The sequence below is a fragment of the Glutamicibacter soli genome (assembly GCF_003309065.1).
GTDB classification, from domain to species: domain Bacteria; phylum Actinomycetota; class Actinomycetes; order Actinomycetales; family Micrococcaceae; genus Glutamicibacter; species Glutamicibacter soli.
The window spans coordinates 282,249-395,670 of sequence record NZ_POAF01000001.1 but is presented as its reverse complement, the minus strand read 5'-3'; the positions used below and the strand labels follow the sequence as shown (position 1 = coordinate 395,670).

At 64.5% G+C, this 113,422-nt stretch carries 104 protein-coding genes and 4 tRNA genes (2 of these 108 only partly in view); 68 read left to right on the top strand and 40 right to left on the bottom strand.

The genetic code is table 11. The features are described 5' to 3' along the window. Positions 1–981, bottom strand: the 5' portion of a protein-coding gene (locus C1H84_RS01900) for an alpha/beta fold hydrolase (protein WP_113606399.1). It extends 315 nt beyond the left edge of the window; 981 of the gene's 1,296 nt are visible here — the first part of the coding sequence; it begins with the start codon at positions 979–981; the stop codon falls past the left edge of the window. Then, the gene (locus tag C1H84_RS01895; RefSeq protein ID WP_047119368.1) at positions 978–1,469 is read right to left on the bottom strand and encodes a GNAT family N-acetyltransferase; all 492 of its coding nucleotides are present in this window, start codon (positions 1,467–1,469) and stop codon (positions 978–980) included. Before C1H84_RS01895 ends, C1H84_RS01900 begins: the two co-directional genes overlap by 4 nt. A gap of 62 nt (positions 1,470–1,531) precedes the next feature. Here C1H84_RS01895 and C1H84_RS01890 point away from each other — a divergent pair, with 62 nt between their 5' ends. The 3 genes from C1H84_RS01890 (at position 1,532) to C1H84_RS01880 (ending at position 4,382) form a co-directional block, all read left to right on the top strand. Further along, positions 1,532–2,284, top strand: coding sequence for a metal-dependent hydrolase (locus C1H84_RS01890; RefSeq protein ID WP_047119367.1), 753 nt, complete (start codon positions 1,532–1,534; stop codon positions 2,282–2,284). Between the two features lie 190 nt (positions 2,285–2,474). Further along, positions 2,475–3,695: a hypothetical protein gene (locus C1H84_RS01885; RefSeq protein WP_113606398.1), complete on the top strand. Its 1,221-nt coding sequence runs from the start codon at positions 2,475–2,477 to the stop codon at positions 3,693–3,695. 27 nt (positions 3,696–3,722) lie between these two features. After that, positions 3,723–4,382 (top strand): DUF2278 family protein, encoded by a 660-nt coding sequence (locus C1H84_RS01880; protein WP_113606397.1) that lies wholly within the window; start codon positions 3,723–3,725, stop codon positions 4,380–4,382. Between the two features lie 74 nt (positions 4,383–4,456). On the opposite strand, the gene C1H84_RS01875 is transcribed toward C1H84_RS01880, so the two are convergent. The 5 genes from C1H84_RS01875 to C1H84_RS01855 all read right to left on the bottom strand — a co-directional run bounded on the left by C1H84_RS01875 (position 4,457) and on the right by C1H84_RS01855 (position 10,554). Next, complete coding sequence (locus C1H84_RS01875) at positions 4,457–5,482, bottom strand: M12 family metallopeptidase (RefSeq protein ID WP_047119365.1); 1,026 nt, start codon at positions 5,480–5,482, stop codon at positions 4,457–4,459. 78 nt (positions 5,483–5,560) lie between these two features. Then, entirely contained in the window at positions 5,561–6,433 is an 873-nt protein-coding gene (locus C1H84_RS01870) for a hypothetical protein (RefSeq protein WP_047119364.1), read from the bottom strand. A 151-nt stretch (positions 6,434–6,584) separates the two neighbouring features. Further along, positions 6,585–7,661: a hypothetical protein gene (locus C1H84_RS01865; protein WP_047119363.1), complete on the bottom strand. Its 1,077-nt coding sequence runs from the start codon at positions 7,659–7,661 to the stop codon at positions 6,585–6,587. Positions 7,662–7,732: 71 nt separating this feature from the next. Next, a complete protein-coding gene (locus tag C1H84_RS01860; RefSeq protein ID WP_047119362.1) occupies positions 7,733–7,924 on the bottom strand; it encodes a hypothetical protein in 192 nt (63 codons plus the stop codon). Positions 7,925–8,019: 95 nt separating this feature from the next. Then, positions 8,020–10,554 carry a DEAD/DEAH box helicase gene (locus C1H84_RS01855; protein WP_113606396.1) on the bottom strand — a complete coding sequence of 845 codons (2,535 nt, stop codon included), beginning with the start codon at positions 10,552–10,554 and terminating at the stop codon, positions 8,020–8,022. Between the two features lie 76 nt (positions 10,555–10,630). Between C1H84_RS01855 and C1H84_RS01850 the strand changes: the two genes are divergently transcribed. Next, positions 10,631–11,422, top strand: coding sequence for a trans-aconitate 2-methyltransferase (locus C1H84_RS01850; protein ID WP_047119360.1), 792 nt, complete (start codon positions 10,631–10,633; stop codon positions 11,420–11,422). 71 nt (positions 11,423–11,493) lie between these two features. Further along, on the top strand, positions 11,494–11,973 hold the full coding sequence (locus tag C1H84_RS01845) for a GNAT family N-acetyltransferase (RefSeq protein ID WP_047119359.1): 480 nt from the start codon (positions 11,494–11,496) through the stop codon (positions 11,971–11,973). 24 nt (positions 11,974–11,997) lie between these two features. Here C1H84_RS01845 and C1H84_RS01840 read toward each other — a convergent pair whose 3' ends face one another. After that, positions 11,998–12,651: an MBL fold metallo-hydrolase gene (locus C1H84_RS01840; RefSeq protein WP_047119358.1), complete on the bottom strand. Its 654-nt coding sequence runs from the start codon at positions 12,649–12,651 to the stop codon at positions 11,998–12,000. A gap of 79 nt (positions 12,652–12,730) precedes the next feature. On the opposite strand from C1H84_RS01840, the gene C1H84_RS01835 reads away from it, so the two are divergent. Next, on the top strand, positions 12,731–13,108 hold the full coding sequence (locus tag C1H84_RS01835; RefSeq protein WP_047119357.1) for a GntR family transcriptional regulator: 378 nt from the start codon (positions 12,731–12,733) through the stop codon (positions 13,106–13,108). A gap of 42 nt (positions 13,109–13,150) precedes the next feature. Here the strand turns inward: C1H84_RS01835 and C1H84_RS01830 are convergent, their stop codons facing one another. Together C1H84_RS01830 and C1H84_RS01825 are read right to left on the bottom strand one after the other, a co-directional pair. Further along, entirely contained in the window at positions 13,151–14,611 is a 1,461-nt protein-coding gene (locus tag C1H84_RS01830; protein ID WP_113606395.1) for an MbnB/TglH/ChrH family RiPP precursor modification enzyme, read from the bottom strand. Next, positions 14,608–14,835 carry a hypothetical protein gene (locus tag C1H84_RS01825; RefSeq protein ID WP_146955821.1) on the bottom strand — a complete coding sequence of 76 codons (228 nt, stop codon included), beginning with the start codon at positions 14,833–14,835 and terminating at the stop codon, positions 14,608–14,610. Before C1H84_RS01825 ends, C1H84_RS01830 begins: the two co-directional genes overlap by 4 nt. Positions 14,836–15,052: 217 nt before the next feature. On the opposite strand from C1H84_RS01825, the gene C1H84_RS01820 reads away from it, so the two are divergent. From C1H84_RS01820 to C1H84_RS01745, 16 genes are all read left to right on the top strand, one after another. Beyond that, a complete protein-coding gene (locus C1H84_RS01820; RefSeq protein WP_181728009.1) occupies positions 15,053–16,561 on the top strand; it encodes an outer membrane protein assembly factor BamB family protein in 1,509 nt (502 codons plus the stop codon). Positions 16,562–16,657: 96 nt separating this feature from the next. Then, positions 16,658–17,320 (top strand): phosphatase PAP2 family protein, encoded by a 663-nt coding sequence (locus C1H84_RS01815; RefSeq protein ID WP_082123918.1) that lies wholly within the window; start codon positions 16,658–16,660, stop codon positions 17,318–17,320. Between the two features lie 122 nt (positions 17,321–17,442). Next, complete coding sequence (gene uvrA, locus C1H84_RS01810) at positions 17,443–20,313, top strand: excinuclease ABC subunit UvrA (protein WP_113606392.1); 2,871 nt, start codon at positions 17,443–17,445, stop codon at positions 20,311–20,313. A 109-nt stretch (positions 20,314–20,422) separates the two neighbouring features. Beyond that, positions 20,423–21,124, top strand: coding sequence for an HAD hydrolase-like protein (locus C1H84_RS01805; protein WP_244910798.1), 702 nt, complete (start codon positions 20,423–20,425; stop codon positions 21,122–21,124). Beyond that, on the top strand, positions 21,125–21,796 hold the full coding sequence (locus tag C1H84_RS01800; RefSeq protein WP_113606391.1) for a lysophospholipid acyltransferase family protein: 672 nt from the start codon (positions 21,125–21,127) through the stop codon (positions 21,794–21,796). It abuts the gene before it with no gap. A 3-nt stretch (positions 21,797–21,799) separates the two neighbouring features. Beyond that, a complete protein-coding gene (gene uvrC, locus C1H84_RS01795) occupies positions 21,800–23,737 on the top strand; it encodes an excinuclease ABC subunit UvrC (protein WP_047119351.1) in 1,938 nt (645 codons plus the stop codon). A gap of 9 nt (positions 23,738–23,746) precedes the next feature. Next, a complete protein-coding gene (gene rapZ / locus C1H84_RS01790) occupies positions 23,747–24,640 on the top strand; it encodes an RNase adapter RapZ (protein WP_047119350.1) in 894 nt (297 codons plus the stop codon). 5 nt (positions 24,641–24,645) lie between these two features. Beyond that, positions 24,646–25,671, top strand: coding sequence for a gluconeogenesis factor YvcK family protein (locus C1H84_RS01785; RefSeq protein WP_047119349.1), 1,026 nt, complete (start codon positions 24,646–24,648; stop codon positions 25,669–25,671). Positions 25,672–25,699: 28 nt separating this feature from the next. Further along, positions 25,700–26,680: a DNA-binding protein WhiA gene (gene whiA, locus C1H84_RS01780; protein ID WP_047119348.1), complete on the top strand. Its 981-nt coding sequence runs from the start codon at positions 25,700–25,702 to the stop codon at positions 26,678–26,680. Positions 26,681–26,741: 61 nt separating this feature from the next. Continuing rightward, positions 26,742–27,371, top strand: a complete 630-nt coding sequence (locus C1H84_RS01775; RefSeq protein ID WP_047119347.1) for a superoxide dismutase — start codon at positions 26,742–26,744, stop codon at positions 27,369–27,371. Positions 27,372–27,557: 186 nt separating this feature from the next. Next, positions 27,558–28,565: a type I glyceraldehyde-3-phosphate dehydrogenase gene (gene gap, locus C1H84_RS01770; RefSeq protein ID WP_053798301.1), complete on the top strand. Its 1,008-nt coding sequence runs from the start codon at positions 27,558–27,560 to the stop codon at positions 28,563–28,565. A 16-nt stretch (positions 28,566–28,581) separates the two neighbouring features. Beyond that, positions 28,582–29,811: a phosphoglycerate kinase gene (locus C1H84_RS01765; protein ID WP_113606390.1), complete on the top strand. Its 1,230-nt coding sequence runs from the start codon at positions 28,582–28,584 to the stop codon at positions 29,809–29,811. Positions 29,812–29,814: 3 nt separating this feature from the next. Next, positions 29,815–30,630 carry a triose-phosphate isomerase gene (gene tpiA, locus C1H84_RS01760; protein WP_047119344.1) on the top strand — a complete coding sequence of 272 codons (816 nt, stop codon included), beginning with the start codon at positions 29,815–29,817 and terminating at the stop codon, positions 30,628–30,630. A 22-nt stretch (positions 30,631–30,652) separates the two neighbouring features. Continuing rightward, the gene (gene secG / locus C1H84_RS01755) at positions 30,653–30,904 is read left to right on the top strand and encodes a preprotein translocase subunit SecG (RefSeq protein WP_047119343.1); all 252 of its coding nucleotides are present in this window, start codon (positions 30,653–30,655) and stop codon (positions 30,902–30,904) included. A gap of 90 nt (positions 30,905–30,994) precedes the next feature. After that, on the top strand, positions 30,995–31,282 hold the full coding sequence (locus C1H84_RS01750) for a hypothetical protein (RefSeq protein ID WP_113606389.1): 288 nt from the start codon (positions 30,995–30,997) through the stop codon (positions 31,280–31,282). Positions 31,283–31,301: 19 nt separating this feature from the next. After that, positions 31,302–31,691, top strand: a complete 390-nt coding sequence (locus tag C1H84_RS01745; protein ID WP_113606388.1) for an SdpI family protein — start codon at positions 31,302–31,304, stop codon at positions 31,689–31,691. A 3-nt stretch (positions 31,692–31,694) separates the two neighbouring features. On the opposite strand, the gene C1H84_RS01740 is transcribed toward C1H84_RS01745, so the two are convergent. The 7 genes from C1H84_RS01740 to tkt all read right to left on the bottom strand — a co-directional run bounded on the left by C1H84_RS01740 (position 31,695) and on the right by tkt (position 40,755). Beyond that, positions 31,695–32,672: an FAD-dependent oxidoreductase gene (locus tag C1H84_RS01740; protein WP_113606387.1), complete on the bottom strand. Its 978-nt coding sequence runs from the start codon at positions 32,670–32,672 to the stop codon at positions 31,695–31,697. A 76-nt stretch (positions 32,673–32,748) separates the two neighbouring features. Then, positions 32,749–33,489 (bottom strand): 6-phosphogluconolactonase, encoded by a 741-nt coding sequence (pgl, locus tag C1H84_RS01735; RefSeq protein WP_113606386.1) that lies wholly within the window; start codon positions 33,487–33,489, stop codon positions 32,749–32,751. Then, complete coding sequence (locus C1H84_RS01730; RefSeq protein ID WP_113606385.1) at positions 33,479–34,420, bottom strand: glucose-6-phosphate dehydrogenase assembly protein OpcA; 942 nt, start codon at positions 34,418–34,420, stop codon at positions 33,479–33,481. The genes pgl and C1H84_RS01730 overlap by 11 nt, the downstream gene beginning before the upstream one ends. Beyond that, the gene (gene zwf / locus C1H84_RS01725; RefSeq protein ID WP_053798296.1) at positions 34,417–35,937 is read right to left on the bottom strand and encodes a glucose-6-phosphate dehydrogenase; all 1,521 of its coding nucleotides are present in this window, start codon (positions 35,935–35,937) and stop codon (positions 34,417–34,419) included. The genes C1H84_RS01730 and zwf overlap by 4 nt, the downstream gene beginning before the upstream one ends. A gap of 6 nt (positions 35,938–35,943) precedes the next feature. Then, entirely contained in the window at positions 35,944–37,518 is a 1,575-nt protein-coding gene (locus tag C1H84_RS01720) for a glucose-6-phosphate isomerase (RefSeq protein WP_113606384.1), read from the bottom strand. After that, on the bottom strand, positions 37,519–38,622 hold the full coding sequence (tal, locus tag C1H84_RS01715) for a transaldolase (protein ID WP_047119336.1): 1,104 nt from the start codon (positions 38,620–38,622) through the stop codon (positions 37,519–37,521). 18 nt (positions 38,623–38,640) lie between these two features. After that, entirely contained in the window at positions 38,641–40,755 is a 2,115-nt protein-coding gene (gene tkt / locus C1H84_RS01710) for a transketolase (protein ID WP_113606383.1), read from the bottom strand. 821 nt (positions 40,756–41,576) lie between these two features. Here tkt and C1H84_RS01705 point away from each other — a divergent pair. The 3 genes from C1H84_RS01705 to C1H84_RS01695 all read left to right on the top strand — a co-directional run bounded on the left by C1H84_RS01705 (position 41,577) and on the right by C1H84_RS01695 (position 43,945). Further along, positions 41,577–42,530 (top strand): heme o synthase, encoded by a 954-nt coding sequence (locus tag C1H84_RS01705; RefSeq protein WP_047119334.1) that lies wholly within the window; start codon positions 41,577–41,579, stop codon positions 42,528–42,530. Positions 42,531–42,666: 136 nt separating this feature from the next. After that, positions 42,667–43,014: a PadR family transcriptional regulator gene (locus C1H84_RS01700; protein ID WP_047120766.1), complete on the top strand. Its 348-nt coding sequence runs from the start codon at positions 42,667–42,669 to the stop codon at positions 43,012–43,014. Beyond that, positions 43,007–43,945, top strand: a complete 939-nt coding sequence (locus C1H84_RS01695; protein WP_181728008.1) for a DUF1700 domain-containing protein — start codon at positions 43,007–43,009, stop codon at positions 43,943–43,945. The genes C1H84_RS01700 and C1H84_RS01695 overlap by 8 nt, the downstream gene beginning before the upstream one ends. 74 nt (positions 43,946–44,019) lie before the next feature. Here the strand turns inward: C1H84_RS01695 and C1H84_RS01690 are convergent, their stop codons facing one another. From C1H84_RS01690 to C1H84_RS01680, 3 genes are read right to left on the bottom strand one after another with little or no spacing between them, the layout of a single operon-like run. Then, a complete protein-coding gene (locus C1H84_RS01690; protein ID WP_113606553.1) occupies positions 44,020–44,961 on the bottom strand; it encodes a COX15/CtaA family protein in 942 nt (313 codons plus the stop codon). 31 nt (positions 44,962–44,992) lie between these two features. Next, positions 44,993–45,754 carry an ABC transporter permease gene (locus C1H84_RS01685; RefSeq protein WP_113606380.1) on the bottom strand — a complete coding sequence of 254 codons (762 nt, stop codon included), beginning with the start codon at positions 45,752–45,754 and terminating at the stop codon, positions 44,993–44,995. Next, positions 45,751–46,704 carry an ABC transporter ATP-binding protein gene (locus C1H84_RS01680; RefSeq protein ID WP_424572966.1) on the bottom strand — a complete coding sequence of 318 codons (954 nt, stop codon included), beginning with the start codon at positions 46,702–46,704 and terminating at the stop codon, positions 45,751–45,753. The genes C1H84_RS01685 and C1H84_RS01680 overlap by 4 nt, the downstream gene beginning before the upstream one ends. Positions 46,705–46,923: 219 nt before the next feature. Here C1H84_RS01680 and C1H84_RS01675 point away from each other — a divergent pair, with 219 nt between their 5' ends. The 6 genes from C1H84_RS01675 (at position 46,924) to C1H84_RS01650 (ending at position 52,145) form a co-directional block, all read left to right on the top strand. Then, entirely contained in the window at positions 46,924–47,685 is a 762-nt protein-coding gene (locus tag C1H84_RS01675) for a helix-turn-helix transcriptional regulator (protein WP_244910782.1), read from the top strand. Continuing rightward, positions 47,682–49,142 carry a Fe-S cluster assembly protein SufB gene (sufB, locus tag C1H84_RS01670; protein ID WP_047119328.1) on the top strand — a complete coding sequence of 487 codons (1,461 nt, stop codon included), beginning with the start codon at positions 47,682–47,684 and terminating at the stop codon, positions 49,140–49,142. Before C1H84_RS01675 ends, sufB begins: the two co-directional genes overlap by 4 nt. A gap of 2 nt (positions 49,143–49,144) precedes the next feature. After that, on the top strand, positions 49,145–50,425 hold the full coding sequence (sufD, locus tag C1H84_RS01665; protein ID WP_113606378.1) for a Fe-S cluster assembly protein SufD: 1,281 nt from the start codon (positions 49,145–49,147) through the stop codon (positions 50,423–50,425). Between the two features lie 45 nt (positions 50,426–50,470). Further along, complete coding sequence (gene sufC, locus C1H84_RS01660; protein WP_047119326.1) at positions 50,471–51,229, top strand: Fe-S cluster assembly ATPase SufC; 759 nt, start codon at positions 50,471–50,473, stop codon at positions 51,227–51,229. A 14-nt stretch (positions 51,230–51,243) separates the two neighbouring features. Next, the gene (locus C1H84_RS01655; RefSeq protein WP_047119325.1) at positions 51,244–51,588 is read left to right on the top strand and encodes a metal-sulfur cluster assembly factor; all 345 of its coding nucleotides are present in this window, start codon (positions 51,244–51,246) and stop codon (positions 51,586–51,588) included. Between the two features lie 212 nt (positions 51,589–51,800). Next, a complete protein-coding gene (locus C1H84_RS01650; protein WP_047119324.1) occupies positions 51,801–52,145 on the top strand; it encodes a metal-sulfur cluster assembly factor in 345 nt (114 codons plus the stop codon). Here C1H84_RS01650 and C1H84_RS01645 read toward each other — a convergent pair. From C1H84_RS01645 to C1H84_RS01620, 6 genes are all read right to left on the bottom strand, one after another. After that, positions 52,142–53,314, bottom strand: coding sequence for a thiolase family protein (locus tag C1H84_RS01645; RefSeq protein WP_113606377.1), 1,173 nt, complete (start codon positions 53,312–53,314; stop codon positions 52,142–52,144). The two genes, C1H84_RS01650 and C1H84_RS01645, sit on opposite strands and share 4 nt — an antisense overlap. Next, positions 53,311–54,750 carry a class I adenylate-forming enzyme family protein gene (locus C1H84_RS01640; protein ID WP_113606376.1) on the bottom strand — a complete coding sequence of 480 codons (1,440 nt, stop codon included), beginning with the start codon at positions 54,748–54,750 and terminating at the stop codon, positions 53,311–53,313. The genes C1H84_RS01645 and C1H84_RS01640 overlap by 4 nt, the downstream gene beginning before the upstream one ends. A 4-nt stretch (positions 54,751–54,754) precedes the next feature. After that, positions 54,755–55,333, bottom strand: coding sequence for a biotin transporter BioY (locus tag C1H84_RS01635; protein WP_047119321.1), 579 nt, complete (start codon positions 55,331–55,333; stop codon positions 54,755–54,757). Positions 55,334–55,379: 46 nt separating this feature from the next. Further along, a complete protein-coding gene (locus tag C1H84_RS01630; protein ID WP_113606375.1) occupies positions 55,380–55,994 on the bottom strand; it encodes an energy-coupling factor transporter transmembrane component T family protein in 615 nt (204 codons plus the stop codon). Next, entirely contained in the window at positions 55,991–56,680 is a 690-nt protein-coding gene (locus C1H84_RS01625) for an energy-coupling factor ABC transporter ATP-binding protein (RefSeq protein ID WP_082344783.1), read from the bottom strand. Before C1H84_RS01625 ends, C1H84_RS01630 begins: the two co-directional genes overlap by 4 nt. 149 nt (positions 56,681–56,829) lie before the next feature. Beyond that, entirely contained in the window at positions 56,830–57,552 is a 723-nt protein-coding gene (locus C1H84_RS01620) for a LysE family translocator (protein WP_053798285.1), read from the bottom strand. A 155-nt stretch (positions 57,553–57,707) separates the two neighbouring features. Here C1H84_RS01620 and C1H84_RS01615 point away from each other — a divergent pair, with 155 nt between their 5' ends. Next, positions 57,708–58,154: an Lrp/AsnC family transcriptional regulator gene (locus C1H84_RS01615; protein ID WP_047119318.1), complete on the top strand. Its 447-nt coding sequence runs from the start codon at positions 57,708–57,710 to the stop codon at positions 58,152–58,154. Here C1H84_RS01615 and C1H84_RS01610 read toward each other — a convergent pair. Next, positions 58,151–59,368 (bottom strand): MFS transporter, encoded by a 1,218-nt coding sequence (locus tag C1H84_RS01610; RefSeq protein ID WP_113606374.1) that lies wholly within the window; start codon positions 59,366–59,368, stop codon positions 58,151–58,153. The two genes, C1H84_RS01615 and C1H84_RS01610, sit on opposite strands and share 4 nt — an antisense overlap. A 296-nt stretch (positions 59,369–59,664) precedes the next feature. Between C1H84_RS01610 and C1H84_RS01605 the strand changes: the two genes are divergently transcribed. Next, complete coding sequence (locus C1H84_RS01605; protein WP_425323553.1) at positions 59,665–61,353, top strand: FAD-binding dehydrogenase; 1,689 nt, start codon at positions 59,665–59,667, stop codon at positions 61,351–61,353. Positions 61,354–61,564: 211 nt separating this feature from the next. On the opposite strand, the gene C1H84_RS01600 is transcribed toward C1H84_RS01605, so the two are convergent. Next, a tRNA-Arg gene (locus C1H84_RS01600) sits at positions 61,565–61,638 on the bottom strand. Positions 61,639–61,798: 160 nt separating this feature from the next. On the opposite strand from C1H84_RS01600, the gene C1H84_RS01595 reads away from it, so the two are divergent. The 3 genes from C1H84_RS01595 (at position 61,799) to ettA (ending at position 64,995) form a co-directional block, all read left to right on the top strand. Further along, entirely contained in the window at positions 61,799–62,653 is an 855-nt protein-coding gene (locus C1H84_RS01595) for a CPBP family intramembrane glutamic endopeptidase (protein WP_146955819.1), read from the top strand. 72 nt (positions 62,654–62,725) lie between these two features. Beyond that, complete coding sequence (locus C1H84_RS01590) at positions 62,726–63,199, top strand: single-stranded DNA-binding protein (protein WP_160309084.1); 474 nt, start codon at positions 62,726–62,728, stop codon at positions 63,197–63,199. Positions 63,200–63,312: 113 nt separating this feature from the next. Beyond that, entirely contained in the window at positions 63,313–64,995 is a 1,683-nt protein-coding gene (gene ettA, locus C1H84_RS01585) for an energy-dependent translational throttle protein EttA (protein ID WP_053798281.1), read from the top strand. Between the two features lie 75 nt (positions 64,996–65,070). Here ettA and C1H84_RS01580 read toward each other — a convergent pair whose 3' ends face one another. Then, positions 65,071–65,574: a flavin reductase family protein gene (locus tag C1H84_RS01580; protein ID WP_053798280.1), complete on the bottom strand. Its 504-nt coding sequence runs from the start codon at positions 65,572–65,574 to the stop codon at positions 65,071–65,073. A 138-nt stretch (positions 65,575–65,712) separates the two neighbouring features. Between C1H84_RS01580 and soxR the strand changes: the two genes are divergently transcribed. Continuing rightward, a complete protein-coding gene (soxR, locus tag C1H84_RS01575) occupies positions 65,713–66,216 on the top strand; it encodes a redox-sensitive transcriptional activator SoxR (protein ID WP_244910781.1) in 504 nt (167 codons plus the stop codon). A gap of 21 nt (positions 66,217–66,237) precedes the next feature. Here the strand turns inward: soxR and C1H84_RS01570 are convergent, their stop codons facing one another. Continuing rightward, complete coding sequence (locus C1H84_RS01570) at positions 66,238–67,125, bottom strand: acyl-CoA thioesterase (protein ID WP_425323552.1); 888 nt, start codon at positions 67,123–67,125, stop codon at positions 66,238–66,240. Positions 67,126–67,299: 174 nt separating this feature from the next. Between C1H84_RS01570 and C1H84_RS01565 the strand changes: the two genes are divergently transcribed. After that, on the top strand, positions 67,300–67,959 hold the full coding sequence (locus C1H84_RS01565; protein WP_113606371.1) for a DUF8185 domain-containing protein: 660 nt from the start codon (positions 67,300–67,302) through the stop codon (positions 67,957–67,959). An 80-nt stretch (positions 67,960–68,039) separates the two neighbouring features. Here the strand turns inward: C1H84_RS01565 and C1H84_RS01560 are convergent, their stop codons facing one another. The 3 genes from C1H84_RS01560 to pepN form a co-directional block, all read right to left on the bottom strand. Then, the gene (locus C1H84_RS01560) at positions 68,040–68,546 is read right to left on the bottom strand and encodes a globin (protein WP_082123915.1); all 507 of its coding nucleotides are present in this window, start codon (positions 68,544–68,546) and stop codon (positions 68,040–68,042) included. Continuing rightward, positions 68,543–69,040 (bottom strand): OsmC family protein, encoded by a 498-nt coding sequence (locus tag C1H84_RS01555; RefSeq protein WP_047119311.1) that lies wholly within the window; start codon positions 69,038–69,040, stop codon positions 68,543–68,545. The genes C1H84_RS01560 and C1H84_RS01555 overlap by 4 nt, the downstream gene beginning before the upstream one ends. A gap of 82 nt (positions 69,041–69,122) precedes the next feature. Continuing rightward, positions 69,123–71,669 carry an aminopeptidase N gene (gene pepN / locus C1H84_RS01550; protein ID WP_113606370.1) on the bottom strand — a complete coding sequence of 849 codons (2,547 nt, stop codon included), beginning with the start codon at positions 71,667–71,669 and terminating at the stop codon, positions 69,123–69,125. A gap of 285 nt (positions 71,670–71,954) precedes the next feature. On the opposite strand from pepN, the gene C1H84_RS01545 reads away from it, so the two are divergent. The 11 genes from C1H84_RS01545 to C1H84_RS01495 all read left to right on the top strand — a co-directional run bounded on the left by C1H84_RS01545 (position 71,955) and on the right by C1H84_RS01495 (position 81,112). Continuing rightward, positions 71,955–72,428, top strand: coding sequence for a ribose-5-phosphate isomerase (locus tag C1H84_RS01545; protein WP_047119309.1), 474 nt, complete (start codon positions 71,955–71,957; stop codon positions 72,426–72,428). 2 nt (positions 72,429–72,430) lie between these two features. Continuing rightward, positions 72,431–73,399, top strand: coding sequence for an Fpg/Nei family DNA glycosylase (locus tag C1H84_RS01540; RefSeq protein ID WP_113606369.1), 969 nt, complete (start codon positions 72,431–72,433; stop codon positions 73,397–73,399). A 185-nt stretch (positions 73,400–73,584) separates the two neighbouring features. After that, positions 73,585–73,658 (top strand) — tRNA-Gly (locus C1H84_RS01535). Positions 73,659–74,559: 901 nt separating this feature from the next. Beyond that, positions 74,560–74,634 (top strand) — tRNA-Pro (locus C1H84_RS01530). A 158-nt stretch (positions 74,635–74,792) separates the two neighbouring features. Then, a tRNA-Pro gene (locus tag C1H84_RS01525) sits at positions 74,793–74,867 on the top strand. A gap of 86 nt (positions 74,868–74,953) precedes the next feature. Beyond that, a complete protein-coding gene (tig, locus tag C1H84_RS01520; RefSeq protein ID WP_047119307.1) occupies positions 74,954–76,297 on the top strand; it encodes a trigger factor in 1,344 nt (447 codons plus the stop codon). A gap of 254 nt (positions 76,298–76,551) precedes the next feature. Beyond that, positions 76,552–77,145 carry an ATP-dependent Clp protease proteolytic subunit gene (locus C1H84_RS01515; protein WP_047120760.1) on the top strand — a complete coding sequence of 198 codons (594 nt, stop codon included), beginning with the start codon at positions 76,552–76,554 and terminating at the stop codon, positions 77,143–77,145. A 50-nt stretch (positions 77,146–77,195) separates the two neighbouring features. Then, positions 77,196–77,855: an ATP-dependent Clp protease proteolytic subunit gene (locus C1H84_RS01510; protein WP_047119306.1), complete on the top strand. Its 660-nt coding sequence runs from the start codon at positions 77,196–77,198 to the stop codon at positions 77,853–77,855. Between the two features lie 166 nt (positions 77,856–78,021). Beyond that, complete coding sequence (gene clpX / locus C1H84_RS01505) at positions 78,022–79,314, top strand: ATP-dependent Clp protease ATP-binding subunit ClpX (protein WP_047119305.1); 1,293 nt, start codon at positions 78,022–78,024, stop codon at positions 79,312–79,314. Between the two features lie 59 nt (positions 79,315–79,373). Next, a complete protein-coding gene (locus tag C1H84_RS01500) occupies positions 79,374–79,982 on the top strand; it encodes a mycothiol-dependent nitroreductase Rv2466c family protein (RefSeq protein WP_113606368.1) in 609 nt (202 codons plus the stop codon). 164 nt (positions 79,983–80,146) lie between these two features. Then, a complete protein-coding gene (locus tag C1H84_RS01495; protein ID WP_113606367.1) occupies positions 80,147–81,112 on the top strand; it encodes a hypothetical protein in 966 nt (321 codons plus the stop codon). Positions 81,113–81,182: 70 nt separating this feature from the next. Here the strand turns inward: C1H84_RS01495 and valS are convergent, their stop codons facing one another. After that, positions 81,183–83,801 carry a valine--tRNA ligase gene (gene valS, locus C1H84_RS01490; RefSeq protein ID WP_047119302.1) on the bottom strand — a complete coding sequence of 873 codons (2,619 nt, stop codon included), beginning with the start codon at positions 83,799–83,801 and terminating at the stop codon, positions 81,183–81,185. A 143-nt stretch (positions 83,802–83,944) separates the two neighbouring features. On the opposite strand from valS, the gene C1H84_RS01485 reads away from it, so the two are divergent. The 13 genes from C1H84_RS01485 to C1H84_RS01425 all read left to right on the top strand — a co-directional run bounded on the left by C1H84_RS01485 (position 83,945) and on the right by C1H84_RS01425 (position 96,296). Then, positions 83,945–84,454, top strand: coding sequence for a methyltransferase family protein (locus tag C1H84_RS01485; protein ID WP_113606366.1), 510 nt, complete (start codon positions 83,945–83,947; stop codon positions 84,452–84,454). A gap of 58 nt (positions 84,455–84,512) precedes the next feature. After that, a complete protein-coding gene (locus tag C1H84_RS01480; protein ID WP_113606365.1) occupies positions 84,513–85,103 on the top strand; it encodes a gamma-glutamylcyclotransferase family protein in 591 nt (196 codons plus the stop codon). A gap of 56 nt (positions 85,104–85,159) precedes the next feature. Then, positions 85,160–85,927: an SDR family oxidoreductase gene (locus tag C1H84_RS01475; RefSeq protein WP_047119299.1), complete on the top strand. Its 768-nt coding sequence runs from the start codon at positions 85,160–85,162 to the stop codon at positions 85,925–85,927. Positions 85,928–85,956: 29 nt separating this feature from the next. Continuing rightward, on the top strand, positions 85,957–86,691 hold the full coding sequence (locus tag C1H84_RS01470; protein ID WP_113606364.1) for a sirohydrochlorin chelatase: 735 nt from the start codon (positions 85,957–85,959) through the stop codon (positions 86,689–86,691). Between the two features lie 67 nt (positions 86,692–86,758). Continuing rightward, entirely contained in the window at positions 86,759–88,459 is a 1,701-nt protein-coding gene (locus tag C1H84_RS01465; protein ID WP_113606363.1) for a nitrite/sulfite reductase, read from the top strand. After that, the gene (locus tag C1H84_RS01460) at positions 88,456–89,169 is read left to right on the top strand and encodes a phosphoadenylyl-sulfate reductase (protein WP_053798266.1); all 714 of its coding nucleotides are present in this window, start codon (positions 88,456–88,458) and stop codon (positions 89,167–89,169) included. The genes C1H84_RS01465 and C1H84_RS01460 overlap by 4 nt, the downstream gene beginning before the upstream one ends. 18 nt (positions 89,170–89,187) lie before the next feature. Then, complete coding sequence (gene cysD / locus C1H84_RS01455; RefSeq protein WP_047119295.1) at positions 89,188–90,111, top strand: sulfate adenylyltransferase subunit CysD; 924 nt, start codon at positions 89,188–89,190, stop codon at positions 90,109–90,111. 1 nt (position 90,112) lies between these two features. Further along, a complete protein-coding gene (locus C1H84_RS01450; protein ID WP_113606362.1) occupies positions 90,113–91,408 on the top strand; it encodes a sulfate adenylyltransferase subunit 1 in 1,296 nt (431 codons plus the stop codon). Beyond that, positions 91,395–92,480, top strand: a complete 1,086-nt coding sequence (locus C1H84_RS01445; protein WP_113606361.1) for an ABC transporter substrate-binding protein — start codon at positions 91,395–91,397, stop codon at positions 92,478–92,480. Before C1H84_RS01450 ends, C1H84_RS01445 begins: the two co-directional genes overlap by 14 nt. Then, complete coding sequence (locus tag C1H84_RS01440) at positions 92,480–93,217, top strand: ABC transporter ATP-binding protein (RefSeq protein WP_047119293.1); 738 nt, start codon at positions 92,480–92,482, stop codon at positions 93,215–93,217. The genes C1H84_RS01445 and C1H84_RS01440 overlap by 1 nt, the downstream gene beginning before the upstream one ends. Then, positions 93,195–94,052: an ABC transporter permease gene (locus C1H84_RS01435; RefSeq protein WP_053798263.1), complete on the top strand. Its 858-nt coding sequence runs from the start codon at positions 93,195–93,197 to the stop codon at positions 94,050–94,052. Before C1H84_RS01440 ends, C1H84_RS01435 begins: the two co-directional genes overlap by 23 nt. After that, entirely contained in the window at positions 94,045–94,824 is a 780-nt protein-coding gene (gene cobA / locus C1H84_RS01430) for a uroporphyrinogen-III C-methyltransferase (RefSeq protein ID WP_047119291.1), read from the top strand. Before C1H84_RS01435 ends, cobA begins: the two co-directional genes overlap by 8 nt. A 17-nt stretch (positions 94,825–94,841) precedes the next feature. Next, positions 94,842–96,296, top strand: coding sequence for an FAD-dependent oxidoreductase (locus C1H84_RS01425; RefSeq protein ID WP_113606360.1), 1,455 nt, complete (start codon positions 94,842–94,844; stop codon positions 96,294–96,296). A gap of 98 nt (positions 96,297–96,394) precedes the next feature. Here the strand turns inward: C1H84_RS01425 and C1H84_RS01420 are convergent, their stop codons facing one another. Continuing rightward, the gene (locus C1H84_RS01420; protein WP_244910780.1) at positions 96,395–97,636 is read right to left on the bottom strand and encodes an exonuclease domain-containing protein; all 1,242 of its coding nucleotides are present in this window, start codon (positions 97,634–97,636) and stop codon (positions 96,395–96,397) included. Positions 97,637–97,786: 150 nt separating this feature from the next. Here C1H84_RS01420 and C1H84_RS01415 point away from each other — a divergent pair, with 150 nt between their 5' ends. Continuing rightward, the gene (locus C1H84_RS01415; RefSeq protein WP_146955817.1) at positions 97,787–98,983 is read left to right on the top strand and encodes a hypothetical protein; all 1,197 of its coding nucleotides are present in this window, start codon (positions 97,787–97,789) and stop codon (positions 98,981–98,983) included. A 79-nt stretch (positions 98,984–99,062) separates the two neighbouring features. Here C1H84_RS01415 and C1H84_RS01410 read toward each other — a convergent pair whose 3' ends face one another. From C1H84_RS01410 to C1H84_RS01395, 4 genes are all read right to left on the bottom strand, one after another. Beyond that, entirely contained in the window at positions 99,063–99,500 is a 438-nt protein-coding gene (locus C1H84_RS01410; protein WP_113606357.1) for a DUF2871 domain-containing protein, read from the bottom strand. Continuing rightward, complete coding sequence (locus C1H84_RS01405; RefSeq protein ID WP_113606356.1) at positions 99,493–101,598, bottom strand: MMPL family transporter; 2,106 nt, start codon at positions 101,596–101,598, stop codon at positions 99,493–99,495. Before C1H84_RS01405 ends, C1H84_RS01410 begins: the two co-directional genes overlap by 8 nt. A gap of 110 nt (positions 101,599–101,708) precedes the next feature. Further along, positions 101,709–102,326 carry a response regulator gene (locus C1H84_RS01400; protein ID WP_047119285.1) on the bottom strand — a complete coding sequence of 206 codons (618 nt, stop codon included), beginning with the start codon at positions 102,324–102,326 and terminating at the stop codon, positions 101,709–101,711. Next, a complete protein-coding gene (locus C1H84_RS01395) occupies positions 102,323–103,567 on the bottom strand; it encodes a sensor histidine kinase (RefSeq protein WP_113606355.1) in 1,245 nt (414 codons plus the stop codon). The genes C1H84_RS01400 and C1H84_RS01395 overlap by 4 nt, the downstream gene beginning before the upstream one ends. Positions 103,568–103,746: 179 nt before the next feature. Here C1H84_RS01395 and C1H84_RS01390 point away from each other — a divergent pair, with 179 nt between their 5' ends. Beyond that, positions 103,747–104,289, top strand: coding sequence for a GNAT family N-acetyltransferase (locus tag C1H84_RS01390; RefSeq protein WP_113606354.1), 543 nt, complete (start codon positions 103,747–103,749; stop codon positions 104,287–104,289). 64 nt (positions 104,290–104,353) lie between these two features. Here C1H84_RS01390 and helR read toward each other — a convergent pair whose 3' ends face one another. Continuing rightward, positions 104,354–106,543 (bottom strand): RNA polymerase recycling motor ATPase HelR, encoded by a 2,190-nt coding sequence (gene helR, locus C1H84_RS01385; protein ID WP_113606353.1) that lies wholly within the window; start codon positions 106,541–106,543, stop codon positions 104,354–104,356. Positions 106,544–106,889: 346 nt separating this feature from the next. On the opposite strand from helR, the gene C1H84_RS01380 reads away from it, so the two are divergent. The 4 genes from C1H84_RS01380 to C1H84_RS01365 all read left to right on the top strand — a co-directional run. After that, positions 106,890–108,113 (top strand): hypothetical protein, encoded by a 1,224-nt coding sequence (locus C1H84_RS01380; protein WP_146955814.1) that lies wholly within the window; start codon positions 106,890–106,892, stop codon positions 108,111–108,113. A 349-nt stretch (positions 108,114–108,462) separates the two neighbouring features. After that, positions 108,463–111,714, top strand: coding sequence for an isoleucine--tRNA ligase (gene ileS, locus C1H84_RS01375; RefSeq protein WP_113606351.1), 3,252 nt, complete (start codon positions 108,463–108,465; stop codon positions 111,712–111,714). A 53-nt stretch (positions 111,715–111,767) separates the two neighbouring features. Further along, the gene (locus tag C1H84_RS01370) at positions 111,768–113,060 is read left to right on the top strand and encodes a bifunctional folylpolyglutamate synthase/dihydrofolate synthase (RefSeq protein ID WP_113606548.1); all 1,293 of its coding nucleotides are present in this window, start codon (positions 111,768–111,770) and stop codon (positions 113,058–113,060) included. A 2-nt stretch (positions 113,061–113,062) separates the two neighbouring features. Next, on the top strand, positions 113,063–113,422 hold the 5' portion of the coding sequence (locus C1H84_RS01365) for a DUF4233 domain-containing protein (protein ID WP_113606350.1). It continues 72 nt past the right edge of the window; 360 of the gene's 432 nt are visible here — the first part of the coding sequence; it begins with the start codon at positions 113,063–113,065; the stop codon falls past the right edge of the window.

Below are 113,422 nucleotides of genomic sequence, written 5' to 3'. Positions count from 1 at the left end.
GTCCTCGGCGAAGTGCCAGCGGAAGATCATCTCCCCGGTCAGCAACGGGGTCTTCGCATGCGAGGTGAACTGCGGGAACTCCGGCAGCACCGCCTCGGCCGCGAAGTTCGTCGCCGAGCCCTGGGCGTAGATGCTCTCGTGCATCAGCGCATACAGCGGGTTGGCGGCGAAGGATGACTGCGCGTAGAGCGCCTCCAGGAAGGTGTCCGACAGGCGCGGGCCGCCGGGGGTGTCGATGAACGCTTCCTCGAACACATGGTGCAGCAGGTGCACCCGGCTGTTGCCGCCTAGGTACATGCCCAGCATCTGCACCAGCGGCACGGTGACGCGCTGCCCGTTGGGCAGCACCTCGTCGCCGCCGTGGCGCACGTGCTCGTAGATCCGGCCCAGGACCTCGAAGTCCTGCGGATACCAGGAGAAGTACTCGGTATTGCGTTCGGCCATGCGCTGGTAGGTCGCCCGGTAGACATCCCGCGGATCGGCATCCAGGGAGGCCAGGCCGCCGGTGACCAGGCAGCGTTCGAGGGACTGCGGGAACAGCGACAGGTAGGTGAGCGTGCAGAACCCGCCGTAGCTCTGGCCCAGGGTGCTCCACATGTCGATGCCCAGGTGCTCGCGCAGCGCCTCGGCATCGCGCACGATCGAGTCCGCGCGGAAGTGCTCCAGGTAGCGGGCCTGGGCGGCGAAGTCGCCGCGCAGCGGCAGGGACTTCCGGGTGGCAGGGGTGGACAACCCGGTGCCGCGCTGGTCCAGCAGCAGCACGCGGAAGTGCTTGACCGCCTCGGCCAGCCAACCGGACAGGGATCCGGGACGCGGGGACTTCCCGCCCGGTCCGCCCTGCAGGAACAGCAGCCAGGGCAGGGTCGCATCGGTGCTGATCTCGCGGGCGAACACGCTGATCTTCTCGCCGGCCGGGCGCGTGTAGTCCAGCGGGACCTCGATGCGGTGCTCGGTGACGTCCATGCCGCGGTAGTGGTTCATCGTGCTGCTCCTTTGGTGCCCAGGGCGGTCAATGCGTCGCCGTCCAGGCGGCGGGTGGTCCAGCCGTCCATGGAGGACGAACCGATCGAATCGTAGAACTTGATGGCCGGCTCGTTCCAGTCCAGCACCGCCCATTCCAGGCGCTTGTAGCCGCGCTCGACGCAGATCTGCGCAAGCGTTTGCAGCAGCGCGGTGCCGGTGCCCGATCCGCGCCGGGCGGAGCGCACATACAGGTCTTCCAGGTGGATGCCGTGGCGGCCCTCCCAGGTGGAGTAGGTCAGGAACCAGATCGCCACGCCGATCACGGTGCCGGACTCGTCCTCGGCCACGTGGGCGAAGACCTTGGGGTCCGCGCCGAAAAGGTGGCTCTGCAGGTCCTGCACGGTGTTGCGCACCGCGTCCGGCTCCTTCTCGTACACTGCAAGTTCGTGGATCAGCTCCAGAATCTGCGGGCAGTCGGCCGGTGTTGCTTCGCGCACATTACTCATGTGCTCAAGCTTACCGCCGCCGCGCCGCCAATTCGTCGGTGACCAGTCTTAAGGTTGAATCCATGATGGGTGGACACCACGCCATGAGCGGCGCTGCCGCATGGCTAGCAATTACGACTCCGGTGAGCATTGGCTCCGTAGACCTCGGCTTCGGCGCGCTGCAGATGGATCGGTGGGAAACGCTGGCTGGGGCGATCGTGTGCGCGGGCGCCGCGCTGCTGCCCGACGCGGACCACCACGGCGCCACTATCGCCAGGTCGCTGCCGCCCATTTCAAGCATCTTCACCCGCATCATTGGCAAGGTCTCCGGCGGACACCGCAATGGCACCCATTCCATCCTAGGCATGGCGTTTTTCATCCTGCTGGCCTGGCTGGCCAACGGCTGGGCGGTGCAGACCGCGGCGCTGGGCATCGTGTATCCGGCCGCCGCGCTGTTCGCGGTGTTGCTGATCTCCTTCGCCGTGAAGTCGGTGAAGTTCATGCCCCCGGCCCTGTGCTGGGTCATCGCGCTGGCGGCCGGGGCGTTTGTCGGCATGAATACGCCCGAGGAGAACCAGTGGTTCCTGCTGGCGGTCGCCGTCGGCGTGGCGGCGCACGTGCTGGGGGACATGCTCACGATCGGTGGCTGCAACCTGATCTGGCCGATCAAGATCCGCTCCCCGCGCTGGTTCCGGCGCCTGCCGGTCATCGGCTCGGTGTGGAAGGCCAACGGACGGGTTGCCGTGCCGGTTCTGGCTGCAACCGGGTCCGCCGCCGAATGGACTCTGGCCTCACTGCTCACCGTGTACGTGGGGGTCGCACTGATCGTCGCATGACCGCGCCGGCAGGACCGGGGATGCGGCAGATCCTGGTAATGCTCGTGTAACGGGCGCCGGCGGACACTGGGCTTATCCGTGTACCGGCGTATCTCCCAGGCGGGCCTCGCGGTCCTGCACCGGGGTGGTGTTGCTGGTTCCTTGTATCCTGCCGGCGACGCGCAGAGCTGCGCCGGCGGGTTGAAATGCTATGCATTTCCCTGAGCCGTGGGAGATCATCGAGGTACTGACCATGCCGAACACCGGCCCCCTTCCGCAATTCACCGCAAACATGGCCCAGCAGCGTTTTCCGATAGTCGTTTCGGATCTCACCGCCTTGCAGGATGAAGCGCGCTATCTATCCCAATTGCCGCCGCCGGCGGTCCATCAAAACAGCGCGGTGCAGGATGTCGCCAAGCTGGACGAGGCGATCAAGCAGCACCTGAAGACCGCGCAGGCGCGGCTGACCAATCCGCGGTTCAAGATGATGCTGGGCACCACGCTCATCGGCAGCGTCCTGGCCCACCTGCACGCGGCGGAGTCCATGATGTTGCGGCGCGGAGACACCGACTATCTCATGGGGAAGCTGCCCAAGATCCGGACCGATATCAGGAACCACCTCGCAACGATGGATCCGCAGCGAATTTCGTTCGAACAGCTGGTCAAGGACCTGGAGGAGATCCACACCACCGCTGACAAGAAACGGGCTTATCTGCAGCAACCGCATATCCGCGAGGAAATCATCAGCGCGAGCATCGCAGCCAATATGGCCTACCGCCGGGAGTATGCGCGAATGCTCAGTTTCCATCGGGGCTTGAGCGTCTGGAGCGTCGTATTGCTCATTCTGGGCATCGGGTTGGGGCTCTGGGGAGTGGCCAGGCCGACCGATCTGGCGATCTGCTTCAACCCGGAAGGGAAAAACGTCGTGGTGTGCCCGAGCAACGAAAGTCCGCTCCCGGCAACCCTTGCTGCCACCGGGGATGGCGCCGGCGGAACGACATCCGAAGCAGATGGCAAGAGCAGCGAATCCGTCGCCGCCGAGAACAGGGCAGTTTTCGACCGGGATGCGGTGATCGCGCAGACGGCCGGCAAGGCGGATATATTCCTGCTGATTTTCGTTGGCATGGTTGGCGCTGCCATCACGGCAGCCAGTTCCTTCAGGAAGGTCGGCGGCACGGCGACGCCCTTCAACCTTGCGATCGCGTTGGCTTTCCTGAAGCTGCCATTGGGCGGGCTGACCGCCGTATTCGGACTCTTGCTGATCCGCGGAGGATTCTTCCCCGGCCTCTCAGACCTCGACAGCGCCCCGCAGATCATCGCGTGGGCGGTCATTTTCGGTGCCGCGCAGCAGCTGTTCACCTCCATGGTGGAGAAGCAGGCCAAGCGGGTGCAAGACCAGGTCGGGGAGATCGACGAACCTGCAAGGGCCTGATCTTCGAGACGAGGAAGGAATATCCGAATGCCGCTGGCCAACGGGTACGGGGTGCTGATCGGGACCCTGCACGACTACTACCGGGACCCGCCGGATGACTTCGGGCGCTACTACCACGGCAACCTGGTGATCCACGCGCCGGCCGGCAACTACAAGTGCGCCATCGACGTGGATCCGAAGAACATGCCCGACGGCGTGCAGTGGCGCACCGTGCGGCTGCGCGCGCTGGACTTCGCGGCGCTGTCTTCCCTAGCCGACGGCTGGCACCCGCTGGCCTCCGATCCGTCCTCCGGGGCGCTGGACTACATCCGCGCCGCGGTGCTGCACCCGCCGGTCATCGTCCACCTGCTGCGCTTTTCAAGCTGCCTGAACCGGCTGCTGGCCTGGCTGCGCTGGAACCCGCCGTGGAAGAGCGGTACCGGGTTCCAGGCGCTGACCGAGCTGGAAAGCGTGATTTATGCGGGCACCCGGTTCTTCGTGTTCGGCGAGCCGTTCTCCAGCGGGCTGGGAGTGCACAACGTGCACCAGAACCAGGGCGACCCGGTGGGCGGCGGGCACGATGCGGAGAACTGGATCTGGCAGGATGGCGGCACCATCGTGCTCAAGCCAGACGGGAGTCTGCTGGGATTCCTGAACAAGTTCCAGACCCAGTCGTTCAAGACCGATCAGACGGGCCGTCCGGCCTAGGTGTACAGCCCAGGGCGCAAGGGCGCCCCGGACCGTCCGGGATCCGACGGTCCGGGGCGCGATGCCGCGCGCGGCTACCAGTACATGATGCTTGACTTGCCGCTGCCGCCTGCCCAGTACAGGCGCAGCCGCACCACGTAGCGGCGCCCGGCCAGCAGGCGGGTCTTCAGCTGGGCGTTCAGCCCGGTGCCGCTGTCGTCGTCGCCGCCCAGGTAGCGCAGCGAGCCGTTATCGTCCTCGAAGAGCACCAGCACCATGTCGGATTGGCCGAACGTGGCGATCGTGTAGTCCTGCGAGGCGTCCGGGACGATGGTGAAGTCCGCCTGCTGCCCGGCGGACAGCTGCAGCACCTTGGATTCAAAGGCTTTCAGCTCGGTGACGGCGGCGGTGGTGGCCGGGTAGAACTTCTTGGCCCACTCCTTGTCCTGGTCCGAGAGCCCTCCGGCAGGTTCCAGGCCGCCGGAATACTGGGCGGGCTGCACGATCAGGCCTGCGGGGAACCAGTACTCCATGACAGAGTTCGGATCCCACGGGGAGCCGTCCACCTCCTGCGCGCTGAACTTGTGCAGCACGTTCTGCTCGGTCTGCGCCCGCGTCCAGAAGTTCGGGGACCCGGTGAAGAACTTGTAGACCGCGTCCTCGTCCCACACGATGCCGGAGAACGGGTTCTGGTGCTCGTGCGGCAGGCCCAGGCTGTGCCCGATCTCATGCAAGGCGGTGGTGTGCCCGTAGTCGTCGGTCAGGTCCCAGCCGAAATTCATGGTGGTTTCGGTGGCGGGTATGCCCAGCAGGTCGCGTCCCACATAGGACCAGGATCCGTCAGCCTGGTCGAAGGCGATGCGGATTTCAGAGGATCCGCGGTCGGTGGTCTCGGTGAACTTCAGGCCCAGCGGCAGGGCCTTCCACTCGGCGAAGGCCTGGCGCACGGCTTCGCGCTGCGCTTCGGGCCCGTCGATGAAGAAGTAGTGCAGCTCGGTCTCATTGACCCAGACCTTGGACAGCACCCGTATGAGGCGCATCCGCAGGTCCGGCAGACCGGCCGGAAGCTCGCGTTGGACGATCGGCTTGGTCAGGCACAGCGGCCGGTTTTCATTGCTCATATCCTGCTCCCTGGATTCAGGTTTCACGGAGTTTCGAGGGTGCGCGCCGCACCGGGTGCGGTGCGGCGCGCGGTCTGCCTAGCTGACGTAGACGAGCGGAACGCCAAGGTAGTTGGCATTGCCGTCGGCGAAGTTCAGCTGGGCGTTGGAGCCTCCGCCGCGCGCGTAGACGTAGAGCGCGACGGACAGCAGCAGGTAGGCCTGGTCGGCACCGAGCAGATCCGAATAGTACATCGTGCGCCAGCCGTCGAAGCGGTCGTTGACGTTGATGTTGTCATCCCCGGTCGACAGCACGTTCACGCTGCCGGCCGGCTTGTAGTTGTACTGGTAGCCGCGGGCGGTCATCGAGATGTTGACCTTCGCCTCCTTGGAGTCGAACCATCCGTCGTCCGCCCGCACGATGTAGAAGCCGTTGAACGGGACGTAGATGGTCTGGGCGTAGTTGCGGTTCTCCGGGGCGCGGAAGGTGAACCACCAGTCCATGTACAGGGTGAACGAGCCGGCGCCGGTGCCGAAGAGCCCCGAGCCGGCGCCGCTGGCCCAGCAGGACGCGTCGATGTTGCCGGGGTTGTAGCCCTGCCAGGCGATGGCCCCGTTGGAACCGTGTAGCGTGCCGTAGTACGGGGTCAGCCAGCCCACCGCCGCCGCGGAAGGCCCGTTGCCCATGACCGCGGAGAGCGCCGTAGATTCGCGCGGCGCCTGCTCGGCCAGCGTTGCCGCGCAGGACTTCATGTCCTTCGCCGCTGCTTCCTCTGCGGAGGAATCGCTGCCCAGGTACGAGGCCAGGGATTCCGGCAGCGAGTCCTGCAGCGCGGCCAGGCTGCGCTGCCCGCGCGTCTCGACGTCGGCCAGCCGGTCGGCCTGCGCCTTCTGCAGGGCGACGACCTCTTCGCGCCGGGCCGCTAGCAGCCGGTCGAAGACCAGATCGGTCCCCTCATTGATATCCGCCATGATTTTTCCCCCTCATGCTGAGGCCAACGCCCGTGCCGTAGCCGGTGGATACCGGGTCGGCCGCCCGGGTTCGGGCGCGTCGGCCGCGTGGAGGCTCCAGCGTAGCCGGAGCGTCGTTACCCGGTTATTACCCCGGCGTTACGCGCCGGGATCATCCGGTGGACACCCGGTAGGCGACGCTGTTCAAGGTGGCCGGGTCCTCGTCGAAGGTGCCATGCGCGGAGGCCAGGCAGCGCCGGCCCGGGGCGCCGACTTGGGTCTTGGACCAGGTCGCGTCCGCCGCGGCGGTGCCCAGGAAGCCGGTCAGGTCCGCATCCGCGGCGACCGAGCGTTCCAGGCCGAGCAGGCCGACGCCGCGTTCGGCTTCCAGCGCGGAGCTGATCAGGCAGAGCAGCGAGCGCGGGTAAAGCCACAGCACGCTGTCGTCTTCTTCCAGCTGCCGGTGCAGGCCGAACAGGTGCAGCTGTTCGATGCCCTGCGGCGAGCCGACGAGCGGGCGCAGCAGCCGGTTGAAGTCGGCGATGGAAAGGGCCGCTGCCAGCAGGTTCAGCGAACTGACGCCGGTGCCCGAGCCGTGCTGCAGGTACAGCGGCAGGAAGCGTGAGTGGAAGATCGCGCCGGCCGAATGCCCTGCCGCGTGCACCTGGACGGCGCCGGGATTCCGGGCGGTGAATTCGGCTAGCCGCTGCGCCACGTAGGCGGCGCCGCCGTCCGCGGCCACGGCCTGGTCCGCGCCGACCTTCATTTGCGCCCAGACCTTCTGGCCCAGCGGGCGCACTGCCCGTTCCACCCCGGCGCTCCACAGGTCCTCGACGAGGTTGCGGGCCCGGCCCTGTTCCTGCAGCTCGCGGGCGCCGCTGCGCGGCAGCAGCGAGCACAGGGCGTCGAGCAGCCCGGTCTCCCAGATGAAGAAGATAGGGTAGATGCCGTGTTCCAGCCAGTGCGGCAGCAGGCGGGAAGCGCCGATGATGCCGCGCGCCTCGCTGACCAGCCCGCCGTGCGCCCAGAAGAGCAGCCGCAGCGGGCCCTCGTGCTGCTCCATGTAGCGGGGCAGGTGCTCGGCGAAGATCGCGTCCACGTCCTCGGCGCTGGTGACCAGGGCGCCGTCGTCGGAGAACTGCCCGTTGGAGAGGTTGACCAGGTGCGGGCGCAGGGCCTCCAGGTCAAGGGTGGGAGGCAGCGAATGCAGCGTCGCCGGTTCGGCTGGCTGCAGGCTCAGCAGTGTCATGGGGTGCTCCTTTGCGGTGCCGCGAACGCGGTGTTGGCACAAAGGATGGGCGCTGTAGCGTTACCGGAGCATTACCCGCCGGCTTGGGCCGGGGGATTCTCGCCCCGGTACACCATGGCCAGGCCTGCGGCGAGCAGGGCGAACTGCACGATGGTGGGCACCGCGCCTTCGGCGGAGAACAGCACCGACCAGCCGCTGAGCAGCAGCACTAGGGTCGGCAGGAGGATCAGTGCGCCGCACAGGCGCAGCCGCGGACCGTTCATGGCCAAATCCTACGACACGGCCCGCGGCAAGGCCAGAGCTGCTGGCGCTGCCGCGGGCCGTAGAAAGCACGCAGGTGCGGGGGAGTGGGAGGGACTCAGGAGTCCAGGCGTCCCACGGCGGTGACCGTGACCACCGGCTCGCCCACCGCGTCGGAGTCGTCCAGCGAGATGGTGGCGTTGATGCCCCAGTCGTGGTTTTCCTCCGGGTCGGCGAAGATCTGCCGGACCTCCCAGATCCGGCCGGGCTTCTCGGTGACGATGAACAGCTTGGAGCTGCGCCCGGTCGGGCCGTCGTCGATGTCCTCGTGCTCGTCGAAGTAGTCGTCCATGGCGTCGGCCCAGGTGTCCGCGTCGAAGCCGTTGTGCTCGTCCAGCTCACCCAGCGCCTTGTCCTGCTCGTCGGCGAAGAGCTTGACGCGGCGGAACATCTCGTTGCGGACCATCACGCGGAAGGCGCGCACGTTGCTGGTGAGCTTCTCCGGGGCCGGCGGGGTGATTTCCTCGGACTCGTCGTGCAGTTCGCCGCGGGAGAGCTCCTCCCACTCGTCAAGCAGCGAGGAGTCGATCTGGCGGATCATCTCGCCCAGCCACTCGATCAAGTCTTCCAGGTCCTCGCGCAGCGCGTCCTGCGGAACGGACTGGCGCAGCGCCTTGTAGGCGTCGGTCAGGTAGCGCAGCAGCACACCCTCGGAGCGAGCCAGCTGGTAGTACTGCACGAAGTCGGAGAAGCCCATGGCGCGTTCGTACATATCGCGCACCACGGACTTGGGCTGCAGCTCGAAGTCAGCCAGCCACGGGGCGCCGGCGCGGTACTGCTCGAACGCCGCCTCCAGCTTCTCGGCCAGCGGCATCGGGTAGGTGACCTCTTCCAGCGCGGTCATGCGCGCGTCGTAGTCCATCCCCTCGGCCTTCATCGCGGCGATCGCCTCGCCGCGCGCCTTCTTCTCCTGCCCGGAGAGCACCTGGCGCGGCTTTTCAAGGGTCGCCTCGATGGTGGAGACCACATCCAGCGCGTAGCTGGCAGAGTCGGGGTCAAGCAGCTCCAGGGCCGCCAGCGCGAACGGGGACAGCGGCTGGTTCAGCGCGAAGTTCTGCTGCAGGTGCACCGTCAGCTCGTAGTAGTTGCCGTACTGGTCTGGCTGCTCGCGGCGCACCACCACGCCGGTGGCGATCAGCTCGCGCAGGATGCCGATGGCGCGCAGCTTCAGCTTGCGCTGCGTGGAGGGGGTCTCGTGGTTCTCGGTGAGCAGGCGCACCGCGGCCTCGAACGCGTTGTCCTCGCGCTCCAGGAGGTTCAGCAACATCGAGTGCGAGACCTGGAAGGAGGACTTCAGCGTCTCGGGGGCGGCGTCCACGATCTTCTCGAAGGTCTTCTCACCCCAGGTCACGAATCCCTGCGGCGGCTTCTTCTTGGGGATCTGCTTGAGCTTGGTCGAGCCCTCGCCGTGCTTCTTCAGGGCCTTTTCCATGGCCTTATGATTCTCGATCGCGTGCTCCGGGGCCTGCACCAGCACGGTGCCAGCGGTGTCGAAGCCTGCGCGTCCGGCGCGTCCGGCGATCTGGTGGAATTCGCGGGCGTTCAGGATGCGGGTGCGGGTGCCGTCGAACTTGGACAGCGCGGTGATCACCACGGTGCGGATCGGCACGTTGATGCCCACACCAAGGGTGTCGGTGCCGCAGATGACCTTCAGCAGCCCTGCCTGCGCCAGCTGCTCGACCAGGCGGCGGTACTTGGGCAGCATGCCTGCGTGGTGCACGCCGATGCCGTGGCGGACCAGGCGGTTCAGCGTCTTGCCGAAGCCCGCGGCGAAGCGGAACCCGGCGATCAGCTCCGCGATGCGGTCCTTTTCCTCGCGGGTGGCCACGTTGATGCTCATCAGCCCGGTGGCGCGGTCGATCGCGTCCAGCTGGGAGAAGTGCACGATGTAGATCGGCACCTGGCGGGTCTTGATCAGCTCCTCCACGGCTTCCTGCACCGGGTCCATGGAGTAGTAGAAGTGCAGCGGAATCGGACGCTGGGTGTGCGCGACGGTGACGGTGGTCTTGCCGGTGCGCTCCTCAAGCTCCTTCTCGAAGCGGGACACGTCGCCCAGGGTCGCGCTCAACAGCAGGAACTGCGCCTGCGGCAGCTCGATCAGCGGCACCTGCCAGGCCCAGCCGCGCTGCGGGTCGGCGTAGAAGTGGAATTCGTCCATGATCACGCAGCCCACGTCGGCCCGCGAGCCTTCGCGCAACGCGATGTTCGCCAGGATCTCCGCGGTGCAGCAGATGATCGGGGCATCCGCATTCACCGACGAGTCGCCGGTGACCATGCCGACGTTCTCCGCGCCGAAGATCTTGCACAAATCGAAGAACTTCTCCGAGACCAGCGCCTTGATCGGCGCGGTGTAGAAGCTGATCTGGTCGCGGGCCATGGCGTAGAAGTGCGCGGCGATCGCGACCATCGACTTCCCGGAGCCGGTCGGCGTGGCCAGGATGACATTGCTGCCGCCGGCCAGGGCCATCGACGCTTCGTCCTGGGCCGGGTACAACTCGATGCCGCGGGTGGACACCCAGCGGCCGAAGGCCTCGTAGATTTCGTCGTCGGATACGTTTTTCGCGTCTGCAGGCAGGTAATCGGTGAGCAACATGATGCTCCAAGCCTATCCTTTGCGAACTGTGACCACGGGCTAGGCGATGACGCGCCGCGCGAATATGCTCTGGAATATGAAGTGGGACCCGACAAAGTACACCGAATTCGCCGACTACCGCGGCCGCCCCTACAAGGACCTGCTCGGCCAGCTGGGCGAGCTGGACCCAGCGAAGGTTGTCGACCTGGGCTGCGGGCCGGGAAACATGACCCGGCTGCTGGCCCAGCGCTGGCCACAGGCGCAGGTCACGGGTCTGGACTCCTCGCGGGAAATGATCCAGCGCGCCTCTGGCAGCGAGCACGAGCCGAATCTGGGATTCGCGCTGGCCGACGCCATGCACTGGCATCCGGACCCGGACACTGACCTGTTGTTCTCCAACGCCATGCTGCAGTGGCTGCCGGGGCACCGCGAGCTGCTCAGGGTGTGGCTCGATGAGCTGAAACCCGGAGCCTATGTGGCCATCCAGGTGCCGGGGAACTTCGGCTCCCCGTCCCATGCGGTGATGCGCCAGGTCGCCGACAGCGCCGCCTGGGCGGACAAGCTGGTCGGGGTGCTGCGCCACGACGACGTGGTGGGGGAACCTGACGAGTACCAGCGCATCTTGCTGCAGGCTGGGTTCCAGGCGAACGTCTGGGAGACCACCTACCAGCAGGTGATGATCGGCGAGGACCCGATCCTCGACTGGGTGCGGGGCACCGCGCTGCTGCCGATCAAGGCCGCGCTGAGCGCCGAGGACTACCAGCGCTTCGAGGATGACTACCGGGTGCAGATCTCGGCACACTATCCCTCGTTCGCCGGACCTGACGGAACGAAAGTCACGAACTTCCCGTTCCGCCGCATCTTCATGATCGGCCGCAAGCTCGGCTGACGACGCGCGTCCTGCCACCCGGCAGGCCACCGGCTCTGGCGCGACCGGGCCAAGCGGAGCATACTGTGTGCATGGACGCGTACGATGCCTTTCTTGCGGCACCGGAGCACTGCCTGAATCTGGCCCGGCTGCAAGCCGACTTCAATCGAGAGTTCGATTCGCCGTGTCCGCCGGTTGAGGTGCTCGCGCGGCGTCTGGAGTCCATGCTGGCCAGCGCGCAGTGTTTCGCCGTCGCCGCCCAAAATGGGCACGGCCTCGTGGGGCACGCGCTGCTCACCCTGCGGCCCACCATCTATTTCGACGGGCCGCTGGCGGTGCTCGACGAACTCTACGTGCAACCCGCCCTGCGCGGCCGGGGCATCGGGTCAGCCCTGGTCAGCTGCCTGCTCCAGGAACTGAAGCGGCGCGGCAGCCTGGAGCTGCATATCAACGTGGACGAGGACGACACCGGAACGCGGCGCTTTTATGAGCGCCACGGCTTCGCCAATCGCGAGCCGGGCAGCGAGTGGCGCATGCTGCTGTACTTCCAGGAGCTGCCGCCAGCCGGATAACCTGCGGCAGCCGCCTGAGGGTTCCTACCAGCCGCGTTCGCGCCATTCATCCAGGTGCGGACGCTCGGTGCCCAGATCCGTGGTACCGCCATGGCCGGGGAGGACCTTGGTCTCGTCGGGGAAGCGGTCGAAGATGCGTTCGGTGACGTCGGCGATCAGCGAGCTGAAGCGCTGCGGATCCTTCCAGGTGTTGCCCACCCCGCCCGGGAACAGGCTGTCGCCGCTGAGGATCACCGGCTGGCCCGAGGAATCCACCAGCGCGTAGGCGATGGATCCCGGGGTGTGGCCGCGCAGGTGGATCGCCTCGATGACCACGTCGCCCAGCTGGATCTTCTCTCCATGGGAGAGCGGATGGCTGATCTTCACACCCGACTCGTCGGCGATGCCCTGCCTGTCGTCGGCCCCCGCATAGGTGGTGACCGGGTACTTCTCGACCGCCGCGGCCAGCGCGCGCACATGGTCCCAATGCTGGTGGGTTGTCGCGATGGCAACGATCTCGGTGTCCGGTCCGTCCTCGGACGCGGCGGAGATCAACTCTTCAATGGCGGGGAAATCATCGGCCGCATCAACCAGCAGCTGCTTGCCGCTGGCCCTCTCGGTGATCAGGTACACGTTGTTGCTCATCTCGGATACGGAGATCCAGCGGATGCTTACATCGTCCAGAAGAAGTTCATTCATGTCCCCAGACTACGGGGAAACCAGGTGCGTACACGATAGGCTCGGAATACGACATCCAATCTATGAAACGGAGCGTTGCATGACCGACCTGGATTTTGTCAGCCTCGACCAGAAATCAACGGTAGCTCCATATCAGCAGGTGCGCGAGCAGATTCTGACGGCCATCTCCGATGGCAGGCTCGCCCCGGGAACCAAGCTTCCCTCGGTGCGCGCGCTCGCCGGATCGCTGGGCCTTGCAGTGAACACTGTCGCCAAGGTCTACAAGGAGCTGGAGCTGCAGGGTGCGGTCGCCACCCGCGGCAGGCACGGGACGGTAGTCCAGGCCGCGGAGGACCGCGGGGACCAGGAAGTCAGCGACGCCGCCGCCGACCTGGCGCGGATCTCGCAGATGTGGAACGTGGACGAGGAGACCGCGGTGAAGTACCTGCGCGCCGCCTTCAGCTCGCTGCCCAAATAATCCGCACCCGCGAAGTGCCGCGGAATTCTCGGCCCGGTCCCTTCAGGCGGATGGCGCTGCGGGTGGAGTCACCGTCAACGAATATCTGCCTGCGGGAAGCTTCGACGGCATCCGTCCCGCACGCAGCGCGCCGAGCAGCTCGACGGGGTCCATGGTGAAGTCGACCAGTTGCTCGCGGCCGGTCATGATCGCCTGGTTGGCGGCCAGCTCGAATGCCGAGACCTGGGCAAGATGCGGTACCTCGGACCCGAGCGAACCGGACAGCGCCCATTCGATGAATTTGCGCGCCTCATTCGAAGCCATCTGCTCCGACGGGGTGCATGCCCAGAAGTCATCCAGCACCTGATCCACGCGGGCGGCGCCGAGCGTGAGCAGCAGCAGGCGCGTGGTCAGGGGCAGTGCGTCGGCGACCTTTCCGGCCCTGGCGGCGGAAATCAACTTGCGGATGACCCCGGCGCCGTCATCCCCGGCCAGTGATTCGGCGAAACCCGGAGCGGTGTGTTGGTGCGGCAGCAGGACCGAAGCCAGCGCTTCCTCCCATTGGCCAGGCGCAGGCAGCACCGGGCCCGGACGGGCTCCCGCTCGGCGCGGACCCGGAACCGGTGCCTCGGAAACCGCCGTGCCGCGCAACTGCCACAGTTTCCGCAATTGCGCGAACTGGTCGATCAGCGCATCATCGGTGATGCCGTAGGCCAGCAGGAACTGGGGCATGATCTCGAAGGTGATGGCCTTCAGATTCGGCAGCCGGGGCACCACCTGCCGGGCAATGTCCATCAGTTCCGGGTCGGCGAGCCCGCTATGCGCGTCGACCCAGTACCCGCCGTATTCCTGTCCGCCTGCCAGGTGCATTTCGATGACCCGCTCCAGCGGCAGCTGGTTGACCACCTCGCAGATGGGCTGGCGGCCATTGCGTTCGTTGGCCCAGAGATTGTGCAGGTCCAGGAGGATCCCGCAATCGGCCTGTTCGGCGACGGAGCGGAAGAACTCTCCGTCCGGCATTTCGCCGGGCAAGGGCTTGAGATAGTTGACCCCGGTTTCGACGGCGAGCGGCACCGGCAGGTGGCGTTTCAGGAAGCGGATGTTGTCCACCGCGCAAGCCACCGACTCGGGGGACTGGATCGGGGGAAGCAGGAAACCCATGTCGATCTCGCCGCCGGCTTGCCGCAGCCGATTGAAACTCAGGTGCTCGCTGGCCCACGGGGCGCCCAATCGGATAATGCTGCGCACGAATGCATCAACCTGTTCAGGGTCCGGTGGGCAGGTTCCTCCGACGGGGAAGCCGACACCGTGGGCCAGGCAGGTCTGCGGAGCCTCGGCGAGGTGGCTGAACACCGCTTCATCCAGCATGTACCCGTGTGTGTCGGGCCCGGGCTGGAACCAGAAGGCCTGCGGTTCCAGTTCGAGCACGTCCACGCCGTTGTCCGTCCGGGAGAGCACCCCGTCGAGGGCAGGCCAGTAGATCACTCCGACGCCGAGCTCGGGCAGAGCGGTGAGCGGAATCAAGCCAGCTCGTCCATCGGGCGGACAACAAGATCCTCATCGACCATGAACCTCCGGGCCAGATCGAAACGGATGTCGAAGCCCGAGCAACAGGCGGGGCAGCCGAGCCGTCCCAGCACCTCGCGCTGAATTTTCTGCATCTGGTCCAAGTCGTACATCGCCGTGGCGGGAACCGTCACCCTGATGGTTTTGTCTTCCAGCAATACCGATCGGTTCAGTCGTTCCATCGCAGTCTCCTGGTTCTCGACGTGGGCGGGCTGCGCAAAGCGCTATCCGCGGGAGTTGCTGCGGCACTCCTGGAACACATGATGCGGGGCAGTCCATTACCCACGTATTACTGGGTACCTCTCACCAATGTTTTCCGGCTGTGGAAAACCTTCCACGAATTTTTCAGTAGCTCATAGGCTGTGCCAATCGACCCAACGGAAGATTCGGGAGCACACCATGAACCACACTGCTGAAAACCGGTTGAAACTGCCAACCGCTGTCGCGGCCTGCCTGATGGTCGGCCTGCTGGCAGGTTGTACGGCACCGCCTGCGCAGCCCGAGCCCCCTGCGGTTGACCGCAGTGCGCAACCGGTCTCGCTTGCCTGGAGCAGCAAGGAGAACGTCGTCTCGGAAATCCAGGTCGAAGAGCAGCTTGGTTTGGCCATCGCCTATGTTGAACGCCAGCGCAAGCTGACGCTGGTGGCCCGCGAGCTCGCCGACGGTTCGCTGCGCTGGAAGCGCGAGGCATCGGTGGGGCACAACCCCGGGGGCATGAGGATGAGGCTGCCGGTGTTCGAGCACAACGGAAGCCGGATGGCGGCATTTGTTGAATCGGTGAAGGGGAAATCCGAACGGCTGGTGGTCATTGACCTCGCTACCGGGAAGAACACCTCGGCGAGTATTGAGGTTGACTTCATGACCAACCGTCCCGTTGAATGCGAAGAGACCTGGTGCGTTGAGGGTGACAGGAAATCCGGAGAACCGGTGAACATGCGCTACGACATGGAGAAGGGCCGCTGGAAGCAGCTCGCCGGAGAGGACCTTCCCACCCCGAAAAAGAATCCGGACGACCGATTCGTCGGCGAAGGTCTCTCGTCGTCGTCGCAGCGCGGGCCCGGGGAGGAACTGCTCAGCTACGCGCGGGACGGCAAGATCCTGTGGAGCGTGCCCTACGAACAGGTCTTCGACTCGTACTACTCCACGGACAACGGGTGGGAGTGGACTACGTTCGAGGAACCGCAGCAGATCTTCGTCGGCCATGGTTCCCGGATTGACTACCAGTACCACCCCGAAGGCGATGCCTACGTGCAGGACTGGAACAAGGACGCCATGATGGTCGGGATCGACCCAGACACCGGAAAACGCCGGTGGGCGGTGCCCGGCGCGGACCAGGACTGCTCCGGAATCGTTGAGACCCGCCAAGCCCAGACGCGCAGCACCTTCGTCACCTGCAGATTCCACCAGGCGTTGGCTACGGTGCAGCCGTCCACCGGCAAGCGCGGGGCGCTCACGGGCCTCGAATGGGACGTTGCAGGCATCGACGCGGCCACCGGCAAGGAACGCTGGGCGTATGACATGCCCGGATACGAGAAAGCTGTGGAACTGGCCAAGGCCAACAACAGAATCCTCGGCGACCAGAAATACGTGATCGTCCCCATGGCCTCGGGATTCGCCGCCGTGGACAGCTCGACCGGGGAAAAGCTCGAACTCTCCCACGTCCTTGGTGACACCGTCTTGTGCACCAGCGACCGCGATTCGGTGGAAGTCAGGCACATCGACGGATACGAACAGACGGCCTACCTGAGGGTGCCGCAGACCGTGCAACCATGCACCCGTGACACGCAGAAGGCCACGAAGGACCTTCCGCTGTATGCGGAGTTCCAGCGCACAGGCAAGGACCAGCAGCGGATCGCGGTGCTCCCGGACCGCGCGGGCATGGTCGCGTACCGCATGCCCGATGAATAGTGCCCCAGGCGGCAAACCCTGCGGGAAGCTTCTCTGGGAACAGGCCTGAAACTTGCTGGAATACCCTCCCAGAAACCAGGCCTACAATCACGTCTCATGACTACAGAATCCGCTCGGGTCACGTCAACGCGGCCTGCCATCCCAGTGCTCATCGCCCTGGGCCTCATGGCGCTGTCACTGCCGGCATTTATAGTCCGCGAACAGCTGTACACAGCGGTCACCGCGGCGGCCGGTTCCTCCCCGGCACTCACCCTGCTGGCGGTGTTCTTCGCCGACGCGGCGTTGCTGCTGCTGGTCTTGTTCACCGCCGGGCTGGCCGTATGGTCATGGTTCAGGGACCGGGCGGCGTTCGCGAGGCTGGTGCTGGGAGGCCTGGGAGTGATCCTCGCCTACGCCGCAAGCAGCACGCTCAAGCTGATCCTGACCGAGGCGCGGCCCTGCCAGAGCATTCACGTGGCCATTGCGGAAACCTGCCCGCCGCACGGGGACTGGTCCTGGCCTTCGAACCACTCGGTGCTCGCCGCCGCCTTCGCGACCGCCTGCGCCTTGGCCATCGTGCGGCTGCGCTGGTACCTGGCCGCCACGGCCCTGCTCATCGCCGTGGCGCGGGTGGGAGTCGGCGCGCACTACCCGCACGACGTGCTGTTCGGTCTTGGCCTGGGCATGCTGGTGGTCCTCGTTGTGTTCAATTTTCTCCCGCGACTTGTCCGTCGCCTGCCCGGAACCGCGCGGATCGCCCAGCAGGCCGGCGGGCACTGAGCCCGCCCGGTGCGGGGGATCGCACGGCGCTCGCCGGTCGACGGTGCGGCCTTTGGCGATTTGCATGTGAGTTGCGTCAGAGTTCACACTCATTCGAAGCAATTTTCGATTAGTATTGCTTCGTGGCTATTACTGCAGAGAGCAAGAAAACTGATCTGACGCGCCTGGTCGTGAAGGGCGCGCGCGAGCACAACCTGAAGAACGTGGACATCGATCTGCCGCGCGACGCGATGATTGTCTTCACCGGCCTGTCCGGGTCCGGCAAGTCCTCCCTCGCGTTCGACACCATCTTCGCCGAGGGCCAGCGACGTTATGTCGAGTCGCTCTCTGCCTACGCGCGAATGTTCCTGGGCCAGGTCGACAAGCCGGACGTGGACTTCATCGAGGGCCTGTCCCCGGCGGTGTCCATCGACCAGAAGTCCACTAGCCGCAACCCGCGTTCCACTGTCGGCACCATCACCGAGGTCTACGACTACATGCGTCTGCTCTGGGCGCGCGTGGGCCGGCCGCACTGCCCGGAATGCGGCGAGCCGATTTCCAAGCAGACCCCGCAGCAGATCGTGGACCAGCTCATGGAGCTGCCCGAGCGAACCCGCTTCCAGATCCTGGCTCCCGTGGTCCGCGCCCGCAAGGGCGAATTCGTCGACCTGTTCGCGGAGCTGTCAGCCAAGGGCTTCTCCCGCGCCCGCGTGGACGGGCAGACCATCCAGCTGACCGATCCGCCGAAGCTGGCCAAGCAGGTCAAGCACACCATCGAGGTGGTCGTCGACCGCCTGGCCATGAAGGAGGAGGTCCGCCAGCGGCTGACCGACTCCATCGAGACCGCGCTGGGCATCGCCGACGGCCGCGTGCTGGCCGACTTCGTGGACCTGGAGGACGACGACCCGAAGCGCCTCCGCTCCTTCTCCGAGAACCTGGCCTGCCCGAACGAGCACCCGCTGGCCATCGACGAGATCGAGCCGCGCACCTTCTCCTTCAACAACCCCTTCGGCGCCTGCGCCGCCTGCTCCGGCATCGGCACCAAGCTGGAGGTGGACGAGCACCTGATCGTCCCCGACGACGAGGTGACCCTCAGTGAGGGCGCAATCGCCCCGTGGTCGCTGGGCAAGGCCACCACCGAGTACTGGAACCGGCTGATCGAGGGCTTGGGCAAGGACCTGGGCTTCAGCATGGACACCCGCTGGAAAGACCTTCCCGCCGCAGCCCGCCAGGCCATCCTGAACGGCAAGGACCACAAGGTCGTGGTGCAGTACAAGAACCGCTTCGGCCGCGAACGCAAGTACTCGACCGGCTTCGAGGGCGTCATCTCCTACGTGCACCGCAAGCACCAGGAAACCGAATCGGACCACGCGCGCGACCGCTACGAGCAGTACATGCGCCAGATCCCGTGCCCGACCTGCGGCGGCGCCCGGCTGAACCCGGCCTCGCTGTCGGTGCTGGTGGGCGGCAAGTCCATCGCCGAGGTCTCCGCCATGGACCTGCGCAGCGCCGCCGAGTTCCTGACCACCCTGGAACTGAGCAACCGCGAGGCGCAGATCGCGGTGCAGGTGCTCAAGGAAATCGGCGCCCGCATGAAGTTCCTGCTGGACGTGGGCCTGGAATACCTGACCCTTGAACGCGCGGCCGGCACGCTGTCCGGCGGCGAAGCCCAGCGCATCCGCCTGGCCACCCAGATCGGCTCCGGCCTGGTGGGTGTGCTCTACGTGCTCGACGAGCCGTCCATCGGCCTGCACCAGCGCGACAACCGACGGCTGATCGAGACCCTGCTGCACCTGCGTTCGCTGGGCAACACCCTGATCGTGGTGGAGCACGACGAGGACACCATCGCCGAGGCGGACTGGATCGTTGACATCGGCCCTGGCGCGGGCGAGCACGGCGGCGAAGTGGTGCACTCCGGCTCCGTGGAGGGGCTGAAGGAGAACACCCGTTCGCTGACCGGCGACTACCTTTCGGGCCGCAAGCAGATCGAGATCCCGTCCAAGCGCCGCAAGGTGGACAAGGACCGCAAGCTCAAGGTCGTCGGCGCCAGCGAGAACAACCTGCAGAACGTCAGCGTCGAGTTCCCGCTGGGCGTGCTGACCGCGGTGACCGGCGTGTCCGGCTCGGGCAAGTCGACCTTGGTCAACGACATCCTCTACAAGGTGCTGGCGAACAAGCTCAACGGCGCGAAGCAGGTCCCCGGCCGGCACACCCGTGTGCAGGGCTTGGAGCACCTGGACAAGGTGGTCCACGTGGACCAGTCGCCGATCGGCCGCACCCCGCGCTCCAACCCTGCCACCTACACCGGCGTGTTCGACAACATCCGCAAGCTGTTCGCGGAGACCAACGAGGCGAAGCTTCGCGGCTACCAGCCGGGCCGCTTCTCCTTCAACGTCAAGGGCGGACGCTGCGAGGCCTGCTCGGGCGACGGCACGCTGAAGATCGAGATGAACTTCCTGCCGGACGTCTACGTGCCCTGCGAGGTCTGCCACGGGGCGCGCTACAACCGCGAAACCCTGCAGGTGCTCTACAAGGGCAAGAACATCGCCGACGTGCTGGACATGCCGATCGCGGAGGGCGCCGAGTTCTTCAGCGCCTTCACCCCGATCGCCCGCCATCTGAAAACCCTGGTGGACGTGGGCCTGGGCTATGTCCGCCTGGGCCAGCCGGCGACCACGCTCTCCGGCGGCGAAGCGCAGCGCGTGAAGCTTGCCGCGGAGCTGCAGAAGCGCTCCAACGGCCGCTCCATCTACGTGCTGGACGAGCCGACCACCGGCCTGCACTTCGAGGACATCCGCAAGCTGCTGCTGGTGCTGCAGGGGCTGGTGGACAAGGGCAACACCGTGCTGACCATCGAGCACAACCTGGATGTCATCAAGTCCGCCGACTGGGTCATCGACCTGGGACCGGAAGGCGGTTCGGGAGGGGGCACCATCATGGCCACCGGCACCCCGGAGAAGGTCGCGAAGGTCGCCGAATCGCACACCGGACGGTTCCTGGCCGAAATCCTCTAGCCCGGGGGCGCCGCGAGCGGCGAACCCGGGGGAACGGGCGCGGGTATATTCGATTTCAGTTATGGATTATTTACCCGCGTCCGCTTCATGGGATGATGTCCTAGTGAATATGTCGGTAACCAGCGTGCTCTTTGATCTGGACGGGACCCTCGTGGACCCTGCAGGGTCCATAACCTCAGGAATCCGCCATGCCTTGGTGGCCCATGGGCTCCCGGATCCCGGCGAGGAAAAAATCGAAGCGTTGGTCGGCCCGCCGCTGCAGATCGGGCTGCGCACCCTGGACGGTGTCACCGACGCGAATATCGACTCGGTGATCGCCGCCTACCGGGCCCGATACTCGGAGGTCGGCATGCGGCAGTCGGTGGTCTATCCGGGCATGCGTACGCTGCTGGACGGGCTTCGCGCCGCCGGCATCCACACCGCTGTCACCACCGCCAAGCCGCTCCCGATCGCCCGTGAGCTGATCGAGGCGCAGTCCCTGGCCGGCAGCCTGGATGCGGTGCACGGGAACACCGGCGAAGGCGGATCCCACGGATCGAGCAAGGCGCACATCGTGGCCGCCGCGTTGAAGCACGCGGATCTGGATCCGTCGCGTAGCGTGGTGGTGGGGGACCGGCACTACGACCTGGACGCCGCGCGCGCGAACGGCGTGAAGTCCATCGGCGTGCGCTGGGGCTTCGCCCAGGGCGACGAGCTGGACGCCGCCGACTACCGGGTCTCCTCCGCGGTCGAACTGGCGCAGCTGCTGCTGGGCAGGGACGGCGCGGCCGAATTGAACTTTGAAGAACTGATGCAGGAAGGTGCACGGTAGATGAGCATCTACACCATGACGCGATCCTCGATCCGCGGCATCATCCACGGCATCTGCCGCGCCGAGGTCACCGGCCTGGAGAACGTGCCCAAGGAGGGCGGCTTCATCGTCGCCTCCAACCACTTGTCCTTCTTCGACTCGCTGATCATCCAGGCGCTGACGCCACGCGATGTCGCATTCTTCGCGAAGGCCGAATACTTCACCACGCCCGGAGTGAAGGGCAAGCTGATGAAGTCCTTCTTCGAGTCGGTGGGATCCATCCCGGTCCAGCGCGGCGAGCAGGCCGCCTCCGTGGCGGCCCTGGATTCGCTGGTGGAGATCATCGAGGGCGGTTCCGGCATCGGCATCTACCCGGAGGGCACCCGTTCGCGCGACGGCAGGCTGTACCGCGGCCGCACCGGGGTGGGTTGGCTGGCGCTGACCACCGGCGTGCCGGTGGTCCCGGTCGGGCTGATCGGCACCGAGAAGCTGCAGCCCGCGGGCAGCAAGGGCTTCCGCCCGGCCAAGTTCCACATCCACTACGGCGAGCCGCTGTACTTCGACAAGCTCGGACGCAAGCACCCGCTGCCGCAGCGCCGCCTGGCCACCGATAGGATCGTCGACGCGATTGCCGAGCTTTCCGGCCAGGACCGCGTGGACTCCTACAACCAGCTGCCCCCGGACGCCAAGTAAGCCATGGCCGATCCCGCCAGCTACCGTCCGAAAACCTCGGACATCCCCACCAGGCCGGGCGTGTACCGCTTCCGCGACGAGCACGGCCGGGTCATCTACGTGGGCAAGGCCAAGATCCTGCGCAGCCGGCTGCTGTCCTACTTCGCCAAGCCCGAGCGGCTCACGCCCAAGACCCGCACCATGGTGTTCACCGCCGCGAGCGTCGAGTGGACCGTGGTGGGCTCGGAGCTGGAGGCGCTGCAGCTGGAGTACACCTGGATCAAGGAGTACAACCCGCGCTTCAACATCGTCTTCCGCGACGACAAGTCCTACCCCTACCTGGCCGTGACCATGGACGAGAAGTTCCCGCGCGCCTTGGTGATGCGCGGGGACAAGCGCAAGGGCGTGAAGTACTTCGGCCCGTTCTACCCGGCCAAGGCCATCCGCGAAACCCTTGACACGCTGCTGCGCGTCTTCCCGGTGCGCAGCTGCGCCCCCGGGGTGTTCAAGCGCGCGCAGGCCTCGGGCCGCCCGTGCCTGCTGGGATACATCGACAAGTGCGCCGCGCCCTGCGTAGGGCGCATCAGCGAGGAAGACCACCGGGCGCTGGCCGATGACCTGTGCACCTTCATGGGCGGGGAGGCCACCCGCTTCACCAAGGCGCTGACCGCCAAGATGCAGGAAGCCGTAGCCCAGCTCGAATACGAGCAGGCGGCCCGCTACCGCGACGACATCGCGGCGCTGAACAAAGTCTTCGAGCGCAATGCGGTGGTGCTGGCGGACAACACCGACGCGGACATCTTCGGCATCCACGGGGACGAGCTGGAAGCCGCGGTGCAGGTGTTCCACGTGCGCGACGGGCGCATCCGCTCCCAGCGCGGCTGGGTCGTGGAGAAGGTCACCGACACCACCGACGGGGAATTCGTCGAGCAGCTGCTCACCCAGGTCTACGCGGACCACGCCGACCGCATCCCGCGCGAGATCCTGGTGCCGACGCTGCCCGAGGACGTGGACGACGTCACGCAGTGGCTCTCCGAGCTGCGCGGCTCGCGGGTCTCGCTGCGCGTGGCCCAGCGCGGGGACAAGGCCGCGCTGGCCGGCACCGTGGTGGAAAACGCCGAGCAGGCGCTGCGCCTGCACAAGTCCAAGCGCGCCGGCGACATCACCACGCGTTCGCTGGCCATGCAGGAGCTGCAGGACGCGCTGGGCGCCGAGCAGGCGCTGCTGCGCATCGAATGCTACGACGCCTCGCACACCCAGGGCACCAACGTGGTCGCCTCGATGGTCGTGTTCGAGGACGGACTGCCCAAGAAGAGCGAATACCGCAAGTTCTCCATCACCGGGGAAGCCGCGCGCGACGATACCGCCAGCATGTACGACGTGATCCACCGCCGTTTCAGCCGCTACCTGAAGGAAAAGGTGGACCCGCTGGTGCTCGCCGGCGGCGAGGTGGAGCCCGGCACCGCCGAGGTGAAGAAGTTCGCCTACCCGCCCTCGCTGGTGATCGTCGACGGCGGCCCGCCCCAGGTCGCCGCCGCCCAGAAGGCCCTGGACGACCTGGGCATCGACGACATCCCCGTCGTCGGCCTGGCCAAGCGCCTGGAAGAGCTGTGGCTGCCGGATGACCCGTTCCCGCTGATCCTGCCGCGTGCCTCCGCCGCCCTGTACCTGGTGCAGCGGCTGCGCGACGAGGCGCACCGCTTCGCGATCACCTTCCACCGGGCCAAGCGCGGCAAGTCGATGCTCGCATCCGAGCTGGATGCCGTGCCGGGGCTGGGCAAGGCCAAGCAGGAAGCGCTGCGCAAGCATTTCGGCTCCATGAAGAAGATCCGCGCCGCCAGCGTGGAGGAGCTGCTCGAAGTGCCGGGTGTGGGCCCGAAGCTGGCGCAAACCATTAAGGATTCGCTTCAAGGCGCGTCACCGGGCGCGGTAAACATGACTACCGGAGAAATTCTGGACTAGCCTTGAAGTATGAGCGCTGAGTATGAAGCCGTAAAGCCCCCGGAGTCCGAGCTGGTGATCGTTACCGGCATGTCAGGTGCCGGTCGCACGACTGTTGCCCACGCCCTGGAGGACCAGGACTGGTATGTGGTGGAGAACCTGCCGCCGGCCATGCTCGGACCCCTGACCGAGCTGATGAGCCGCTCGCAGGGATCCATCCCGCGCATGGCCGTGGTGATGGACGTGCGCTCCAAGGACATGTTCCCGGAGATCCGCGACGCGCTGGCCAATCTGACGGCCAGCGGCGTCAAGTACCGCCTGGTCTACCTCGACGCCAGCGACGAGGTGCTGGTGCGCCGCTTCGAGCAGGGACGCCGCCCGCACCCGCTGCAGGGCGACGGGCGCATCGTCGACGGCATCCAGCGCGAACGCGAAATCACCCGCGAGCTGCGCGACGCCGCGGAGATCATCCTGGATTCCTCCTCCATGTCGGTGCACGACCTGGCCCGCTCGGTCAACGAGCTGTTCAGCGAGTCCGGACCGATCATCTTGCGTATCAACGTGATGAGCTTCGGCTTCAAGTACGGCCTGCCCACCGACGCCAACTACGTGGCCGACGTGCGCTTCATCCCGAACCCGCACTGGGTGCCGGAGCTGCGCCCGCAGACCGGCCGCGACAAGGAAGTCTCGGACTACGTGCTCTCGCAGACCGGAACCAGCGAATTCATCGAGAACTACCTCAAGGCGCTGGAGCCCGTCTTCGAAGGCTACCGCCGTGAGAACAAGCACTACGCGACGATCGCCGTGGGCTGCACCGGCGGCAAGCACCGTTCGGTGGCCACCAGCATCGAGCTAGGCCGCCGGCTTGCCCAGCTGCCCAACGTCCGCGTCAACGTCAGCCACCGAGACCTGGGACGCGAGTAGGGATTATGGCTTTCGCTACCGGCCCCATCCCGATCCAGGGCCTGAACCGCAGCGACGACTACCGCAACCCGTCGGTCGTCGCCCTGGGCGGCGGACACGGCCTGTCCGCGTCGTTGTCCGCGCTGCGCCGGCTGTCCACCGACCTCACTGCCGTGGTGACCGTCGCCGACGACGGAGGCAGCTCCGGACGCCTGCGCAATTCCTTCGACGTGCTGCCCCCGGGCGACTTGCGCATGGCGCTGGCCGCCTTGTGCGACGACAACGACTGGGGCCGCACCTGGCGCGATGTCATGCAGCACCGCTTCGAGTCGCTGGAGAACGCTGACGAGCCGCTCAACGGCCACGCCGTGGGCAATCTGCTGATCCTGGCGCTCTGGGAGCTGCTGGACAGCCCGGTGGCGGGCCTGCGCTGGGCTGGCGCCCTGCTCGGGGCTCGCGGCCAGGTGCTGCCGATGAGCACGGTGCCGCTGTCCATCCACGGCGAGGTGCTGGAGGCCGACTCGGCCACCGATACGCTGGTGCGCCGACGCATCGAAGGCCAGGCGAAGATCGCCAAGGCGGGGCACGGGGGACTGGTCACCAACGTGAGCCTTGATCCGCCCGATGCGCCGGCCTGCGCCGAAGCCTTGGAAGCCATCGAACTGGCCGACTGGGTGGTCCTGGGCCCCGGCTCCTGGTACACCTCGGTGCTGCCGCACCTGCTGCTTCCCGACATGCGCCAGGCCATTGCCAGCACCACTGCCAAGCGGCTGCTGACCATGAACCTGGACCTGGAAACCGCCGAAACTTCCGGACTGGATGCCGCGGCGCACCTGGAGGTGCTCAGCCGCTACGCCCCGGAGGTGAAATTCGACGCCATTCTGGCCGACGAATCGCTGGTGAACAACAAGGAGCGATTTGAGCTGGCAGCGCAAAAACTCGGTGCCCGGACCTTTTTTAGTAGAGTAGGAGTATCTGACGGTCGTGCAGTGCACGACCCGTTGCGTCTAGCGGCGGCCTATCACGAGGTGTTTACCGCAATCGGATCCTAGGAAGGATCCATGTAAGGGAGTTTGATTCATGGCATTGACGGCTTCCGTCAAAGACGAGCTGTCGCGGGTGGAAATTCGCAAGCCTTCGGTCCGCAAGGCCGAAGTCTCTACCATGCTGCGCTTCAGCGGAGGATTGCATATCGTCTCCGGGCGAATTGTCATCGAAGCTGAAGTGGACCTGGCTGCGACCGCCCGCCGCTTGAAGATTGCCATTGGCGAGCTGTACGGCCACGATGCCGAGATCGTCATGGTGTCCGGATCGGGGATCCGCAAGGGCAGCCGCTACATCGTGCGCGTTTCCAAGGACGGCGAAGTCCTGGCCCGCCAGACCGGCTTGCTCGACCAGCGCGGCCGCCCGGTGCGTGGCCTGCCCTCGGTGATCGTCAACGGCTCGACGGCAGACGCCGAGGCCGTGTGGCGCGGTGCGTTCCTGTCCCACGGTTCGCTCACCGAACCCGGACGCAGTTCCGCCCTGGAAATCACCTGCCCGGGCCCCGAAGCAGCGCTGGCCCTAGTGGGCGCGGCGCGCCGCCTGGGGCTGACCGTCAAGGCCCGCGAGGTGCGCGGCGTGGACCGCGTGGTGATCCGCGACGGCGACGCCATCGCCCAGCTGCTGACCCGCATGGGCGCGCACGATGCGCTCATGGTCTGGGAAGAGCGCCGCATGCGCAAGGAAGTGCGCGCCACGGCCAACCGCCTGGCGAACTTCGACGACGCCAACCTGCGCCGCAGCGCGCAGGCCGCGGTGGCCGCCGGTGCGCGAGTTGAGCGCGCCATCGAGATTCTGGGTGACGAGGTGCCAGAGCACCTGCGTTACGCCGGACTGCTGCGCCTGGAGCACAAACAGGCGTCGCTGGATGAGCTCGGCCGCATGGCTGAACCACCCATGACCAAGGACGCGATTGCCGGCCGGATCCGCCGCCTTTTGGCGATGGCCGATAAAAAAGCCAGTGATCTGGGAATACCCGGCACCGAGTCCAGCGTTCCAGTAGATGAACTGGAACAGTAAAGTGTCCCCGCGGTAATCCTTTCCGCGGAGATTCATCCAATTGAACAGATTGAGGAGAATCATGGCTGTCTATTCGCTGCCAGAACTGCAGTACGACTACGCTGCCCTTGAGCCGAACATCTCGGCTCGCATCATGGAGCTGCACCACTCGAAGCACCACGCAACCTACGTTGCCGGCGCCAACTCGGCACTGGAGCAGCTGGCTGAGGCTCGCGAAAAGGGCGAGTTCGGCAACATCCCAAAGCTGTCCAAGGATCTGGCCTTCCACCTCGGCGGCCACACCAACCACTCGATCTTCTGGAACAACCTGTCCCCAGAAGGCGGCGACAAGCCTGAGGGCGAGCTGGCTGCCGCGATCGACGACTTCTTCGGTTCCTTCGATGCATTCCGCGGTCACTTCACCGCGTCGGCCATGAGCCTGCAGGGCTCCGGCTGGGCAGTCCTGGCATACGATGCAATCGGCGGCCAGCTGGTCATCGAGCAGCTCTACGATCAGCAGGGCAACGTCCCAGTGGCAACCATCCCGCTGCTGATGCTGGACATGTGGGAGCACGCCTTCTACCTGGACTACGTCAACGTCAAGGCCGACTACGTCAAGGCCTTCTGGAACATCGTGAACTGGGCCGACGTCCAGGCTCGCTTCGAGGCTGCCCGCAACGGCGCCGCCGGGCTGATCGTTCCAGGCAAGTAAACTGACTTATTCGGTAAGTTAGCTCACATTCAGCGCTGAGATGGCGTAGGATGTTTAAGTGTGTGGTGGATCCCGGCATCAGCCGGGATCCGCATGCACGGCACAACGGAGTGTCCTCTTTAAAGTAGGCCACTTCCGTAAGATTGCGGTCGTGGCATCATTTTCCCATTTAGAGGAGATAGTCACGTGACAACCCGTGTTGGAATCAATGGTTTCGGTCGTATCGGACGCAACTTCCTGCGTGCGGTCCTTGCCCACAAGGCGGACATCGATATCGTCGCCGTGAACGACCTTGGTTCAATCGATTCGCTTGCTCACCTGGTGAAGTTCGATTCCGTCCTCGGCCCGCTGGGCGAGCCGGTTTCCGTCTACGGCGACGAGATCGTCATCGGCGAACGCCGCATCAAGGTCCTGTCCGAGCGCAAGCCAGGCAACCTGCCATGGCGCGACCTGAACGTAGACATCGTCATCGAGTCCACCGGCCTGTTCACCAAGGCCGACGACGCCCGCCACCACATCGAAGCCGGCGCCAAGAAGGTCATCATCTCTGCCCCCGCCAAGCATGAGGACATCACCATCGTGATGGGTGTCAACCAGGACAAGTACGATCCGGCCAGCCACGCCATCATCTCGAACGCTTCGTGCACCACGAACTGCCTGGCCCCGGTGGCCAAGGTGCTCAACGACGAATTCGGCATTGTCGACGGCTTGATGACCACCATCCACGCCTACACCGCCGACCAGCGGCTGCAGGACGCCCCGCACCGCGACCCTCGTCGCGCCCGTGCCGCGGCGCTGAACATGATCCCGACCTCCACCGGCGCCGCCAAGGCCATCGGCGTGGTGCTTCCGGAGCTGAAGGGCAAGCTCAACGGCTACGCCATGCGCGTGCCGGTTCCCACCGGCTCGGCCACCGACCTGACCGTCAACCTGGCCCGCACCGCCACCGTGGAAGAGGTCAACGCGGCCTTCGAAAAGGCGGCCAGCGAGGGCAAGCTGTCCAAGTACCTCGAATACTCGACCGACCCGCTGGTTTCCACCGACATTGTGACGAACCCGCATTCGGCGATTTTCGATTCCGGGCTGACCACCGTGATCGGCAACAGCGTGAAGGTTGTGGCTTGGTACGACAACGAGTGGGGATACACCTCACGCCTTGTTGACCTTGTCGAATTCGTGGGTTCCAGCCTCTAGTCGATAACCTAGAGACATGACTTCACATACTCTCGACGAATTGCTCGCTGACAACGGTGTCCGCGGACGCTACGTACTGGTCCGCAGCGACCTGAACGTACCGCTCGACGGAGCCACCGTGACCGATGACGGCCGTGTCCGCGCTTCGCTGCCGGTCATTTCCAAGCTGGCCGATGCCGGCGCCAAGGTCATCGTGATGGCCCACCTGGGCCGTCCGAAGGGCCAGTTCGACCCGAAGTACTCCATCGCTCCGGCGGCCAAGCGCCTGAACGAGCTGGCTGACTTCGACGTCACCGTGGCATCCGACGTCGTGGGCCCCTCGGCCCGCGAGGCGGCTGCCGGACTGGCCGACGGCTCGGTCCTGGTGCTGGAAAACGTCCGCTTCGACGCCCGCGAGACCTCCAAGATCGACGCGGAGCGTGTCGAGCTGGCCAAGGAACTGGCCGCGCTGACCGGCCCCGACGGCGCCTACGTCAACGACGCCTTCGGTGCAGTGCACCGCAAGCACGCTTCGGTGTACGACATCGCCGCACTGCTGCCGAGCTACCAGGGCGACCTGGTCGCGACCGAGGTCCAGGTCCTCAAGACCCTGACCGAAGCACCCAAGCGCCCCTACGTGGTCGTGTTGGGCGGTTCGAAGGTCTCGGACAAGCTGGCGGTCATCGACAACCTGATCGGCAAAGCCGACCAGCTGCTCATCGGCGGCGGCATGGCGTTCACCTTCCTCAAGGCCCAGGGCCATAACGTCGGCGGCTCGCTGCTTGAAGAAGACCAGATCGCCGTGTGCCAGGAGTACCTGCAGCGCGCCGAGAAGCTCGTCTGCGACATCATCCTCCCGGTTGACGTCGTGGTGGCCGACAAGTTCGGCGCCGACGCAGCCCACGAGGTGCTGGACGCCGACAAGATCGAGGAAGCCAGCTTCGGCTCCAACGGCCTGGGCCTGGACATCGGCCCGAAGTCCGCGGAGAAGTTCGCCAGCTACATCACCGGCGCCAACACCGTGTTCTGGAACGGCCCGATGGGTGTCTTTGAGATCCCTGCGTTCGCCGAGGGCACCCGTACCGTCGCGCAGGCACTGGCCGGTTCGGAGGCGTTCAGCGTGGTAGGCGGCGGCGACTCTGCCGCGGCCGTGCGCGCGCTGGGCTTCTCCGAGGACGACTTCGGACATATCTCCACCGGCGGCGGCGCCTCGCTGGAGTACCTTGAAGGCAAGACCCTCCCGGGTGTTGCCGCACTGGAAGGCTAATTAATGACCATTTCGCAGAACGGCGCCTTTGTGCGCCAGCCGCTGATCGCCGGCAACTGGAAGATGAACATGGACCATGTCCAGGGCATCACCCTTGTCCAGAAGCTGGCGTGGACGCTGAAGGACCACGAGCACGACTACGATCGTGCAGAGGTTGCGGTCTTCCCGCCCTTCACCGACATCCGCGGTGTGCAGACCCTGACCCTGGGCGACAAGCTGGATCTTGTCTACGGTGCGCAGGATCTGTCCGCCCACGATTCGGGCGCCTACACCGGCGAGATTTCCGGGCAGTTCCTGAAGAAGCTGGGCTGCACCTACGTGCTGGTCGGCCACTCGGAACGACGCGAGTACCACAACGAAACCAACGAGGTCATCGCCTCGAAGCTCGCGGCGGCCTACCGCCACGAAGTGACCCCGGTTCTCTGCGTGGGCGAAGGCCTGGAAGTCCGCAAGGCAGGAGAGCATGTAGCCTTCACCCTTGAGCAGCTGAACGAATCCCTGGCGGGCGTGAGCGCCGAGCAGGCCGAAAACCTGGTCATCGCCTACGAGCCGGTCTGGGCCATCGGCACCGGCGAGGTCGCGGGACCGGCTGACGCGCAGGAACTGTGCGCGGCGATCCGCGGGGCACTGGCCGAGCGCTTCGGCGAGGACATCGCGCAAAAGACCCGACTGCTCTACGGCGGCAGCGTCAAGGCCTCGAATGCGGCTGCGATCATGCGTGAACGCGACGTCGACGGCGTGTTGGTTGGCGGAGCCAGCCTCGACGCCGAAGAATTTGCTAATATTGTACGGTTCGAGCATCATCTCGTTACCGACTGAATCTAACTAAGGAACCGTCGTCTTGGATATTATCAAGATCATTTTGCAGGTCCTGCTGGGCATTACCAGTGTCTTGCTGACCCTCCTGATTCTCCTTCACAAGGGTAAGGGTGGCGGTATGTCCGACATGTTTGGCGGCGGCATGACCAGTTCGATGGGTTCTTCGGGGGTCGCAGAGCGAAACCTGAACCGCATCACCATCATCCTTGGCCTGATCTGGGGCGCAGTCATTATTGGCTTGGCTCTGGTGATGAGATTCAATATCGAGGCATAGTCTTCGGCATCGCATCGCGTGCAATCGGTGGGCATCTTCCGCATACTTGTGGAAGATGCCCACCGATTTTTTAATTGCCTGAGGACCAGCATGAGTTCAGAGCAGCAGCTGGAGAACGAACCCGACAGACGCGCCAACGCCGTCTGGATGGCCGGCTTCGGAATCGTCGCCATGGCGCTCGGGGTGGCTTTGGTGATGCTGTTCACGGAGCGGGACTCCCTGACGGCCGGCGGCAGGCTCGCTGTTGCAAACGCCACCCGGACCGAATCCTTGGGCCCGCTGCTGGTAAGCATCATCGCCCCGCTGCTTATTTTCTGCGGCCTGGCGTTGGTCATGTCCTCGTCGCTCTTTGCACGCAAGATCCCCGGGCTCTTCTAGGACTTCAAGACAGGAACACGTGGAACTCATCAGTGTCATCCCGTTCATGGCGGGGCTCCTGGTCGTCACCGTGGTTGCAGCCGTTCTAGCGCCCTCGATGCGCGAGGGCCGACTGCCGCGGAACACCGCGATCGGAATCAAGACGAGGCATACGCTCCCCAGCGATGCGGCGTGGCTGCGCGGCCATGCAGCCGGCGCGCCGGTGCTGAAGGCAGCTGCCCGCTGCGGCTGGGCGGTGCTGCTCACCGGTGCAGCATTGTGCCTGCTGCAGCTGGCCGGGTGGGCCTTCGCCGTGACTGCCATCGGCTATCTTGCAGTCACCTGCCTGGCCTTGCTCTCTGCGAGCAGGGCGAATGCCGCGGCCAAGAACATGGCCGCCGCGCCGCCTGCCTATCTGCAGCAGCGGTAGCTGCTAGATCGTGCCTGCGCGAAGCGCCTCGGCCAGCTCCACGACGCGCTGCGCGGTGCCCCAGGACAGCGTGACTCCGGCGCCGCCGTGCCCGTAGGCCGCGATCACCGGCAGCGGGTGGCCTGCGACGTGATCCAGCCGGATGGTCTCTCGCGCCGGGCGCAGACCGACCTTGTGCTCCAGCACTTCCAGGCCTTCCAGCTCCGGCACCAGCTTGGCAGCGCGCTCCAGGATGTCGACGGAGGTCTGCGGCTCGACCTCGCGGTTCCAGTCGTTCGCGGTGTCGGTGCCGCCGACGATGATGTCCTCGCGGCGGGGGATGATGTAGCTGACGCCTTGCGGGTAGTCGTCGTCGCACAGCCACTGCGTCAGGTTCTTCGTGTTGGCCAGGCGCACCACCTGCCCGCGGATCGGGTAGACGGTCTCATCGTCGCCCAGCAGCTCGCCGCCGCGCAGGCCCGCAGCCAGCACCACCAGATCCGCTTCGTCCTTGAGCTCCACCAGATTGCCGACGGTGCGCTTTTCGAACTTCACGCCCAGCGCTTCGACCTGGCTGCGCAGCCAGCCGAGGTAGGTGCTCATGGTGATGATCGGCACCGTCGCCCAGATGCCCGCGTGGGCACCGTCCGGCAGATCCGCTGGGGATGCTTCCTCGGTGCCGGCGACGATGCGGGTCCAGCTGCGGTCCGCGCCCGGCAGGTGGTCCACGTTCAGGCCGCGGCGCAAGTCGATGCCGGTCTCGGGGTTTTCCGAGAGCTGCTCGAAGCGGGCCAGCGAATCCGCCAGCAACTGGTCGGCGGCCGGGGAGTTCTCCGAGTGGTAGGGGAACCAGATGGCCGCGGCGACCGAGGAGACGCACTCGTGCAGTTCCTGGTCGTAGGCGACGGTGACCTGGTGTCCGGCGGCGGCCAGCTCGTGGGCCGCGGACAGGCCGATGACGCCGGCGCCGATCACAGTGATGCTCAGGGCAGTGCTGGGCATGGGGGAGTCCTTTCGGGAAAAGCAAAGGCCGATGCCGCCAACAGCTGGTGTTGGCGGCATCGGCGGATAACGCGTTTTAGAGCAGCGTGGCGGCGGCGCGGTCCACAAGCCAGCGGGTGGCCTGCGTTCCCTGCACCGCGCTGGCGGGCACGGCGGCTTCGTTGACCTCGTGCTGCGCGGCGGCCAAGGCCGGAGCCTTCTCCGCCCCGGCCACCAGCAGCCAGACCTCGCGGGCCGAGTTGATGGTGCCCATGGTCAGCGACACGCGGTGCGGCGGAGGCTTGGGGGAGTCGTGGATCGCAATCGCTCCCAGCTCGGCCGACCTGGTGTGGTTCGGGAACAGGGATGCCACGTGCGAATCCGGGCCCATGCCCAGCATCAGCACGTCGAAGGCCGGGCTCGCGGCGCCTTCCGGAGCCTCCTGGGCCAGCAGGGCCGTGTAGGCGGCCGCCGCGTCCTCGGCGCAGTCGTACTGGTCGGTGGAGCCCATGGCGTGCACGGTCTCGCGGTCCAGTCCCAGCTGGTCAAGAGCCGCGAACAGCACCTCCGCCTGTCCGGCATTGCGGTCCGCCGAATCGGCGGGGACAAAGCGCTCGTCGCCCCACCAGAAGTGCACCTTCGACCAGTCCACGCTCACGCGGGCGGGATTCTCCGCCACGGCGGCCAGCGTGGCGATGCCCAGCGAGCCGCCGGTCAGCACCACGTGCGCCACCCCGCGGGCGGCAATGGCGTCGGCGATCGAGGTGACCAGCCGGGCGGCGATGCCGTGCGCGGTGGCTGCCAGGTCCTCGTGGATGACGATCTGTCTAGCGATCACTTGAACGGATGCTCCTCAGGTTGGTCAGGGCCAGGCCGCGGGTGATGACCTCGCCGAAGACGTCGTCCGCATCCAGGCGGCGCATCTCCTCGGCCAGGCATTCGGCCACCGAGCGGCGCGGCAGCGAGATGCGCTGCGGAGCGGAGCCCGGCAGGTACAGATGAGCCACGGGACCCGAGGGGCGGGAGAGTTCCACGTCGCCGCCCTCGCGGGAGAGCCGCACCGAGGACAGGCCCGCGGTGGACTTGTCAGCGGCGATGGTGACCGGCACGTCGAGGCACATGGTCAGCCAGGCTGCCAGCAGCGTGGTGGAGGGGGAGTTCTCCGAACCCTTCACGGTGATGCTGGTCAGGCCCTCGGTGCCCACCAGGTCGATGATGCTCGCCAGCTGGGCGCGCCACAGGGTCAGGCGGGTCCAGGCCAGGTCGGTGTCGCCGGCGCGGTAGGTCGCCACGCGGCTGAACAGCGCCGCGGTGGGGTCCGTCGTCTCGCCGGAGTCGGTGATGCGGCGGTGCGCGATCTTGCCCAGCGCGGTGGCGGCCGGGTCGACCGGCACGCCGTGCGGCCACCAGGCCACGATCGGCGCGTCGGGCAGCAGCAGCGCGGAGATCAGCGCCTCGTCGGCCTCCATGTCCGGGCCGTGCGTGCGCATCACGATGACCTCCGAGGCGCCGGCGTCGCCGCCCACGCGGATCTGCACGTCCAGGCGGTTCTCGCCCTGCGCGGAGCCGCGCACCACCACGATGATGCGGCAGGGGTGCTCGCGGCTTGCGAGGTTGGCGGCCTCGATGGCGTTCTCCGCGAAGCCCTCGCGGGTGATGACCACCAGGGTCAGGACGCGGGAGAGCGCCACCACGCCGTGGGTGCGGCGCGAGGAGATCAGCTTCTTGGCGACCTTGGAAGTGGTCGTGTTGGGAAGTTCGATCATCATGGGCGTCGCCACGTCCTTCCATCCTTGGCCATCAGTTCGTCGCTGCTGGCGGGGCCCCAGGAACCAGGGGCGTAGGGGTCCGGCTGCTCGGGCTGGGCCGCCCAATACTCCTCGAAGGGATCCAGGATGCGCCAGGACTGCTCGACCTCTTCATGGCGCGGGAACAGCGGAGGCTCGCCCAGCAGCACGTCCAGGATCAGGCGCTCGTAGGCCTCCGGGGAAGATTCGGTGAACGCGTTGCCGTAGCCGAAGTCCATGGTCACGTCGCGGATCTCCATCTGGGTGCCGGGCACCTTGGAGGAGAAGCGGATGGTCGCGCCTTCGTCTGGCTGCACCCGGATCACGAACGCGTTCTGCCCGAACTCGTCGTCCTTGTGGTCGGTGAACAGCAGGTTCGGGGCCTTCTTGAACACCACCGCGATCTCGGTGACGCGGCGTCCCAGGCGCTTGCCGGCGCGCAGGTAGAACGGCACCCCGTCCCAGCGGCGGGTGTTGATGTTCAGCCTGATCGCCGCGTAGGTCTCGGTCTTGGACTTGGGATTGAAGCCCTCCTCGTCCAGGAAGCCGACAACCTCCTCGCCGCCCTGCCAGCCGGAGGTGTACTGGCCGCGCGCCGAAGCCGCGCCCAGGTCCTGCGGCAGCTTGACCGCTGCGAGCACCTTTTCCTTCTCGCTGCGCAGGTGGTCCGCGTCGAAGCTGATGGGCTCCTCCATGGCGGTCAGCGCCAGCAGCTGCAACAGGTGGTTCTGGATGACGTCGCGGGCCGCGCCCACGCCGTCGTAGTAGCTCGCGCGCCCGCCGATGCCGATGTCCTCGGCCATGGTGATCTGCACGTGGTCCACGTACTTGTTGTTCCACAAAGGCTCGAACATCTGGTTGCCGAAGCGCAGCGCCAGCAGGTTCTGCACCGTCTCCTTGCCCAGGTAGTGGTCGATGCGGAATACGGCGTCCGGCGGGAACACCGACTCGACGATCTCGTTCAGCTCGCGCGCGCTGGCCAGGTCGTGGCCGAAGGGCTTCTCGATGACCACGCGCTCCCAGCCCTCGTTGGCGTCGTTGGCCAGCTTGTGCTCGGAGAGCTTTTCGCAGACCACGTCGAACCAGCTGGGCGGGATGGACAGGTAGAACGCGTGGTTGCGTCCGGTGGAGCGGGTCTCTGCCAGCTCGTCCAGGGTGGCGGAGAGCTGCTCGTAGGCGTCGTCGTCGTCGAAGGCGCCGGAGATGAAGCGCATGCCGGAGGCCAGCTGCGCGAACACCGTCTCGTTGAACGGGGTGCGGGAGCTGGCCAGGATCCATTCGCGCGCCTGGGCGGCGAAGTCCTGCGCGGACCAGTCGCGGCGGCCGAAGCCGACGATGGCGAAGTTCGGGGGCAGCAGGCCGCGGCTGGCGAGGTCGTAGACCGCCGGCATCAGCTTCTTGCGAGCAAGGTCGCCGGTGATTCCGAAGAACACCAGCGCGCCCGGACCGGCGATGCGGTTAAGCCGCCGGTCGCGGGCGTCGCGTAGTGGATTGCTCATCTGCGGCTACTTCGCCGCCTCGAGCAGGGCCGCGATGCCGGCCTTGCGGTCGGTGAGGTTCACGCGCAGCACCGGGCGGTTGTGCGCCGCATCGGAGAGCACCCCGGCGTCGCCGCTGGCCTGGGCGGAGATCAGCCCGCCGAAGCTGTAGGGGCGGCCCGGGATTTCCAGGTCCTCGTGGTGGTCCGCGGTGACCTGCAGGAACACGCCCTGGGCAGGTCCGCCCTTGTGGTACTGGCCGGTGGAGTGCAAGAAGCGCGGGCCCCAGCCGAAGGTCACCGGGCGGCCGGTCTTGGCGGCCAGCGCGTCGCGCAGGCCTTCGAGATCCGCGTCGCCATTGCGGTCGAGGTAGGCCTGCACCGCGAGGTAGCCGTCGTCCGGCAGCGCGGCGGTGAGCTCGTCCAGCGCGCCGGCCAGGGTGGCGGCCGAGGTGCCAAACAGCTCAACGGAGCCGTCCACTGCATCCGGGGCGGACGCGGCCGGGGCGTCGAGCAGCGAACGGGCGGCGACCTTGGCGGCTTCCACGTCCGGCTGGTCGAAGGGGCTGATGCCCAGCAGGTAGCCGGCCACGGCGGTGGCATACTCGAAGATCATGAAGGAGGTGCCCAGCGGGGCGCTGAAGTGCACCGCAGTGGCCTCCTCGTCGATGTCCTCGGGCAGCTGATCGTAGACGTAGAGCGGCAGCACGTCGGCGGCCGGCTCGCGCAGCTCCGGGGCCCCGGGGTGCGCCACCACCGGCAGCACGCCCTTGGAGTCCTTGCCGGTGGATTCGGCGATGAGCTGCTCGGCCCAGTCGCCGAAGCCCGGCAGCGCGTCGCCCACGCCGGCAATGACCAGCTTGTCGCGCCCGGCGGTGGCCATGGCAGCGCCCAGGTGCAGGGCCAGGTTGTCCTCGTCGTCGGTTGCCAGCACGTCGTGCAGCAGGCCGGCTTCCTCGATCAGCGCCTCGATGTCGGCGCCGGCCAGGCCCGAAGGCACCAGGCCGAAGGCGGTCAGCGCGGAGTAGCGCCCGCCCACGTTCGGGTCGGCGTTGAAGACCGCGCGCACACCCTCGGGGTTGTCCATCGGGGAACCCGGGTCGGTGACCAGCACCAGGCGGGTTGCCGGGTCGATGCCGGCGGCCTGGAAGGCGGCGGTGAAGGCGCGACGCTGCGAGTCGGTCTCCACGGTGGAGCCGGACTTCGAGGCCACGACCACTACGGTGCGCTCCAGGTCAGTTGCGAGGATCGGGCGCAGCATGGCCGGGTCGGTGGTGTCGCAGATGACCAGGTCCACCTCGTCGTGCGCGGCGATGACCTCGGGGGCCAGCGAGGAGCCGCCCATGCCGCACAGCACGATGCGGGTCAGGCCCTCGGACTGCAGCTGCTCGCGCAGCTGGAGGATGGCCGGGAGCAGCTGCTCGGCGGCCTCGAAGGGGTTGACCCAGCCCAGGCGGATGGCGGATTCGGCTTCCGCGGCCGGGCCCCAGATGGTGGGGTCCTGCGCCGCGATGCGGCTGCCGATGCGGGCCTCGATCAGCTGCGGAAGCAGCTCGTCGACTGACTTCAGGGCGTCGCCGGAGGTGACCAGACCCAGTTCCATCTACTTTGCTCCCTTCAGGGCCACCGACATGTCCTCGAGCAGCTCGTTCCAGGCGTCCTCGAACTTCTTCACGCCCTCGACCTCCAGCAGGTCCACGATCTCGTTGTAGTCGATGCCCAGGGCCGCGAGCTTGTCCAGTACGCGGTTGGCGGCGTCGTAGGTGCCGGCGATCGCGTTGCCGCGCACCTCGGCCTCGGCCGCGGTGGCGTCCAGGGTCTTCTCCGGCATGGTGTTCACGGTCTGCGGCGCCACCAGCTCGGTGACGTACAGGGTGGACGGGTAGGCGGGGTCCTTCACGCCGGTGGAGGCCCACAGCGGGCGCTGCACGTTGGCGCCGGCGTTGGCCAGCACCTCGTAGCGGGCCGAGGTGAAGGATTCCTCGAAGACCTGGTAGGCCAGGCGGGCATTGGCCACGCCGGCCTGGCCGCGGACCGCCGCGGCGGCCTCGGTGCCCAGGGCGTCCAGGCGCTTGTCGATCTCGGTGTCCACGCGGGAGACGAAGAAGGAGGCGACCGAGTGGATCTTGGACAGGTCCAGGCCCTTGGCGTGGGCTTTCTCCAGGCCGATCAGGTAGGCGTTGATGACCTCGCGGTAGCGTTCCAGCGAGAAGATCAGGGTGACGTTCACGCTGATGCCCTCGGCGATGGTCTCGCTGATGGCTTCCAGACCCTGAACGGTGGCGGGGATCTTGATCAGCACGTTCTCGCGGTCCACGCGCTCGTACAGGGCCTTGGCCTGCGCGATGGTCGGTGCGGTCTCGTGGGCCAGGCGCGGGTCCACCTCGATGGACACGCGGCCGTCGAAGCCCTTGCTCGACTCGTAGACGCCTTTGAACAGGTCGCAGGCGGCGGCGACGTCGTCGCTGGTGATTTCGGTGATCGCGTCTTCCACCGAGTGGTGGCGCTGCGCGGCGATGGCATCGCCGTAGACCTCGGCGTTGGACAGCGCGGCGGCGAAGATCGCGGGGTTGGTGGTCACGCCGACGACGTTCTTCTCTTCGATCAGCGCAGCCAGCGATCCGCTGGTGAGTCGTTCGCGGGACAGGTCATCGAGCCAGATGGATACTCCGGCGTCGGACAGTGCCTGGGTGTTGGGGTTGCTCATGATGTGTGCTTGAGTTCCTTAGTTGGCGGCGTTCTGGACGGAGGTTTCGGCGGCGGCCACCACGGCTGCGGTGGTGATGCCGAACTCCGAGTAGAGCTTCTTGTAGTCGGCGGAGGCGCCGAAGTGGTCCAGCGAGACGATTTCGCCATGGGCGCCGACCAGCTCGCGCCAGCCCTGGGCCACGCCGGCCTCAACCGAGACGCGGGCGGCGACGGCTGCGGGCAGCACCGATTCGCGGTAGGCGGCATCCTGCTTGGCGAACCATTCGTGGCTCGGCAGCGAGACGACGCGAGCGGCAATGTTCTTGGCTGCCAGCTCCCCGCGGGCCTCCACTGCCAGCTCGACCTCGGAGCCGGTGGCGATCAGGATGACGTCGGGGGTGACCTCGGCGCCGTCGCGCACCGCTTCGGCCAGCACGTAGCCGCCCTTCAGGGTGCCTTCGGCGGAGCGGAAGCCTGCTGCCGAACGGTCGTAGATCGGCAGGTTCTGGCGGGAAAGCACGATGCCGGACGGGGTGCCGGTCAGCTCCAGCATGCCGCGCCAGGCGTAGGCGACCTCGTTAGCGTCCGCCGGGCGGATCACGTCGAAGTTCGGGATGGCGCGCAGGCTGGCCAGCTGCTCCACCGGCTGGTGGGTTGGGCCGTCTTCGCCGAGGCCGATCGAGTCGTGGGTCCATACGAAGATCGACGGGACGCCCATCAGCGCGGCCAGGCGGATGGCCGGGCGCTGGTAGTCCGAGAAGATCAGGAAGGTGCCGGAGAACGCGCGGGTGGGGCTGGAGAGCACGATGCCGTTGACGATCGAGGCTGCGGCGTGCTCGCGGATGCCGAAGTGCAGCACGCGGCCGTACGGGCTGGCCGACCAGGAGTCGGTCGAGCGGCGTTCGGGCGCGAAGGACTTGGCGGTGTCGATGGTGGTGTTGTTCGAGCCGGCCAGGTCGGCCGAGCCGCCCCACAGCTCGGGCAGCTCATCGGCGATCGCGTTGATGACCTTGCCGGAGGCGGCGCGGGTGGCCATGGTGGAGCCGGGTTCGAAGACCGGCAGCTTCTCGGTCCACCCCTCGGGCAGCTGGCCGGATTCCAGGCGGGCCAGCAGCGCGGCGCTTTCCGGGTTGGCTGCCTTCCATGCGTCGAAGTCCTTGTTCCAGGCTTCGTGGGCGGCGGCGCCGCGGACGACGGTCTGGCGCGCGTGGGCCAGCACCTCGTCCTCGATGGCGAAGGTCTTCTCGGTGTCGAAGCCCAGGGCCTTCTTCAGGCCGGCGACTTCTTCGCCACCGAGCTTGGAACCGTGGATTCCGCCGGTGTTCTGCTTGGTCGGCGATGGCCAGCCGATGATGGTGCGCAGCGAGATGATCGACGGGCGGCCGGTCTCTGCCTTGGCGGCGCGGATGGCTGCATCCAGGGCGGCGACGTCTTCGACGTATTCGCCGGTTTCGGTCCAGTCCACGCGCTGGGTGTGCCAGCCGTAGGCTGCGTAGCGGCCCAGGACGTCTTCGGTGAAGGCGATGTCGGTGTCGTCTTCGATGGAGATCTTGTTGTCGTCGTAGATGACGACGAGGTTGCCCAGTTCCTGGTGGCCTGCCAGCGAGGAGGCTTCGGAGGTGACGCCTTCCTGGAGGTCGCCGTCCGAGGCAATGACGTAGATGGTGTGGTCGAACGGGCTGGTGCCGGCCGGTGCGTCGGGATCCAGCAACCCGCGCATGCGGCGCTGGGAGTAGGCGAAGCCCACGGCGGAGGCAAGGCCCTGGCCCAGCGGGCCGGTGGTGATCTCGACGCCGGCGGTGTGGCCGAACTCCGGGTGGCCGGGGGTCTTGGCGCCCCAGGTGCGCAGGGCGGCGATGTCTTCCATTTCCAGGCCGTAGCCGGAGAGGAACAGCTGCAGGTACAGGGTCAGCGAGGTATGGCCTGGGGAAAGGATGAAGCGGTCGCGGCCGATCCAGTTCGGGTCCTTCGGATCGTGGCGCAGGTGCTTCTGGAAGATCAGATAGGCAGCAGGGGCCAAGCTGATGGCGGTGCCGGGGTGGCCGTTGCCTACTTTTTCAACAGCATCTGCCGCCAGGACACGGGTGGTGTCAATGGCTTTACGGTCCAACTCGGTGAGGGAGAACTCTTCTACTAAGGATTCAGTCGCCACTGCGGCGTTCCTTCCATTCAGGCTTGGACGGGAGAAATACTCCCGCTGACACGCAATACGCCGTCGGTCCTATGTACCCGGTGTTCGAGCTTAGAGGGGTCATTGGTCGCGACGGCGCAATCAGGTTCAACTCTATCGCGAAACGCCCATTTGATGCGCGGGTTAAGCAAGATGACACCCAAAGATTTGTAACCGCGAGCAACTCGTTGCGTTTGCCGGCGCGTTTTGTGCCCGTTGCCGGCAGTTCAGGAGCGGCTCGTCGGGCTGATCGGACTGGACGAATCGTGTCCGGGAAGACGTGGCGAGCGGTTTGGTCAGCGTACGGCAGCGGCGTGCCGCATCGTCTCCATACCAAGGAACGGGAACCTTTGAACAAGATCTATAATTTGTGCGTGAACAGCCCACTATGTTTGAATTTTGTTGGTTAATGGCCAATGCGATCGGGTTCCAATGATTTTCCGGCCCATCGGGTGGCTGGGTGCGGGCGGGATGATGTCGACGGGCGGATTTCATGACCTGCTTTGGCGTCGCGCGGCGGCGGATCCGTTGCGCGGGGCGAATCCATTTGTTGAAGCGCTTGGGTTCGCCAGCAATGTTGCGGCATGGACTTTGCGTTCAGCGATGGTCTGTTGATCGTGTGCCAGTGGGCGCGCGCTTGACCTGCATGAGACGCCATGTTGACTCAAATCACCTTGTTTCGGCCGAATCCCTGATTGGGGAGAGTTTCTTTCAATTTCTATAACACGTAGAATGGTTGTGTCTGTCCTTGTACCCTGCGAAGAACTGAGTGCGTTTAATTGAAGACTCAAAGTGTCGCCGACTTGTCAGTGCCACGCGCATCGCGCCAGCCTGATGAATCCACCGGCGACTTTCTGAAGCGCAAGGCCAGTGCCTACCTCGCACTGACCAAGCCTCGCGTGATCGAGTTGCTGTTGGTGAGCACGCTTCCAACCATGATCTTTGCCCAGCGCGGATTCCCTCCGGTCTGGCTCATGGTTTCCACCATTGTTGGCGGTGCCATGGCCGCTGGCGCTTCGGGCGCATTCAACTGCTACATCGATCGCGACATGGACAAGCTCATGAAGCGAACCAAGGGCCGTCCGCTGGTTACCGGCGACCTGACGCCCAAGGAAGCGCTGATCTTCTCGTGGACCCTGGCTATCGCTTCGCTGGTGGTGCTCTGGGTGGGAACCAACCCGCTGACCACCGCGCTGGGGCTTGCGGCGATCCTGCTGTACGTCGTTCTGTACACCATGATTCTCAAGCGCCGCACCGCGCAGAACATCGTCTGGGGCGGTATTGCCGGGTGCATGCCTGTGCTCATCGCTTGGGCGGCCGTCAAGGAAACCATCGAATGGCCTGCGATCATCCTGTTCCTGGTGATCTTCCTGTGGACCCCGCCGCACTACTGGCCGCTGTCCATGAAGTACGCGGACGACTACAACGCGGCATCGGTTCCAATGCTGGGTGCCATCGCCAATGCGCGCCGCGTTTCCGTTCAGGTTGTGCTCTACGCATGGGCCACCGTGGTGTGCTCGCTGCTGCTCGTGCCGCTGGGTGACGCGGGAATCGTCTACACGGCGATCGCTGGCGGCGCCGGCGCGTGGTTCGTCTACGAATCCCATGTGCTCTACCGCGAGGCGCAACGCGACCACAAGCCAGCCGAGGTCAACCGCAAGGCCATGAAGGTCTTCCACATCTCGATCACCTACCTTTCGATCGTGTTCCTGGCCTTGGCCATCGACCCGTTCGTGGGAAGCCCGCTTTTCGGCTAGGACTTCTCCCGCGCTTCAAGCATCCGGTGCTGAATCATTTGATTCAGTGCCGGATGCTTGTTTTAACGCCGATTCGCAACAGAAACGAACCTTGCCCTACTATGCAAGTCTTGTTATGCAAGGTAAGGTTCCAAGCATGGAAGAACAGGGCGAGAAGATTGCGACGAATATCCGCAAGGGCGTCTTGGAATACTGCGTGCTGGCTTTGCTGGCGCAAGGAGACAAGTACGGCCTTGAGCTCGCCGATGAGCTGGTAGAGCGCAATCTGACGGCCAGCGAGGGAAGCCTCTATCCCTTGCTGGCGCGGATGAAAACTGCGGACCTGGTGACCACTCGGTGGGAGGAAAGCGATACCGGCCGGCGGAGGAAGTATTACGCGATGACCGATCGGGGAGCATCGCACCTGCGTCAATTCGATGCGGTATGGAACGAAATATCTGGGCAAGTAGGCGAACTACTCGGGAGACGACATGAACATGACTGAGAACCATGGTGCTGTAGGCAAGTATCTGGAAGCGCTCGACCACGAGTTGCGGAAGGTTCCTCCAGCGCGGCGCGAAGCAGTCGTCGCCGACCTTGCGGAGCATATCGACGAAGCCAGGGAACGCGGCCGCAGCGATGACCAGATCATCGCCGGCCTCGGGCCGGTTCAGGCCATCGCCGCCGAGGTCCAGGCGGACTTCGCCGATGGAGCCGTGGAAATGGAGCAACGCGCGAAGCGCAAGGTTCTGGGCTTCATTGCACTTGCGGCGGGAGTGCTGGCCGCAGTGGTCGACACGTGGATCTACCCGTCCTTGAATGTTGATGAATTCTGGCCGGATTGGTTGCATTCGAGCGCGATTAACTACGATGCGAGCACCCGATTCGGAGCGGGTTTGATGCTGCTCTTCCTGCTTCCAGGCCTCATGGTTGCGGCGGGATCCATGATGAAATCCCCAGCTGCACGCATCTGCAGGACGGTCGCTGCGGTGATCGTGACGGCATTGCCCTTCGTGATCGGCTTCAACCTCGGAGTCTTCTACCTGCCGCTGATCGTGGCCGCGTGGATGATCGTTGGAGTATCCTACCCTCGGCAACAGCGGGCTCAGGGCCGCAGGCACCTGCCCTTGCGGATGACTGCCGGGCTAGCAGCGGGAGTCCCTGCCGCGGCGCTGCTGGCTGGCCTGGCCACCGGAACCGTGGAGACCGGGGTGCTGGGGATTACAGTGCTGGCGGTTTTGGTCCTGGCCGCCGTGGGAGCGATTCTGGGCCTGCGCGCAGCCTACTGGGTCTTGGCGGCGTGCGGTGCGCTGTTGCTGGTCGCGTCGGTCTTCGACATGGGTATGCTGGTGCTCGGCTTCTGGATCGCGGGGACGATCTATTTCTTTGCCGGGCTGGCAGGGTTGCTGCGGCTCCAACCCGCGCAAAAGGCCTAGGAAAAGTTGCGCATAAACAACGGGCGGCTCCCAACAATACGTTGGGAGCCGCCCGTCGTCGCAGGGGAAGGGAACTAGTCCTGGTCGATGCGCGCGGACTTCGGCATCAGGCTCGAACGATCCCAGACGTTGGTCGCTGCGACCATGAGCATGCTGGCTCCGAGCATGTGCAGCAGCACCAGGACGACCGGCAGGCCGTTGAAGTGCTGGATGTAGCCGATGGCTCCCTGGACCAGGATGACAACAACCATCCACCAGCCGGCCGCACGAAGCTTCGGATTGTTGGACGTGCGGTAGGCGAGCACCATGAAGGCGATGGTCGCGAGGATCAGCAGGTACACCGGACCGGTATGCAGCGGGGTGACGATGCGCGGATCAAACAGGTGGCGCGGTGCATCGGCGTCCCCCGCGTGCGGGCCGGTGCCGGTGACGATGGTGCCCATGATGATGGCGATGCTCGCCAGAAGCAGCACCAGGGTGCCGACCTGCGCGATGGCCTTGGTCGTGGCCGGCGCTTCGTCACGCTTGAGTTCGCGGCGGGTGCGGTTGACCAGGATGGTGGCCAAAGCGACCAGCGATGCCGAGAGCAGGAAGTGCAGCGAGACAACCCACGGGTTTAGGCCGGTCAGCACGGTGATGCCGCCGATGACACCCTGGCCAGGAATGCCGATCAGCAGCACCAGTCCCAGCTTGTACAAGGTGGAGTGGGTCTTGCGCATATTCCAGATCGAAACCAGGAAAGCGATGGCAATGACCAGAAGGACAAAGGTCAGCAGTCGGTTGCCGAACTCGATCAGGCCGTGGATACCCATCTCTGGGACCGGGGTCATGGAACCGGGCACGCAGTTCGGCCACTGCGAGCAGCCCAAGCCTGACTTGGTCAGGCGTACTGCGCCACCGGTGACGATGATGCCAATCTGGGAGATCAGTGATGCGATCGCCAGACCGTGAACGAGGCGGGTTACCTTCGTCGGCAGCTTATCGGCCCAGCTCTTTGCGGCTAGGTCTGAAGACATGAGAATCATCCCTTTTGGCTTGGTGTGGTGGTTAGTTCCATTTGAACTTCTTGATAGCAGCGAATGAGCCGGCAGCGGCCCACAGCACCAGGAAGATCAGTCCGGGAGAATTGAAGTGCCCGTCGATCAGTGCATCGCGCATGGCATCGCCCAGGGCTGCCGACGGCAGTGCGCTCAAGGTGGGCTGCAGCCATTCCGGGGCCATGCTCAGCGGATAGAGGACGCCGCCGGCGCCTGCGAGCAGGATCCAGGCCAGGTTGGTGATGGCCAGCGTCGCTTCCGGGCGGACGGTTCCGGCGATCAGCAAACCCAGGGAGGTGAAGGCCGCGGCGCCCAGGAGCAGGAAGAGGATCCCGGGAATAATGCCCCAGGGATTCGGCTGCCAGCCCAGCAGCAGCGCCACGGCGCTGATCAGGACCGCCTGGATCACCAGCACGGTCAGCACGGCGATGACCTTGCCGAAAATGAGTCCTGTTTTGCCCAGCGGGGTGGTGGAGAACATTCTCAGCACCCCATAGCGGCGGTCGAACCCGGTGCCGATGCCCTGGCCGGTGAATGCGGTGGAAATGACGCACAACGCCAGGACTCCGGGCACCGCTGCATCAATGGTGCGCTCGGCGATATCCGAAATCAGATCCGTGAACGTCAGGACAAAGAGGGCGATCATCGGCATGACCACGGCCAGGATCAGCTGCTCGCCGTTGCTGAGCATCTGGAGCGCTTCGTACTTGCCCTGGATCAGGATGCGCTTGAGCGGTGAAACCGCGTTGGACTCGGTGCTGACCTGGGTCATGCCTGTTCCTCCTTCTGCGCAAACTCGAGGAAAACATCTTCCAAGCTGCGTGACTGCAAGTTCAATTGGGTCGGCAGGATCGATTCCCTGGCCCACCAGCTGGTCAGCCAGTTCAGGTGTTCGGGGGTCGTCACGCCGTCCAAGCGGTACTGTCCGGCCGAGGTCTCCGCAAGGTACAGGCCAAGCGGTGGTTGGGGGAGTGCGAGCCCTGCAGTGGCGCTGAATGAGACCGGACGTGCATCGTGGCCCTCTTCCGCCCTGGCGATGAGCTCCGAGACGGTGCCCTGCGCAACGGTGCAGCCCTTGTCGATGATGTACACGTAATCGCTCAGGCGCTGCGCGTCATCCATGAGGTGCGTGGTCAGCACGATCGCCTTGCCGGCGTCGCGCAGCTCCGAGATCAGGTCGAAAACGACTTGCCGGGACTGCGGATCGAGTCCGGCGCTCGGTTCGTCGAGGAACAGCACTTCCGGATCTCCGGCCAGGGCCAGAGCCAATGCCACCCGCTGCTTCTGGCCGCCCGAGAGGCGGCGAATATTACGCGATCCGAAGGATTCCAGATCCAGGCGTTGGATCAACGCGTCGATGTCCACCGGGTTCCGGTAGAGCGAAGCGACATGGCGCAGCAGCGGCACCGGCCGCATCGACGGGGGGAGCCCGCCGTCCTGCAGCATGACGCCGACGCGTGCCCGAAGTTCCGGGTTGTCGCCGTAGGGGTCCTGGCCCAGCAGTTCGATGGAACCGCCATCCGGACGCATCAGTCCCTGGGCGCAGGCCAGGGTCGTGGACTTGCCGGCGCCGTTGGAGCCCAGCAGCGTGGTGATTTGCCCCGGGTAGGCCTTGAGCGAGACCGATTCCAGGACTCGCAGCATGCGATTATCCAGGGCCGGAACTGGACCTAAATCTTTGGCCAGCTCATTAATGACGAGGCTGGGGGTTACAGAAGACACCACAGCATTCTACGTCATGTCGAACTCTCCAGCCTGAGTGGTTGGTCACCATCACTCGAGTTGTCGGCGCCAACGCGAGAGAATTGAATATGTTAGAAGCAGTTCGAAAACCGCGTATCTTCTAGGCGGGAAAGCCCGTCCTTAGTAAGTCCTTCCTTACTAGACTGATCGCGAAAATATACGCATGATTGTGTTGTGTATTCATCTAATTCAAACTCAGTGAGTAGCTCGACCAGCGTCGTCGCCGGCGCTGCGGGTGATACAGAGGAACGCACGCGCGACCGGGTCCTGAACGCTGTTCTCGAAGATGGGCCGGTCAGTGCAGCCGAGCTTGGCAGCAAGCTTGGCTTCACACCCGCGGCGGTCCGCCGTCATCTTGACGCCCTGTCCAAGGCAGGGCTCGTCGAGGTAAAGCTCGTGGCCAACCAGAAGACGGGTGCTGGCCGCCCGTCCCGCAGATACGTGCTCTCGCACCGAGGGCAGGCCAAGCTTGGCAACGATTACTTGGAAATCGCCACCGATGCACTGAAGGTGCTCGGTGAGGCAGCCGGCGAGGATGCGATCCGCAAGTTTGCCCGCGATCGGTTTGCGGCGATGGAAGACCGCTACGCCAAGGCCCTGGCCGGCGTGGAAGGCCTGGAAGCCCGGGCTGACGTTTTGAGCGAACTGCTCAGCACGGACGGCTTTGTCGGGTACACCCGCAAGGTCGACACCAAGGTGGCTACGGCCCTGATGCATAGCGTCCAGCTTTGCCAGGGGCACTGCCCAATACAAGACTTGGCACGGGAGTTTCCGGTGTTTTGCGACATGGAAACCGAAATGTTCGCCCGCTTGATCGGGGTTGATGTGCGTAGGCTCTCAACCTTGGCCGGAGGCGGACACGTGTGCACGACCCACATCCCTGTGGGGCGTGAAAAGGCGCCAATGCGCGCCGAGAAGAGAACTCGAATTCAGTTCACGAAGCAGGAGAGGCCGCGATGACGGATCAGATTGCACAGGAGTCTGCAGACCCAGGTGTAATTTCCGAGATTCTGGAAAAGAACCCTGAACTCCAGGGAATCGGTAATTACGAATTCGGCTGGGCCGATAAGAACGACGCCGGAGCCAACGCGCGCCGCGGTGTCGACAAGGATGTAGTAGCTAACATCTCCGCTCTGAAGAACGAGCCGGAATGGATGCTGAACCTCCGCCAGAAGGCACTGAAGTACTTCGACCGCAAGCCGATGCCGACCTGGGGTCCAGACCTCTCGGGCATCGACTTCGACAACATCAAGTACTTCGTGCGTTCCACCGAGAAGCAGGCCACCAGCTGGGACGACCTGCCCGAGGACATCAAGAACACCTACGACAAGCTGGGTATCCCGGAGGCTGAGAAGCAGCGTCTGGTTTCCGGTGTTGCCGCGCAGTACGAGTCCGAGGTCGTCTACCACCAGCTGCGTGAGGACCTTGAGGCCCAGGGCGTTATCTTCCTTGACACCGACACCGGCCTGAAGGAACACGAAGATATCTTCAAGGAGTACTTCGGTTCGGTTATTCCGGCTGGCGACAACAAGTTCGCTTCGCTGAACACCGCGACCTGGTCGGGCGGTTCCTTCGTGTACGTCCCGAAGGGCGTCCACGTGGAGATCCCGCTGCAGGCCTACTTCCGCATCAACACGGAAAACATGGGTCAGTTCGAGCGCACCCTGATCATCGCCGACGAGGGCTCCTACGTCCACTACATCGAGGGTTGCACCGCCCCGATCTACCAGTCCGACTCGCTGCACTCCGCAGTGGTCGAGATCGTCGTGAAGAAGAACGCCCGCGTTCGCTACACCACGATCCAGAACTGGTCGAACAACGTGTACAACCTGGTGACCAAGCGCGCCGTCTGCGAAGAGGGCGCCACCATGGAATGGGTCGATGGCAACATCGGTTCCAAGGTCACCATGAAGTACCCGGCCGTCTACCTGGTCGGCGAGCACGCCAAGGGCGAGACCCTGTCCATCGCCTTCGCCGGCGAGGGCCAGCACCAGGACACCGGTTCGAAGATGGTCCACATCGCCCCGAACACCTCCAGCGCCATCGTGGCCAAGTCGGTAGCCCGCAACGGCGGCCGCTCGGCGTACCGCGGCCTGGTCCAGGTGCAGGAAGGCGCCAAGGGCACCAAGAACTCGGTCGTCTGCGACGCGCTGCTGGTTGACCAGATTTCGCGTTCGGATACCTACCCGTACATCGACGTCCGCGAGGACGACGTGACCATGGGCCATGAGGCAACCGTTTCCCGCGTTTCCGAGGAACAGCTGTTCTACCTGCAGTCCCGCGGCCTGGCCGAGGACGAGGCCATGGCAATGATCGTGCGCGGCTTCGTCGAGCCGATCGCGCGCGAACTGCCAATGGAATACGCGCTGGAACTGAACCGCCTTATTGAACTTCAGATGGAAGGATCGGTCGGCTAAGAATGTCGGAGACCACCACCCATATCCCGGAAGAGAAGTCGCGCATCGGCGCACCATCGATTCCCGGTTTCACCGAAGAGGGCGAAAACCTTTCGCCGATCAACGACTCCAACGGCTCCCCGCTGGGCGGCGCTTCATCGAAGGCGCACAGCCACGGCGGCGGCGTAGGCGTTCCGGACTCCTCGCGTGCAGGCCGTCTGACCAGCTACAACGTCGAGGACTTCGCCAAGCTGACCGGCCGCGAAGAGGACTGGCGCTTCACCCCGCTCAAGCGCCTGAAGGGCCTGCACACCGACGAGCTGACCGGTGTCGCCCCGAAGGTCGAGCTGACCGGCAGCGATGCAGTCGTGCTGACCGAGGTCGCCGCCGATGACGTGCTCAACGGCATCGCCCACACCCCGGATGACCGCGTCTCGGCCAACGCCTGGAAGTACGCTTCCAGCTCGCAGGTCGTCACCGTTCCGAAGGGCGCCGAAGGCGTGCAGGCCACCCTGCGCATCACCGGCGAGTCGCTGGATGCCGCCGCCCAGCACATCATCGTGGTTGCCGAGGAGAACACCGAAGCAACCATCATCCTGGACCACGTCGGCTCCGCCGTGCTGGCGCAGAACATCGAATTCGATGTCCGTGCCGACGCCCGCCTGACCGTGATCTCGCTGCAGGCCTGGGAGAACGACGCCGTCCATGCTTCCTCGCAGCAGGCGCTGGTTGCCGCCGGTGCATCGTTCAAGCACATCGCCGTCACCTTCGGTGGCGACCTGGTGCGCGTGAACCCGTCGGCACGCTTCACCGGCGAACGCGCCGAGATCGAGCTGTACGGCCTGTACTTCGCCGATGCCGGCCAGCACCAGGAGCACCGCCTGTTCGTTGACCACGCCGTGGCCAACTGCAAGTCCAACGTGCTCTACAAGGGTGCGCTGCAGGGCAAGGACGCGCACACCGTATGGGTCGGCGACGTGCTGATCCAGAAGGCCGCCGTGGGCACCGACTCCTACGAAGCGAACCGCAACCTGGTGCTGACCGACGGCGCACGCGCCGACTCGGTGCCGAACCTGGAAATCGAAACCGGCTTGATCGACGGTGCGGGACATGCATCGACCACCGGCCGTTTCGACGATGAGCACCTGTTCTACCTGATGGCCCGCGGCATCGACGAGAAGACCGCACGCCGCCTGGTGGTTCGCGGCTTCCTGAACGAAATCGTTCAGCAGATCGGCGACGAAGCTCTGCAGGAGCGTCTGACCGAGACCATCGAATCCGAACTGGCTGCAACTGACAACTAGTCAGTGCCTGTCTTCATCAGCTTTTAGAAAGAAACGGAACGACGTATGTCTACTCTGGAAATCAAGGACCTGCACGTCTCGATCGACACCGAGCAGGGCTCCAAGGAAATCCTCAAGGGTGTAACCCTGACCATCAACACCAATGAGACCCACGCAATCATGGGCCCCAACGGTTCGGGCAAGTCGACCCTGGCGTCGACCATCGCCGGTCACCCGCGCTACAACGTCACCAGTGGTTCGATCACCCTGGACGGCGAAGACGTGCTGGAGATGAGCGTTGACGAGCGCGCCAAGGCAGGCCTGTTCCTGGCCATGCAGTACCCGGTCGAGGTTCCGGGCGTGACCATGACCAACTTCCTGCGCACCGCCAAGACCGCTATCGACGGCGAAGCCCCGAAGCTGCGTACCTGGACCAAGGACGTCAAGGAAGCCATGGGCAAGCTGAAGATCGATGCCGACTTCGCACAGCGCAACGTGAACGAGGGCTTCTCGGGCGGCGAGAAGAAGCGCGTCGAGATCCTGCAGCTGGAACTGTTCAAGCCGAAGTTCGCCGTGCTGGACGAGACCGACTCCGGCCTGGACGTCGACGCACTGAAGATCGTCTCCGAGGGCGTCAACCGCGCCCAGGAGGAGAACCAGATGGGCACCCTGCTGATCACCCACTACACCCGCATCCTGCGCTACATCAAGCCGGACTTCGTGCACGTGTTCGTGGATGGCAAGATCGCTGAACAGGGCGGCCCGGAGCTTGCCGACCGCCTGGAAGAAGAAGGCTACGACCGTTACCTGAACGTCAACGCCTAGTTAGGAAAGTTCCCATGAGCGAAGCTACGGAACAGAGCAAGGGCTCCACGACTACTCCGCTGGAGGACGTCGAAGAAGCACTGAAGGACGTCATTGACCCGGAACTCGGAGTCAACATTGTCGACCTGGGGCTGCTCTACGGATTGAAGTACGCCGAAGACGGCGCGCTGGTCCTGGACCTCACCCTGACCACCGCCGCCTGCCCGCTGACCGACATCATCGAGGAGCAGGTAGCCTCCGCGTTGGAGAGCGTCGTCGACGATCACCGGTTGAACTGGGTCTGGATGCCGCCTTGGGGTCCTGAACGGATCACCGATGACGGACGCGACCAGATGCGAGCCCTCGGGTTCAACATCTAGTCACAGCTGAGCCACAAAGGCGCCGCACGAATTTCGTTTCGTGCGGCGCCTATTGCCATCTGCTGTCGGCTCGCGGTACGGCTGCAGGGGCAAAATCTCTGCCCATTTCGACTCAGTGGGACTGGCGGTGGCAGGCGGCGCGAAGCCGTGCGTATAGTTCCCTGTATTCCAGTGAGGGCTAGCTCACATAGAGTGCGACAGGGGAGAGAATCGTGACAGAAACGACGCACGCAACCGCCAAGCTGGTTGCCAAGCCCATTGAGGACATTGAAGAAGCGTTGCGGGATGTCATTGACCCGGAACTCGGTGTGAACATCGTTGACCTGGGCCTCGTGTACGGGTTGCGCTTCGCCGAGGACGGCGCCCTGGACATCGACATCACGCTGACCAGCGCGGCTTGCCCGCTGACCCCGGTCATCGAGGACCAGGTGGAAAACGCCTTGCAGAGCCTCGTCGAGGCCTACCGCCTGAACTGGGTCTGGATGCCGCCATGGAGCCCCGAACACATCACCGAAGACGGCCGCGACCAGATGCGCGCGCTGGGCTTCAACCTCTAATCCTGCTTACTGGGCATCGATTCGAAGGCGACTGCGCTTCCGGTGCCTCCTGCGGCGGCCATCAACGCGACGGCACGCTGGCCCGGGGTGGGGGCCTGCTGGGCCTGCCAGAATAAACGGGTGACCAGGACCGCTCCGCTGGCCCCGTAGGGATGCCCGAGGGCCAAGGCTCCGCCTTGGCGGTTCACCCGGTGTTCGCCAATGCCCAATTCGTCCAGGCAGGCCAGCGCCTGCACCGCGAACGCCTCATTGAATTCAATCAGCGCGTCGCTGCGCGTGGGATCCTCGCCGAGCAGGCGGACCAGATTCCGGTAGGCGGGCGTCGCCGCCATGCCGAGGATTTCCGGATCGCTCGCTCCGGAGGCCGCGCCGAGGTAGCGCAGGGCAAAGTCAGGTTCCAGCTGTTCGAGCATCCGCTCGCTGGTCAGCACGACCGCGGCCGCGCCGTCGTTGATCGGGCAGGCGTTGCCCGCTGTGACGCTGCCTCCAGGCACGAAGGCGGGCTTGAGCGCTGCGAGCTTGCGCGGGGTGAGCCCCGGGCGCGGGCAGGTGTCGGCCTCGACCAGCCCGCCTGAAGTCGGGATGCCCACAAGCTCGGCGCTGAATGCCCCGGATTCCATGGCCTGCAGCGCCTTGCGGTGGCTGTCCAACGCGAACTTGTCCTGCCGCTGCCGGCTGATGCCGTAGCGCTGCGCGATATTCTCCGCCGCGACTCCCATGTCCGGGTCCGGATCGGGAACTGGCGTGAAGCGCGCCCGCGAATAGAGCCGCGGCTGCATCATGGGATCGGTCTGCTTCTCCACGCGCCACGGCGCGGTGCTCGCGGATTCAACACCTCCGGCAATCACCAGGTCCGCTTCGCCGCAGCGGATCATGCGCGCCGCCGCCGCGATGGATTCCAGTCCGCTGGCGCACTGCGCATCCACGCTGGTGGCCGGAACCGTCTGCGGCAGCGCCGAGGCGAGAGCCGCAACCCGGGCAATGTTCCCGCCCGGTCCGGCGGCGTTGCCGGCATAAACATGGTCCACGGCCTGGGGTGCAATGCCCGTGCGTTGCAGCAGCGCATCGACCACGGTCCCGAGCAACCTGTCCGCGGTGATCCGGGTGAACTCCTTGCCTGCGCGGACAATCGGAGTGCGCGCGGCGCCGATAATGTAGGCGTGATTCATCTCAGGGCCACCTTCGCTAGGTCGGGAATACCCGAATCGGGAAGTTCGGCGTCGGCGATCTTTCCGCTGGAAGTCATCGGCCAGCGTTCAAGAAATACCAGTTCGCGGGGGATCTTGTAGCTCGGCAGCAGCTCGCGCAGCCGGCCGGCAAGCTCCGGGCCCGGCTGCGGTTCCGTGCAGGTGTAGGCCAGCAGCGTTTTGCTGCCGCCGCGCAAGGACATGCGGATCCGCACGTCCGCCAGGCCAAGCCGTGCGAAGGCCTGCGCGATTTCACCCGGATGCACGTTATTGCCGTTGAGGTTGAGCATCGCTCCGCCGCGTCCGTGAAGTTCCAATCGGCCATCGTCGAGCAGCCGCCCGAGGTCGCCGACGCTGGTGGAGGCTCCGCACCGATTGATGCACACGGCGCCGGAAGAATCGTAGCCTTCGGCGTTGAACGGGCTGTCTACGAAGATCGCGCCCCCGGGCGAAGCGCCCTCCTCACGGTGGATGTGCACCTTCACCCCGTGGAACGGAATGCCAATGAAGTTTCCGGCGGGCTCTTCGCCTGGTTCGCGGTGGCGGTAGGCAATCAGGCTGTGCTCCGAGCTGCCGTAGTATTCGGTGCAGGCCGTCGCAGGGGTATCGGTGAAAATCGTCTCCACCGTGGGGGCGGGCAGCGGTTCACCGCCGCTGACCACCGTGGTAAGCGAGTCCAGTGCGCCGTCGGGGGACGCATCGAGCAGCCGCTGGATGATCGTTGGGACCGAGACGATGCGGGTACAGGCGTACCTTCCAAGCAGGGTGCGGGCAGTATCGGTGTTCCAGCGTCCGCTGGCCAGCAGGGTTCCACCGGTATGCAGCGATTCGACCAGCGCGTACAGTCCGAGCCCATGGGATATCGGCCCGGGGCATAGGGTGAGCGCGGCGGGAACTGCGCCGAGGATCGCGGCGCCCGAGGACAGCGACTGCTGCCATGAGCCCTGGCTGCGCACGATCGCCTTGGGCTCGCCGCTGGATCCGGAGGTGCAGATGACCAGCAGTTCGCGCTCTGCAGAGGCCGGCCGGACCGGGTGCAGGGGACCTGCGCCGTCAACTGGAACCGAATGGGTGGAGAAACCAAGGTTTTGGAGCACAGCTGCGTGCTCCGGGGCGGTGACCACCAAGGCGGCTCCCAGCCGTCGGGCGGTTGCTGCTAGCTGTTCCTGCGGCCAGGCTGGATCGAGGACAACCAGCGACTTTCCGGCCAGAACCGCCGCATGGAACCCGACCGCCATGGCCACCGGGTCCTGGGTATGGATGCCCACGCGCAGGCCCGGGTGCCGGCGAAGGCGCGTGGATAGACCTTGGGCCCGAAGCATCAGCTGGCCGAAGGTCAGTTCCTCCTTGGCGGAGGCCACTGCGATCCGGTCCGGCGTGCTTCGAGCCCAATGCTCCACGGCAAGCGAGAGATCCACGAGGTTACTTCAGCAGTCCGCGGTAGCTGCGGTGGACGGTCAGGGCGACGAGCGTGGCCACCACTGCCTTGAGCAGGTCACCGGGCAGGAATGCGAGGGAGCCGACCAGCGAGGTCTTCAGGTCGAGACCGGTGACAACCGCGGTCCACGGGACGCCGAACAGGTAGATCACCACGATGCCGCCGAGGATGGTGGCAACCAGGCCGGACACCAGCTGCAGGAGCTTGGACTGCATGCGGATCACCCAGTACTTGAACAGCGCACCGATGACCAGCGAGCCGAAGAACCATCCGACCAGGTAGCCGCCGGTTGGGCCCAACAGCACACCCAACCCGCCGCGGCCTCCGGCCAGCAGCGGCAGTCCTGCCACGGAGAGCACGATCACGACCAGCGACGCCAAGGAACCGCGCCAAGGGCCCAGCATGGCGCCGGCGAGCATGACGCCCAGGGTCTGCAGGGTGATCGGCACCGGGATGACGCCCAGGGTGATGGGCGGAACCAGTCCCATTGCGGCGATCATCGCCGCGAAGACTGCGACGTACACGGTATTGCGTGTTTGGGAGGGGGCGGTGGTGGTGGACATGGGTACTCCTAGAGACGGGTGAAGGCGATGAAGGGTGGTGGGGCGGCTAGAGCCGGTGGTGCCGTGCCGGTGCGGAATCATAGCCGCGGGCGTCGAGCGCTTCGGCGGTCTCGTCCGCGATTTTCAGGGATCGAATGACCAGCGGGACGCTTACCGCGAGCGGGTTGTTGCCCAGACCGCGGGCGTGCTGCGCCTCGCGGACCTCAAGATAAACGCGTTTGAGCTCCGGGATGAACCGGATGGCCATGGACAGGGCCAACGCGATCTGCGCCGGATTGGCGCCGAGAACGCGCAGGGGAGAAGCGACCTTCTGGAACAGCTCCAGCATGGCGTCGAAACTCGTGGTCAGGCTGACCGAATAGGCGAATATGCACATGGTGAGCAAGCGCAGCACCGCGATGGTTGCGTTGAGCCAGCCTGTTTGGATTCCCAGCAGGATCAGCACCACGGCAAGGATGGCGGCCAGCGTTACCAGCGGCATGCGCAGCTGCTTGAAGTCCACCCGGGCCGATACCAGGGTGGCGATGCTCACGAGCAGCAAGGCCAGCAGCACCTGCCAGGAGGAGATCAGATACAGGCTGATGCTGATCGCCAGCAGGGTTCCGAACTTCCATCCCGCGGGGGTTCTGGACAGCCACGACGTATTTTTCGCCGCGATCATGCGTGGCTCCACTGACGGTAGTGGGCGATGGCCTGGTCCGGAGCCCCGTCGAATCCGATGCCGCCGTCGGTGACCACCACGACCCGGTCGAAGTCCTCGAGGATCTCCAAGTCATGGGTGACCACGATGGCCCGCTGGTCCAGCCGGGCGATTTCTCGTTGGAATGCCAGCCGGTTCTTCAAGTCCAGCATGGTGGTCGGTTCGTCGAAGACAATCGTTCGCGGCTGCATCGCGATGACAGCGGCCAGCGCGACCATCTGCTGCTCTCCACCGGAGAGGGTATGGCTTTCACGCTCCGCGAGATGCGTGATGTTCAGCTGCGCCAGGGTGTCGGCGACGCGGAACTGGCGTTCCTGCTTTCCGAGTCCGAGGTTTTTCAATCCGAAGGCGATGTCTTCGGCCACCAGCGGCATGATGATCTGGTTTGCGGGGTTCTGGAAAACGAACCCCACATCGCGCCGGATCTGCTTTGCATGCTTGGCCGTGGTGAGCTCGCCGACGCGGACGGTGCCCGTGGTAGGCAGGACCAATCCGTTCAGCAGACGGGACAGGGTGCTCTTTCCCGCACCATTGGCACCGATGATTCCGATGCGCTGTTCGTTGAGTGCGAGCGTGAGATTGGTCAGCACGTCACGGTCGTCGTAGCTGACCGTCACGTTCTCCAGTTGAATCTGAGGTAAGTTCACAATGCTCCAGCAGGTCACTCATGCAAGGCCGATGAGATCTGCTGGGTGCAGTTCGATCAGTCATGCTCTTAGTTCATGGCTTGGGTGGCCACAATTAAGAGGATACTTGATCACCGTTCAATTTTCTTGATCACTGTTCAAGAAAGTAGCTATACGACGAAAAACTGCTCGTAAATCAAACCCAGAGCGAGGCCGATCATGATGATTCCGGAGCCGAAGGTCACCATGCGGGCGGCCACGGGCCTGGAGCGAAGCAGGACCCGGGCGGCCTTGGCCACGGAGAAGTACACGGCGATCGATACCACGAAGTGCCCGAGGCCGAGAATGGCCGTTTGCACCGTCATCGGCATGGGCTGCGCGCTATCGAGGAACTGGGGGATCAGTGCGACATAAAGAAGCAAGGCCTTGGGGTTGGTGCCGCTGGTGAGCAGACCCTTGAAGAACGGGGCGCGCCATGCGCCGGCGGACTTCACCTCGGTCGGGGCCTTTTGCAGCAGGGCAACCGAAGCCGACGCCTGCGGGGCGTCCGGTGTAGGGTCGGTGGCGACTTCCTGGAGTCCCGGGCCGGCGGAACCGTCATAGAACTTGGCTTTCTTCCAGCTGCGCAACGTCGAGATGCCAAGCCAGAGCAGGTAGAGCGAACCGGCCATGGTCAGGCCCATCAAGAGATTGGGGGAGCTTGCCACCAGGGCGGCCATGCCGCAGACCAGAAGTGCGGTGTGGAACAGGTATCCGGAGAGCAGGCCCCAGACTGCCGGGCGGTAGCTGGTCTTTCCCAGCGCGGAGGAGATGATGTAGGCCCAGTCGGCGCCAGGGGTGCAGGCAAGGGTAATTGAAACCAGCAAAAAACCCGTCAGCTGACTGATTTCCATTGTTCCTCCAGTGTGTATCTGATGACCTGGGAACAACGTTAGGAGAAAAAACGGGAAATGTGCTTGCCGAATCTTTGCCTTGACGGACCACATGAGCAATATAAATCATTCTTACTCAGAACTTAAGCAAAATATTTGTGCAGTACTATCAAGCTATGGATAAATTGGATCGCGCCATCATCGCTGAACTGCAGCAGGACGGGCGAATGAGCGCCACTGCTGTTGCCGCCCGCGTCGGACTATCGGTTGCGCCATGTCACCGACGGATGCGCGAGCTGGAACGGTCCGGTGTGATCACCGGATACCAAGCCGTGGTCGATCCGAGGCAACTGGGGCTCGGATTCGAGGCGCTGGTGTTCGTCACGCTCAGGGACCGTTCGCATTTGAAGGAATTCGAGGCAGCCGTCGAATCGGAGGAGCTCATCGTGGAGGCGCAGCGCCTGTTCGGCGAACCCGACTTCCTGCTGCGGGTATTCGCCAAGGATCTGCCGCACTACCAGCGGGTCTATGACGAGGTGCTGGTGAACTTGCCGGCGGTTGAAAAGTTGACCAGCACCATTGTCATGCGAAACATCAAGGGCAGGGCGGTCCTGCCGGTCTAGCCGACACTCGTAATCTTTGCCGGCACGCGGGTTACGCGTGGTGTCAGCAGCAAGGACATCAACATGACCCCGAAAGCGATCCACAGGGCTTCCGGCAGGCCGGTATGATCGACGGCGAATCCGATCAGTGGTGGGCCGGAAAGCATCGCGCCGTATCCGAAGGCGCTGATGATGCTTACAGCGTTGGGGCCAAGTCTGCTGCCCTGCGAGGCGGCGATGGTCATGCCCACCGGGAAGCCCAATGAACTTCCCAGGCCCCACATGACCGCTGCGATTCCAAGGACGATAGGGCCGTGGCCGATCAGGAATATGCAGATGCCGGCCAACCCTATCGAGCCCATGAGCAGCAGGGTGCGCCGTGGTCCGACGCTGTCCACGATCTTGCCACCAGCAAACCGCCCGGCCGTCATAGCTGCCACGAAAAGGGTGAACATGAGCGCGCCGGTGTGATGGGGCAAGCCATGGCCATTGACGGTTGCCAGAGCAATCCAGTCATTGGCCGCGCCTTCGGCGAAGCTTAGGCCGGCTACCATGAGCCCGAGCAAGAGCAGCAGGCCCAACTTTTGGTTCGACGCGGTATTGCTCCTGTTCGACGGTTTGGATCGAGTTCCGTAGTTTTCTTGTTCCCAGCCAACTAGCCCCACCTGTGCCAGAACGGCGATAGCCACCAGCATGGCGGCGACAATCGAGAAATGCCAGATGGTCAGCATCCGGAGGCTAATTGTTGCCGTCGCGATCCCCGCGCCGAGTAGCGTTCCGAGACTGAAGAATCCATGGAATATCGGCATGAGGCTTCGCCCTTGATGCCGTTCAACACGAGCGCCGCTGACATTCATCATGATATCCAGGCATCCGAAAAATATCCCATTAATAAAAAGGAAGATAAACGCAGTTATTGGTGTGCGCGTAATTGAAATTGAAATACCGAGGGCGACAAGGCACGCAGCGAGTAGAATTGGGAAGTAGAAAAGTAGTTTTCGAGTATTTATTTTTCTACTAATTATCGGAATTATCGAAATGCCCAATAGGGTTCCCGCGGTCATGCACAGCAGGAATGAACCGAACGTCAGGCCCGAAAAATTGAAGACCTCATCAATGACGGTCAGGCGACCGGCCCACGATGCGAAAGAGATGCCAGCAGCTAGAAAAATGAGATTAATGCTAGTCCGCTCGGTGAGAACTCTCCGAGAAGCTGTGCTGGTGGCCTGTGTCATTTACCCTTTCGCCCTTCAACGTGAAACTGCTTAAAAGTTTATCTCATTCCGCGTTAGTTTCCTTGCGTGATGCCCTCGTTTGAGCGATTTTCAGTGTCGGTGTTGCGCTTGCTCGTATGCCATTCACAGAATCGGATAATGCGCCCGCCTCAGCCTGATTGGTCCAGTCGAGATTAGATCCTCGGGCTCTGTAATTATTGCCCAAGTCAAACAAATGCAAGGCTGGTGTGATTTGCCGATGCCACGTAGGCTCTGAGCATTATCTGAAGCTCTTCCAACGAAGCGGGGATATGGTAGTGGGAGCCAAGGCACTGAAAACTGATGTGGTGATCATCGGATCCGGGTTGTCTGGACTGGTTGCGGCGGCCGAGGTCATAGACGCCGGGCTGCACGTAACCGTCCTGGACCAGGAAAACTCGAACAATCTCGGCGGGCAGGCATATTGGTCATTCGGCGGGCTGTTTATCGTTGACTCGCCCGAGCAACGGCACCTCCGTGTCAAGGACTCCTTCGAGCTTGCTTGGAGCGACTGGCGGGACAGCGCACAGTTTGATCGGCTGGAAGATCAGGACGCCTGGGCTGTGAAGTGGGCCAAGGCCTATGTTGAATTCGCCGCTGAGGAAAAACGCTCGTGGATTCGCGAACAGGGCATCGAGCTGACTCCGGTTGTCGGCTGGGCCGAGCGGGGTAGCGGCGCCGCGGGAAGCCACGGGAACTCCGTTCCACGCTTCCACATTTCATGGGGAACGGGTACTGGCGTTAGCGGCCCCTTCGCAGAGAAAGTTCTTCAAGCGCACCGGGACGGCAAAGCAGATCTCTGCTTCAGGCATCGGGTGACCGAACTCGTCGTGACTGATGGGACCGTCACCGGGGTGCGCGGCAGCGTCCTGGAGCCGGATGCCAGTGCCCGTGGCGTCAGATCCTCTCGGGTCGTCGAAAGCGAGTTCGAGATCCATTCGCAGGCAGTGGTCGTGGCCACCGGCGGGATCGGGGGCAACCATGATTTGGTCAGGAAATACTGGCCGGACCGCCTTGGCAACGCGCCAGCCCACATGATTTCGGGGGTGCCTGCGTACGTTGATGGTAGCGGACTGGAACTTGGCGAAGCTGCGGGGGCAAACGTCGTGAACCGCGATCGCATGTGGCATTACACCGAAGGAATCAGAAACTGGGACCCGATTTGGCCACTGCATGGCATCCGGATACTCCCGGGTCCCACATCAATGTGGTTCGATGCAAACGGCAACCGCCTGCCTGCGCCCGGTCTGCCGGGGCACGACACCATCGGTACCCTCCGTCATCTGAGAACCGATCCGAGCTCTTCCGCGTTTGACCATTCGTGGTTCGTCTTGAACCAGCGGATCATCGAGAAAGAATTCGCGCTCTCAGGCTCCGAGCAGAATCCGGACCTCACCAACCATGATCGCAAGGCAGTGGTCAAAGACCGGCTTTTCGGCAAAGGCGCCCCGGCTCCCGTCGCGGCGTTCCTGGAGCATGGGGCGGATTTCGTGTCATCCGATACTCTCGAAGGCCTGGTCGCGAAAATGAACGCGATTGCGCCAGAGGCACAGTTGGACACGGAACTCCTGCGCCGGCAAATAGAATCACGAGATCTCCAAGTGGAGAACGCCTTCAGCAAGGACTCGCAGATGCAAAGCATCCGGAATGCGCGCAGGTATCTGGGCGACAGGCTCATGCGCGTCGTCGCGCCGCATCGGATCCTCGACCCTGCCGCCGGGCCGCTGATCGCCGTGAAGTTGCATGTGCTGACCCGCAAGTCGCTTGGCGGATTGCAAACCGACCTCTCGGGGCGTGTGCTGTCTCCGGAAGGCAGGCTTCTGAATGGACTCTACGCCGTGGGGGAAGCCTCAGGCTTCGGCGGCGGGGGTATGCACGGATACAACGCTCTTGAGGGAACTTTTCTGGGCGGTTGTCTCTTCACCGGTCGCCAAGCAGGTCGAGCCATTTGCTCGCAGGTCATCTAACGGTGGAGAAAGCGCGGTCCGCAGCACGCCCTCGCGCTGGCTCACAATGCCAGTCGCGATCGATCAGCCCGGTTCAGGGACCGCCTGCAGTGACAAGAGCCTTGTCAATGTTGGCATCCGGGGATTGCGGCGGACTGGACTAGAGGTTTCTGACCGAAGAAAAGAACCGCCGTGCACCTGTTTGACCAAGTGAACGGCGGTTCCTGTTTTGCGCCCCCGGCGGGATTCGAACCCACGACCTAGAGATTAGAAGGCTCTTGCTCTATCCAGCTGAGCTACGGAGGCAGAACCCAAAATAGTTTAGCCTATGGTTCGCATGGAACGCGATTCGAAACGGATAGGGTGGGATTGGCAGTGGTTTTACAGTTGCTGATTAGGCGAGGTTAACGTGCAGCGATGGAAAATCGGGAGAGTTCAAGGAACTGTGCTGTTCTGTCTCTTGAGCATGATTCTTGCGTGGATCGTCGCCATGCCGCTATGGCTTGGCGGGGGACTTGCCCATCCATCATTCAGGTGGATCGCGCTGGCGATGATGATCACTCCGAGCATTGCGGCTGTTATCGTAGCGTCCCTCGAAGGGAAGCTCGGTAAATTTTTTGAGCACGTCGGCATGTGGCCAGTGCGCCGTCCTTGGCGGTTCATCACCGCCATGCTGCTCGGAATACTGATTCCGGTGTTCTTGATCCTCCAGGCGGTCTTCGTCGGGTCCTGGCTCGGCGTCTTTCCCGGGGATCTGCAGAACTTCACGATCTTGAAAATCGTTTCAGGCGAGGATGGTATCGGCCACTACCTCGCAGATCAGGGTGGTTTGATCCTTGTTGCGGGACTGATGAACCTGCTTCCTGCTCTGGGTGAAGAAGTCGGTTGGCGTGGCTGGTTGTGGCCCCGCCTGCAGCCGATGGGCCAACTTCCCGCCATTCTGATTTCCGGAATCGTGTGGGGAATTTGGCATGCACCACTAATCCTTCTCGGCTACAACTACCCGTTGGCCGACGGAGCATGGGGCGTAGTGTCCATGTGTGGAATGTGCGTTGTGGTGGGCGCATTCTTCGCCTGGTTGCGGACCTTCTCCCAGTCGGTCTGGCCTGCCGCCCTCGCCCACGCGATCTTCAACGCCAGTGCGGGACTCGTATCGCTATTCATGGTGATAGGCGTAATCCTTGATACGCAAAAGGCCTCGATCCTCGGATGGTCCGGGTGGATCCTTCCTGCAATTCTGATTGCTGTCATGCTGTCCGTCCGCGCCTTCGGCGAACCGGCAACACCGCGATTATCCACAGATCGTCCGATTCGGTCCTGAATAAAAGGAGCATGGCTGAACATGGAGTGGAAGCCGGCATTCGCTGGTTCCACGTTCAAAGGAGAACAGGCCATGACCGATTTGATGACCATCCGGGGGATTGTCGGTACGGAACCGCAATTGAGCATTACCCCGAAGGGACTCGCGGTACTCAAGTTCCGTGTTGCGACTCATGAACGCAAACGCGACGGCGAAACCGGGCAGTGGGTCGATGGCGCAACCAGCTGGTTTTCCATCTCGGCATTTCGCGCCCTGGCAGAAAACGCGATGGAGTCGATTGCCCAAGGAGACCATTTGGTGATCTTCGGAAAACTGCAGATTCGACAGTTTGACCGGCCCGACGGCACCCGGGGGATGAGCGCCGACCTCGAGGCATATTCGCTGGGCCATGATCTCAGGTTCGGCACGTCGCTATTCACCAAGGTTCGCAGTGACGGCGGCGAAGCCGAACGCGTGACGCACACCTCGGCCGCGGGGAATTCTCGATCTTCGGACGAAGTGCGGGGAGAGAACATGTGGGCCAGCGAGGACACCGACGCGGCCTGAAACCCGCAAAACCTTCGGTGCCCGGGCGGACTTTGTGAATCCGGGCACCGTGAGAGGAAGATTCTGCCCCATGGATTGGGTTTTGGAGCCTGCGACAGACTAGCCTTAAGGGTATGGCGGAATTCATTTATACGATGACCAAGGCTCGCAAGGCCGTTGGTGACAAAGTCATTCTTGACGATGTCAGCATGTCGTTCTATCCGGGCGCCAAAATTGGTGTCGTGGGCCCTAACGGTGCTGGTAAGTCAACAATCCTGAAGATCATGGCGGGGATTGATACCCCGTCGAACGGTGAGGCTCGACTCTCACCAGGCTACTCGGTCGGCATCCTCCTGCAGGAACCGCCGCTGAACGAAGAAAAGACTGTCCTGGGCAACGTCCAGGAAGGCGTTGGCGAGATCTACGAAAAGATCCAGCGCTTCAACGAAATCTCCGAAGAAATGGCCCAAGACGGCGCCGACTTCGATGCCCTGCTGGAAGAGATGGGCAAGCTGCAGGAAGCGATTGACGCTGCCGACGCTTGGGACATCGACAACCAGCTTGAACAGGCCATGGATGCCCTGCGCTGCCCGCCGGGCGACGAAATGGTCACCCACCTCTCCGGTGGTGAGCGCCGTCGTGTAGCACTGTGCAAGCTGCTTCTGCAGAAGCCGGACCTGCTGCTGCTCGATGAGCCCACCAACCACTTGGACGCCGAGTCGGTCCTGTGGCTGGAGCAGCACCTGTCGGCCTACCCGGGCGCCGTACTGGCCGTGACCCACGACCGTTACTTCCTCGATCACGTCGCCGAATGGATCTGTGAAGTCGACCGCGGTCGTCTGCACCCATACGAGGGCAACTACTCCACCTACCTGGAGAAGAAGCGCGAACGCATGGAGGTCCAGGGCAAGAAGGACCAGAAGCTGGCAAAGCGCCTGGCCGAGGAACTCGAATGGGTTCGCTCCAATGCCAAGGGACGCCAGACCAAGTCCAAGGCCCGTCTGGCACGTTACGAGGAAATGGCAGCCGAAGCCGAGCGCACCCGCAAGCTTGACTTCGAAGAGATCCAGATCCCGCCAGGCCCGCGCCTGGGCCAGGTAGTTATCGAGGCCACGGACCTGAAGAAGGGCTTCGGCGACCGCGTCCTCATCGACGGCCTATCGTTCTCGCTGCCGCGCAACGGCATCGTTGGCGTTATCGGTCCGAACGGTGTCGGTAAGTCGACCTTGTTCAAGACCATCGTGGGCATGGAGCAGCTGGACGGCGGCAACCTGAAGGTCGGCGAAACCGTCAAGATCTCCTACGTTGACCAGAACCGCGAAAACATCGATCCGAACAAGAGCCTGTGGGAAGTTGTTTCGGACGGACTGGACTACATCCAGGTCGGCCAGGTCGAAATGCCTTCGCGCGCCTATGTTTCGGCGTTCGGCTTCAAGGGCCCGGACCAGCAGAAGAAGGCAGGTGTGCTCTCCGGTGGTGAGCGCAACCGCCTGAACCTGGCACTGACCCTCAAGCAGGGCGGCAACCTGTTGCTGCTCGATGAGCCTACCAACGACCTCGACGTTGAAACGCTGTCCTCGCTGGAAAACGCGCTTCTGGAGTTCCCGGGCTGTGCAGTGGTCGTCTCCCACGACCGTTGGTTCCTGGACCGCGTGGCCACCCACATCCTGGCCTACGAGGGCACCGAAGAGAACCCGTCGAACTGGTACTGGTTCGAGGGCAACTTCGAGTCCTACGAAGCCAACAAGATTGAGCGCCTGGGCCCGGATGCAGCGAAGCCGCACCGCGTCACCCACCGCCGCTTGACCCGCGACTAAAGATTCCGGGTAAGGGAAAAGCCGCCACGAAAGTGGCGGCTTTTTTCGTACCCCGGCGCGGGCTCCTGTGAGCGCCTAGGTGTTTGGCGAGGCGGCCATGAGCCCGGACAGCCGGAGGTACTGGCGGTCTTGGTGGAGCAGGTGCTGCTGGTGGGTGCCGTGCAGGATCTCGTGGACCTCGGCGGCGATCAGCCGGGAACCGCCGATGCTGATCGAGGAGTGGAGGCTCGCGCGAAGCGCCACCGGAGCATGCGGGAAATACGGTTCACCGGTGGGCAGGAACTGGAATCCCTGTTCCTCGGTGAAGCGGGGAGCTCCCGGCTTGGCAAAGTTCGTTGCCAGTTCGTGATGGTCTTCGCCCAGCAGGTGGATCATGAAGCTCGATGCGGACAAGACCGCTCCTGCGGCTCCGGACTCCTTGGTCAGGGAAAAGGACACAGCGACGGGTTCAATGGACAGCGAGGCCAGCGATGACACCGTCAGGCCGTAGGGAATGCCGTCGACCGTTGCGGTGATGAGCGCGACGCCGGCGGGGTGATGACGGAATGCGGTACGGAAATCATCAGACAAAGTCGACATATTCACTGATCCTTCTGCTGGGCTGTATGGGGCAGTCCAGTGTTGGTCAGGGCCGATGCTGGCCCTGAATCTAAACCATCTATACGCCCCACACTAAGACTTCAAGTAAACTTGAGGTCAAGCGGAGGTGTGGTGATCATGGACACAATGAGCGGCGAAGAGCTGCCTCGCGAGATGCCCGGGCAGGAACTGCTGAGCATCGGCTCGGTGAGCGAGCGAACCGGGGTCGCCCGTTCGGCCCTGCACTATTACGAAGACGTGGGACTCATTGCGTCGCTTCGGTCGGCGGGCAACCAGCGCCGGTATCCGCGGCACATGTTGCGGCGTATCTCGCTGATCACCGTTGGCAGCAAGCTGGGTATTCCGTTGAGTGACATCAAACGTGCGCTTGAACCGGTGCCGATGAGCACCATGCCCTCCGAAGCCGACTGGCTGCGGGCGACAGCCGAATGGAAACGGGTCCTGGAAGCACGCCGAAGGGCCATCGAGGAACTCGAAGACCGCTTGATGGGCTGCATCGGCTGCGGCTGCCTCTCAATGCAGGCCTGCACGTTGCTGAACCCGGACGACGCGCTGGCCCAGGAAGGCTCGGGCGCGCGCCGCCTGGAAGCCGCCGACGACGAGGACTTGCGCCCAACCTGACCCGGCCCGCCGCTGGGCTCGCTACAGCGAGTCCTCCGGCAGCCTGACCATTCCTTCCTGAGCCACCGTCGCCACGAGCGTTCCCTCTCGGTTGAAGAACTGCCCGGTCCCCAGCCCGCGGGCCGATGAGGCCGACGGCGAATGCAAGACGTACAGCAGCCATTCATCGGCGCGGAAATCCCGGTGCCACCACATTGCATGGTCCAGGCTTGCGACGCTCAAGCCCGGGTGGACCCAAGTCTTGCCGTGGGCGCGGAGCACCGGTTCCAGCAGCATGTAGTCGCTGGCGTAGGCCAAGGCGGCGCGATGCAGCGCCGGGTCGTCGGGCAGCTTGGCGGTGGTGCGCAGCCAGACGACGGCCTCGGGGGACTTCTCGAACTTGTGCGGAAGGTAGATGGCGTCGGTGACATGCCGGACGTCGAACGGCCTCTGGTAGGCCCACTCGCGGGCCACCGGGTGGTCGATGTGCCCGATCAGCTCGGCCGTGGTCGGCAGCGTCTCGGGGTCCGGGGCCGAGATCGGCAGCGGATCGTAGTGCTCGATGCCCTGGGCCGGTTCCTGGAACGAGGTGATCATCGACAGAATCGGCTCGCCGTTCTGGTAGGCGTGCACACGCCGTGCCGAGAACGAGCGTCCGTCGCGCAGGCGCTGGACGCCGAAGGTGATGTTCTGGGTGGGGTCCCCGGGGCGCAGGAAATAGCCGTGAAGCGAATGCACAGCGCGGCTGGGTTCGACCGTGCGCGTTGCCGCGACGACGGACTGCGCCAGCACCTGGCCGCCGAAGACGCGCCCCAAGGTGTGCGACGGCGTATGTCCGACGAAGATGTCCTCGTCGGTTCGCGCATGGTCATCGCCATCCAGATTGAGCAGATCCAGCAGCATTTGTGTTGTGCCTAGTTCTTCGGACACGATCTCGACTCCTTCAGGTACATAATGCGGAGGAAGGGCAACGCCGTGTACCGCAAAGTAACATGACGTCTTCCATCCACAGTCTCATCGTCCAACTATACGTTTCATGGCAGTTCATGACGCCATTAGCGGAAGCTGGGATTTGCCGAACGTGAGTCGTGAGACCATGAATGCATGGCAAGCAGCGCATTAGTTTTTGACGACAATACCTCCGTGGCGGATCTGGCGAACTTCATCAGCCGCGCCAAAACTGTGGAAGACGATGCGGCGCTGCTCATGGCCCGGGGTGCCGCGCTGGCAGTCTACGTCCCGGTACTGGTTCCCGCAGACCTGGGCCAGGGCGAATACACGATCCTCGCCATGCGGGTGCACCGGTTGGCCCAGCCGGCGGAGCTGACGCGCAGCTACTCCCTGGCTTCGATGCAGGACCGCCTGGCCCGCATGACGGACGGCTCCGTCGAGTTCTCACTTCCTCCGGTGCAGGAGAACCCCCGCTGGGCCGGGATCTCGGTACCGGTTTCGGGATGGATCGATAGCGGCGCCATCGCCGACGACGTGCTGCGCAGCGCGGCCCAAACGGGTATCGATGCCGTGGCCAAGGCCCTTCCCGAGAATCCCGGAAAGCCAGTGGTCGCCCAGATCCGCCAGCGGATCTGGTCATCGCCGATTGCCGGTGCCGAGCACGAGCTTCCCATGGGGGCAGCCTTCGCGATGCAGGCCCTGGGATTCCTGGCACCGGGAAGCGAAAGCCGGGTCTTCCGCAACGGGAGCTGGGTGCGGATCAGCAACGGCCGCGGGCACGTGGTGCTGCGCAGGTCCTCGCTGCTGGGCTAGGCGGCAGCGCGGGGCGTTAAGCGAACCATGGGCTGGAACTCCTTCGGGGGAGTTCCAGCCCATTCGCTCTCTGCGGCAGGCTACATGGTGTCCGGGGTGTTCTGCAGCGAGTGCGCGGCGCGCTCGAAGTAGTCGCGCAGCGTCTCGGCCTGGAGCATCGGAAGCTCGAGCTGGTCGATGGCCTTGTTCATGTGCCCCAGCCAGACGTCGCGGTAGTGCGAGTTGATCGGGTAGTTGTGGTGGCGCATGCGCAGGCGCGGGTGGCCTCGATGCTCGGAGAAGGTCGTGGGGCCGCCCCAGTACTGCTCCAGGAACAACTGCAGGCGCACCTGGGCCGGGTGCAGGTCTTGCTCGGGGTACATCCGGCGGAAGTCCTCGTCCTCGGCCACGGAGGCGTAGAAGTTCTTGGTCAGCTGGGCGAAAACCGGTCGGCCGCCGACTTCCTCGTAGAAGGTTCCTGCGTACTGCGAGATATCCACCGGCTCCTGCGCCAGGTCGAGGAATTCCTGCGAGGATTTCCCCATCACCAATGGGTTGCTCATGGGGTCGCGTCGGGCGACCTGCGGAAGGAACTGTGGTTCGCTCATTGGCTAAGTCCTCGGGTATCTGTCGGTTGGAAGGTGACTGGCTCGTGCAGGACCGGGAAATTCACGGACCGCGCGATAAAACAAACCTTGTTGGCCTCGTGGTGCAGCGAGTCGGCCAGTTCTCGCTGGGACTCGTCGGCGAGTTCCACGCGGGGATGCAGCACCACCTGGGTGAATTCTCCGCTGTTGTCGCGGTTCAGGCGTAGGGTGCCGGTTGACTGGTCGCTGTAGCCGGTGACCACGACGCCGTGGGTCACCGCCACATGCAGGTAGGAGAGCATGTGGCATTGGGTCAGCGCCGCCAGCAGCAGCTGCTCGGGATTCCACCGGTCCTTGTCGCCATGGAAAGTGGGGTCGGCGGTCCCGGGAAGATCGGGCAGGCCCGGCGCCCGGACGATGTGGTCCCGGCCGTAGCTGCGGTATCCCTCGGTGCCGGACCCGCGGTTGCCGGTCCAGTCGATGCTCACCTGGTATCGGTGCTGCGAGAGGTCCATGACCCCATTCTCCCACCCTTTAAACGAAACGTGGTGTGCCTTCACGCACACGGCGCGTGGCACACCACGGGATCGTTATGGGCTAGGCCTGCGCGTCAGCGGCGCGGGCGGCCAAGGCGCGCTCCACGTCTGCCTTGGACTCCACCAGCAGTCGGCGCATGGCCGGGTGCTTCTGGCCGAGCGAGGCCAGGAAGCTGTCGGTCTGCGCCAGCGTCTGCTCGGAGACGTTCGAGCCGGGGTAGAAGCCCAGCACGATCTGCTTGGCCATTTCATGGGAGAAAGACTCCCACGTGGTGACCAGCAGGTCGAAGTACTGCTGCGCATATCCGGAAATCAGCTCGGAGTCGTGGGTGGTGTTGAAGCCTGCGATGACCGCGCTCTGCTGGTCGTTGGACAAATCCCCGCTGGTTGCGGCCGCGAACGCGGCGGCCTTGGCTTCCGCAGTGGGGCGCGCGGCGCGGGCGGTGTGCCAGGAGGCCTTGCCCTTGGCGGTGTCGTCGGCGGCGAGCACCGCGTCCAGCCCCGCGTCGTCCATGCGGCCGCCGGCGGACAGCGCGATGGCCAGCGCCCAGCGCAGATCGGTATCGACGGCTAGCCCGTCGAGCGCGGTGGAGCCGTCGAACAGCGCCTGCACCGTATCCAGCTGCGCGGCGGTGCGCGAGCGGTGGGCGAAGGCCTTGGCGAACTGCAGCTGCGCGTCGGATCCGGCTTCGGCCTCGGTGGCCAGCTCCCACAGCCGGTCGGCGGCGTGGATGCCGAGCTCCTGGCTGTGCTCTGCGGCCACGAAGGAATCCAGCGAGGTGTTCAGCTGGCGCAGCAGCACCATGATCACCGTCGAATCGACCTCGTGGCCGATGTTGTTCAGCAGCAGCTGGACGTAGGTGCGGGCCGGGGACTCCGCTTCGCGGACCGCATCCCAGGCGGCGGACCAAACCAGCGTGCGCGGCAGCGACTGCGCGAAGTCCTTCAGGTGCTCGGTCGCGGTGGCCAGCGAACGCTCGTCCAGGCGGATCTTGGTGTAGGTCAGGTCGTCGTCGTTCAGCAGCACCAGATCCGGGCGCGCCAGGCCGACCAGCGCCGGCACCTCGGTGAGCTCGCCGTCGATGTCCAGCTCCTCGAGGTGCACACGCTGCAACTTGCCCCCGGCGTCCAGCGAGTAGAAGCCCACGGCCAGGCGATGCTGGCGCAGGGTCGGGTAGTCCGCGGCGGCGCTCTGGTGGATGGCGAAGTCGGTGATCACGCCGTTCTCATCCTCGGAGATCTGGGCGGTCAAGGTGTTCACGCCGGCGGTCTCCAGCCAGGATCCGCCCCAGTGGCTCAGGTCGCGGCCGCTGGCCGCTTCCAGCTCGCGCAGCAGGTCGGGCAGCTCGGTATTGCCCCAGGCATGCTTCGCAAAGTACTCGCGCACGCCGGCCATGAACTCCTCCTGGCCCACGAAGGCCACCAGCTGGCGGAGCACCGAGGCGCCCTTGGCGTAGGTGATGCCGTCGAAGTTGACCTCGACGTCTTCCAGGTCGTTGATCGGGGCCACGATCGGGTGGGTGGAGGGCAGCTGGTCCTGGCGGTAGGCCCAGTTCTTCTCCAGTGTGTTGAAGGTGGTCCAGGCGCTGGTGAACTCGGTGTTCTGCGCGGCGGCCAGCGTGGACATGAACTCGGCGAAGGATTCATTGAGCCACAGGTCGTTCCACCATTTCATGGTGACCAGGTCGCCGAACCACATGTGGGCCAGCTCGTGCAGGATGGTGATGGCGCGGCGTTCAACCATGGCGCCGGTGGGCCGGGAGCGGAAGACGTACTCTTCCAGGAAGGTCACCGCGCCCGCGTTCTCCATCGCTCCGGCGTTGAACTCAGGCACGAACAGCTGGTCGTACTTTTCGAACGGGTACGGGGTACCGAAGTTCTTCTCGTAGAATTCGAAGCCCTGGCGGGTGATGGTCACGATGTTCGCGACATCCAGGTACTCCATCAGCGAAGCGCGGGCGAACACGCCGAGTTCCACGGTGCGGCCGCTGGAGGAGACCAGCGAGTCGCGGGCCACCTGGTAGGGGCCGGCGATCAGCGCGGTGATGTAGCAGGAGATGCGCTGGGTCGGCGCGAAGTCCCAGGTTGAGGCCTCGCCCTTCTCAACCGGTTGCGGGGTCGGGGCGTTGGAGACGACGTTCCAGTACTTCGGCGCGGTCACCGAGAACTGGAAGGTGGCCTTCAAATCCGGCTGCTCGAAAACGGCGAACATGCGGCGGCAGTCGGCGACCTCGAACTGGGTGTAGAGGTAGACCTCCTGATCCACCGGGTCCACGAAGCGGTGCAGGCCTTCGCCGGTGTTCATGTACAACGCATCCGCGTCGATCACCAGGACGTTCTCAGCGGCCAGATTCGGCAACTGGATGCGGATGCCGTCGGCCACCTCGGCCGGGTCCAGCTCGACGCCGTTCAGGTTCACCGAACGCACGGTGTCGGTCACGGCGTCGATGAAGCTCGCGGCTCCCGGGGTCGCGGTGAATCGCACGGTGGTCTGCGAGGTGAACACGCGCTCGCCGCGGGTCAGGTCGAGATTCACCTCGTAGGACTCGACGTTGATCACGCTGGCGCGTTCGGCGGCCTCGGCGCGCGTGAGGTTCATTCCTGGCATGGGGGCTCCAATTTCTCGTGAGGCATCACCTCACCCGAAGTTCTGAAATGGATATTGAATATCTATGCCTATTGTGTCACCCGCCACCCGCCCCTCCGCAACCCCCGGGCCGGGGGAATCCGTATATTTCGCGTGTTTTTTCGGCGTCACCATTCTTAGTTCCCCGAATCGGGCGGTGACTTCACACAATTACCCGGAGCGCGACGCAATGCCTGCGGCGCGCGTGTTGGTCGCTAAGCTAGAAAAGACAGCAACAACCGTCCACAATGAATGAGGCTCCACACGATGCGCGTGCATATCGCCACCGACCATGCCGGTCTTGAACTCAGCGACTACCTGGTCAAGCACCTGACCGCCAAGGGCTACGAGATGGTCAACCATGGACCGAAGGCCTATGACGCGGAAGACGACTACCCGGCCTTCTGCATCAACGCGGCCAAGGCAGTGGTCGCCGACCAGCGTGCCGGCGTCGAAGCGCTGGGCATCGTACTGGGCGGTTCGGGCAACGGCGAGCAGATCGCCGCCAACAAGGTCGAGGGCATCCGCGCCGCACTGGCCTGGAACCTGGACACCGCCAAGCTGGCCCGCGAGCACAACGACGCCAACGTGATCGCCGTGGGCGGCCGCCAGCACACTGTGGAGGAAGCCGCCGAACTGATCGAGGCATTCCTGGCCGAGCCGTTCAGCGAAGCCGAGCGCCACGTTCGCCGCATCGGCAAGATCGCGACCTATGAAACCACCGGCGAGGTCATCGACTAGCCGTGCCCGAAGGACACTCCCTTCACCGTCTGGCCCGCCAATTCGACGACGTATTCGGCGGCCAGACGGTCCACGTTTCTTCCCCGCAGGGCCGCTTCGCCGTCGACGCGCAGCGCATCGACGGGTGCGAACTTGAATACGCGTTCGCCAAGGGCAAGCAGCTGTTCTGCCATTTCTCCAACGACCTGTACCTGCGGGTGCACCTGGGTCTCTACGGAGCCTTCAGCTTCGGTGGAGACAGCTACTTCACCGGCGCGTCATCCATCGGCGCCCCGCGGAAGATCGGTGAACGCGAAACCGCTTCGCCGCAGGACGCGGGGGAGTACTCCGGTCCGCCGGCTCCCGTGGGCGCCGTGCGCGCACGCATCGTGTCCGAGCACGGCTGGGCGGACTTGCGCGGCCCAACAGCCTGCGAGGTGCTGGACCACGAACAGGTGCAGGCCCAGTTGGCCAAATTGGGGCCGGACCCGTTAGTCGGTGCCGCCGTCAGGTTCCGGGCGGCCAAGGGCCAGGCGGATGCCGCCGAGGCGGACGCACGGCTGGATGAGGCCTACGCGCTATTCCGCGCGAACCTGTTGCGCACCAAGTCGCCGATCGGCATCGTGCTGATGAACCAAAACCTCATCAGCGGCGTCGGAAATATCTACCGCGCGGAAACGCTGTTCCGCAACCGGATTTCTCCCGATCTTCCGGCCAACGAGCTTTCGACCCGGGCCGCCAAGAAACTGTGGAACGACATCGTGGCGACGATGGAGGACGGCGTGCGCGACGGGAAGATCATCACGACCCGCCCCGAAGACCGTGATTCCGAAGGACTTCTCTGGCCGGATAATGCCTACTACGTTTACCAGCGCCAGGGGATGGGATGCAGGAAATGCACCGCGACGATCTCCCTCGCTGAGGTCGCCGCCAGGAAACTGTACTGGTGCCCCAAATGCCAGCGCCTGCCGCGCAAGCGCGCCGGTAAATAAGCATGCGCTGCGCCGGGAATTCGGATTTATTCTTTTAAATTCAAATTCCCGGCGTGTACTGTCTTTTCTGGGTGGCGCTCCGTGCTAGGCGAATGCACCCAAGTCGGAGACTGGTTTCCCGATTTGCAATGCCCAAGTTTTATGGTCTAGACTAGAACTTGTTCGAAGCGAAGTAGCTTCGAAATGGGGATGTAGCTTAATGGTAAAGCCTTAGTCTTCCAAACTAATGACGCGAGTTCGATTCTCGTCATCCCCTCCAGAGAAACCCCGCTCCGGCGGGGTTTTCGTTTATCCGGTAAGTGTCGCCCGTTGCTGGCCCTCGCTGGAATCCGAATCGCTGGCCATCTGCCTTCCCAGGACTTTCGCGGTAGGGCATCGGATTTCTGCGCTGGAACCCACGCGCATTGATTCGGCCTGACCGGCAAGGGGACTTCGATCTTGCCTGGCATCGAGAAAACCTGCGTCGCCCGCAAAATCTGGCCGAGGGCGATGATGATGCCAGGGTCGCGTGCCCAGAAATCCGATTCCGCGAGCAGCACGATGTCATGCCACGAGAAGTACGGCACTGCAAGATGCATGCTGCCTGGTCCGCTGGCAGTGAACTGCACCGGAACGCGGACCCAGTGGCCGCAGGGCGTCATGGGAGAGTCCGCGGCGGTGGCTGGCGCTTGGGCTGCCGCCTGTTGGGTTCAAGGGGGAAGGCTTGCGAATGCGGGAAGACCCGATGTTCGCGGAGCCGCTGGCGCCGGGAACGGCCCCAGCCGCTGAGGTGTGCCGGTCAACTTTCCTGCGCTGGTTCCCGTTGTTTCCAGCCCCTACGCCCCGACGGGAAGTTTTAGCGTCGAGAATTCCTCGCCTTTTCGCCCGTTGATGCGTCGATGGCTACGGCTTATGGTGTCGCCCTCCCGGGGCTCGCGAATAATAAATCTCCTGTTACTCAACTCACGTCGGGGTGGAATATGCGTCAAAATCGAAGGTAATTCTCGGAAAATCCCCGGAAACACGCGGTTTCCCGGCGGTACTGGGAGAGGGATCCTGATTTTGCATTTACCCCGAACCCGTGTATCTTTATTTCTTGTGGTCAGGCGCGGATAAACAAATCCAAACCTGAATTCACAAAGAGTTGGTTCAAGTGAGAAGCGATTTTCACAAGAATTCAACGGGGTGTAGCTCAGCTTGGCTAGAGCGCGCGCTTTGGGAGCGTGAGGTCGCAGGTTCGAATCCTGTCACCCCGACTCATGAACTAAGGATTCCGGTCTGAATGTACATGAAACTTGAGAGCTAAATATTATTTAGATCTTGTGATCTTCGGATGCTAGTGAAATAGACCCGAACTGCATCACAAACGATTAGTGGATACAGGAAAACGTCGGTTAGACTGATCACTGCTAATCGGGGTGTAGCTCAGCTTGGCTAGAGCGCGCGCTTTGGGAGCGTGAGGTCGCAGGTTCGAATCCTGTCACCCCGACTCTGTCGAACAACCCCGCAACGCCACCATGTTGCGGGGTTTTTTGCAGATTAGACCTAATTATTACAACTCAGGAGTACAACGCTGTGAAGAGCGCCGTCGAAAACGTCAACCCGACCCGGGTTAAGCTGACCGTTGAAGTTCCTTACGCAGAGCTGAAGCCCCGCGTCGATGAGGCGTACAAGACTATCGCTCAGCAGATCCAGATCCCAGGCTTCCGCAAGGGCAAGGTTCCTTCCCGCCTGATCGATCAGCGCGTTGGCCGGGGCTACGTCATCGAGACCGCGGTGAACGAGGGTCTGAACGAGTACTACCAGGCCGCCATGGTCGAGAACGAGCTCACCCCGCTGTCGCGCCCAGAGGTCGACATCACCGAGCTGCCTTCGATCGAGAAGGAAGGCGAAGGCCAGCTGGTCTTCACCCTGGAAGTTGACATCCGCCCGACTGTCGAGCTGCCTGACTACAAGGGCATCGAGGTTTCCGTTGAGGCCAAGGAAGTTTCCGACGAGGACATCGAGAAGGCTCTTGACGACCTGCGCGGCCGCTTCGGCACCCTGAAGGACGTCGAGGCTCCAGCAGCTGCCGATTCCTTCGTCACCATCGACCTGACCGCTTCGGTCGAGGGCGAAGAGGTCGACTCGGCTCAGGGCCTGTCCTACCAGATCGGCTCGGGCAACATGCTTGAGGGCATGGACGAGGCCATCACCGGCCTGTCCGCTGGCGAAGACGCAACCTTCGAGACCGAGCTGGCTGGCGGCGAGTACGCCGGCAAGCCTGCCACCGTCAAGGTTGTCGTGACCGCTGTGAAGCAGCGCGAACTGCCAGAAGCCAACGATGATTTCGCGCAGCTGGCTTCCGAGTTCGACACCATCGCCGAGCTGCGCGAGGACCTGAGCAAGTCCGCCGCCGAAGGCAAGATCGTCGAGCAGGGCGTTGAGGCCCGCGAGCTGGTCCTGGACAAGCTGCTGGAACTGGTTGAGGTTCCGGTGCCTGAGTCGGTTATCAACGAGCAGATCGAGCAGCACTTCGACCAGCCGAACGCCGAGGACGACCACGACACCGAAGAGCACCGTGCGGAAGTTCGCGAGAACACCGAGCGTGCCTTCAAGAACGAAATCATCCTGGACGCAGTTGCCAACGCCGAAGAGGTTGGCGTGGAGCAGTCCGAGCTGATCGACTACATCGTGCAGACCGCAGGCCAGTACGGCATGGAGCCGAACCAGTTCGCTCAGATGCTGGACGGCGCAGGCCAGGTTCCAATGCTGCTGGGCGAGGTTCGCCGCCGCAAGGCACTGGCAAAGGTCCTGGAGTACGCAACGGTCACCGACTCGAACGGTGCAGCTGTGGATCTGAGCTCCTTCGTGAAGCCAGCTGGCGAGGACGAAGCAGCAGAGGCTGAGGCCGAGTCCGAGGCAACCGAAGCCAAGTAGTCTTCACCCAAATCATTGATGGCCGTCGGCCAGCATGTGCAAACACGCTGGTTGACGGCCATTTTTGTTCGCTTCAGGCGTGCAGCATGCGCCGTGAGCGAAACAGGGGCATGAATCGCCCCATCGAGGACTTGAAGTAAGTAATCTGCAAGTAAACCAGTTGCAGCTTTGGGATTCGGACTTTGGATCCCAGAATCTGATCTACACGTTTGGAAGAGGTAGAGAACATGTCAAATGATTCGCGCACTCCCACCATGGCCACCGTTGACCCGGCAGGCCGTGAGGATTACATTTACAACCGCCTCCTCAAGGAGCGCATCATCTGGCTGGGCTCCGAGGTCCGCGACGACAATGCGAACGCCATCTGCTCGCAGCTGCTGCTGCTCTCGGCGGAGGACCCTGAGAAGGACATCTACCTGTACATCAACTCGCCAGGCGGCTCCATCACCGCGGGCATGGCGATCTACGACACCATGCAGTACATCCCGAACGACGTGGTGACCGTGGCCACCGGCCTGGCGGCCTCCATGGGCCAGTTCCTGCTGTCCTCCGGCACCCCGGGCAAGCGCTTCGCCACCCCGAACGCCCGCATCCTGATGCACCAGCCATCGGGCGGCATCGGCGGCACTGCCTCGGACATCAAGATCCAGGCTGAGCTGATCATGCACATGAAGAAGGTCATGAGCGAGCTGACCGCCGAGCAGACCGGCCAGACCGTGGAGCAGATCCTCATCGACAACCAGCGCGACAAGTGGTTCACCGCCGAGGACGGGCTGGCCTACGGCTTCTTCGACAAGATCGCCAAGCACGCCGGTTCCGTCACCGGTGGCGGCGGAGTCGAATCCTAAGCGCCGCACCCACTTGCTTGAATCACACAGACTTGTCCTAGGAGAACACCATGCACTTCAATCCTGAAGCCACCAGCGGCCAGATGCCTTCGGCCCGCTACATCCTGCCGCAGTTCGAAGAGCGTACCCCATACGGCTTCAAGCGCCAGGACCCGTACGCCAAGCTGTTCGAAGACCGCATCATCTTCCTCGGCGCCCAGGTCGACGACGCCTCCGCGGATGACGTGATGGCCCAGCTGCTCGTCCTGGAATCGATGGACCCGGAGCGCGATGTCACCCTGTACATCAACTCCCCGGGCGGTTCGTTCACCGCGATGACCGCGATCTACGACACCATCCAGTTCATCCGCCCAGAGGTGCAGACCGTCTGCCTCGGCCAGGCCGCCTCGGCCGCGGCCGTGCTGCTGGCCGCCGGCACCCCGGGCAAGCGCCTGGCCCTGCCGAACGCCCGCGTGCTGATCCACCAGCCTGCCATGGGCGGCGGGGAGCGCGGCACCGCGACCGACCTGCAGATCCAGGCCGAAGAAGTCATGCGCATGCGCTCCTGGCTGGAGACCACCATCGCATCGCACTCGGGCCAGACCGTGGAGAAGGTCCGCGACGATGTGGAGCGCGACCTGTTCATGACGGCAGAAGAAGCGAAGGCCTACGGCATCGTGGACGAGGTCCTGACCCCGCGCAAGATCAACCGCGCGATGCTGGGGCACTAGTCCGAGCCGGGAATAATTGTTGAATACTGGCGGTTTACCTGAAATGTGGCTTTCACTCGAAAATGACTCATGACAGGTAAGCCGCCTTGTTCAGCTATTTCGGGGACTACCTAGCCTAGAATTAAGTAAGTCCAAAGCTACTGAAGGCAAATGGGAGAATGGTGCGATGGGACGTATGAGCGAGGGCTCGGACCTGTTGAAGTGCTCTTTCTGCGGAAAGAGTCAAAAGCAGGTTAAGAAGCTGATTGCCGGGCACGGCGTCTACATCTGCACCGAGTGCATTGAGTTGTGCAATGAGATCATTGCCGAAGAATTTGCCGAAGAGCAAGTCAATGAGGAATTCTCCCTGCCCAAGCCGCGTGAGATCTTCGATTCGCTGCAGGAATACGTGATCGGCCAGGAGAATGCCAAGCGCGCCCTCTCCGTCGCCGTATACAACCACTACAAGCGGATCCATGGCAACCAGGAGCCTGCTCCGGTAGCCGCCCTGACCAACGACGACCCGCTGGGCGACGTCGAGGTCTCGAAGTCCAACATCATGCTCATCGGCCCTACCGGTTGCGGCAAGACCTACCTCGCCCAGTCGCTGGCCAAGAAGCTTAACGTGCCGTTCGCCGTCGCCGACGCCACCAGCCTGACCGAGGCCGGATATGTGGGCGAAGACGTCGAGAACATCCTGCTCAAGCTCATCCAGGCCGCGGACTACGACGTCAAGAAGGCCGAAACCGGCATCATCTACATCGACGAAATCGACAAGATCTCCCGCAAGAGCGAGAACCCGTCGATTACCCGCGACGTCTCGGGCGAGGGCGTGCAGCAGGCCCTGCTGAAGATCCTCGAAGGCACGGTCGCAGCGGTACCGCCGCAGGGCGGGCGCAAGCATCCGCACCAGGATTTCCTGCAGCTGGACACCACCAACATCCTGTTCATCGTCGCCGGCGCCTTCGCGGGCCTGGAAGAGATCATCTCCTCGCGAGCAGGTCGCAAGGGCATCGGCTTCGGCGCCCCGTTGACCGCGCTGAAGTCCGAGGTGGCCTCGTACTCCGACGTGCGGCCGGAAGACCTGCTGAAATTCGGCCTGATTCCGGAGTTTATCGGCCGCCTGCCGGTCATCACCACCGTCGAGCACCTCGACCGCGATGCGCTGGTGCGCGTGCTGACCGAGCCGAAGAACGCACTGGTCAAGCAGTACCAGAAGATGTTCCAGATGGACGGGGTGCAGCTGAGCTTCGAACAGCCGGCACTCGACGCCATCGCGGAACTGGCCATCGAACGCGAGACCGGAGCGCGCGGCCTGCGCGCCATCCTGGAAGAAACCCTGGCCGGGATCATGTTCGACCTGCCGAGCCGCGAGGACGTCGCCGAGGTCGTTGTGACCCGCGAAACCGTCATGGACGGCGCCGAACCAACCCTGCTGTCGCACGCAGTGGTGGCCAAGCGCAACAAGAAGTCCGCATAGTTCAGCCCATCATCAGCCTGCCGGGTTCCGGCAGTTCACCCTAGGAAAGTTGGTAGTTCATGGCTTCGCGTCAGCATGTCGATTTCTGGTTTGACCCAATCTGCCCGTTCGCCTGGGCGACGAGCCGCTGGATCAAGGAAGTCGAAAAGGTCCGCGACATCGAGGTTTTCTGGAATGTCATGAGTCTCTCGGTGCTGAACGAAGGACGCGACCTGCCTGCCGACTACCGCGCGAAGATGGACGACTCGTGGGGCCCGGTCCGGGTCATCATGAAGGCCGCGCAGGAGCACGGCGACCAGGTCAAGGACCAGCTCTACACCGCCATGGGCGAGCTCTTCCACTACGAGAACCTGACCGACCGCGACGAAGTCATTGCGAAGGCACTGCAGCAGACTGGCCTGCCGGCCGAGCTCGCTGCAGCAGCCCGCACCGATCAGAACGACGACGCGCTGCGCGCCAGCCATGAAGTCGGCATCAGCAAGGTCGGCCAGGACGTTGGAACCCCGATCGTCGCCGTCGACGGGGTTGCCTTCTTCGGACCTGTCATCACCCGGGTTCCGAAGGGCGAAGAAGCCGGCAAGATGTTCGACGCGGCCGCCCAGTTGGCCGCCTTCCCGTACTTCTTCGAACTCAAGCGCTCGCGCACCGAAAGCCCGGTGTTCGACTAATTTATGCAGCTGATTCAGGGACGTTCTGCTACGGAACGTCCCTGAAGCATTTAACCCGTCCGATCCATACCGATCACACAGGCAATGCCCGACGCGAAAACACAGAGGATTGCTAAGGTGGTGTAGTCAGGGCCGATTTTGGCCGGCTCCAGGAAGGACAAACCGTGCCTGAAACAATTTTCCGCTGGCGATCCGTCGCCGCGAGCGTAGTCTTGATCATCGGCCTGGTGCTCGCGCCGATCTCAATCGCCGGCTTGTGGGCGACCAAGTACGTGACCAACACCGACGGTTTCACCCAGACTCTGGCGCCGCTGGGCAAGAATCCGCAGCTGCAGGAGAATGTCTCCGGACAGATCTCCCAAGCGATTTCCAACCAGCTGCAGCTTGAAGAACGCATTGATTCGCTGACCGGCGACGGGTTCATCTTGAAGCTGGTGCCCAGCGGCCAGATCGCCGAAAAGGTGGACGGCATCGTCGGCGGCGCCGTGCACAACCTGGTGCAATCCAATCAGTTCGCCTCGTTGTGGGAATCCACCCTGCGCGCAAGCCATGCGAAAGCCGTGGCGATCCTCTCCGGCAACAGCGCCTCCGTGGCCCTTGACGACGCGGGCGCCCTGACCTTCCAGCTCAGCGACGTGCTCGGCGAAGTAGTGTCCTCGCTGACGAACCTGGGCATCCCGGGGCTCGGCGCGGTGACGAATCTCGAGTGGGATGTGCAGATCATCCAAAGCGACGCGCTGCCGGCCGTGCAGCGGGCCTACACGCTCATCGAAACCTACGGGCCCTGGCTGGTCTACGTTTCCGCGGGCTTGCTTATCGCCGCGGTCATCCTCAATCCGCGCTACGTGACCCGCGCGCTGATCGGCCTGGGGCTGGTGACCGGAGTCAGCGCCCTGGCCATAGCGACCCTGATTGCCGACTACACGGGGGAGCACCTGTTCTCGAATCTCGACCCCGCGGTCGCCGACCTGATCTACCACCAGGCCACCGGGTCGCTGACCGGCGCCCTGACCACAGTTGCAGTGGTTGCGGGAATCCTGGGCGCGGCCTCCTGGCCGATCTCCACGATCCTGCGCCGGCGGCAGGGGACGCAGCGGGAGCAAGTCAGCCGGACCCTGGCCGGACAGTAGCAGCAGGCAAAACAAACGGCGGGCCGCCAGGGAAAAATTCCTGGCGGCCCGCCGTTTATTCTTACGGAGCCTAGGCTTCTTCGACCGGCGCCAACTCGACGTTGGCGACGGTCAGTTCACCGTCGGCCTCCACGAGGGTCAGCTCGCGGGCGTTGGCCGCGGACTTCAGGTCCTCGAAGCCTGCGCGCAGCTGAGCGATCTGTGCAGCCGGAGCATGCACCTCGCCGGAGAGCACCTCGGTGCGCTGCTTGACCTTCGCGTCCGACTTGGCCTTGCGGATGCCTGACAGGGCGGTGCCCACCAGCGGCAGCACCTCTGCGTCCGCATCGGCAATCGCCGCGGCCAGGTGGCCGGTGGTCGGCCACTGGGCCTGGTGCACCGAACCGGCACGCCACCAGCCCCAGACCTCTTCGGTCGCGAACGGCAGGAACGGGGCGAACAAACGCAGCACCGAATCCAAGGTGGTGGCCAAGGTGGCCAGCACGCTGGCCTGCTGCGCTTCGCCGTGTCCGCCGTAGGCGCGGTCCTTGACCAGTTCCACGTAGTCGTCGGTGAACGACCAGAAGAAGGACTCGGTGATGTCCAGGGCACGGGCGTAGTCGTAGTTCTCGAACGCACGCTGGGCGTCGCCGATCACCGTCGACAGGCGGGTCAGCAGCGAGTGGTCCAGGCCGTTGATGACCACGGAGGCGTCATCGGTCAGCACGTTGGCCTCGGTGGCGCCCAGGTTCAGCACGAACTTCGACGCGTTCAGGATCTTGATGGCCAGGCGGCGGCCGATCTTCATCTGGTTGATCTCATACGCGGTGTCCGCGCCGAGCTTCGCGCTGGCGGCCCAGTAGCGGACGGCGTCCGCGCCGAACTTGTCCAGCACGTCGTTCGGGACCACCACATTGCCCTTGGACTTGGACATCTTCTTGCGGTCCGGATCCAGGATCCAGCCGGAGATCGCGGCGTGCTTCCACGGGATGTCGCCGTGCAGCGCATCGGCGCGGACCGCGGTGGAGAACAGCCAGGTGCGGATGATGTCGTGGCCCTGCGGGCGCAGGTCGAACGGGTAGACCTTCGAGAAGAACTCGTCGTCGCGGCCCCAGCGGCCGACAATCTGCGGGGTCAGCGAGCTGGTGGCCCAGGTGTCCAGCACGTCGGCGTCGCCGATGAAGCCATTGGCCTGACCGCGCTGCGCCTCGGTGTAGCCTGCCGGGGCGTCGGCGGCCGGGTCGACCGGCAGCTGCGAGACCTCGGGCAGGATCGGGGCGTCGTAGTTCGGCTCGCCGTGCTCGTCGACCGGGTACCAGACCGGCACCGGCACGCCGAAGAAGCGCTGGCGGGAGACCAGCCAGTCGCCGTTCAGGCCGGAAACCCAGTTCTCGTAGCGCGAGCGCATGAAGGACGGGTGGAAGTCGATCTGCTGGCCGCGCTCGATCATGCGGGCGCGGCGGTCCTCGTCGCGGCCGCCGTTGCGGATGTACCACTGGCGCGAGGTGACGATTTCCAGGGGCTTGTCGCCCTTTTCGAAGAAGTTCACCGGGCGGGAGATCTTCTTCGGCTCGCCGTCCAGCAGGCCCGCCTCGGTCAGCAGCTCGACCATGGCCTCCTTGGCGGAGAACGAGGTCTTGCCGGCGATCTTGGCGTAGGTTTCCTTGCCTGCCTCGGAGGTGATCCATTCCGGGGTGTCGGCCAGGATGCGGCCGTCGCGGCCGATGATCGGACGGGTCGGCAGCTGCAGCTCGCGCCACCAGGTCACGTCGGTCAAGTCGCCGAAGGTGCAGACCATCGCGATGCCCGAACCCTTGTCGGCCTGGGCCAGCGGGTGCGGGTAGACGGTGACCGGAACGCCGAACAGCGGAGAGGTGACGGTCTTGCCGAACAGGTGCTGGTAGCGCTCGTCATCAGGGTGCGCGACCAGGCCGGCGCAGGCCGCCAGCAGCTCGGGGCGGGTGGTCTCGATGAAGACCTGCTCGCCGGACTCGGTGGTGAACCCGTAGCGGTAGTAGGCGCCGGGCATCTCGCGGTCCTCGAGCTCGGCCTGGGCCACTGCGGTGCGGAAGGTGACGTCCCACAGGGTCGGGGCCTCGGCCATGTAGGCGTCGCCCTTGGCCAGGTTCTCCAGGAAGCCGCGCTGCGACACCGCACGCGAGTTGTCATCGATGGTGCGGTAGGTCATGCGCCAGTCAACGGACAGGCCCAGGGTGGTGAACAGCTGCTCGAAGACCTTCTCGTCCTCGACGGCCAGCTCTTCGCAGATCTCGATGAAGTTCTTGCGGCCGATGACATCCCAGTCGCGCTGGTTCTTCGCCGGCTTCTCCGGCGGGCGGTAGCCCTCGATGTACGGCTTGGTCGGGTCGCAGCGGACGCCGAAGTAGTTCTGCACGCGGCGCTCGGTCGGCAAGCCGTTATCGTCCCAACCCATCGGGTAGAACACGTTCTTGCCGTTCATGCGCTGGTAGCGGGCCAGCACGTCGGTCTGCGTGTAGGAGAACATGTGTCCTACGTGCAGCGAACCGGACGCGGTCGGCGGGGGAGTGTCGATGGAGTAGACGGCCTCGCGGGTCGTGTCCTCGTTGAAGTGATAGGTGCCCTCGGTGCGCCACCGGGACGAGAGACGTTCTTCCAAGCCTTCCAAAGCCGGCTTGTCAGGAACGGAAACCGTTGCGGGCGTGTCTGTGCCCAAGTTTTCTTCTGCCATGGCTTCATTCTTTCACGTTTTATCCGGGCCGCGCTCATCCGTGTCCATGGTTTGCCCCACGTCGGACGGGCGAGGGGCGGGAACCGACAAGCTTGCCTGCATGCCCATAGGCAGCGCCGCGCGCACGGCGTACCATCGGTTCCATGAGCGAGCATCGCGCCCCCGTGATTCCGCCGCCGGTCGTTGTTGCCGCCGCCCTCGCGGCCCAGCGCCGGTTGGCCGGTCGACGCCGTGGCGGCCCGGTGTCCACCACGGCCGCCGGGGTGCTGCTGGCCGCCAGCGCTGGCATTTCGGTGTGGGCGGATCTCGGGTTCGGCGCCGCCAAGACCTCCATCAACCCCCTGCATCCCGAGAAGAGCAGCACGCTGGTCGTCTCCGGCGCGAATTCCATCAGCCGCAACCCGATGTATCTGGGTATGGTGGGCGCGGTGACAGCCCATGCGCTGTGGCGTGGTTCGGCGCGTGCACTGCTACCGGCGCTGGGCCTGGCACTCTGGCTGGACCGCTTGCAGATCCCCGCCGAGGAGGAAGCGCTGCAGGCCACCTTCGGCCAGGCCTATGCGGACTACACGAACCGCGTCCCGCGCTGGATCCAGCTGCCTTCCACCCTCATCTGGCTGGCCAGCCGCGACCGGTTGCGCACCGCCGGCTGAATCCCGTACCGGCCGCAAGCCGCGTGATTCGGGTGTCCGCGGATCATATGATGTGGGTATGGCACCTTTCACCGGCCTGTCTGGGCACGAACTGTTCATCTTCGGCTACGGATCGCTTGTCTCATCCGCTTCGGTTTCACGCACGCTCCGGCGCGAGATCCAGCAGCAGCACATGCCGCTGGCACTGCTGCACGGCTTCGCGCGCGACTGGGAAATCAGGGTGCCCATCGTCTTCGACGACGGCCACGCCTGCAACGGCCAATTCCTGGACATCAGCCCGCAGCCCGATGCGACAGTCAACGGCGTGCTGATCCCGGTCACCGAAGGGGAACTGGAGATGCTCAGCCGCCGCGAGGCGCAATACGACGCCGTCGAGGTCGGCGCCCGGATCCAGCCGGCCCTGGCACCCGGTGCCAAGGTCCTCGCCTTCCAGGGCCGCCACGAATTCCGCCGGGACACCCCGCAGGTGGCCAGCTACCGTCCCTACAGCTACCGATCCCTGGTCGAAACAGCCGTGCTCAGCCGCGGGGAGGACTTCCTGGCCCAGTTCCATGCCATGACGAAACCCGCAACGGTCAACGAGTACCAGGGCGGCTACCGTTTCGCCGATCCTGCCCAGGAACTCGCCGCCCGGCCGCTGGCCGGCTGAGGAAAGAAAAATTCACGGCTTACCTCGGGTTCGGCGCGAAGTTCTAAACTAAACCCATGACTATTTGGGAAAACACCTCGTCCAACCGTTCGGCCGTCGTCACCGGGGCATCCTCCGGCATCGGGCAGGCCACCGTCCGCGCACTGCGTGCGCAGGGATGGACAGTCTTCGCCGTGGCCCGCCGCGCGGAACGCCTGGAAGCGCTCGCCCAGGAAACCGGCGCCATCGCCATTCCCGCAGACGTCAGCAACCAGACCGACGTCGACTCGCTGGCTCTGGCCGTGGCCGAGCACGGGGGAGCTGACACCCTAATCAACGTGGCCGGCGGCGCCCGCGGCACCGACTACTGGGCCGACGCGGTGGACGAGGACTGGGAGTTCATGCTGCAGTCAAATGTCATGGGAACCATGCGGCTGACCCGCGCCCTGCTGCCCTCGCTGCGCAAGGTGCACGGCACCGTCCTGAACCTGACCTCCACCGCAGCCCTGGCCAGCTATGAAGGCGGCAGCGGCTACAACGCGGCCAAGGCCGCGCAGAGCGCCATGACCCAGGCCCTGCGCCTGGAGGAGGTGGAGCACGGCATCCGCGTCATCGAGGTGCTTCCCGGCCTGGTGCAGACCGAGGAATTCTCGCTGCGCCGGCTGGGCAACCAGCAGGCGGCGGACAACGTCTATGCAGGGGTCGAACAGCCGCTCACCGCCGACGACGTGGCCGAGGTGATCCGCTACGCGGTCAGCGCCCCGGCCCACGTGAACCTGGACCAGATCGTCATCCGTCCGCAGGCCCAGGCCGCCAACCACAAGCTGATCCGCACGGGCAACTAGCAGCCCGCCGTTTCTGGCAAGGAGCCACCATGAGCAGCACTCCCGAGGTCATCCACGTGGTGGCCGCCTCCCACGGAACCGACAACCCCGACGGCCAGCGGCTGATCAACCACCTGCGCGGCCAGCTCGAAGTGCTGGCCGCCGGCTGGCTGCCCGAGCTGCGCTGGCACGAGGCCTATGTGGACGTGCAGCGCCCTTCCCTGCCCGAGGTCCTCGACGGCCTGCCCGCCGGCGAGCCTGCCGTGGTGCTGCCGCTGCTGGTGGCCGACGGCGTGCACACCACGCAGGATGTCGCCCAGGCCGTCGCCTCCCGGGAGCACACCGTCGCCGCTAAGCCGCTGGGCCCGCTGCCGCAGCTCGCCAGGGCGCTCGCGCAGCGCGCCCAGGGTCACCTGGATGACAACCCGCAGGTGATCCTGGCCGCGGCCGGGACGCGGCTGGAAGTCGGCCAGCGGCAGGTCGTCAAGCTCGCCGGGCAGCTCGGGAACCTGCTGGAGCGCGAAGTCCAGGTGGCCTACTGCGCCGGGGCGCAGCCGAACGTCCTGCAGGCTGTCGCCGAGGCGGGCACCCGCCCGGTGCTGCTGCTCAGCGTCCTGCTGGCCGACGGCTACTTCCAGGACAAGCTGGCTAGCACGGGAGCCGCGGTGGTGACAAGGCCGCTGTTGCCGGACGTAACGATCGCAGAATGTTTCCTCGTGCGACTGAAATCTGCGCTTGAAACCGCCGGTTTCATGACGCCGCATGACGAAGTTCGACCTCTCTAGGCCTCGCGTGTTCATGTGACATCCGGCGGTTGCCAGCGCCCGGGGGCGGTTTTCTACGCTGGATCACATGACGCAGACAACCACACCGGCCCGGCCCCAGCGGGCGGCCAAGCCCAATGGCCAATGGAAGATCGACGGCACCACCCCGCTGAACGCGAACGAGGAAATGAAGGCCGCGGACAACGGCCTGAACGTCCGGGCGCGGATCGAAGAGATCTACGCCGTGCAGGGCTTCGATTCAATCGATCCCGAGGACCTGCACGGCCGCTTCCGCTGGTGGGGCCTGTACACCCAGCGCGCCCAGGGCATCCCGGGCGGAAAGACCGCCACGCTGAGCCCCGAAGAGCTCGAAGACCGCTACTTCATGCTGCGGGTGCGCATCGACGGCGGCGCGCTGACCACGCAGCAGCTGCGGGTGATCGGGGGCATCTCCACCGACTTCGCCCGCGACACCGCAGACTTCACCGACCGCCAGAACATCCAGCTGCACTGGGTTGACGTGGTGGACGTGCCGGAAATCTGGCGCCGGCTGGAATCCGTCGGACTGCACACCACCGAGGCCTGCGGCGACGTGCCGCGCGTCATCCTCGGTTCCCCGGTCGCGGGCATCGCCGCCGAGGAGATCATCGACCCGAGCCCGGTCATCGCCGAGATCTCCCGCCGCTACATCGGCAACCCGGAGTTCGCGAATCTGCCGCGCAAGTTCAAGACCGCCATCTCCGGGCACCCCAGCCAGGACGTCGTGCACGAAATCAACGACATCGCGCTGATCGGCATCGAGCACCCGCAGCTGGGCCCGGGCTACGACCTCTGGGTGGGCGGCGGACTGTCCTCCAACCCGCGGCTGGGCGAACGCCTGGGCGCCTTCGTCACCCAGGAGCAGGCCCCGGACGTCTGGGAGGGCGTGACCTCCATCTTCCGCGACTACGGCTACCGCCGGCTGCGCAACCGGGCCCGGCTGAAGTTCCTTCTGGCCGACTGGGGAACCGAAAAGTTCCGCAAGGTCCTTGAGGAAGAATACCTGGGCTACGCGCTGCCGGACATCGGACCCGGCCCGCAGCCTGCCACCGCCGGGGACCACTCGGGGGTGCACCCGCAGAAGGACGGCAAGTTCTTCATCGGGCTCACCGCGGAAGCCGGACGCTCCTCCGGCACCACGCTGACCGCCCTGGCCGACCTGCTCGAAGCCCACGGCTCCACCCGGCTGCGCACCACCCCGCACCAGAAGGTCATCGCCCTGGACATCGCCGAGGAGCAGGTCAAGGACTTCGTGGGCGGCGCCCGCACGCTGGGCCTGGAAGCCTATCCGGGGCTGCTTCGCCGCTCGGCCATCGCCTGCACCGGCATCGAATACTGCAAGCTGGCCATCGTGGACACCAAGAACACCACCATCGACGCGGTGCGCGAGATCGAATCCCGGCTCGCCGACCACAACGGCAAGCTGCCCAAGGCGTTGTCCCTGCACGTGAACGGCTGCCCGAACTCCTGCGCCCGGGTGCAGACCGCCGACCTGGGTTTCAAGGGCCAGCTGATCACCAACGACGCCGGGGAACAGGTTTCCGGGTTCCAGGTGCACCTGGGCGGCACGCTGGCCGGGTTCGAGAACGGCGAGGCCACCCTGGGCCGCACCGTGCGCGGCCTGAAGGTCGCCGCCCACGAGCTGCCCGACTACGTCGAACGCGTGGTGAAGAACTACTCCGCCCTGGCCGAAGACGGCGAATCCTTCGCCGCCTGGGCGCACCGGGCCGCCGAGGAGGACCTGTCATGAGCACCCGAACCCTGAAGACCGAGGACGAGCTGCGCGCCATCGCCGCGCTCGGAGCCACGGAGCTGGGCTGGGACGCCGGTGCCGCGCAGGTGGTCGAGTTCGCCGCCCGCCACCTGGAGGTGTCCGAGATCGCGGTGGCCTGCTCCATGGCCGACGCGGTGCTGCCGCACCTGGTCGCCCGGCAGCTGCCCGGGGTGGACGTGCTCTTCCTGGACACCGGCTACCACTTCACCGAAACACGCATCACCCGCGACGAGGTCGCCGAAAGGCTTCCGGTCAGAGTGGTGGACGTGCTGCCCGAACTCACCGTGGTGCAGCAGGACGAAGAATACGGCAAGGACCTGTTCGCCCGCGACGCGGCCGCCTGCTGCAAGCTGCGCAAGATGGACCCGCTGAAGCGTGCCCTGTCCGGCTACGGCGCCTGGTTCACCGGGGTCCGCCGCGACGAGGCCCCCACCCGCAGCAACACCCCGCTGGTGTCCTTCGACGAAACCCATGGGTTGCTCAAGTTCAACCCGGTGGCGACCTGGAGCTTCGATCAGCTGATCGGCTACGCCACCGAACACCAGGTCCCGGTGAACCTGCTGCTGGCCCACGGCTACCCGTCCATCGGCTGCGAGCCCTGCACCCGGCCCGTCGCCGAGGGAGAGGACCCGCGCGCCGGACGCTGGGCCGGCCTGTCCAAAACCGAATGCGGCATCCACATCTAACTTTTGAAGGACCTCCCCATGAGCCTCACCGCTACCGCCCCGACCGGCACCCAGCGCAGCGTCCTGGACGCCCTGGAAGCCGAATCCATCCATATCATCCGCGAGGTGCTCGCCGAATTCGAGAAGCCCGGACTGCTCTTCTCCGGAGGCAAGGACTCCGTGGTGGTGCTGCACCTGCTGGCCAAGGCCGTCTACCCGGGCCGCGTGCCGATCCCCGTGGTGCACATCGACACCGGCCATAACTTCGGCGAGGTGCTGAACTTCCGCGATGCCGTGGTCGAGAAATACGGCCTGAACCTGGTGGTCGGCTCCGTGCAGGAGTACATCGACCGCGGCGAGCTGGCCGAACTGCCCGACGGCACCCGCAACCGGCTTCAGACCCGGGTGCTGCTTGACACCATCGAATCCAACGGCTTCGACGTGGTCTTCGGCGGGGCCCGCCGCGACGAGGACAAGGCCCGCGCCAAGGAGCGCATCCTGTCCCTGCGCGACGAGTTCGGCGTCTGGGATCCGCGCAACCAGCGCCCGGAAATCTGGAACCTGTACAACGGCCGCCACGAGCCTGGCTGGCACGTGCGCGCCTTCCCGATCTCCAACTGGACCGAACGGGACATCTGGGCCTACATCCAGCGCGAGAACATCGCGCTTCCCTCCATCTACTTCGCCCACCAGCGCCAGGTCTTCGAACGCGACGGCATGTGGCGGGCGGTCACCGCGGTCAGCCAGCCCGAACCGGCCGAACAGGTCGTTGTCCGCCAGGTGCGCTACCGCACCGTGGGGGATGCCAGCTGCACCGGCGCGGTGCTTTCCGCCGCTGACACCGTGGAGAAGGTGCTGGACGAGCTGGCCGTGGCCACGCTGACCGAACGCGGCGCCACCCGCGCCGACGACAGAATTTCCGCCGCGGGCATGGAAGACCGCAAGACCGAAGGGTACTTCTAAGATGACCACCACACTTTTGCGCATCGCCACCGCTGGATCCGTGGACGACGGCAAGTCCACGCTCGTGGGACGGCTGCTGCACGACGCCAAGGCCATCCTCGCCGACTCGCTGGACGACCTGGCCCGCACCAGCGCCGAACGCGGCTTCGGCGGACAGGCCGGCGCCCTGGACCTGGCGCTGGTCACCGACGGGCTGCGCGCCGAACGCGAACAGGGCATCACCATCGACGTGGCCTACCGCTACTTCTCCACCGCCCGCCGATCCTTCATCCTGGCCGACTGCCCGGGCCACGTGCAATACACCCGCAACACCGTCACCGGCGCCTCCACCGCCGATGCCGCCATCGTGCTGGTGGACGCCCGCCACGGGGTGCTTGAGCAGACCCGCCGCCACCTGGGGGTGCTCGCCCTGCTGCGGGTGCCGCAGCTGGTGCTCGCGGTCAACAAGATGGACCTGGTCGACTGGGACGAGCAGCGTTTCAGCGCCATCGAAACCGAGGTGCTGGACCTGGCCGGGCAACTGGGCCTGCAGGCCGCCACCGTCATCCCGGTCAGCGCGCTGCACGGGGACAACGTGGTGGATCCCTCCGCCCACAGCCACTGGTACGCCGGGCCCACCCTGCTCGGGCTGCTCGAAGAGCTGGCGCCGGGGCGCCCCGCCGGGACCGCCCGACTGGACGTGCAGTACGTGATCCGCCCGCAAGGAGCGCTGGCTCCAGGCCTGGACCCGGAAGCGTACCGCGACTTCCGCGGCTATGCAGGCACCCTGGCCGACGGCAGCCTCTCGGTGGGAGAGACGGTGGGCATCCTGTCCAACGGCTACCCGGCCACCAGCCGGGTCAAGGCCATCGGCACCCCGTCCGGGCCGGTGGGCACCGCGCAGCCGGGGGAGGCGATCGTTCTGGAACTTGAGGACGAGGTGGACATCGCCCGCGGGGACACCGTGGTGGCAGGCCAGCTGCCTCAGGCGGTGCGCGAATTCGCCGCCGAGGTGTGCATCCTGGCCCCGGCCACGCTGGCCGAGGGGCAGCGGGTGCTGCTCAAGCACGGCACCAAGGTCGCCGCCGCGAAGATCGGGCCAATCAGCCACGTGCTCGACGTCGCCGACTACTCGCACCGGCAGGCAGACACCCTGGGGCTCAACGACCTGGGACGGCTCACGGTGCGCAGCTCCGCGGCCCTGAGCCCTGCCGACTACAGCGATTCGCGCACCGGCGGCAGCTTCTTGCTCATCGAACCGGCCACCGGGCGCACCCTGGCCGCCGGGATCATCGGAGCCGGGCATGCAGCCGCCTGAGCAGCCGGCCGCCGGACGCACCCGGCTGACCGCGCACGCCCCGCGCGCCAACCGGCGCGGTAGGGCCCTCGGGGCAGCCGCGGCGGGGCTGCTGGCGGTGGCCGCGGTGCTCACCGCCTTCGTCCCGGCCCCGGCCAAGAATGCCGGCACGGCCGCCGACCAGGGACCGGCCGCCACCTTGCGCCTGGGCTACTTCGCGAACGCCACCCACGCCCCGGCGCTGGTGGCCGACGCCAAGGGCATCCTGGACAAGGCAGTGGGCGCGGACGGCACCACGTTGGAAACCCAGATCTTCAACGCGGGCCCCGCGGCCATCGAGGCGCTGAACTCCGGGGCCATCGACGCGGCCTACCTGGGTCCCAGCCCTGCGCTGAACAGCTACCTGTCCAGCGGGGGGACCTCGCTGCGCATCATCGCCGGGGCCGCCTCAGGCGGGGCCAGCCTGGTTGTCTCCAAGGACATCACCGAGGTGTCCCAGCTGGCCGGCACCGAACTTGCCACCCCGCAGTACGGCGGCACCCAGGACGTGGCGTTGCGCAGCTTCCTGAAGGAGCGGGGCCTGGATGAGTCGGTCACCGTCACCCCGAGCTCCAACGGCACCGTGCCGCAGCTGTTCGCCCGCGGCTCCATCGACGGGGCCTGGCTGCCCGAACCGCACGCCTCGCTGCTGGTCAAGCAGTACGGGGCGCACCGCCTGGTCAACGAGGCGCAGTTGTGGCCGGAAGGCAAGTTCCCGACCACGGTGCTGGTGGCCTCGCAGGAGTTCATCACCAAGCACCCGGACACCGTGCGGGAGCTGGTGCAGGCCAACGCGCAGGCCATCAACTGGCTGAACACCACCGGCGAGCAGCAGAAGCTTCACACCGTGCAGCAGGCCCTGGCCGCGCACGGCGGCGGCACCCTGTCCGATGAGGTGATCTCCGCGGCGCTGGACCAGATCAGCTTCGATGAAACGCCGCTGAGCGGAACCTTCGACACCCTGGTGGCCCATGCGGCCGCGGTGGGCATCGGGGAACCGGGCAGCACGCAGGGCCTCGTGGATGACTCCTTCGCCGCCGGGGAGGGGAAGTAATGGGAGTGCAGCTGAACGAGGTGTCCCTGAGCTACCCGGGCACGGGGCTGGTCATCGACAGGCTCAGCGCCCGCATCGAGGACGGCGAATTCATCGCAGTGCTCGGCGCCTCGGGCTGCGGCAAGTCCTCGCTGCTGAACCTGATCGCCGGGCTGCTGGCCCCCACCGAGGGCTGGCTGGACGTCCCGGACGACGGGGCGGCGTTCATGTTCCAGGATTCGAACCTGCTGCCCTGGCTGAGCGCGGGCCGCAACGTGGAGCTGGCGCTGAAGCTGGCCGGGCATCCGAAGGACACCCGGCAGGCACGGGTGGACCAGCTGCTGGAGCTGGTCCAGCTGGGGCACGCGGTGCACAAGAAGCCGCACGAGCTCTCCGGCGGCATGCGCCAGCGTGTGGCGCTGGCCCGGGCGCTGGCCCAGGACCGGCAGGTGCTGCTGATGGACGAGCCCTTCGCGGCCCTGGACGCCATCACCCGCGACCTGCTGCACGAGGAACTGCGCTCGCTGTGGGAGCAGACGGGCAAAACCATCATCTTCGTGACGCACAACGTGCGCGAGGCCATCCGCCTCTCCGGGCGCATCCTGGTCCTCTCCTCCCATCCCGGACGCATCCTGGAAACCCGGAGAATCACCGAGGACCTGCGCCGCAACCCGGCGCAGTCGGCCGCCCTGGCCGACGAACTGACCACCATCCTGCGAAAGGAGCAGCGCAAGCATGAGCGCACTGACGCAAACTAGGGCCGCCGCCGCGCTCCGCCCGGCCGCCGTGTTGCGCCGCCGCGGGCGCGCCGATGCGGTTATCGCCCCGCTGATCACCCTGGTGGTGCTGGTCAGCCTGTGGCAGATCGCCGCCTGGGCTTCGCCGCTGCGCGAGGACCTGTTCCCCGGCCCGGCGGCCGTGGCCGCCAAGCTGCCCGAGCTGCTGGCCGACGGGACCCTGCTTTCCGCGGTGGGCACCTCGCTGTTCCGGGCGCTGTCGGGCTTCGCGATCGCGGTGCTGGTCGCCACCCCGGCGGCCCTGCTGCTGGCCCACCTGCCGCTGCTGCGCAAGGGCTTGGGCCCGCTGGTCTCGGCCATGCAGGTGCTGCCCTCCATCGCCTGGGTGCCGGCGGCGATCATCCTCTTCGGGCTGAGCGACGCGACCATCTACACCGTGCTGCTGCTCGGGGCGATTCCCTCGATCATCAACGGACTGCTCTCAGGCATCGACATGATCCCCGCCCAGTACTCGGCCCTGTCCCGGGTGCTCGGTGCCAGCAGGCGCCAGCATATCGTGCATGTCGAGCTTCCCGCGGCGCTGCCCGGCTACGTGGCCGGGCTGCGCCAGGGCTGGGCTTTCGCCTGGCGCTCGCTGATGGCGGCGGAACTGATCGCGGTGGGCGGCTCACTCGCCCTGGGCGTCGGCTCGCTGCTGCAGCGCGGCCGGGATCTGGCCGACCTGCCCCTGGTGATGTTGGTCATACTGGTGATCCTGCTGGTGGGCGTGCTGATCGAACTACTGTGTTTTGCCCCGCTGGAACGCAAACTGCTGCGCGACCGCGGAATGACTCGAACTGGAGAAAACCATGGCTAACGGACATATCACCCTCATCGGCGGGGGACCGGGCGACCCGGAACTGATCACGGTCGCCGGCTACAAGGCCCTGCTCGCCGCGGACGTGGTGCTGGCAGACCGGCTCGGGCCGACCGAACTGCTTGCGGACCTGGCTGACGACGTGATCGTGGTGGACGTGGGCAAGGCCCCGGGCTGCCACGTGAAAACCCAGGACGAGATCAATGAATTGCTGGTCAAATACGCTTTGGAGGGAAAGAACGTGGTGCGCCTGAAGGGCGGGGACCCGTTCGTGCTGGGCCGCGGCGGCGAAGAGCTGCTCTATGCGGCCAAGTTCAACATCCCGACCCGGGTGATCCCCGGCATCACCAGCTCCATTTCGGTTCCGGCGGCCGCCGGCATCCCGGTGACCCACCGCGGGGTGGCCGCGGGTTTCACCGTGGTCAGCGGCCATACCGAGCTGGCGGACGTGCCCATCCGCAGCGACCACACCCTCGCCGTGCTGATGGGAGTCTCGAATTTGCCGAAAATTGTTGAGACATTGCTTACCCGCGGTTTACCGTCAAGTACGCCAATTGCGATAGTTGAGCGAGGTTACTCACAGACGCAGCGGACAACTATCGGTACGCTAGAAGGGATTGTAATGCGAGCCCGCAAGGCCGCAGTGGCGAATCCGGCCGTCATCGTGATTGGTGATGTCGTTCGGCTAGCCCCGGAAGCCTCCGACAGCCTGGCAGGCCTCCTGCCGCTAGAGAACGCCGACGTCCCTGCGGCGGCCACATTCGTTGACTAAGAAAGAGATGTTGTTTGATGAGTGAACTGATCGTCCCCGAGCACCTTTCGGCCCGCGCCCTGCGCGTGGCAATTGTCGGCGCCGGCCCGGCAGGCATCTATGCCGCTGATCTGCTCAACAAGAGCCAGCCGGTCTCCTCCGGCGCGCTGAGCCTGAAGGTAGACCTGTTCGACGAGCTGCCAACCCCGTTCGGCCTGATCCGCTACGGCGTGTCCCCGGACCACCCGCGTATCAAGGGCATCATCACCGCCCTGCACAAAGTGCTGGACAACGACTGGATCGACTTCTACGGAAACGTCGGACTGGGCCGTGACATCACCCTTGAGGACCTGCGCGCCCGCTACGACGCGATCATCATCGCCACCGGCGCCCAGAAGGACGCGGACCTGAACATTCCAGGCATCGACCTGGACGGTTCCTACGGCGGCGCTGACTTCGTGTCCTGGTACGACGCCCACCCGGATGCAGACAAGGACTGGGACCTGTCGGCCCGCGAAGTCGCCGTCATCGGCAACGGCAACGTGGCGCTGGACGTGGCCCGCATCCTGTCCAAGCACGCCGACCAGCTGCTGGAAACCGAAATCCCCGCCCACATCTACGCGCAGCTGAACGACTCCGCCGTCACCGACGTGCACGTGTTCGGGCGCCGAGGCCCGGCCCAGGTGAAGTTCACCCCGCTGGAACTGCGCGAGCTGTCCCACTCCATGGACGTGGACATCGTGCTCTACCCGGAGGACTTCGAATTCGACAAGGCCTCGGATGAGGCCATGAAGACCAACAACCAGACCAAGACCATGGTCTCCACGCTGACCAACTGGCTGATCGAGCAGGAAGAGCGCGAAGAAGCTCCAAGCGCCTCGCGCCGCCTGCACCTGCACTTCCTGCAGTCCCCGGTCGAGGTGCTGGGCGAAGACGGCAAGGTGTCCGGCCTGAAGGTCGAGCGCAACGAGCTGGACGGCAACGGCGGCGCCCGCGGCACCGGCGAATTCATCGAGTACCCGATCCAGGCGCTCTACCGCGCGGTGGGCTACTTCGGCTCGGCCGTCGGCGAGATCGAATACGACGGCGCCAAGGGTGTGCTGCCGAACGTCGAGGGCCGTGTCCTGGACGCAACCGGCACCCACGTGCCCGGCCTGTACGCCACCGGCTGGATCAAGCGCGGCCCGGTAGGCCTGATCGGCCACACCAAGGGCGACGCCCTGGAGACCATCAACCACCTCTTGGAGGACCTGGGCTCCCTGGCCCAGCCGTCCATCGAGCAGTCCATCGCGGATCTGCTGGACGAGCGCGGTGTGCAGTTCTCCGACTGGGATGGCTGGAAGTCCCTAGACGCGCACGAGAAGGAGCTGGGCGCTGCCGAAGGCACCGTGGCCACCCGCTTCGGCGACATCACCCGCGACCGCATCAAGGTTGTCGAGCGCGAAGACATGTTGGAATTCTCCCGCGCAAAAAAACTAGCTGAGAGTCTGTAAGCTCCACCCCAGACTCTGACATCTCAGGGATGGTCCCGCCGCACTGCCGGCGGGGCCATCCCTTGGTGTTTGTGCAGTGAACCGGTCCTGAGGGCGGTTCAGGCGAGCAGCGTGTCCCAGAGGTAGTCCTCCGACACCACTGGAATGCCGTAGTCCCGGGCCTTCTTGGCCTTGCCTGACAGGGAATCCGGATCCGCGGCCACCAGCAGGCTCACCTTCTTGGTGATGGCGCCATGCGGAACATAACCAGCGGCCCGGAGGTCCTCCTCGATCTGCGCGCGGGCCCGGGACATGTCCCCGGTGAGCACCACCAGAGATCCGGGAGCGAGTTTTCCGGCTGATGGCACCGCCTCAGCCGTGGCTAGTTCGATATCCGCAGGCGGTCTCAGCGCTCCCTGCACGCTTTGCTGCCCAAGCCCGAGCAGGCCGGCGACCGTCTTGAGATCCAGAAGTTCTTCCTCGGTCAGCGTGCCGTCGGCCCAGGCTGCGCGCACCAGCTGCTGGAAATACAGCTCGTGGAGTTCCAGCGCCCCGGCCCGGTCGAGTCCCAGCTCCGCGGCCAGCGAGATCAGCTGCTGTTCCTCGTGGGCCGACAAGTACCGGTCCATCAGCGCCCGGTCGAGGATCGCCAGGTAGTCGTCCTGGGCTTCGGTGCCGGTGAACTGGGGCAAGCGGGTGGTCAGCCGGTTCAGGAAGTGGCGGGCCGGTTCGGCGTCGGCGGCGGCCCGTCGCACAGGAATGATGCGCCCTCCCGGGGACGCCTTGATCCACGCCGATTGCGCCGCCCGGCCAAGGCGCAGATCCCATTCGGGATTCTGCTCATCGAGTTCCATGTAGCGCGAGAGCAGGACTGCGGTGGCGGCCGCGTCCCCGGCCGCGCTGTGGGCTTCCAGGAGCTCGATGCCGAAGGAATCGCAGCAGTCCTGCAGCGAGCGCCCGGCGCCGTGCAGGTACTGATGGGACATGCGCATGGTGCACAGCCCATGCTCTAGAAAGTGCCCCGGCACCGGCATGCCGGCCCGGCGGAACTCCGCGTCCAGGAACCGTGCATCGAAGGAGAGGTTGTGGGCCACCAGCACGGTGCCTGACAGCCGCCATGCCAGTTCTGCGGCCAGGTCGCTGAACGTCGGGGCACCGAGCAGATCACAGCTGCGGATTCCATGCAGCGACTGCTTGCCCAGGTCCCGCTGCGGGTTGACCAGCGTTTCCCAGCGGTCCAGCACTTCGCCGTCGCGGTTCATTCTCACGATGGCGATCTCCGCGATCCGGTCATGTCCGCCGGGGAACAGCCCGGTGGTCTCGGTGTCGAGGACGGAGAAGACTCCGCTGGCCATTTTCATATTTCCCCCTGTACTTTTCTCCGGCTGAATCCGGTAACTCCCATTCTGCCCACCGGATGCGCGTGGCTGAAACCCTGGGGTTCACATATGATCAGTTCACAGTCGCTTTTTCGTTCAGGTCGATCCCGACGCCCCAGGCCTCGGCATGAAATGGATGGTGTACCGTTTATGCGCAACGCTTTTCCTTCATCCCTGCGCCACCTCGCCGAGGGGACACGGCTGTATGGCCGGGACCAACCAGGGCAGATGGCGGCCATTCTCGCCCTGAGCATTTACCTTCCCTTGACCCTGCCGCTGCTGCGCGAGGGAGTCTGGATCGGCTTTTCCGCGTGGGTTGAAGCCGTGACGGTACCGGGTCCCGGGCTGATTCTGGCAGGCTATGCGGTGATTGTTGCCATCGTGATCGCGTTGGCCCTGGCAGCTCCGGGCCTGGCCGCCACTGCGCCGCTGGCGCCCTACCCTGTGGAGCGGCCGGTGAAGATCCGCATCCTGCACAATTGCCGGCTCTTCCTGGGCAGCATGATCGGTATGGGCGCGATCGGGGTGCTCTTTACTTCCGGCATTGAGCGCCTTGAACACATCGTCTGTGTTGCCATCGGCGCCCTGCTGCTGCAATTGGGCCATCTTGACGAGGTCAACGCGGCGCAGGCCGACGCCGTGCTTGGACTTCTGGGGGAAGAACCGCTGCAGGCCTACGACCAGTGGTATGCCAAGCAATGGGGGAGGCCAAGAGCCGGTGGACGGGTCCGCGCCCGGGCTTCGCTGGTTCGCCGCAAGCTCTGGATCATCGCGCTGATGATGCTGGTTCATCTGGGTGTGCTCGTGGCCTACATTGCGATTGTCCACGGAACCGCGGGCTTGGCCCGCCACTGGGCGACGGTGCTGTTCCTGTCCGCTGCCGCGTCGGTGGTGAACCTCTTGATCATCGACGCGGTCCTTATGACGCTGCTGGCGATACGGCACACCAGGGGGAGCCGTCACAGCAGATGGGTTTCGCATCCGGAAACGTATTTCGCGCTCATGGCCATGGGCGCCAAGGTCCTCGCCACCGCGGCCATGGCCGCGCTGCCGGCGCTGTGGATGAACGAAGAGAATCGGCAAACGTCGCTGGCGTACCTGCTCTTCCTTGGCATTGAATTGCTCCTGGTTTTTGTGCTGGTGCTGCTGCTAGTTCGCAGATGGCTTGCCCCGGGCAGCTTGCCTCCGCAGCCGCTGGGACGATACGACGGCGATGCGATGGAGGTGCTGCTCAAGAAGCGGGCAGCCCGGGACCGCGCAGCCATACGCGGGGCGGTTGCCTACCGAAGGCATCATGCCGCCGCCATGGCATGGGGCAAGTGTTCCTGAGCCGAACAAACGCCGCGGCCGTTCCCGGCTGAATCGGGGGAACGGCCGCGGCGTTATTTAGTCGGCGGGTGCTAGGCCCTTAGGAGCCAACAGCCTTCGAAGCCTTGGCGGCAGGAACGCTGCGGCGCAGCATGACGAACAGCAGAACCATGCCGACCGTCAGCGCGATGTGCCCCAGCCCGGCGATACCTGCAATCATGGCGCTGGATTCCTTGCCCAATACGGTCAGCGATCCGTGCACGGTGAGCATGGCCGCGGTCAGGACGACACCGATGTTGTAGGTCCACATGAACCACGCGTAGAGCTTGGCATGGGCGCTGATGTTGAACGCCTTCTCCAGCAACAGGACCATGAGCAGGACCATGAATCCGAGCACCAGCAGGTGGGTGTGGACGACTGACAGCTGGGTCCAGCCGCCTTCCGGGAAATCGTTCATTTTGGTGAATTCGCGGTAGAACAAGCCGGAGGCCACACCGACGGCCATGTAGATGAACGAAAGATTGACGAGCTTACGCATTGATGGAGCTTTCTGTCGAAGGTGAAGTTTCGGATTCAACGGCATACTGGACGCCTGAACCCTTGCCGAAGACCGGCTTGTTGTTGGAACCGAGGACTGCGAACAGTGCCGGCAGCAGCAGGGTGCGGACCACGAAGGTATCCAACAGGACGCCGAGGCCCACGATGAGTCCCAGCTGTCCCAGAACCATCAGCGGCAGGGCGGACAGGGCTGCGAAGACTCCGGCAAGGACCAGGCCGGCGCTGGTGATTACCGAGCCGGTGCTGCGTGCCGCATTGGCCACGGCATCTGTCAGCGAGGACGTGGCGGAGTTCTGGCGGACTCGCTGGGTGAAGAAGATCGTGTAGTCAACACCCAGGGCGACCAGAAAGACGAAGGCCAGTAGCGGAACCTGGACGTCCAATGCCGAGACATCGAAGACCATGGAGGAAATCAAGGACCCGAGTCCCACCGCCGCCGCGGCGCTGAGCAGGTTGACCAGTCCCAACGACAAGGCCGTCCGCCAGGAACGGGTCAGCCAGCCGAGCATGGCGAAGCAGATGATCATGATCATCGGAGCGATGACATACAGGTCGCGCAGGTGGCCCTGATGCGAGTCGTACTGCGATGCGCTCTGCCCGCCCACCAAGACCGTGGCAGTGCTTGCCTCGTCGGCGGTCGAACGGATCTGGGCGACCAGATCCATGGCCTCGGAGCCGGAAGGATCATCCGAGGAGATCACGGAGAACTGCTGCCAGGAGGAATCCCCGAGTTCGCGGGCTTCGCCGACGCGCAGCACCCCGTCGAGGCCCTTGAGCCGCTCCTGCAGGACAGTGGTGTCGGATCCATCAACCAGCACGGTGATTGGCTGTGCTTCGCCGGCCGGGTAGTGCTCGGAGAGCACGGTCATGGCGCTCGCCGATTCGGTCGGGGTACGGAACTGCTGGGTCTGGTCCAGACCGAGACGGGTTCCGGTCAGCGCGCCGGCCAAGACCAGCAGCAGCACAACCAGGGCTGCGAGGTTGGCCCCCGGTTTGCGCATGACCGCGGTGGCGGCCTTGCCGAAGTACTTGCCGCGGGTGTTCGGCTGGCCCGGCTTGGGAACCAGCGGCCAGAACACCTTGCGTCCGCACAGTGCGAGGACCGGCGGCAGCAGCAGGAAAACGAACAACGCCGCGATGAGCAAGCCCGCAGCGCAGACGATGCCCAAGCCGCGGGTGTCTTCCATGACGGCCAGCGACAAGGTCAGCAGAGTCAGGACTACGGTGAGGTTGGAAGTGAGGATTGCTTCGAAGCTGGCGGCCCAGGCCTTGGCCAGCGCCTTGCGGTGGTCCTCGTTCTTCTGCAGTTCATCGCGGTAGCGGGAGATCAGCAGCAGCGCGTAGTTGGTGCCCGCGCCGAAGACCAGCACGCTGAGCACGCCGGAATCGAAATGCAGGTCCCAGGCGTTGCCCAGAACGTTGGCGACCATCGAGGCGCTACGGTCGGCCAAGGCCACCACGGCCAGCGGAATCAGCCAGAGAATGGGGGAGCGGTAGGTGGCGATTAGCAGCACCGCCACGATGCCGACGGTGACTGCCAGCAGGGTGAAGTCGGCGCCTGCGAAAGCCTGGCTGACGTCAGCTGCGAAGGCGGTTGAACCAGTCATCTGCAACTGGACGCGGGACAACTCGTGCGCGCCCAGCCAGTCGCGGATCTCGGTCAGGGTCTGCTTGTCGGCGTCCAGGTCGACGGTGTCCCAGGAAACTGGAACCATCACGGCCTTGGCGTCCTCGCTGGGAAGAGCTGGACCTGTCTTGACCGCCAGGTCGGAAGCCATCTGCGGGGCGAGCTTGGTGACCTGATCGATTTTGCTGCTGCTCAACGCTTCCCCAGTGGAACCGTTGGCGACAAGGATGGCGGAGGTTGTGGTGCTGTCGCTGTTCTGTGCCAGCAGTTCGGCGACCTTGGCGGAATCTGAGCCGGCAACGAGCGAACTGTCTGCGCGCTTGGGGGCATCCACCCCGCTCAAAGCGCCAAAGAGCAACACGACCACGGCGAGCAGGGCCACGGTCCACCAACGGGCTGAACGCCGGGAAGTCAGCGAACTGGCGACGCGGGAAATGACTGGAACTTTCATACTTCCAGTCAACTCGGATTAACAGTGTCTGCCATCGTGGCTTGTGCTGATTCAAAGATCAACCGAACGGTTGAGGCGGCCTCGGGCGAGTCGCCATGGCTTCCGCCTGGTTAGAGCAGGCCGAGGTCCTTGGCTGCATGGATTGCCCCCGTGCGGGAGCTTGCCTGGAGCTTGTCGAAAATATGCACCAAGTGGGTTTTGACTGTCGCTTCCGAGACGAAGAGGGTCTTGGCGATCTGCTTGTTGCTGGCACCGGTCGCCAGCTGCTGCAGCACTTCGGACTCTCGCTGGGTGAGTTCCACCTTGGGACGGCGCATCCCAGCCAGCACCCGTTGCGTCATTTCAGGTGCCAAAACCAGCTGCCCTGCCGCAGCCTGGCGGATCGAGTCGATAATGGTCTGGGACGAGACGTCCTTCAGCAGGTAGCCTGCCGCTCCGGCCTCGATGCACTGGATGATCTCGGCATCCTTGTCGAAGGTGGTCAGAATGAGCACCTGCGGGGGATTAGGCATCGCCCGCAACGCAGCAGTGGTCGCCACGCCGTTCATGCCGTCGCCCAGGCGCAGATCGCACAGCACCACATCCGCCGGATCCCTCTGGGTGATCGCTACCGCTTCCTCGCCGCTGGAGGCCTCCCCGAGCACCGAGATTTCCGGATAATTGGCCAGCAACGCCCGCAGTCCGGTGCGGACAATGGGATGGTCATCAACCAGCAGCACTTTGATCACTGTGCATCCTTCCGAGGAGTCATTGGCAGGTGCGCGCACAGGGCGGTGCCTTCACCTGGTGAGCTTTCAATGTCCAGACCGCCACCGAGCTCGCCCAATCGCTGGATCATTGCGGTCAAACCAAAGCCGCCGGCTGGTGTTGCCCCGTGTCGCGGTGACTCGACATCAAATCCTATGCCGTCATCAACGATATCCATGCGCACCTCGTTGGCAAGCACCCCAAGGTTCAGGCTGACCCGCGTGGCCTGCGCGTGGCGCCTGACGTTGGACAGTGCTGACTGCGCCGTACGCAGCAACGCAATCTGGATGCCCGGATCCAGCGCGGGTATGCCTTCCTCGATGTTCAAGCGAGTCGCGACTTTCGAATCAGTTTCGAATGACGCCAGAACACGTTCCAAGGCTCCGGCGAGCGCCTGGGCGTCCAGTTCCGCCGGGGCCAGTGCAGCGATGATCCGGCGCAAGTCGTTGAGCGACTGGCCGGAGAGCTCATCAATGCGCGCCAACGCGTCAAGGGCAGTCTGCGGATCCGCGGCTGCGGTGGCCGCCTTGGCATGGAGCCCGATCGAGGAAAGCTGCTGGGCCACGGTGTCGTGGATCTCCCGTGCCAAGCGGGTGCGCTCGGCAGCGATACCCGCCTCATGCTGCGAGCGTGCCAGTTCTTCCTGGAGGTCCGCCATTTCCTGCTGGGCGCGCATCAGCGAATCGACCAGCTTGCTGCGGATCTCCGCATCGCGTTCAAGCTGCAGGTAGCCGCGGGAGATGCCCCAGGCGAATAATCCGCCAACCAAAGGCCCTACGACGGACGCCAAGGAGGACTGTCCATTGTGCAGGTACGGGGTCATGATGGTGAAGGCGTAAAGCACCAGAGACCACAAGATGGACGGGAGCAAGGGCAGCTGGTGTCCCAACAGCAGCCACAGACTGAACGCCAGCCACATGAACTCCGGGGTCGTCCACAGGCTTCCCAGCCAGATGGCCAGGAGCACGGCAATCCACCAGGAAGGAAGCTTGGCTTCCCCGCGCATCGCCATGCGGACGAAGCCGGCTACGTACCACCCGGCGAATAGCGTGGCCGCCAAGAGCACCGGCCAGAGGCTGGCTTCCGTGGAAAGGCCGCGCAGCACCACCACCGCGAGAAGGATGGCAGTGACCACGTGCTGGCCCCAGCGCAGGATCGCCGGCGAAGTGATCAGCTGGTGTCCTGATTCCAGATATGGTGCTGAAGACGGGTAAAGACTCATGTCTTGAGACTACCTAACAACCTTGGTTGGCCGTGTCCCTCTTCTGAGGAAGGGAAGGTATGTGCGCTCGCCGATTTCACTGGCTCCAATCCGATGTCTGATACCTCGGCAAAGTTGCTGCCCGAATGGGGCAAGGCAAAACGGGACATAGGAAAAACACGTCCAACTATGCTCAGTACATGTGCATAACCTTCGTCCAGATGTCGGCCAGTGATGCCGACGACCTGCTCACGTTCCTGACCGCCAATCAATTTCCGTTCCATGTCCAGCAGACACTTCGCGAAGAAGACGTGCGGGCAAGAATCGGAAGCAGCTATTACTGGAATGAGGATCGGCAAGGCTACTGGGTAAGACAAGGGGAACAACGCCTTGGCATGGTTGTCTTGGAGGACTTGCAGGACGCCGAATCTCCGCTGTTCGATCTGCGTCTGGCCGAATCGTGTAGAGGGCAAGGCATCGGGGTGAAAGTACTGCGGGCCCTATGTGACTTGGTTTTCGAATCCATGCCGAAGACTCTTCGCTTCGAAGGACAGACGAGGGAAGACAACATCGCCATGCGCAAGACCTTTATTCGCTCTGGATTTCTTAAGGAGGCGCATTACCGAATGGGATGGCCAACGACGGATGGTCGACCCATGGCCTCGATCGCCTACTCGATTCTGCGTGACGACTGGTCCAGCGGAACCGTCACCCGATTCGAATGGGAAGATATCGAGCCGTAGGAATTTTCTGCCATTCGTCATCGTTTCCCGCAATCCGCCGGACTTCTCTAGATGCCTCGTCGGTTCATAGGGTGCCTGTTCCAGCAGCATCGCACAGCACCACAAGCTGCGAGGTGGCTCGGGTCATGGAGACATAGCGTCGCACGGCACCTTCCACTCCTGAGCCGAAGCGCTCGGGCCGGTAGAGCAGGACAAGGTCGAATTCCAGCCCCTTGGCCTGCTCAGGGCTCAACACGGCCACCCTCGGCCGCGGCGCGAACGTATTGTGGCCAATGACCGCGGCGATACCTTCAGCGTGGTTTTCCAGCCAGGCATTGAGAATCGGCTCCAGTTCATCGGGGGGCACATAACGTACCGGTGCGCCATCGGAGCGAATGGACACGGGAACATTCGCTTCAGGCATTTGCTCGCGGATGACACTTGCCGCGGCGTCCATAACCTGGGCGGTGGTGCGGTAATTGATGTTCAACTGTGCCACATGGACGTCCCGTATCCCTGCCCGGGCCAGGCGCCCTGCCCAGCTCCCGCGGAAACCTCCAGTTGCCTGCGCCCGATCGCCGACAATCGTCAGGCTGCCCGAGGGACAGCGCCTGCGCACCATGGCCCACTGGGCATCGGTCAGATCCTGGGCTTCATCGACAATCACGTGGGAGAAAGGCCCTGCCAAGGCATCGCCAGCCGGCTCCTCGACGGCTTGGTGCCGGACCAAACGATCCTGCAAGTCGGTATTCATCAGCTGCGAGGACAGGTCTTCCTTGTCGTCGGCGGAAGCGATCAGGTCGTCAATGACCTGTCGCATCAGCCTGCGCTCCGAGGCGAAGTCGGCAGCACGCCGCAAGCGGACTTGTTCACTGTGCGGGTCGCCAACCAGCGCCCGTGCCGCATCCAGCAACGGCACATCAGACTCGGTCCACGCAGTCCCGGCCCCTGCTTCCAGCAGCGCGTCGATGTCCTCCAAACTCAGCTGCCGGGCACAATAGCGCAGCAAGTGTGCGTTCGAATACAGGGTCCGCAGGAGATGCTCCGGATCCAAGACAGACCAGTACTCTGCCAGACAGGCATCCAGCTGGTCGCTGGTAGCAACTGCATGCCTGGCTTCCGAAACGCTGACCTCGTCGCCGGATAGCCTCGCAGCCAACTGGTCGACAAGTATCTCGCGCAACTGGGAGCGCGCGGCGTTATGGTCCAAACCCGATTCAAGCGAATCCACCGCAGCCGCCCAATGGGCAGGGGAGAGCGTGAGATCATCCCACGGGGTTTCAACGACGAGCGGCAGCACGGGAGGCTGCTCGAACACCTGTACGGCTCGTTCCACGGCGTCGACCATGGCGGCCTCGGACTTAATCCTGCCAATATGAGGGTCGGGATCCACGCCGACAACACCTGCATTCGAAACCATGTTCGAAAGTGTTGAAACCAGGACCTCGTCCTCTCCCAGGTTCGGCAAGACGTCGGAAACGTAGGCCGTGTAGGAATCATGCGGACTCACCACGAGCACCCGTCCGCCCCGGCTTTTCATCCGAGCGTCCGAATACAGCAGATAAGCGGCGCGATGCAGTGCTACTACGGTCTTGCCCGTCCCCGGGCCCCCATCCACCACGAGGGCCCCGGCCGAGGGACGTCGGATGATCGCGTCCTGGTCGCCTTGGATCGTGGCCAGGACATCCTGCATCTTCCCGGTGCGCTGCTCACCCAACGAAACAAGGAAAGCCGAATGGTAATCCAGCGAGGTGCTGTCGCCCAGATGGTCTAGGTCGAATACCTCGTCGAAGTAGCCGGCAATCAACTGCTTGCGCCAGCGGTACCTCCGGCGCATGGCCAATCCCATCGGGTTCGCATGGGTTGCAGCGAAAAACGGTTCCGCCGCCGGTGCCCGCCAATCGACCATCAACTGGTTGCCCTGCTCGTCGCTCAGGCCCAGGCGCCCAATGAAAAGGCGCTCGCCGGAAGACGTCTGCATGAATCCCAGGCAGGCTGGCGGTCCGACGCGGTCCAGCTGCGCCAGCCGCTGGCCCAGCTCGCTGACTTCCACGTCCCGTTCCAGGGATTGCTGCAGCACCCCCGCCCGGTCGGCTCCACGCTCGATGAGCCGGTGCCGGGTTTGGGCTCGAAGGTGCTCCACCCGCTGCCCAATTTCCTGCAGCCGCTCATTGTCCGCGTCGAGCGTCCCGGCAGGCACGTGGCAGGCCTGCGCGTCGGACAGCGCGAAAAACTGGGGTAGCGGTGCGCTGGCGGCTGAAGGGGGAAAGGGCATTCAAGGACTCCTGAAATTTCATCAAACTAGCGGGGCAAACATCGATTATGCGCCCTGCCCGGGGCCTTGCGGCAAGGGGGTGCGAGTGGGCTATTCTGAAAATGCAGGATAGGCGTTGTCCGGTTGTACGCAGCAAGATATGTGATTGATGTAAGGTTGCCCATCCGTGACATTGGCCTCGGTTGATGCGGAGAGTCGGAGAATATCAGTATGAGTAGTTTTCAATTTTCTCTCAATTCGTCATTGAGAACTACGATAGAGTTCGTTTTACCTGCCGTTCAATGTCCAATTATTCGCCGATAAGACATCAACGTGAACTTGGCCTCCCGTAGAAGGAATGTGACCTGTGTCCCTAGAAGATAAAAATGCTCGTGGTGTCGTAGTGCGTAAGTACGAAACGGATGGACGCAGCACTTCAGTATTTGAGTTCACTGGTGAGTTAAGAGAAAAACTCATTGGCAGTTTCATGACGCAGTATTTGGCCACTGGCAATTATTCAGCGGGGGCGAGAGCTGTCTCGCCCCAAGGCGCATCCTCTATGGCAGTTGCTGGAGCGGCAGCCGGTGCAACGGCTCTGTCTGCCGCGTTTTCCTCGACCCTATACGTGGCAACGGCAGACCCTTCTTCGCTGATGCAATTGGGCGCTGGCTTAGGGACTGCGGTAATGGGGCAATCCGGGATTATTGGGCATGCACCGTTCATTGCGATTCCCGGGGCGCTGCCAGTCGTTGGGCCGATCCTTGGAATACAAGCGCTAGCGACGGCTGTGATTATGCAGCAGTTCAAAAGCGTAGATCGAAATCTTCAACTGATTAAAAAGAAATTGGATGATGTAGTAATCCGTGCCGAAATGACTGAGGTGGCCCAATTGTTGGTCGCATCTCGCGTTATTGAAGATATCTACGTTCAGTTTGAAGCTGCGGGCGCATTTTCCCAAGACATGTTGATCCGACTGGCGCTCGCAGAAAAGGATGTTAATTCGATCGCAGAAAAGTTCAGGTGGCTGGTTGAAAAGCACGACGAGGCGACTTTGATGGACTATGACGCATCCGAGTCCAATCGCGACGCGAACAATGCGTTACTAGCAACTTTCTTGGGGATTCGGATCTCATATTTGAGGGTTGGTGTTGATTTGCAGGAGAATCCTAAATCAACTTCCAGATCCGCTCAGGCGCTTCGCGATAAGCTTAGGCAGGAAATCGAATTTTGGGAGAAGATTCTTGACCGCGATAAGAAGTTCAAAGATCAGATGGCATCACTGAAATCCGAGATTGATGATCAAAATGGAGTTCTAAAGGCGTTTAAATCTCGGCAGGGTGACTCACTGGAAAACTTGTTGAAGCGGGCCGATGATGCGCATCGGGCAACGCTTGAGAACGGAAAGTTCATGGCAACGGAATTTAGCAACCTTGTGTCTTCTGCCAAGGACATGCTGCACAGCTTTGAGCGGATGGACCCCAAAGAGTTGGCGGCAACTGCATTGGTGTATTGGAAAGATGACACTGGTGAGCACTCGTTCGCGGTGGATGCTCAAGAGCTGCACCAAATTGCGGCTTCCGAGGATATTTAAATTCTGCGCATATTTATTGATCGGATTGCGAAAGTGTGATTGTGCGCTCATCAGCCTTGTGGATGGCTGCAGGGAATTCCCTGCAGCGCACCCTCCGCGCTAAGATGGGAGGACCATGACTTTGAACCGGCCATCACCGGGGAGTCGTCGGAAGAACAGCGTTTTTCGATCAAGTTCGCCGAACGCCAAGTAGAACCGACCGGGTCCAGCCCGTCACAGCTGAAGAGAAGCGATTTTCCGCCAGTGCCCACAGCGCCCGGCGGGGAATAAGCGGGGTGGTACCGCGGCGCATGCGTCGTCCTCGTAGGCAAGGATTTATCGACCCTACGCTTGAAGGACGGCCTAAGCGATGAGCTTCTACCCGAAGGTCACTACTGACCCAACCGGTTCGACCCCGGCTTCGCCGCGTTTCCCAGAAATTGAGAAGCGCGTGCTCGACTACTGGAAGAACGACAACACTTTCCAGGCCTCCATCGACCAGCGCGAGGGCGAAGAATTCGTCTTCTACGACGGCCCTCCATTCGCCAACGGCCTGCCGCACTACGGCCACCTGCTGACCGGCTACGTCAAGGACCTGGTTGCCCGCTACCAGACCCAGCGCGGCAAGCGCGTGGAACGCCGCTTCGGCTGGGACACCCACGGCCTGCCGGCGGAGCTGGAAGCCATGAAGCAGCTGGGCATGAACGACAAGCAGCACATCCTTGAGATGGGCATCGACAAGTTCAACGACGCCTGCCGCACCTCGGTGATGAAGTACGCCGACGAATGGCAGGACTACGTCACCCGCCAGGCACGCTGGGTCGACTTCGAGAACGACTACAAGACCCTGAACGTCGAATACATGGAATCGGTCATCTGGGCCTTCAAGCAGCTGAGCGACAAGGGCCTGACCTATCAGGGCTTCCGCGTGCTCCCGTACTGCTGGAAGGACGAGACCCCGCTGTCCAACCACGAGCTGCGCATGGACGACGACGTCTACAAGGACCGTCAGGACCAGACCGTCACCGTGGGCTTCACCATCCTCGCCGGCGAGAACCCGGTCTCGGCCGAGCTGGCCGGGGTGCAGGCCCTGGCCTGGACGACCACCCCGTGGACCCTTCCGACCAACGAAGCCCTGGCCGTGCACCCGGACGTCGAATACGTGGTGGTGCCCGCGGGCGAGAACGGCGTGAAGGCCTCCGAAGCCGCCGGACCGTTCCTGCTGGCCAAGGACCTGCTGGGCTCCTATGCCAAGGACCTGGGCTACAAGGACGCCAAGGCCGCCGCCGCTGCCATCACCGCCAGCTACACCGGCGCGCAGCTGGCCGGCGTGCGTTATGCGCCGCTGTGGGACACCTACACCGACACCGAGAAGTACGGCACCGAAAACGCCTGGCAGATCCTCACCGCCGACTACGTCACCACCGCGGACGGCACCGGCCTGGTCCACCAGGCTCCCGCCTACGGCGAGGAAGACCAGAAGGTCTGCGAGTCCAACGGCATCCCGGTGATCCTCTCCGTGGACGAGGGCGCCAAGTTCCTGCCGGTCTTCACCGGTGGCCCGCTGAACGACATCGCAGGCGTGCAGGTCTTCGAGGCCAACAAGACCATCACCAACGTGCTCAAGGCCGACGGCCGACTGGTCAAGCAGGCCTCCTACGAGCACTCCTACCCGCATTGCTGGCGCTGCCGCACCCCGCTGATCTACCGTGCGATCTCCTCCTGGTATGTTGAGGTCACGAAGATCAAGGACCGCATGCTGGAGCTGAACGAGCAGATCAACTGGATCCCGGGCAACGTCAAGCACGGCCAGTTCGGCAAGTGGCTGGAGAACGCCCGCGACTGGTCGATCTCCCGCAACCGCTTCTGGGGCTCCCCGATCCCGGTCTGGGAATGCGACGGCGTGGAGTGCGAGCACCGCGAGGTCTTCGGCTCGCTGGACGAACTGAAGAACTTCTTCGGACGCCTGCCGGTGAACCACGACGGCCAGCCGGATCTGCACCGCCCGTTCATCGACGAGCTGACCGCCGCCCATGCCGGCTGTGCCGCCGGCGGCACCCTGCGCCGCGTCGAGGACGTGCTGGATGTCTGGTTCGACTCCGGCTCGATGCCCTACGCCCAGGTGCACTACCCGTTCGAGAACCAGGAATGGTTCGACGGCGGGCACAATCCTGCGGACTTCATCGTGGAGTACATCGGCCAGACCCGCGGCTGGTTCTACACCATGCACATCCTGGCCACCGCGCTGTTCGACCGCCCTGCCTACACCAACGTGATCTCCCACGGCATCGTGCTGGGCTCGGACGGGCAGAAGATGTCCAAGTCCCTGCAGAACTACCCGAACGTCACCGAGGTCCTGGACCGCGACGGCTCCGACGCGATGCGCTGGTTCCTGATGGCCAGCCCGATCCTGCGCGGCGGCAACCTGATCGTCACCGAACAGGGCATCCGCGAGGGCGTGCGCCAGGTCCTGCTGCCGCTGTGGAACGTGTGGCACTTCTTCAACCTCTACACCAACGCCGCGAACAACGGCGCCGGCTACGAGGCCAAGTTCTCCACCGCCTCCACCGACCCGTTGGATACGTACATGCTGGCCGCCACCGGCCAGCTGGTGCGCGAGGTCACGCAGGCGCTGGATTCCTACGAGGTCTCCGACGCCACCGAGGCAGTGCGCCGCTACATGGACACGCTGACCAACTGGTACGTGCGCCGTTCGCGCCAGCGCTTCTTCGACGAGGACACCCAGGCCTTCGACACCCTGTACACCGCGCTGGAAACCCTGGTGAAGGTGACCGCCTCGCTGCTGCCGCTGGCCAGCGAGGAGATCTACCGCGGCCTGACCGGTCAGCGCTCGGTGCACCTGACCGACTGGCCGGACGCCAACGACTTCCCGACCGACGCCACGGCCCTGGAAGCCATGGAAACCACCCGCAAGATCTGCTCGGTGGGCTCCTCGCTGCGCAAGGCCAAGAACCTGCGGGTGCGCCTGCCGCTGGCAGAGCTGAAGATCGTGCTCACCGACGCCGCCCGCCTGGCCGGCACCTACGAGTCGATCATCGCCGACGAGCTGAACCTGAAGTCGGTCACCCTGATCGATGCGGCCGGAGTGGACTCCGCCAGCTACGGCATCAGCCAGCAGCTGGTCGTCAACGCCCGCGCCGCCGGCCCGCGCCTGGGCAAGAACGTGCAGCAGGCCATCAAGGGCGCCAAGTCCGGCGACTGGTCGGTCACCGACGGCGTGGTCACCGCCGGCGGCCTGGAACTGGCCGAGGGCGAGTACACGCTGGACACCGTGGTGGACGACGCAGCGGACATCGCCGCAGCGGTCATCGACGGAGGCTTCCTGGTGCTGGACACCGAGGTCACCGCCGAGCTGGCCGCCGAAGGCACCGCCCGCGACATGATCCGCTCCATCCAGTCCGCCCGCAAGGACGCGGACCTGCAGGTCTCGGACCGCATCCGCACCGTGGTCACCGCTAAGGCGGAAACCATCGCGGCGCTGGAAGCCAACCGCGAGCTGGTGGCCGGCGAGACGCTGACCGCGCAGCTGGAGCTGCTGGTCGACGACTCGGTCGAATCCGAGCAGGTCACCGTCGTCGTGATGCAGGACGAGGCCAAGTGAGCGAACTGAGCCGCGTCTACCGCGAACTGCTGGACCGTGCGCCGGAAAACAAGATGGAACCGCGCATGGACCCGATGTTCCGCGCCATGGAGATCCTGGGCGAGCCGCAGAAGGCCTGCCCGGTCATCCACATCACCGGCACCAACGGCAAGACCTCGACCGCTCGCATGATCGAGTCCCTGCTGCGCGCGCACGACCTGCGCACCGGCCGCTACTCCTCGCCGCATCTGGTCTCCGTGACCGAGCGCATCAGCGTGGACGGCGAACCGGTATCGGAGGAAACCTTCGTGCGCGTCTGGGACGAGATCAGCCCGTTCCTGGAGATCGTCGACGCCGAGCTGGACGAGCGCGGGGAAACCCGCCTGACCTACTTCGAGGCAGTCACCATCCTGGCCTTCGCGATCTTCGCGGAGGTGCCGGTGGACGTGGTGGTCCTGGAGGTGGGCCTGGGCGGCATCACCGACGCCACCAACGTGGCCGACGGCAACGTCTCGGTGATCACCCCGATCTCGCTGGACCACACCGACCTGCTGGGCGACACCACCGAGCTGATCGCCCAGGAGAAGGTGGGCATCCTGAAGCCCGGCGGCTACCTCGTCTCCTCGGTGCAGCCGGTGGACGCCGCCGACGTGCTGCTGGCCCTCGCCCGCGAGCTGGAGGTCCCCACGGCCTTCGAGTCCCTGGACTTCAAGCTGCTGGACCGCCAGGTCGCCGTGGGCGGCCAGCTGCTGAGCATCCAGGGCCAGGCCGCGACCTACGACGAGATCTTCCTGCCGCTGTTCGGCGCCCACCAGGCGCAGAACGCCGCGGTGGCGCTGGCCGCCGTGGAAGCGTTCCTGGGCGGGGGAGAGCGCGAGCTGTATGCGGACCTGGTCCGCGAGGGCTTCGCCGAGACCTCCAGCCCCGGACGCCTGGAACTGGTGCGCACCGCGCCGAGCATCCTAGTGGATGCCGGGCACAACCCGGACGGCATCCGCGTCTCGGCCGAGGCGATCCGCGAATCCTTCGGCTTCTCCCGGCTGGTGCTCATGGTGGGCATCCTGCAGGAGAAGGACGCCGAAGCCATGCTCTACACCATGCGCGAGGAGTACGGCGACCTGGTGGAGGACCTGTGCATCACCCAGTCCTCCTCGCCGCGGGCCATCCCGGCCGGGGAACTGGCAAACATGGCGCTGGCCGCCGGCTGGCCTGAAGAAGACATCCACGTCACCGAAGACCTGGAAGACGCCATCGAGTGGTCCGTCGGCCGCGCCGAGGCAGGCAACGACCTGTCCGGCGGCGTGCTGGTGACCGGCTCGATTACACTGGTGGGCGAGATTACGACCCTGCTCAAGGGAGGAGCCTAGTCATGGCCAAGCTGACCCGCGCCCAGCGCGAGTGGCGCCCGGGCATGCAGAAAAAGCAGCGCTCGGTTAAAACGATGTTCGCCTCCACCGTGCTGGTCTGCGAGGCCCTGCTGGCGGTATTCGTCACGCTGGCGGCCTTCGGGCTCAAGCGCGGCGAGCCGGCGGTGATCCTCAGCCTGGGCGCCGCGGTCGCGGTGCTGTGCATCGTGACCTGCGCGCTGCTGACCAAGAAGATCGGTTTCATCATCGGCTGGGCCCTGCAGGTGGTGTTCTTCCTCAGCGGTTTCATCCTGGTGGACATGTTCTACCTGGCCAGCGCGTTCACCCTGTGCTGGTGGTACGCGCTGTCCAAGGGCGAAAGC

Coding starts and splice junctions, on each gene's coding strand:
- sufD (WP_113606378.1), top strand. CDS start 49,145: ATGTCGGAGACCACCACCCATATCCCGGAAGAGAAGTCGCGCATCGGC.
- C1H84_RS01825 (WP_146955821.1), bottom strand. CDS start 14,835: ATGGAACGACTGAACCGATCGGTATTGCTGGAAGACAAAACCATCAGG.
- C1H84_RS01510 (WP_047119306.1), top strand. CDS start 77,196: ATGCACTTCAATCCTGAAGCCACCAGCGGCCAGATGCCTTCGGCCCGC.
- C1H84_RS01865 (WP_047119363.1), bottom strand. CDS start 7,661: ATGACACTGCTGAGCCTGCAGCCAGCCGAACCGGCGACGCTGCATTCG.
- C1H84_RS01845 (WP_047119359.1), top strand. CDS start 11,494: ATGGACGCGTACGATGCCTTTCTTGCGGCACCGGAGCACTGCCTGAAT.
- C1H84_RS01740 (WP_113606387.1), bottom strand. CDS start 32,672: ATGCCCAGCACTGCCCTGAGCATCACTGTGATCGGCGCCGGCGTCATC.
- C1H84_RS01695 (WP_181728008.1), top strand. CDS start 43,007: ATGACTGAGAACCATGGTGCTGTAGGCAAGTATCTGGAAGCGCTCGAC.
- soxR (WP_244910781.1), top strand. CDS start 65,713: ATGGACACAATGAGCGGCGAAGAGCTGCCTCGCGAGATGCCCGGGCAG.
- sufC (WP_047119326.1), top strand. CDS start 50,471: ATGTCTACTCTGGAAATCAAGGACCTGCACGTCTCGATCGACACCGAG.
- C1H84_RS01870 (WP_047119364.1), bottom strand. CDS start 6,433: ATGGCGGATATCAATGAGGGGACCGATCTGGTCTTCGACCGGCTGCTA.
- C1H84_RS01500 (WP_113606368.1), top strand. CDS start 79,374: ATGGCTTCGCGTCAGCATGTCGATTTCTGGTTTGACCCAATCTGCCCG.
- zwf (WP_053798296.1), bottom strand. CDS start 35,937: ATGAGCAATCCACTACGCGACGCCCGCGACCGGCGGCTTAACCGCATC.
- C1H84_RS01630 (WP_113606375.1), bottom strand. CDS start 55,994: ATGATCGCGGCGAAAAATACGTCGTGGCTGTCCAGAACCCCCGCGGGA.
- cysD (WP_047119295.1), top strand. CDS start 89,188: ATGAGCCTCACCGCTACCGCCCCGACCGGCACCCAGCGCAGCGTCCTG.
- C1H84_RS01800 (WP_113606391.1), top strand. CDS start 21,125: ATGAGCATCTACACCATGACGCGATCCTCGATCCGCGGCATCATCCAC.
- C1H84_RS01460 (WP_053798266.1), top strand. CDS start 88,456: ATGAGCACCCGAACCCTGAAGACCGAGGACGAGCTGCGCGCCATCGCC.
- C1H84_RS01420 (WP_244910780.1), bottom strand. CDS start 97,636: ATGAAAATGGCCAGCGGAGTCTTCTCCGTCCTCGACACCGAGACCACC.
- C1H84_RS01850 (WP_047119360.1), top strand. CDS start 10,631: ATGAAGTGGGACCCGACAAAGTACACCGAATTCGCCGACTACCGCGGC.
- C1H84_RS01765 (WP_113606390.1), top strand. CDS start 28,582: ATGACTTCACATACTCTCGACGAATTGCTCGCTGACAACGGTGTCCGC.
- C1H84_RS01615 (WP_047119318.1), top strand. CDS start 57,708: ATGGATAAATTGGATCGCGCCATCATCGCTGAACTGCAGCAGGACGGG.
- C1H84_RS01885 (WP_113606398.1), top strand. CDS start 2,475: ATGCATTTCCCTGAGCCGTGGGAGATCATCGAGGTACTGACCATGCCG.
- helR (WP_113606353.1), bottom strand. CDS start 106,543: ATGCCCTTTCCCCCTTCAGCCGCCAGCGCACCGCTACCCCAGTTTTTC.
- C1H84_RS01895 (WP_047119368.1), bottom strand. CDS start 1,469: ATGAGTAATGTGCGCGAAGCAACACCGGCCGACTGCCCGCAGATTCTG.
- C1H84_RS01890 (WP_047119367.1), top strand. CDS start 1,532: ATGATGGGTGGACACCACGCCATGAGCGGCGCTGCCGCATGGCTAGCA.
- C1H84_RS01395 (WP_113606355.1), bottom strand. CDS start 103,567: ATGAGTCTTTACCCGTCTTCAGCACCATATCTGGAATCAGGACACCAG.
- C1H84_RS01370 (WP_113606548.1), top strand. CDS start 111,768: ATGGAACCGCGCATGGACCCGATGTTCCGCGCCATGGAGATCCTGGGC.
- C1H84_RS01685 (WP_113606380.1), bottom strand. CDS start 45,754: ATGACCCAGGTCAGCACCGAGTCCAACGCGGTTTCACCGCTCAAGCGC.
- C1H84_RS01720 (WP_113606384.1), bottom strand. CDS start 37,518: ATGGAACTGGGTCTGGTCACCTCCGGCGACGCCCTGAAGTCAGTCGAC.
- C1H84_RS01405 (WP_113606356.1), bottom strand. CDS start 101,598: ATGAAAGTTCCAGTCATTTCCCGCGTCGCCAGTTCGCTGACTTCCCGG.
- C1H84_RS01835 (WP_047119357.1), top strand. CDS start 12,731: ATGACCGACCTGGATTTTGTCAGCCTCGACCAGAAATCAACGGTAGCT.
- ileS (WP_113606351.1), top strand. CDS start 108,463: ATGAGCTTCTACCCGAAGGTCACTACTGACCCAACCGGTTCGACCCCG.
- C1H84_RS01595 (WP_146955819.1), top strand. CDS start 61,799: ATGATTCTTGCGTGGATCGTCGCCATGCCGCTATGGCTTGGCGGGGGA.
- C1H84_RS01390 (WP_113606354.1), top strand. CDS start 103,747: ATGTGCATAACCTTCGTCCAGATGTCGGCCAGTGATGCCGACGACCTG.
- C1H84_RS01655 (WP_047119325.1), top strand. CDS start 51,244: ATGAGCGAAGCTACGGAACAGAGCAAGGGCTCCACGACTACTCCGCTG.
- C1H84_RS01555 (WP_047119311.1), bottom strand. CDS start 69,040: ATGGACCTCTCGCAGCACCGATACCAGGTGAGCATCGACTGGACCGGC.
- rapZ (WP_047119350.1), top strand. CDS start 23,747: ATGAGCGCTGAGTATGAAGCCGTAAAGCCCCCGGAGTCCGAGCTGGTG.
- C1H84_RS01545 (WP_047119309.1), top strand. CDS start 71,955: ATGCGCGTGCATATCGCCACCGACCATGCCGGTCTTGAACTCAGCGAC.
- tpiA (WP_047119344.1), top strand. CDS start 29,815: ATGACCATTTCGCAGAACGGCGCCTTTGTGCGCCAGCCGCTGATCGCC.
- whiA (WP_047119348.1), top strand. CDS start 25,700: ATGGCATTGACGGCTTCCGTCAAAGACGAGCTGTCGCGGGTGGAAATT.
- C1H84_RS01475 (WP_047119299.1), top strand. CDS start 85,160: ATGACTATTTGGGAAAACACCTCGTCCAACCGTTCGGCCGTCGTCACC.
- clpX (WP_047119305.1), top strand. CDS start 78,022: ATGGGACGTATGAGCGAGGGCTCGGACCTGTTGAAGTGCTCTTTCTGC.
- C1H84_RS01410 (WP_113606357.1), bottom strand. CDS start 99,500: ATGCGTAAGCTCGTCAATCTTTCGTTCATCTACATGGCCGTCGGTGTG.
- C1H84_RS01480 (WP_113606365.1), top strand. CDS start 84,513: ATGGCACCTTTCACCGGCCTGTCTGGGCACGAACTGTTCATCTTCGGC.
- C1H84_RS01440 (WP_047119293.1), top strand. CDS start 92,480: ATGGGAGTGCAGCTGAACGAGGTGTCCCTGAGCTACCCGGGCACGGGG.
- uvrC (WP_047119351.1), top strand. CDS start 21,800: ATGGCCGATCCCGCCAGCTACCGTCCGAAAACCTCGGACATCCCCACC.
- C1H84_RS01860 (WP_047119362.1), bottom strand. CDS start 7,924: ATGAACGGTCCGCGGCTGCGCCTGTGCGGCGCACTGATCCTCCTGCCG.
- C1H84_RS01805 (WP_244910798.1), top strand. CDS start 20,423: ATGTCGGTAACCAGCGTGCTCTTTGATCTGGACGGGACCCTCGTGGAC.
- C1H84_RS01840 (WP_047119358.1), bottom strand. CDS start 12,651: ATGAATGAACTTCTTCTGGACGATGTAAGCATCCGCTGGATCTCCGTA.
- sufB (WP_047119328.1), top strand. CDS start 47,682: ATGACGGATCAGATTGCACAGGAGTCTGCAGACCCAGGTGTAATTTCC.
- C1H84_RS01565 (WP_113606371.1), top strand. CDS start 67,300: ATGGCAAGCAGCGCATTAGTTTTTGACGACAATACCTCCGTGGCGGAT.
- C1H84_RS01590 (WP_160309084.1), top strand. CDS start 62,726: ATGACCGATTTGATGACCATCCGGGGGATTGTCGGTACGGAACCGCAA.
- C1H84_RS01635 (WP_047119321.1), bottom strand. CDS start 55,333: ATGTCCACCACCACCGCCCCCTCCCAAACACGCAATACCGTGTACGTC.
- C1H84_RS01690 (WP_113606553.1), bottom strand. CDS start 44,961: ATGTCTTCAGACCTAGCCGCAAAGAGCTGGGCCGATAAGCTGCCGACG.
- ettA (WP_053798281.1), top strand. CDS start 63,313: ATGGCGGAATTCATTTATACGATGACCAAGGCTCGCAAGGCCGTTGGT.
- C1H84_RS01820 (WP_181728009.1), top strand. CDS start 15,053: ATGAACCACACTGCTGAAAACCGGTTGAAACTGCCAACCGCTGTCGCG.
- C1H84_RS01415 (WP_146955817.1), top strand. CDS start 97,787: ATGGATGGTGTACCGTTTATGCGCAACGCTTTTCCTTCATCCCTGCGC.
- C1H84_RS01515 (WP_047120760.1), top strand. CDS start 76,552: ATGGCCACCGTTGACCCGGCAGGCCGTGAGGATTACATTTACAACCGC.
- C1H84_RS01855 (WP_113606396.1), bottom strand. CDS start 10,554: ATGTTGCTCACCGATTACCTGCCTGCAGACGCGAAAAACGTATCCGAC.
- C1H84_RS01425 (WP_113606360.1), top strand. CDS start 94,842: ATGAGTGAACTGATCGTCCCCGAGCACCTTTCGGCCCGCGCCCTGCGC.
- C1H84_RS01875 (WP_047119365.1), bottom strand. CDS start 5,482: ATGAGCAATGAAAACCGGCCGCTGTGCCTGACCAAGCCGATCGTCCAA.
- cobA (WP_047119291.1), top strand. CDS start 94,045: ATGGCTAACGGACATATCACCCTCATCGGCGGGGGACCGGGCGACCCG.
- pepN (WP_113606370.1), bottom strand. CDS start 71,669: ATGCCAGGAATGAACCTCACGCGCGCCGAGGCCGCCGAACGCGCCAGC.
- C1H84_RS01620 (WP_053798285.1), bottom strand. CDS start 57,552: ATGGAAATCAGTCAGCTGACGGGTTTTTTGCTGGTTTCAATTACCCTT.
- C1H84_RS01580 (WP_053798280.1), bottom strand. CDS start 65,574: ATGTCGACTTTGTCTGATGATTTCCGTACCGCATTCCGTCATCACCCC.
- C1H84_RS01815 (WP_082123918.1), top strand. CDS start 16,658: ATGACTACAGAATCCGCTCGGGTCACGTCAACGCGGCCTGCCATCCCA.
- C1H84_RS01880 (WP_113606397.1), top strand. CDS start 3,723: ATGCCGCTGGCCAACGGGTACGGGGTGCTGATCGGGACCCTGCACGAC.
- valS (WP_047119302.1), bottom strand. CDS start 83,801: ATGGCAGAAGAAAACTTGGGCACAGACACGCCCGCAACGGTTTCCGTT.
- C1H84_RS01450 (WP_113606362.1), top strand. CDS start 90,113: ATGACCACCACACTTTTGCGCATCGCCACCGCTGGATCCGTGGACGAC.
- C1H84_RS01610 (WP_113606374.1), bottom strand. CDS start 59,368: ATGACACAGGCCACCAGCACAGCTTCTCGGAGAGTTCTCACCGAGCGG.
- C1H84_RS01775 (WP_047119347.1), top strand. CDS start 26,742: ATGGCTGTCTATTCGCTGCCAGAACTGCAGTACGACTACGCTGCCCTT.
- C1H84_RS01435 (WP_053798263.1), top strand. CDS start 93,195: ATGAGCGCACTGACGCAAACTAGGGCCGCCGCCGCGCTCCGCCCGGCC.
- C1H84_RS01560 (WP_082123915.1), bottom strand. CDS start 68,546: ATGAGCGAACCACAGTTCCTTCCGCAGGTCGCCCGACGCGACCCCATG.
- C1H84_RS01470 (WP_113606364.1), top strand. CDS start 85,957: ATGAGCAGCACTCCCGAGGTCATCCACGTGGTGGCCGCCTCCCACGGA.
- C1H84_RS01730 (WP_113606385.1), bottom strand. CDS start 34,420: ATGATGATCGAACTTCCCAACACGACCACTTCCAAGGTCGCCAAGAAG.
- C1H84_RS01445 (WP_113606361.1), top strand. CDS start 91,395: ATGCAGCCGCCTGAGCAGCCGGCCGCCGGACGCACCCGGCTGACCGCG.
- C1H84_RS01485 (WP_113606366.1), top strand. CDS start 83,945: ATGAGCGAGCATCGCGCCCCCGTGATTCCGCCGCCGGTCGTTGTTGCC.
- C1H84_RS01750 (WP_113606389.1), top strand. CDS start 30,995: ATGAGTTCAGAGCAGCAGCTGGAGAACGAACCCGACAGACGCGCCAAC.
- tal (WP_047119336.1), bottom strand. CDS start 38,622: ATGAGCAACCCCAACACCCAGGCACTGTCCGACGCCGGAGTATCCATC.
- C1H84_RS01465 (WP_113606363.1), top strand. CDS start 86,759: ATGACGCAGACAACCACACCGGCCCGGCCCCAGCGGGCGGCCAAGCCC.
- C1H84_RS01785 (WP_047119349.1), top strand. CDS start 24,646: ATGGCTTTCGCTACCGGCCCCATCCCGATCCAGGGCCTGAACCGCAGC.
- C1H84_RS01700 (WP_047120766.1), top strand. CDS start 42,667: ATGGAAGAACAGGGCGAGAAGATTGCGACGAATATCCGCAAGGGCGTC.
- C1H84_RS01645 (WP_113606377.1), bottom strand. CDS start 53,314: ATGAATCACGCCTACATTATCGGCGCCGCGCGCACTCCGATTGTCCGC.